Annotated in this window: 94 protein-coding genes (1 of these 94 running past the window's edge); 13 read left to right on the forward strand and 81 right to left on the reverse strand. The window is 47.1% G+C overall.

The window, feature by feature from the left end; translation table 11 throughout:
• A protein-coding gene (locus ACXX53_RS05390; RefSeq protein ID WP_458567549.1) for a glycerophosphoryl diester phosphodiesterase membrane domain-containing protein crosses the window boundary here: on the forward strand, positions 1 to 735 show its 3' portion. The gene continues 1,077 nt to the left of window position 1, outside the view; the window shows 735 of its 1,812 coding nt (coding positions 1,078-1,812); the start codon falls outside the window, past its left edge; the stop codon is at positions 733 to 735.
• A gap of 91 nt (positions 736 to 826) precedes the next feature.
• Here ACXX53_RS05390 and ACXX53_RS05395 read toward each other — a convergent pair whose 3' ends face one another.
• From ACXX53_RS05395 to ACXX53_RS05410, 4 genes are all read right to left on the reverse strand, one after another.
• Positions 827 to 1,552 carry an AIM24 family protein gene (locus ACXX53_RS05395; RefSeq protein ID WP_458567550.1) on the reverse strand — a complete coding sequence of 242 codons (726 nt, stop codon included), beginning with the start codon at positions 1,550 to 1,552 and terminating at the stop codon, positions 827 to 829.
• Positions 1,539 to 1,994, reverse strand: a complete 456-nt coding sequence (locus tag ACXX53_RS05400) for a hypothetical protein (RefSeq protein ID WP_458567551.1) — start codon at positions 1,992 to 1,994, stop codon at positions 1,539 to 1,541. The genes ACXX53_RS05395 and ACXX53_RS05400 overlap by 14 nt, the downstream gene beginning before the upstream one ends.
• A 202-nt stretch (positions 1,995 to 2,196) precedes the next feature.
• Positions 2,197 to 3,489, reverse strand: a complete 1,293-nt coding sequence (locus ACXX53_RS05405) for a protoglobin domain-containing protein (RefSeq protein ID WP_458567552.1) — start codon at positions 3,487 to 3,489, stop codon at positions 2,197 to 2,199.
• A gap of 190 nt (positions 3,490 to 3,679) precedes the next feature.
• Entirely contained in the window at positions 3,680 to 5,089 is a 1,410-nt protein-coding gene (locus ACXX53_RS05410) for an alpha-L-fucosidase (RefSeq protein ID WP_458567553.1), read from the reverse strand.
• Positions 5,090 to 5,308: 219 nt separating this feature from the next.
• On the opposite strand from ACXX53_RS05410, the gene ACXX53_RS05415 reads away from it, so the two are divergent.
• Positions 5,309 to 6,052 carry a YwaF family protein gene (locus ACXX53_RS05415; RefSeq protein ID WP_458567554.1) on the forward strand — a complete coding sequence of 248 codons (744 nt, stop codon included), beginning with the start codon at positions 5,309 to 5,311 and terminating at the stop codon, positions 6,050 to 6,052.
• 154 nt (positions 6,053 to 6,206) lie between these two features.
• On the opposite strand, the gene ACXX53_RS05420 is transcribed toward ACXX53_RS05415, so the two are convergent.
• From ACXX53_RS05420 to ACXX53_RS05430, 3 genes are all read right to left on the reverse strand, one after another.
• Positions 6,207 to 6,608, reverse strand: a complete 402-nt coding sequence (locus tag ACXX53_RS05420) for a rhodanese-like domain-containing protein (RefSeq protein ID WP_458567555.1) — start codon at positions 6,606 to 6,608, stop codon at positions 6,207 to 6,209.
• 62 nt (positions 6,609 to 6,670) lie between these two features.
• Positions 6,671 to 6,991 (reverse strand): thioredoxin, encoded by a 321-nt coding sequence (gene trxA, locus ACXX53_RS05425; RefSeq protein WP_458567556.1) that lies wholly within the window; start codon positions 6,989 to 6,991, stop codon positions 6,671 to 6,673.
• A gap of 107 nt (positions 6,992 to 7,098) precedes the next feature.
• Positions 7,099 to 7,989: an AraC family transcriptional regulator gene (locus ACXX53_RS05430; protein WP_458567557.1), complete on the reverse strand. Its 891-nt coding sequence runs from the start codon at positions 7,987 to 7,989 to the stop codon at positions 7,099 to 7,101.
• Between the two features lie 160 nt (positions 7,990 to 8,149).
• On the opposite strand from ACXX53_RS05430, the gene ACXX53_RS05435 reads away from it, so the two are divergent.
• Positions 8,150 to 10,363 carry a GH92 family glycosyl hydrolase gene (locus tag ACXX53_RS05435; protein ID WP_458567558.1) on the forward strand — a complete coding sequence of 738 codons (2,214 nt, stop codon included), beginning with the start codon at positions 8,150 to 8,152 and terminating at the stop codon, positions 10,361 to 10,363.
• A gap of 310 nt (positions 10,364 to 10,673) precedes the next feature.
• On the opposite strand, the gene ACXX53_RS05440 is transcribed toward ACXX53_RS05435, so the two are convergent.
• The gene (locus ACXX53_RS05440) at positions 10,674 to 12,107 is read right to left on the reverse strand and encodes a serine hydrolase domain-containing protein (protein WP_458567559.1); all 1,434 of its coding nucleotides are present in this window, start codon (positions 12,105 to 12,107) and stop codon (positions 10,674 to 10,676) included.
• Positions 12,108 to 12,255: 148 nt separating this feature from the next.
• Here ACXX53_RS05440 and ACXX53_RS05445 point away from each other — a divergent pair, with 148 nt between their 5' ends.
• A complete protein-coding gene (locus ACXX53_RS05445) occupies positions 12,256 to 12,660 on the forward strand; it encodes a DivIVA domain-containing protein (RefSeq protein WP_458567560.1) in 405 nt (134 codons plus the stop codon).
• An 80-nt stretch (positions 12,661 to 12,740) separates the two neighbouring features.
• On the opposite strand, the gene ACXX53_RS05450 is transcribed toward ACXX53_RS05445, so the two are convergent.
• The 27 genes from ACXX53_RS05450 to ACXX53_RS05580 form a co-directional block, all read right to left on the reverse strand.
• Positions 12,741 to 14,465, reverse strand: coding sequence for a proline--tRNA ligase (locus ACXX53_RS05450; RefSeq protein ID WP_458567561.1), 1,725 nt, complete (start codon positions 14,463 to 14,465; stop codon positions 12,741 to 12,743).
• A gap of 394 nt (positions 14,466 to 14,859) precedes the next feature.
• The gene (locus ACXX53_RS05455; RefSeq protein ID WP_458567562.1) at positions 14,860 to 15,042 is read right to left on the reverse strand and encodes a hypothetical protein; all 183 of its coding nucleotides are present in this window, start codon (positions 15,040 to 15,042) and stop codon (positions 14,860 to 14,862) included.
• 565 nt (positions 15,043 to 15,607) lie between these two features.
• A complete protein-coding gene (locus tag ACXX53_RS05460) occupies positions 15,608 to 16,540 on the reverse strand; it encodes a manganese-dependent inorganic pyrophosphatase (RefSeq protein WP_458567563.1) in 933 nt (310 codons plus the stop codon).
• Between the two features lie 232 nt (positions 16,541 to 16,772).
• Entirely contained in the window at positions 16,773 to 17,423 is a 651-nt protein-coding gene (locus tag ACXX53_RS05465; RefSeq protein ID WP_458567564.1) for a GTP pyrophosphokinase, read from the reverse strand.
• A 93-nt stretch (positions 17,424 to 17,516) separates the two neighbouring features.
• Positions 17,517 to 18,476, reverse strand: coding sequence for a Gfo/Idh/MocA family protein (locus ACXX53_RS05470; protein ID WP_458567565.1), 960 nt, complete (start codon positions 18,474 to 18,476; stop codon positions 17,517 to 17,519).
• Positions 18,477 to 18,504: 28 nt separating this feature from the next.
• The gene (locus ACXX53_RS05475; RefSeq protein WP_458567566.1) at positions 18,505 to 19,335 is read right to left on the reverse strand and encodes a sugar phosphate isomerase/epimerase family protein; all 831 of its coding nucleotides are present in this window, start codon (positions 19,333 to 19,335) and stop codon (positions 18,505 to 18,507) included.
• 93 nt (positions 19,336 to 19,428) lie between these two features.
• The gene (locus ACXX53_RS05480) at positions 19,429 to 20,808 is read right to left on the reverse strand and encodes an extracellular solute-binding protein (protein ID WP_458567567.1); all 1,380 of its coding nucleotides are present in this window, start codon (positions 20,806 to 20,808) and stop codon (positions 19,429 to 19,431) included.
• A gap of 72 nt (positions 20,809 to 20,880) precedes the next feature.
• On the reverse strand, positions 20,881 to 21,747 hold the full coding sequence (locus ACXX53_RS05485) for a carbohydrate ABC transporter permease (RefSeq protein ID WP_458567568.1): 867 nt from the start codon (positions 21,745 to 21,747) through the stop codon (positions 20,881 to 20,883).
• A 56-nt stretch (positions 21,748 to 21,803) separates the two neighbouring features.
• The gene (locus tag ACXX53_RS05490; RefSeq protein WP_458567569.1) at positions 21,804 to 22,670 is read right to left on the reverse strand and encodes a carbohydrate ABC transporter permease; all 867 of its coding nucleotides are present in this window, start codon (positions 22,668 to 22,670) and stop codon (positions 21,804 to 21,806) included.
• A gap of 31 nt (positions 22,671 to 22,701) precedes the next feature.
• The gene (locus ACXX53_RS05495; RefSeq protein ID WP_458567570.1) at positions 22,702 to 22,881 is read right to left on the reverse strand and encodes a hypothetical protein; all 180 of its coding nucleotides are present in this window, start codon (positions 22,879 to 22,881) and stop codon (positions 22,702 to 22,704) included.
• Between the two features lie 357 nt (positions 22,882 to 23,238).
• Entirely contained in the window at positions 23,239 to 24,327 is a 1,089-nt protein-coding gene (locus ACXX53_RS05500) for a carbohydrate ABC transporter permease (protein WP_458567571.1), read from the reverse strand.
• Positions 24,328 to 25,374 carry a carbohydrate ABC transporter permease gene (locus ACXX53_RS05505; protein WP_458567687.1) on the reverse strand — a complete coding sequence of 349 codons (1,047 nt, stop codon included), beginning with the start codon at positions 25,372 to 25,374 and terminating at the stop codon, positions 24,328 to 24,330. It lies immediately after the preceding gene.
• Between the two features lie 136 nt (positions 25,375 to 25,510).
• Entirely contained in the window at positions 25,511 to 26,941 is a 1,431-nt protein-coding gene (locus tag ACXX53_RS05510; protein WP_458567572.1) for an ABC transporter substrate-binding protein, read from the reverse strand.
• A gap of 654 nt (positions 26,942 to 27,595) precedes the next feature.
• Positions 27,596 to 28,600, reverse strand: coding sequence for a LacI family DNA-binding transcriptional regulator (locus ACXX53_RS05515; RefSeq protein WP_458567573.1), 1,005 nt, complete (start codon positions 28,598 to 28,600; stop codon positions 27,596 to 27,598).
• A 165-nt stretch (positions 28,601 to 28,765) separates the two neighbouring features.
• Positions 28,766 to 29,512, reverse strand: a complete 747-nt coding sequence (locus tag ACXX53_RS05520) for an SDR family NAD(P)-dependent oxidoreductase (protein WP_458567688.1) — start codon at positions 29,510 to 29,512, stop codon at positions 28,766 to 28,768.
• A 32-nt stretch (positions 29,513 to 29,544) separates the two neighbouring features.
• Positions 29,545 to 30,522 (reverse strand): hypothetical protein, encoded by a 978-nt coding sequence (locus ACXX53_RS05525; RefSeq protein ID WP_458567574.1) that lies wholly within the window; start codon positions 30,520 to 30,522, stop codon positions 29,545 to 29,547.
• Positions 30,523 to 30,535: 13 nt separating this feature from the next.
• Complete coding sequence (locus ACXX53_RS05530) at positions 30,536 to 31,534, reverse strand: hypothetical protein (RefSeq protein ID WP_458567575.1); 999 nt, start codon at positions 31,532 to 31,534, stop codon at positions 30,536 to 30,538.
• 56 nt (positions 31,535 to 31,590) lie between these two features.
• The gene (locus ACXX53_RS05535; RefSeq protein ID WP_458567689.1) at positions 31,591 to 32,475 is read right to left on the reverse strand and encodes a helix-turn-helix transcriptional regulator; all 885 of its coding nucleotides are present in this window, start codon (positions 32,473 to 32,475) and stop codon (positions 31,591 to 31,593) included.
• A 627-nt stretch (positions 32,476 to 33,102) separates the two neighbouring features.
• Positions 33,103 to 34,149, reverse strand: a complete 1,047-nt coding sequence (locus ACXX53_RS05540; protein ID WP_458567576.1) for a serine hydrolase domain-containing protein — start codon at positions 34,147 to 34,149, stop codon at positions 33,103 to 33,105.
• 121 nt (positions 34,150 to 34,270) lie between these two features.
• A complete protein-coding gene (locus tag ACXX53_RS05545; RefSeq protein ID WP_458567577.1) occupies positions 34,271 to 34,459 on the reverse strand; it encodes a hypothetical protein in 189 nt (62 codons plus the stop codon).
• A gap of 102 nt (positions 34,460 to 34,561) precedes the next feature.
• Positions 34,562 to 35,659, reverse strand: coding sequence for a sensor histidine kinase (locus tag ACXX53_RS05550; RefSeq protein ID WP_458567578.1), 1,098 nt, complete (start codon positions 35,657 to 35,659; stop codon positions 34,562 to 34,564).
• A complete protein-coding gene (locus tag ACXX53_RS05555) occupies positions 35,656 to 36,330 on the reverse strand; it encodes a response regulator transcription factor (protein WP_458567579.1) in 675 nt (224 codons plus the stop codon). The genes ACXX53_RS05550 and ACXX53_RS05555 overlap by 4 nt, the downstream gene beginning before the upstream one ends.
• 26 nt (positions 36,331 to 36,356) lie before the next feature.
• Positions 36,357 to 38,135 carry an ABC transporter ATP-binding protein gene (locus tag ACXX53_RS05560; RefSeq protein WP_458567580.1) on the reverse strand — a complete coding sequence of 593 codons (1,779 nt, stop codon included), beginning with the start codon at positions 38,133 to 38,135 and terminating at the stop codon, positions 36,357 to 36,359.
• A 456-nt stretch (positions 38,136 to 38,591) separates the two neighbouring features.
• Entirely contained in the window at positions 38,592 to 39,347 is a 756-nt protein-coding gene (locus tag ACXX53_RS05565; protein WP_458567581.1) for a glycerophosphodiester phosphodiesterase, read from the reverse strand.
• A 68-nt stretch (positions 39,348 to 39,415) separates the two neighbouring features.
• Positions 39,416 to 41,116 (reverse strand): glycerol-3-phosphate dehydrogenase/oxidase, encoded by a 1,701-nt coding sequence (locus tag ACXX53_RS05570; RefSeq protein WP_458567582.1) that lies wholly within the window; start codon positions 41,114 to 41,116, stop codon positions 39,416 to 39,418.
• 158 nt (positions 41,117 to 41,274) lie between these two features.
• The gene (locus ACXX53_RS05575; protein WP_458567583.1) at positions 41,275 to 41,847 is read right to left on the reverse strand and encodes a glycerol-3-phosphate responsive antiterminator; all 573 of its coding nucleotides are present in this window, start codon (positions 41,845 to 41,847) and stop codon (positions 41,275 to 41,277) included.
• A 45-nt stretch (positions 41,848 to 41,892) separates the two neighbouring features.
• The gene (locus tag ACXX53_RS05580; protein ID WP_458567584.1) at positions 41,893 to 42,675 is read right to left on the reverse strand and encodes an HAD-IIA family hydrolase; all 783 of its coding nucleotides are present in this window, start codon (positions 42,673 to 42,675) and stop codon (positions 41,893 to 41,895) included.
• A 451-nt stretch (positions 42,676 to 43,126) separates the two neighbouring features.
• Here ACXX53_RS05580 and ACXX53_RS05585 point away from each other — a divergent pair, with 451 nt between their 5' ends.
• A complete protein-coding gene (locus ACXX53_RS05585) occupies positions 43,127 to 43,804 on the forward strand; it encodes a DNA-binding response regulator (RefSeq protein ID WP_458567585.1) in 678 nt (225 codons plus the stop codon).
• 609 nt (positions 43,805 to 44,413) lie between these two features.
• On the opposite strand, the gene ACXX53_RS05590 is transcribed toward ACXX53_RS05585, so the two are convergent.
• The 3 genes from ACXX53_RS05590 to ACXX53_RS05600 all read right to left on the reverse strand — a co-directional run bounded on the left by ACXX53_RS05590 (position 44,414) and on the right by ACXX53_RS05600 (position 47,296).
• Complete coding sequence (locus tag ACXX53_RS05590) at positions 44,414 to 45,124, reverse strand: hypothetical protein (RefSeq protein WP_458567586.1); 711 nt, start codon at positions 45,122 to 45,124, stop codon at positions 44,414 to 44,416.
• Positions 45,125 to 45,302: 178 nt separating this feature from the next.
• Positions 45,303 to 46,292, reverse strand: a complete 990-nt coding sequence (locus ACXX53_RS05595; RefSeq protein WP_458567587.1) for a Gfo/Idh/MocA family protein — start codon at positions 46,290 to 46,292, stop codon at positions 45,303 to 45,305.
• The gene (locus ACXX53_RS05600; RefSeq protein ID WP_458567588.1) at positions 46,289 to 47,296 is read right to left on the reverse strand and encodes a Gfo/Idh/MocA family protein; all 1,008 of its coding nucleotides are present in this window, start codon (positions 47,294 to 47,296) and stop codon (positions 46,289 to 46,291) included. The genes ACXX53_RS05595 and ACXX53_RS05600 overlap by 4 nt, the downstream gene beginning before the upstream one ends.
• A gap of 123 nt (positions 47,297 to 47,419) precedes the next feature.
• Here ACXX53_RS05600 and ACXX53_RS05605 point away from each other — a divergent pair, with 123 nt between their 5' ends.
• From ACXX53_RS05605 to abc-f, 3 genes are all read left to right on the forward strand, one after another.
• A complete protein-coding gene (locus tag ACXX53_RS05605; RefSeq protein ID WP_458567589.1) occupies positions 47,420 to 48,310 on the forward strand; it encodes a helix-turn-helix domain-containing protein in 891 nt (296 codons plus the stop codon).
• A 150-nt stretch (positions 48,311 to 48,460) separates the two neighbouring features.
• The gene (locus ACXX53_RS05610) at positions 48,461 to 48,631 is read left to right on the forward strand and encodes an RAxF-45 family protein (RefSeq protein WP_458567590.1); all 171 of its coding nucleotides are present in this window, start codon (positions 48,461 to 48,463) and stop codon (positions 48,629 to 48,631) included.
• A gap of 110 nt (positions 48,632 to 48,741) precedes the next feature.
• Positions 48,742 to 50,661: a ribosomal protection-like ABC-F family protein gene (abc-f, locus tag ACXX53_RS05615; protein ID WP_458567690.1), complete on the forward strand. Its 1,920-nt coding sequence runs from the start codon at positions 48,742 to 48,744 to the stop codon at positions 50,659 to 50,661.
• A 90-nt stretch (positions 50,662 to 50,751) separates the two neighbouring features.
• Here abc-f and ACXX53_RS05620 read toward each other — a convergent pair whose 3' ends face one another.
• From ACXX53_RS05620 to ACXX53_RS05785, 34 genes are all read right to left on the reverse strand, one after another.
• Positions 50,752 to 50,997, reverse strand: a complete 246-nt coding sequence (locus ACXX53_RS05620; RefSeq protein WP_458567591.1) for a hypothetical protein — start codon at positions 50,995 to 50,997, stop codon at positions 50,752 to 50,754.
• Positions 50,998 to 51,833: 836 nt separating this feature from the next.
• Complete coding sequence (locus ACXX53_RS05625) at positions 51,834 to 53,756, reverse strand: FtsX-like permease family protein (protein WP_458567592.1); 1,923 nt, start codon at positions 53,754 to 53,756, stop codon at positions 51,834 to 51,836.
• Positions 53,731 to 54,501: an ABC transporter ATP-binding protein gene (locus ACXX53_RS05630; protein ID WP_458567593.1), complete on the reverse strand. Its 771-nt coding sequence runs from the start codon at positions 54,499 to 54,501 to the stop codon at positions 53,731 to 53,733. The genes ACXX53_RS05625 and ACXX53_RS05630 overlap by 26 nt, the downstream gene beginning before the upstream one ends.
• Before the next feature lie 159 nt (positions 54,502 to 54,660).
• Positions 54,661 to 55,644 (reverse strand): sensor histidine kinase, encoded by a 984-nt coding sequence (locus ACXX53_RS05635; RefSeq protein ID WP_458567594.1) that lies wholly within the window; start codon positions 55,642 to 55,644, stop codon positions 54,661 to 54,663.
• 1 nt (position 55,645) lies between these two features.
• Entirely contained in the window at positions 55,646 to 56,341 is a 696-nt protein-coding gene (locus tag ACXX53_RS05640; protein ID WP_458567595.1) for a response regulator transcription factor, read from the reverse strand.
• A 1,375-nt stretch (positions 56,342 to 57,716) separates the two neighbouring features.
• Positions 57,717 to 58,226 carry a DUF6933 domain-containing protein gene (locus ACXX53_RS05645; RefSeq protein ID WP_458567596.1) on the reverse strand — a complete coding sequence of 170 codons (510 nt, stop codon included), beginning with the start codon at positions 58,224 to 58,226 and terminating at the stop codon, positions 57,717 to 57,719.
• Between the two features lie 46 nt (positions 58,227 to 58,272).
• A complete protein-coding gene (locus tag ACXX53_RS05650; protein WP_458567597.1) occupies positions 58,273 to 58,761 on the reverse strand; it encodes a hypothetical protein in 489 nt (162 codons plus the stop codon).
• Between the two features lie 32 nt (positions 58,762 to 58,793).
• Positions 58,794 to 59,399 carry a histidine phosphatase family protein gene (locus ACXX53_RS05655; RefSeq protein ID WP_458567598.1) on the reverse strand — a complete coding sequence of 202 codons (606 nt, stop codon included), beginning with the start codon at positions 59,397 to 59,399 and terminating at the stop codon, positions 58,794 to 58,796.
• 221 nt (positions 59,400 to 59,620) lie between these two features.
• Positions 59,621 to 59,998, reverse strand: coding sequence for an NUDIX hydrolase (locus ACXX53_RS05660; RefSeq protein WP_458567599.1), 378 nt, complete (start codon positions 59,996 to 59,998; stop codon positions 59,621 to 59,623).
• A gap of 119 nt (positions 59,999 to 60,117) precedes the next feature.
• The gene (locus ACXX53_RS05665; RefSeq protein ID WP_458567600.1) at positions 60,118 to 60,987 is read right to left on the reverse strand and encodes a serine hydrolase domain-containing protein; all 870 of its coding nucleotides are present in this window, start codon (positions 60,985 to 60,987) and stop codon (positions 60,118 to 60,120) included.
• 200 nt (positions 60,988 to 61,187) lie between these two features.
• The gene (locus ACXX53_RS05670; protein WP_458567601.1) at positions 61,188 to 61,631 is read right to left on the reverse strand and encodes a hypothetical protein; all 444 of its coding nucleotides are present in this window, start codon (positions 61,629 to 61,631) and stop codon (positions 61,188 to 61,190) included.
• A gap of 142 nt (positions 61,632 to 61,773) precedes the next feature.
• The gene (gene yqeK / locus ACXX53_RS05675; RefSeq protein ID WP_458567602.1) at positions 61,774 to 62,388 is read right to left on the reverse strand and encodes a bis(5'-nucleosyl)-tetraphosphatase (symmetrical) YqeK; all 615 of its coding nucleotides are present in this window, start codon (positions 62,386 to 62,388) and stop codon (positions 61,774 to 61,776) included.
• 102 nt (positions 62,389 to 62,490) lie between these two features.
• A complete protein-coding gene (locus ACXX53_RS05680) occupies positions 62,491 to 63,243 on the reverse strand; it encodes a GNAT family N-acetyltransferase (RefSeq protein ID WP_458567603.1) in 753 nt (250 codons plus the stop codon).
• A 142-nt stretch (positions 63,244 to 63,385) separates the two neighbouring features.
• Positions 63,386 to 63,994 (reverse strand): hypothetical protein, encoded by a 609-nt coding sequence (locus ACXX53_RS05685; protein ID WP_458567604.1) that lies wholly within the window; start codon positions 63,992 to 63,994, stop codon positions 63,386 to 63,388.
• Positions 63,995 to 64,115: 121 nt separating this feature from the next.
• Positions 64,116 to 64,604 (reverse strand): GyrI-like domain-containing protein, encoded by a 489-nt coding sequence (locus ACXX53_RS05690; RefSeq protein WP_458567605.1) that lies wholly within the window; start codon positions 64,602 to 64,604, stop codon positions 64,116 to 64,118.
• A gap of 229 nt (positions 64,605 to 64,833) precedes the next feature.
• Positions 64,834 to 65,268: a GNAT family N-acetyltransferase gene (locus ACXX53_RS05695; protein WP_458567606.1), complete on the reverse strand. Its 435-nt coding sequence runs from the start codon at positions 65,266 to 65,268 to the stop codon at positions 64,834 to 64,836.
• Between the two features lie 309 nt (positions 65,269 to 65,577).
• The gene (locus ACXX53_RS05700; protein WP_458567691.1) at positions 65,578 to 65,646 is read right to left on the reverse strand and encodes a putative holin-like toxin; all 69 of its coding nucleotides are present in this window, start codon (positions 65,644 to 65,646) and stop codon (positions 65,578 to 65,580) included.
• 137 nt (positions 65,647 to 65,783) lie between these two features.
• Positions 65,784 to 66,365, reverse strand: a complete 582-nt coding sequence (locus ACXX53_RS05705; protein ID WP_458567607.1) for a hypothetical protein — start codon at positions 66,363 to 66,365, stop codon at positions 65,784 to 65,786.
• Positions 66,366 to 66,583: 218 nt separating this feature from the next.
• Complete coding sequence (locus ACXX53_RS05710; RefSeq protein ID WP_458567608.1) at positions 66,584 to 67,456, reverse strand: phosphotransferase family protein; 873 nt, start codon at positions 67,454 to 67,456, stop codon at positions 66,584 to 66,586.
• A gap of 709 nt (positions 67,457 to 68,165) precedes the next feature.
• Positions 68,166 to 68,759 carry a GNAT family N-acetyltransferase gene (locus tag ACXX53_RS05715; protein ID WP_458567609.1) on the reverse strand — a complete coding sequence of 198 codons (594 nt, stop codon included), beginning with the start codon at positions 68,757 to 68,759 and terminating at the stop codon, positions 68,166 to 68,168.
• Between the two features lie 55 nt (positions 68,760 to 68,814).
• Positions 68,815 to 69,366 (reverse strand): GNAT family N-acetyltransferase, encoded by a 552-nt coding sequence (locus ACXX53_RS05720; RefSeq protein WP_458567610.1) that lies wholly within the window; start codon positions 69,364 to 69,366, stop codon positions 68,815 to 68,817.
• Positions 69,367 to 69,459: 93 nt separating this feature from the next.
• On the reverse strand, positions 69,460 to 70,050 hold the full coding sequence (locus ACXX53_RS05725; RefSeq protein WP_458567611.1) for a 2-phosphoglycerate kinase: 591 nt from the start codon (positions 70,048 to 70,050) through the stop codon (positions 69,460 to 69,462).
• A 55-nt stretch (positions 70,051 to 70,105) separates the two neighbouring features.
• The gene (locus ACXX53_RS05730; RefSeq protein WP_458567692.1) at positions 70,106 to 70,633 is read right to left on the reverse strand and encodes a histidine phosphatase family protein; all 528 of its coding nucleotides are present in this window, start codon (positions 70,631 to 70,633) and stop codon (positions 70,106 to 70,108) included.
• Between the two features lie 218 nt (positions 70,634 to 70,851).
• Entirely contained in the window at positions 70,852 to 71,241 is a 390-nt protein-coding gene (locus tag ACXX53_RS05735; RefSeq protein WP_458567612.1) for a DUF302 domain-containing protein, read from the reverse strand.
• A 108-nt stretch (positions 71,242 to 71,349) separates the two neighbouring features.
• Positions 71,350 to 71,616: a metal-sensitive transcriptional regulator gene (locus ACXX53_RS05740; protein ID WP_458567613.1), complete on the reverse strand. Its 267-nt coding sequence runs from the start codon at positions 71,614 to 71,616 to the stop codon at positions 71,350 to 71,352.
• A gap of 70 nt (positions 71,617 to 71,686) precedes the next feature.
• Positions 71,687 to 72,169 (reverse strand): DsrE/DsrF/DrsH-like family protein, encoded by a 483-nt coding sequence (locus ACXX53_RS05745; RefSeq protein ID WP_458567614.1) that lies wholly within the window; start codon positions 72,167 to 72,169, stop codon positions 71,687 to 71,689.
• Positions 72,170 to 72,305: 136 nt separating this feature from the next.
• On the reverse strand, positions 72,306 to 73,097 hold the full coding sequence (locus ACXX53_RS05750; protein WP_458567615.1) for a sulfite exporter TauE/SafE family protein: 792 nt from the start codon (positions 73,095 to 73,097) through the stop codon (positions 72,306 to 72,308).
• A 476-nt stretch (positions 73,098 to 73,573) separates the two neighbouring features.
• The gene (locus ACXX53_RS05755) at positions 73,574 to 73,888 is read right to left on the reverse strand and encodes a rhodanese-like domain-containing protein (RefSeq protein WP_458567616.1); all 315 of its coding nucleotides are present in this window, start codon (positions 73,886 to 73,888) and stop codon (positions 73,574 to 73,576) included.
• A gap of 91 nt (positions 73,889 to 73,979) precedes the next feature.
• On the reverse strand, positions 73,980 to 74,207 hold the full coding sequence (locus ACXX53_RS05760) for a sulfurtransferase TusA family protein (RefSeq protein WP_458567617.1): 228 nt from the start codon (positions 74,205 to 74,207) through the stop codon (positions 73,980 to 73,982).
• 57 nt (positions 74,208 to 74,264) lie between these two features.
• Positions 74,265 to 75,392 carry an MBL fold metallo-hydrolase gene (locus ACXX53_RS05765; protein ID WP_458567618.1) on the reverse strand — a complete coding sequence of 376 codons (1,128 nt, stop codon included), beginning with the start codon at positions 75,390 to 75,392 and terminating at the stop codon, positions 74,265 to 74,267.
• Positions 75,393 to 75,448: 56 nt separating this feature from the next.
• The gene (locus tag ACXX53_RS05770; protein ID WP_458567619.1) at positions 75,449 to 76,024 is read right to left on the reverse strand and encodes a sulfurtransferase TusA family protein; all 576 of its coding nucleotides are present in this window, start codon (positions 76,022 to 76,024) and stop codon (positions 75,449 to 75,451) included.
• Between the two features lie 43 nt (positions 76,025 to 76,067).
• Entirely contained in the window at positions 76,068 to 76,430 is a 363-nt protein-coding gene (locus tag ACXX53_RS05775) for a rhodanese-like domain-containing protein (RefSeq protein WP_458567620.1), read from the reverse strand.
• Between the two features lie 211 nt (positions 76,431 to 76,641).
• The gene (locus ACXX53_RS05780; protein ID WP_458567621.1) at positions 76,642 to 77,358 is read right to left on the reverse strand and encodes a DsbA family oxidoreductase; all 717 of its coding nucleotides are present in this window, start codon (positions 77,356 to 77,358) and stop codon (positions 76,642 to 76,644) included.
• A 79-nt stretch (positions 77,359 to 77,437) separates the two neighbouring features.
• Positions 77,438 to 77,869 (reverse strand): RrF2 family transcriptional regulator, encoded by a 432-nt coding sequence (locus ACXX53_RS05785; protein WP_458567622.1) that lies wholly within the window; start codon positions 77,867 to 77,869, stop codon positions 77,438 to 77,440.
• 318 nt (positions 77,870 to 78,187) lie between these two features.
• On the opposite strand from ACXX53_RS05785, the gene cls reads away from it, so the two are divergent.
• Positions 78,188 to 79,723 (forward strand): cardiolipin synthase, encoded by a 1,536-nt coding sequence (gene cls / locus ACXX53_RS05790; protein ID WP_458567623.1) that lies wholly within the window; start codon positions 78,188 to 78,190, stop codon positions 79,721 to 79,723.
• A gap of 144 nt (positions 79,724 to 79,867) precedes the next feature.
• Positions 79,868 to 80,821, forward strand: coding sequence for an acetylxylan esterase (locus tag ACXX53_RS05795; protein WP_458567624.1), 954 nt, complete (start codon positions 79,868 to 79,870; stop codon positions 80,819 to 80,821).
• 63 nt (positions 80,822 to 80,884) lie between these two features.
• Here the strand turns inward: ACXX53_RS05795 and ACXX53_RS05800 are convergent, their stop codons facing one another.
• The 4 genes from ACXX53_RS05800 to aceA form a co-directional block, all read right to left on the reverse strand.
• Positions 80,885 to 81,802, reverse strand: a complete 918-nt coding sequence (locus ACXX53_RS05800) for a phosphotransferase family protein (RefSeq protein WP_458567625.1) — start codon at positions 81,800 to 81,802, stop codon at positions 80,885 to 80,887.
• A 161-nt stretch (positions 81,803 to 81,963) separates the two neighbouring features.
• Positions 81,964 to 83,295 carry a DRTGG domain-containing protein gene (locus ACXX53_RS05805; RefSeq protein WP_458567626.1) on the reverse strand — a complete coding sequence of 444 codons (1,332 nt, stop codon included), beginning with the start codon at positions 83,293 to 83,295 and terminating at the stop codon, positions 81,964 to 81,966.
• Between the two features lie 420 nt (positions 83,296 to 83,715).
• Positions 83,716 to 85,320 (reverse strand): malate synthase A, encoded by a 1,605-nt coding sequence (aceB, locus tag ACXX53_RS05810; protein WP_458567627.1) that lies wholly within the window; start codon positions 85,318 to 85,320, stop codon positions 83,716 to 83,718.
• 31 nt (positions 85,321 to 85,351) lie between these two features.
• Positions 85,352 to 86,638, reverse strand: coding sequence for an isocitrate lyase (gene aceA / locus ACXX53_RS05815; RefSeq protein ID WP_458567628.1), 1,287 nt, complete (start codon positions 86,636 to 86,638; stop codon positions 85,352 to 85,354).
• A gap of 1,371 nt (positions 86,639 to 88,009) precedes the next feature.
• Between aceA and ACXX53_RS05820 the strand changes: the two genes are divergently transcribed.
• Positions 88,010 to 89,140, forward strand: coding sequence for a serine hydrolase (locus ACXX53_RS05820; RefSeq protein WP_458567629.1), 1,131 nt, complete (start codon positions 88,010 to 88,012; stop codon positions 89,138 to 89,140).
• Between the two features lie 77 nt (positions 89,141 to 89,217).
• Here the strand turns inward: ACXX53_RS05820 and ACXX53_RS05825 are convergent, their stop codons facing one another.
• From ACXX53_RS05825 to ACXX53_RS05845, 5 genes are all read right to left on the reverse strand, one after another.
• On the reverse strand, positions 89,218 to 90,330 hold the full coding sequence (locus ACXX53_RS05825; protein WP_458567630.1) for a nucleotidyltransferase domain-containing protein: 1,113 nt from the start codon (positions 90,328 to 90,330) through the stop codon (positions 89,218 to 89,220).
• A gap of 82 nt (positions 90,331 to 90,412) precedes the next feature.
• Positions 90,413 to 91,186, reverse strand: coding sequence for a class I SAM-dependent methyltransferase (locus ACXX53_RS05830; protein WP_458567631.1), 774 nt, complete (start codon positions 91,184 to 91,186; stop codon positions 90,413 to 90,415).
• 22 nt (positions 91,187 to 91,208) lie between these two features.
• Complete coding sequence (locus tag ACXX53_RS05835; RefSeq protein WP_458567693.1) at positions 91,209 to 92,234, reverse strand: DUF2332 domain-containing protein; 1,026 nt, start codon at positions 92,232 to 92,234, stop codon at positions 91,209 to 91,211.
• Positions 92,235 to 92,301: 67 nt separating this feature from the next.
• Positions 92,302 to 93,102 (reverse strand): DUF817 domain-containing protein, encoded by an 801-nt coding sequence (locus tag ACXX53_RS05840; RefSeq protein WP_458567694.1) that lies wholly within the window; start codon positions 93,100 to 93,102, stop codon positions 92,302 to 92,304.
• A 216-nt stretch (positions 93,103 to 93,318) separates the two neighbouring features.
• Positions 93,319 to 94,038: an IucA/IucC family C-terminal-domain containing protein gene (locus tag ACXX53_RS05845; RefSeq protein ID WP_458567632.1), complete on the reverse strand. Its 720-nt coding sequence runs from the start codon at positions 94,036 to 94,038 to the stop codon at positions 93,319 to 93,321.
• 283 nt (positions 94,039 to 94,321) lie between these two features.
• Between ACXX53_RS05845 and ACXX53_RS05850 the strand changes: the two genes are divergently transcribed.
• Together ACXX53_RS05850 and ACXX53_RS05855 are read left to right on the forward strand one after the other, a co-directional pair.
• On the forward strand, positions 94,322 to 94,813 hold the full coding sequence (locus ACXX53_RS05850) for an RNA polymerase sigma factor (RefSeq protein ID WP_458567633.1): 492 nt from the start codon (positions 94,322 to 94,324) through the stop codon (positions 94,811 to 94,813).
• Positions 94,810 to 96,006, forward strand: coding sequence for an anti sigma factor C-terminal domain-containing protein (locus tag ACXX53_RS05855; RefSeq protein ID WP_458567634.1), 1,197 nt, complete (start codon positions 94,810 to 94,812; stop codon positions 96,004 to 96,006). The genes ACXX53_RS05850 and ACXX53_RS05855 overlap by 4 nt, the downstream gene beginning before the upstream one ends.
• Positions 96,007 to 96,231 lie beyond the last annotated feature (225 nt).

Here is a 96,231-nt window from a genome sequence, read left to right on the forward strand (position 1 = left end):
GAAGAATTTACGATAATGGCTCATCGAGGATATGTGGCCGAGGGTGTTGAGAATACGATGGAAGCCTTTGAAGGAGCGATACGTTCTGGGGCCGAATATATCGAGCTTGATATTCTGCAAGCTGCAGATGGAGAGCTTGTCGTCCTGCATGACTCCAACTTGAAGCGCCTGACAGGACAGAATGTGAACATGTATGATCTGACACTGCCTGAGCTGCAAGCTTTAACGTTGCGTCAGGGAAAGTTTGAGGGTACGATCCCTTCGTTGGAAGAAGTGTTAACAGCGCTCAAAGGGCGAATCAAGCTCAATATCGAGCTTAAGACACATGGCCAAGAACAAGACTTGGTTCCTACATTTATAGAGACTATCCGGCGCCATCAGATGGAGCAGGAAATTATTGTCCAGAGTCTTGACTATAAACTCGTCCGAGCAGTCAAGGAGGAAGCGCCAGATTTGACTGTCGGTTATGTCATATATGCAACCTTCACCGACATCAACAAGTTCAATGCCGACTTCTATGTCATAGAAGAGACGCTCGTCAACGCGAGACGCATAACTTCAGCCAAGATCAGCAACAAGCCTCTATTCGTCTGGACCGTAAATAATCCGGAAGCTATTGAGCATTACTATACGCTCGGAGTGGACGGCATCATCACGGATATCCCTGCTGAAGCCAAGCAGATTCGTGAGAGCCTGCAGCAAATAGAGACCACCGTTCAGGTTGGCGCTCAATAAGCCCAACACGTCTATAATCATAACAAGCGAGATCATGTAGGACAGCCCTGACATCATCTCGCTTGCTTTTGGTTTAATTACTGTATTAGATCTATTTGATAAATACGCCGCCAAATGGAATTACTTCGCGCAGGAAACGCTTGATGATTCCCGCATCTTCCATATGACTTTGCAGCTGACTATCAGCTTTACCCGTCTGCAGCAGCACGTACCCTTTCCCCGTCAACTCCCAATGATAGTTCATGTGCTGACTGGCAAGCGTGTTTCCGTATACGCTTGGCTTCAGCTTCGCATTTTCCGGATAAGCGACCAGACAGCTCACATCGACATACGTAGGATTATCGGGATCCAGCTCCATCCGATACAAAGGCCCGCAGGATACGATGCCAAGCACCCCATCTTCCGCACTGAACTTCATCTTCACCAATTCACGAGTGATGACGGCGTTCTTGAACGTCTGTACGCGTCGCTCCACCTTCATCCCTTCCGAATAGAACAGCACATGCTTCCACTCGAACAGCAGGTCGGAGCCTGCTGTAATCGGAATCGTCTGCATGCTGTAGCCTGCGGGAAGTCCAAGCATGAACCGCGCCGGACCCGTGATCCGCGATTGAATCAGCTTGCGCTTGCGATACATGCCCATGAGATCGGTAAACCGATCTTCACGCTGCGACGGCTTGCCTTGAAACGATAGAATTTGCTGCGGATGCAGCACGGTCATCGTCTCCTGATCCTCTAGCTCAACTGATATCACTTGCGAGAGCACGCTCTCGACTTCATTTACAATTCGCATCTTATCCCCTTCAACTGCTGCCATGACGGCGCCATACGATAACTCTCATGACACGCGTCAACGCAAAATACAACAACAGCAACCCTGCCCCAGTCAAGACTGTCGTTGTTATACGCTTTGTCCGCAGCTTCTGCTTCATTTCCTGCTCTTCCAGCAGCAGAATGCGCTTCGATAATTGTTCATTCTGCTCCTTAAGCGCTGCATTCTCCGCATTTAATTGTGAAGTCAGAGTTTGATATTCCTTCTGCGTATTGGACAGCGTCTGCTGTGTATTGGTCAGTGTCTGCTCGATCTCATCGTACTTGGACTTTAGCTGCTCAACTTCGCTAGGCACCTCAGAAATGCCTGTGATCCAGTTCCATATTCCAGCTTGTGCTTGCGGAACCGGACCGCTTAGGAACAGAATACCTGCAATGGCTGCTGCACATCCCAGTTTGCGCCAAACCTTCAACTCCCTAGCCGCCATGTCCCACTCCCCTTTCACACAATCGTTATCTTTTATGTATCTGAGTCGAATCTATCAATCCGCGGCAAAAAACTTCCTATACTAGCAATATATACGATTTAGGGCGAAAAGTAGTTGCAATTTGTCATCCTGTGGCAAATAGACAAAAAAGACCGCGCTTTCAATCACAAAAGTGACGAAAGAACGGTCCTTCTCCATCATGCTATGCTTGAGCATCCTGTTGAATCATTTCCATCAGCGTATCCGCTTGGTGGTTGACCTCATCGGATGCCTCACGAATGTCGGACAGCATCGCAGAGAGAAATTCAACATCATTTAGTACTCCCTGACTCTGTGTATGATGAGCTTCAATCTGATCGACTATAAATTTAAAAAACTGCGAAGCCTTGTGATTCCCGTTCGTACCTTCCTTAATCTTATCGTCTACCTGTCGCATAACCTCGTTAATACCCGCTACCTTCTCATTCGTCTTGCCGATTAGCTGTTGAATGACCTGCGAGGATTCATTCGTTTGCTCTGCCATGCGGCGGACCTCCGCGGCGACAACACCGAAACCTCTGCCATGATCCCCCGCGTGCGCGGCTTCGATCGCAGCGTTCAAGGCGAGCAGTTGAGTCTGCTGCGTAATCCCTTGTACGATGTCCATGATCTGATAGATCTCTTCCGAGATTGACATGAGTTCAGCCATGCGAGTCGTTACTTCAGTCATGGAGCAGACGATATTGTCCATCTGCGCTTGTTGATTGTCCAGCATATGACTGCCTTCATTGGACAGATCGGCTACCTTATTCGACGTATCCGAGCTGCTCTTCATCTTCTCTAACATGTGCTTGGAGCGCTCAACCATCTCATTCAAGGATTGCTGAGTTTCCGCTGTACAATGACTCAGGCGCTCACTTGCAACGGATACCACCTCACGCACCTTGCGCTTCTCCGCTTCCGTTGCCTCGCGGATTCTGTCATTCTCCTGCTCATAGGCTTCAAGAACAAGCTGCTGCTCCAGATTAAGCAGACGATTAAAGGCCTGCTCGATCGCCTTGAATTCTTCCACATTCAATCCTAATTGATAGGCAACGTCTAGAATAGAAATGCGCAGCGTTTGAAATGATGCAATATACCACTTAGTTGGCAAGTGAATTCGAACATGAACATGCGCCACGATCTGACGCCTCCGTATGTACGCTTGGTCGATGCAGCCATCGAACATCTGCATAATGTGCGGACGAAGAGTTTCCTTCAAGCGTTCCGTATGGCTATGCTTGAGAATAATGTCAGAAAGCATCTTCTCTTGATTGACCGTACGATAGAACGAATCGATGGTTTGATTGATGCAATCCTCTACGTATGGTTTTAGATGCTTTAGGGTAGCCAAGTCATTCACTGTCAAGCCAATCATCTGAATCTGGCGCATGATATCATCAGCAACATCGATTCTACACTCATTGGGTTGTATAGTAGTGAAGAACGATGTCTTCTTACGAATTTTTTGGAACATGTGGATTATCCCCCTCGATGCAAGCAGCACCTATCTGTGAGGTTGATCATACCACACCTTTCCCGTATGCGGGTATTCCAATAACCTAAATATTCGATAAAATATTCCATTTTTCTCGAAATTATTCGACAACCTTCTTCGTTAGCCCACCATATCCTTTATAAGCTTTGACTCTTTCGTCTGCGCAGGTTTATTGAATACGAAATACATGTGCAATCGGAGCAGCTTCATGGATAGAGGTTATCGGTAACTTCACCTCAATGCCTGAAGATGTCTGTTTGAATTCCAAGCCTTCTGGTCCGTTAACCAGATCAACACGACTTGCGTCGCCCTTATAAGGAATATGGACCGTTTCTTCCACTATATCTTGTTCGTTGCCGTACATGCGGAAAGCATATACGGTATCGCCTTTACGTGTCAATGCACATCCAGGCGTAAAGTATGGCTCGCATGCGCGTGTTCCATAGATGCCTTCACCGTACACCTTCATCCAAGCGCCAAGCTCTTTCATGCGCTGAATGGCACCCTCCGGTAAGCGGCCGTCAGGCTGAGGTCCCACGTTAAGAGCTAGGTTCCCGCCCTTCGCCACAACCTCAAGCAGCAGATGGACGATCTCACGAGTCGACTTGTACTCATCTTCGTAACGGAACGAGAATGAGGTTCCTATCGTGATGCAGCTCTCCCAAGGCACGCTAAGTCGGCGGCTAGGAACGGATTGCTCAGGTGTTACATAGTTCTCGTACAGCCCGCCAATCGTGCGGTCTGCCGTTAACAGCCATGGCTGCTTCTCGCGTATCTTCGTTACAATCTCACCAAGACGAATATCCTGCTTGCCGCAGCCAACCCAACCTGCATCCAGCCACAGCACATCGATCCGACCGTAACGAGTCAGCAGCTCTTCAATCTGATTGTGCGTGAAGGAAACAAAGTTATCCCATAGCCAAGGGTATTGCTCTGGATCATATGACGGTCCGCGAGACGTTTCACGTCCGCGCTCCATCCCTGGAGCCCAGTAAGTCGGCGTGTTCCAGTCTGCTTTTGAGAAATAAGCCGCAATCGCTAAGCCTTTTGCCCGGAATGCATCAAACAGCTCGCGGCAGATGTCTGCGTACTTGTGCGTGTGGTACGGACAATCCTTGCCTGTGACACGATAATCCGTCGTATGCGTATCCCACATGCAGAATCCGTCATGATGCTTAGTCGTGAATACTAAATACTTGAATCCGCCTTCTGCGGCCAGATTCGCCCATACGTCTGGTTGAAAACGAATGGGATTGAACGTCTTGTTCAGGTCAAAGTATTGACGCTTCAATTCTTCGCCATCTACATCCCAATCGATGCCGTTGCGCGACCATTCTCCATCCTGATCGCTCAGTGCCCAAGACTCCACTACGCCAAGCTGCGAATAAGGTCCCCAGTGCATCATTAAGCCCAGCTTCTGATCCTGAAACCACTCCAGACGCTCCAGCAAGATCGGATCTTCTGGCTTTACCCATTCCTTCTCACTGCTGTAATTATGTACGCCATGCTCAACTGCCTCTACTTCTTCCTCTATTGCTGCTGTTTCAAGTTCGGTTTGCTGATTGGATTCAGTCGACATTGCTCTTACCTCCTGACGCCTTTTCAGTGGATTGTACTCCCTTCATTTGTACAGTATCCGTGCGTGAAGAGCAATATACCGTTTTCAAAGGCTATACTATTTTCGTATGCCCGAAATCACTTACACTCCAGGATTTGTATCCATTATTAGTAAATTTCGTATCCTGTTCAAGTTCCTTGCATGTTATAATGTTTCCAGTTCATAAATGGAGGGGAAATCATGGGTCGTTTGTTCGATATACAAGTTTCTGATCCGTTTGCTGCTTATTCCGCGCCTCACATGATCGCTCTCGCTATACTGGTCTGCCTTGCCGCGATGCTATTCGGACAAAGGACGCGACTTCGGCATGAACGGAGCGGGCAGTATGTGCGCTATACCCTGCTTGCCGTATTGGTACTTTCTGAACTGTCGCTGAATGCATGGTATATCTCCCAAGGCATTTATGACATCAAGGAAACACTTCCTCTCGAGCTGTGCTCCATATCCCTATATCTCTGTGCAGCCATGCTCATATGGAACAGTCAACGCATCTTCCAAATCGTATACTTTACAGGAATCGGAGGAGCGCTTCAGGCGCTGCTCACTCCCGCGCTCGATTACGGATTCCCGCACTTTCGCTTCATCGAATTTTTCGCGGCGCATATCGCGATCATACTAGCGGTCCTGTACATGGTGTGGGTCAAGCAGTATCGTCCAACGTTGAAGTCTGTCTTCCTGACAATGGGCTTCCTGAACTTCCTGCTCGTTACTGTAGGCACCGTAAACTTCCTGACAGGCGGCAATTACATGTTTCTCGCCCGCAAGCCGGAGACAGCATCACTTCTGGATGTACTGGGGCCTTATCCTTGGTACCTTCTCTCTCTGGAGGCAGTCGCGTTATTGCTGTTCCTGCTCTTGTACCTGCCATTCGCGATCTCTGATCGCGTTCGACGCAGGTCTACTCAGGCTGTATCCAGATCATGAGATTACTTACAAAAAAGGAGCAGTCTCATTAGTATCAACATACTAGTGAAACTGCTCCTATCTATAATTATCAAAGCCCGCGCGCGGATGGGCGATACCGTGCGCTTCCATCCTACAGCTGTCCACGGTCTCCGATGAGCTTGCGTCCATGCCTTTATTTCATACAAGTACAATCATCGTTTGCCCATCTGATCGTCTGCTTCCGCTTGGGTATCACCCATGCTTGCATGGAGGACATACCGCCCTTCCGCTTTAAGATGCGCGCAGCCTTCTGAATCGAGCGTTTATTCGAACCGATCAAGGCAATCCGCTCCCCAGGCTCTATGTCCTGATGCCACACATATGGGAGCCGACCTACATATATGTTAACGGAATCCGGTAGATGCTCTTGCCAATATTCCGAGCTGTCACGAATATCAATCCACTTGATCGAAGGAACACCATTTCGCATGGCCTGCATTTCATCACATGTTATATAAGTCAGCCCTTGTACAGGCCAATAATGCCTCAGCTTCATAAACATAATGATGATGACCGCTGCCAGCATCCAACTCATATCCATCACTTCCTTAGCCTCATAAGGCATGATACAAAAAGAATCAATTAGAAAGTGGTCAGTTACGCACTGTGCTTCATAATCGCGCTCTTCAACCGCTCCAACGATTGAACGCCAACAAAGCCTTCAACTTCTCTTCCTTCATAGAATAGCTTCAGGTTCGGAATTCCTTGAATCTGATACTTGATCGCCGCAAATGGACTGCTGTCCACATTCACCTTCGCGATCACAGCGCGATCACCCATTTCATTCGCCAGCTGCTCAAGTGTTGGCGCGATCATGCGGCAAGGTCCACACCATGGTGCCCAGAAATCAACCAGTACCAGCTTATTGTTCTTCAAAAATTCTTCGATTGTGCTATCATTCAATTCAACAGTTGCCATTGTATCATTACCTCCTATAAAAAAGTAAGTTTATACCCCTGTGGGTATAATATAAGACAGATTTTGATCGATGTCAACCCCTTACTTTTTGTTAGGGGAAATGCTTATTAAGTAAGTGTCATGGACTTGTATTTGCGGTAGGCGCGCGGAGACATCTCCATTCTCGCATTGAACACACGAACGAAGGTTGGATACGATTTGAAGCCCGATTCATAAGCGACATCGGTTATCTTCATATTCGTGCCGATCAGCAGATTGCATGCATGCGCAACCCGAGTTCGTTCCAAGAAGGAGTAGTAATTCTCTCCAATCACTTGTTTGAATGTAGCGCTAATATACGAAGTGCTGTAATTAAACTGCTTCGCCAGCATTTCCAGCGTGAGCGGTTCTTTAAAATGCTGATATACATAATGAATCACTTCCCACATCCTTTGACGCTCATTAGCATGCGGTCCACTAGCCGTCTCAGGCATCCGTTCTTGGCGATAGCGGTCAAACAGAATAAATATCTGCATCAGCTTAGCCAGAAACATCATACGGCTCCACGGCTTCTCCTCTTGTACTTCATCGTGCATCTGTTGGAGTAAGGGCAGCATCTCCGCGGCAGTTTGCGGGTCCAGCTTATAGGTAGTGTTGTCATCATTCTCCGCTTGCTTCAGCAGATTATGCAAATTAAGAAAGGAGTCACCCGCTCCGAAGAAGGCTTTTAGCCCAATCGCCCCTACATACAGATGCAGTTCTTCCCCAGGCTTGATGTCGATTCTATGAACTTGATGGGGAAAACACAGCGTAAAGGTGCCCGGTACAAGCTCCTTCTCTACCCCATTAATAATTTCAGTACCTTTACCTTTAAAAGCATACGTATACTCTATAAAATGATGCACATGAGCAGGAACCGGTCCCCCCAGATGATGAATCTTCAAGGTAAACGGAAACTCGCCGTAGATCTCATCGTCACCCTCTAAATTGTTCGGATACACGCCTATCACTCTTTTCACGATTCTTATGTTAATGATTGCTTTACTTTTCATTTTACCATCAAAACTGATAGATATTCTAAATTATTGATAGGTGTGTTGCAGTAATTGATCCTACAATAGAGACAGAGCTTATCCAGCATCATGAAGCTGTGCATGCGTCTAGAAGGAGTGACTATCGATGAGTTTATTGAAACATGTTAACCCGCTGCAAGGGACCGATTCTATATATCCTTATTCGAACGGCAATACCTTGCCGCTCATATCGATGCCTTGGGGCATGGCGGCATGGAGCCCGCAAACGAACGAAGCTGGCGGAGGCTGGTACTTTAACCCGAACCACAACCGCTTTGAAGGGATTCGCCTGACCCATCAGCCTAGCCCGTGGATCGGCGACTATGGTCACATGACCTTTATGCCGATTGCCGGTCCGTTGAAGCTGTCAGCCCACAACCGCTCTTCCTCGATCCGCAAGCAGGATATGATCGTGCGTCCGGACTATTTCCAGACACGCCTGCTGCGTTATCAGACAACGCTTGAGTTGACGCCAACGGCACGCTGCGCGAGCATGCGGTTCACGTATGAGAATCCAGAGCAGGCGCGCCTTGTATTAGCGCCGTTTCCTGGCGAATCGTCGATGACGATCGACGTGAAGGAAGGCGTGCTGAAGGGCTACACGACTGCCAAGGCTGGAGGCACACCGGACAACTACCGCATGTACTTCGTGATGAAGTTCGACTGCCCGCTCGTCGCGGATCTGAGCGGTACGTTTACGAACGAGTACAAGGCTGCTTCCGAGCTGTCGATGACGGGAGAGAAAGTGGGCGCTTATGTAGGTCTAGAGGTGCCTACAAACGGCATCGTTCAAGCTAGCATCAGCACATCCTTCATCAGCGAGGAGCAAGCCTTTATCACGCTGGAGCGCGAGATCGGCGGCCGCACCTTCGACGAGGTGCGCGCAGAAGCAACCGACACATGGGAGAAGCAGCTCCGTGTCATCGAGATTGACAGCGACAACCAAGACCAGTTGGATACGTTCTACACTTGTCTGTATCGTACTTCCCTGTTCCCGCATGCCATTCATGAATACGATGCGGCGGACAAGCAGATTCACTTTAGTCCTTATAACGGACGCATTGAAGATGGCCCGCTGTATGCGGATATCGGCTTCTGGGATACGTATCGAACTTCGTTCCCGCTGTACAACCTGCTCTATCCGACCTTCATGAATGAGATGATGCAGGGCTGGGTGAATGCTTATAAAGAGGCTGGCTGGATGCCGAAGTGGGCATCGCCGGGCGAGCGCAGCATGATGCCGGGAACGCTGATTGATGTCAGCTTCGCGGATGCCATCGCGAAGGGTGTTACCGGCTTTGATGTGGAGACGGCATTTGAAGGCTTATATAAGCATGCGATGACGGTGTCCGCTGACGATCGTTTCGGCCGCCGCGGCATGAAGGAATACCTCGAGTACGGCTATCTGCCGGCGGACATTATCACGCACGAGAGTGTGTGCAGCACGCTCGACTATGTATACGGCGACTTCTGTATCGCACAGATCGCGAAGCACCTTGGCCGCGAGAAAGAATACAACGAGCTGATGGAGCGCGCGACAGGCTACAAGCAGATGTTCGATCCAGCCATCGGCTTTATGCGCGGACGCCTGCAGGATGGCAGCTGGCTAGAACCATTCGATGCTTACGAATGGGGCGGCGCTTACTGCGAGGGCGGACCATGGCAGAGCAGCTGGGCTGTGCAGCATGACCTGCTCGGACTCGCCGATCTGGCAGGCGGCAGAGAAGGCTTGAAGAAGCAGCTGGATGCGCTGTTCGCGGCGCCGCCAGTGTTCAAGGTCGGCTCCTACGGCTTCGAGATTCACGAGATGTCGGAGATGGCAGCCGTTGACTTCGGTCAGTTTGCGATCAGCAATCAGCCAAGCTTCCACATCCCTTATGTGTATACAGCGCTAGGCTACCCATCGTTAACCCAATACTGGGTGCGCAAGACGATGAACGAGCTGTTCAGCGCTCGTCCAGACGGACTGCCTGGCGATGAGGACAACGGCAGCCTGGCGGCATGGTACATCTTCGGCGCGATGGGACTGTATCCGCTCAGCCCAGGCGTTCCGCAATATGTGGCCGGCACTCCGCTGTTTAAGCGGATGACGGTTCACCTTGAGGAGGGCAAGGACCTCATCATCGAAGCGGCGAACACTTCCGACGCCAATCAATATGTGGCTGGCCTTCAGCTTGACGGCTCGGCAGTTGGCGCGCTGTATGTCAGCCATGAGCGGATTGCAGCGGGATGCACGCTTTCCTTCGACATGACGGATCAGCCTGCTGCCGATGTCGCAGATGAAGCGGCTCTGCCGTACGCGATGTCACGCAACAGCTAGACACTATAGATATAGAAGAACCCAAACCTATCGATGGCGGCATATGCTTGCCATGGATGAAGGTTTGGGTTCTTCTAGGTTTGGCGCCTTTTATGCGTCGGAGCGGACACACAGGCCGCTATTTGTGTCTAAAAGCGCTTATTCGCTATGTTTGCGGACCGTAGAGCCATTATTTGCTGCATAACTGAAGATTATGGCTAGTTTGGACACGAATAACGTCATCTGTGTCCGCGAAATTCAAAAAACGCCTATAAATCTTAAAATAGCGCCCCCTGTGTCCGGCACGGCGATCAGGATTGGGAAGTTTCTATCAAGATTGGACGACACTGCATACGGACGTGTGCTCGTGCTCGCATTTTCCTCCGACAGTTAATTGAATCGTTAACTTTGTATCCGGCTCGCCATAGTTGAAGATCATCTTCGATGTAAACGGAGATTCCACAAATCTGATGTGAATGAAGAGCGTATTCTCATCCTGCCAAGCCGCACAGGCCGCAACTTCTTCCTCAAGAGGGAATAGCTTGCCCCTCGACTTCGCCCATGTTCCATTGCCGCACGGAACAACGACATGTTCACCTCTGACGAGCATCGACATCACAACAGAACCGTCCTGCTCACATTGAAGAGAGACTTCTTCAACGTCAAACGGTTTATCCTCAAGCTGATATCGGGTGCCCGACAGCTTCTGTGCGCGATCGGACGGACTCATCGACGTTAGCGGTGCATACTGTGTAGCTGCCAATCGCTCGTTCAGTCGATTCTGCAGCTCCTCATCTTCAGCCAGCTGACCATCCGTTATGGCTGGGAGCAGATGATCCCATACCTTATTCAATACTTGCCCCATATCCGTCGAAGCGGATGTTATCGCGACAACCGCGTCAAGCTCCGGCAGCAGGATGCAATATTGACCGTACATACCGTCTCCCCGCACCGCATGATGTTGGCACATCCACATTTGATACCCGTAGCCTTGGTTCCAATCATTGTTCGGATCATCACCGTTGAAGATCTGCTTCGTTGTAGCTTCCTCTATCCACTCTTCCGATACGATGCGCTGATCGTTCCAGACTCCTTTATTCAGAAACAGCTGTCCGAACTTCGCGATGTCCTCTGTTGTCAACTTCAGTCCCCATCCGCCTGCCGATATTCCTCGCGGACAGGTGTCCCATGTAGGCTTCGCGATACCTAGCGGCTGAAACAACCGCGATGTTAAGTAATCCAACGTCGTCATTCCCGTGACCTGCTGCAGGATCGCAGAGAGCATATAGGTTGCTCCGTTGTTATATGTAAAGTGCGTACCCGGCTCATGCTCAACCGGCAATGCTAGAAAGCATTGAACCCAGTGATCGTGGTTAAATCGGCTCGACGTATCCTGATCGTGTCCCGTACCCATGATTAATAGATCGCGGATTGTCATTTTTAACAAATGAGGTGCCGGCTCTTCAGGAAGATCATCGGGAAAGAAGGTTACAACGCGATCATGAATACTCAGCAGCCCTTCATCCACCGCAATTCCGATGGCCGTAGCCGTGAAGCTCTTGCTCAAGGAGAACAGCGTATGTGGATTGTCTGATGTGTAGGGACTCCACCAGGTCTCGGCAGCAACTGCCCCATGCCGCAGCAGCATGAAGCTGTGCAGTTCCTGTCCTGTCTCTTGAATCGCATCTAGAAATGAAATGATTCCGTTAGCGTTTACGCCTAATACTGCGGGCTTTTGTCTGGGAAGTGAAGTAGATAAGAGCATGTTTATTACCTCCATTTCATTCAACCATTTGAATTGGTTACCCTTACATCGTAAGACTAATTTTGGCAAAATGCAATGAAGGACTCGCCCAATAGGGGCATTATGAGTTACACTGTATAAAGTATATGAGGAAAAGAAGGTGCCGCAAATGAGCCAATACAATAACTTATCCGATCTGGGAATCCGGTTGTCCGCAATAGATATTCATCAGAAAGAGTTTAAGACAGCATTCCGCGGCTACGATCCCGATCAAATCAATGAATACCTCGATGAGATTATCAAAGACTATCAAACCTTTGAGGACATCATTCAGAAGTATGAGCTTGAGATCCAGCAGTTGAAGAAAAAGGCTGTTGAACAGCGATCAGTGGAAAGAGCGCCGATATCGCCATTTGACCTGCCGCTGGAGCGTTCCGCGATGGTTGAGAAGCCGATAGAACGTATACCGGACCTTCCGTTCGATCGTCCAAGCGAGCGTCCATCGCATCGTATGGAGCTTATCGACCGCGTTCGTGAGCTGGAGAAATTCTGCTTCGGCAAGGCGCGCGATTAAATGAAATAACATGGGCAATCTCCTCACTGGTGCAGCATGTGCTGCTCCGTGAAGAGATTGCCCCTTTTTAATTAGCAAGGTTAGCAGGAACCAATTGTGTTCATTACTCGCGCGACTGCGGCTTGAACATCGATAGACTCTGCCTGTGCCTCACCGCGCTCTTTATATTCCACGATCTGTTCCCCTGCGCGTTTACCTATCGTGATTCGAAGCGGAATTCCGATGAGATCGGCGTCTTTGAACTTCACGCCTGGCCGTTCATCACGGTCATCTAGCAGCACCTCGACGCCGGCTGCCTCTAATTGCTGCACAAGCACTTCCCCAAGCTCACATTGAACCTGATCCTTCGTCGAGACGATGATCACGTGCACTTGGTATGGCGCGACTGCCATTGGCCACAAGATGCCATGGTCATCATGATGCTGCTCCGCGATCGCTGACAGTACGCGCGAGATGCCTACACCGTAGCAGCCCATGACCATGTCCCGTTCTGCGCCTGTCTGATCCAGATAGACCGCCCCTAGCTTGCAGCTGTATTTCGTGCCAAGCTTGAATACCTGACCTACCTCAATCCCGCGATAGAACTTAAGCGCCTCCCCGCATCGCGGACAACAGTCACCTTCCACCGCATTGCGGTAGTCGCCGATCTGCGCGATCTCGGCATCTCGTTGCAGTTGTACGTTTCGCAGATGATAATGCTGCTCGTTCGCTCCTACGATGACTGCATCTTGCTCGAGCGCGCTGCGATCAGCCCAGATCGGGATGGAGAGCCCTACAGGGCCTGCATATCCGACTGGCGCGCCTGTGATCCGCTCTGTGGCGGCGGCGTCTGCCATGTCCAGCGTTTCTGCGCCGAGCGCGTGCTTCAGCTTAATCTCGTTGATCTCATAATCGCCGCGCACCAATACGGCAATGTACATATCATCTGCTTTATAAATCAGCGTCTTCACAAATTCGCTGGCGGGGTGCCCCGTGAAGTTCACCAGCTCTTGAATGGTGCCTACATTTGGTGTGTGGAAGCGTTCGTATGCCAGTGTGTTTTGGCTCGACTCGGTAGTTCCATGAGTGTTCGTTTGTACTGCTTCGCCAATGCTGGCTTTTTCCAGATTGGCTGCATAATCGCAAGCGGGGCAGGTCACGATCGTATCCTCGCCGATGTCCGCCAGCGCCATGAATTCGTGTGTTCCGCCCTCTCCGCCAATGGTGCCTGCATCTGCCTCTACTGGCTTAACGTTAATGCCGCACCGCTCAAAGATGCGCTGGTAAGCATCATACATCCGCCAATACGTCTCGTTCAAACCTTCTATGTCCATGTCGAAGGAATAAGCATCCTTCATCAGGAATTCCCTTCCGCGCAGCAGGCCGAAGCGCGGACGGCGTTCGTCGCGGAACTTCGTCTGAATCTGATACAGCGTCAATGGAAGCTGGCGATAGGACTTCACTTCGTTCCCGACAAGAGAGGTGACGACCTCCTCATGAGTCGGTCCAAGCGCGAATTCTCGCTGGTGTCGATCTTGCAGCCGCATAAGCTCTGGCCCGTATGCGCCATAGCGTCCCGACTCCTGCCACAGCTCTACTGGCTGCATAACAGGCATAAGCACCTCTTGGGCACTCGCTTGATCCATCTCCTCTCTGACAATTGCCGATACTTTCTGCAGCACGCGCCAGCCTAGCGGCAGGTACGTGTATATCCCCGAAGCCACTTGGCGTATATATCCCGCCCGCAGCAGCAGCTTATGGCTGATTGCATCCGCCTCCGCAGGCGCTTCGCGCAGCGTTGGAATGAGCAGCTTGCTCTGTTTCATGGAATCCCCTCCAGATCTGATTGGCGTCTCAACGCGTCTAAACAACAAAAAGACGCATTCGTAAGGGACGAATGCGTCGTGGTACCACCCTAATTCGAGCATCGTCAAGCAGATGCTCCTCTAATCGATAACGGGCTGAACCCGGCAACAGATCGGGCGGTGGGACCGCTCAACCGCTGCAGCTCACAAGGCAGGGCCGTTCTTGCGGTGCGGAGAGCCTTGCAGCCTAGGGCTCTCTCTCTGGATCGACCGATGCAGAACATGACCTTGATCATCGCTGTTCATTGTTGTTCATTTGACTACGCCATTAATTTTCAACCACTGTAACGCATTCCGCCAGCAGAGTCAAGGACTGACGAACATTTCATCATACTTTATGGTGAACGACTCCACCTTAACCGATTATCTCACCGGCGGCTTCCTCCCCAGAACCTACTTTGCCTGCGTAAGACGGTTTTTCCCCGGTATCGCTCTCTTGCACCCACCCTTCGGGTGCTGTAACGGGGTAAATCCGCGTTATCTCACCGGCGGCTTCCTCCCCAGAGCCTACTTCGCCTGCGTAAGACGGATTTTCCACGGTATCTCTCTCCTGCACCCGCCCTCCGGGTGCTGTAACGGGGTAAATCCGCGTTATCTCACCGGAGGCTTCCTCCCCTGAGCCTACTGCGCGCACGTAAGACGGTTTTTCCCCGCTATCTCACTCCTGCACCCACCCTCCGGGTGCTGTAACGGGGTAAATCCGCGTTATCTCACCGGCGGCTTCCTCCCCTCAGCCTACTGCGCGCACGTAAGACGGTTTTTCCCCGCTATCTCACTCCTGTACCCACCCTCGAGGTGCTGTAACGGGGTAAATCCGCGTTATCTCACCGGCGGCTTCCTCCCTAGAGCCTACTGCACGCACGTAAGACGGTTTTTCCCCACTATCCCTCTCCTGCACCCACCCTCCGTGTGCTGTAACGAGGTAAATGGACCCAGAATAAAAAATGGACACCGCAGCACAAAAAACTGGCTCGCAAATTGTCGCCAATTCACGAGCCAGCCTCCAAGTCACTGCTATTATCTTCAACATGTCGTTCGCGCGAAGAGACAACCCGTCCGATGGATCAGCACCATCGGTGAGCTCTCGCGCGTAAACGCATGAATTACTGCTTCGTAAAGTAATCCGTCAGCACAGGTACGATCTGCGATTTGCGCGATACAACACCTTTAAGCAGGGCTTTGTTATCTGCCAGCGTTACGTTGTAAGCCGCTTCAACCGCGTTTGCAGACTTGCCTAGCGACAATGCAACAGAGTCATTGTTCAGGATGTCCGTAACGACAAGCATGAACAGGTCCAGACCCTTAGCTTCGATAATGCCGGAAAGCGCTGCTTCCAGCTCCGCTTGACGGGACAGCACATCATTCGTGTCAACAGCATTCACCTGAGCAATTTCCACTTTCGCATTGCCCATTTGGAATTCTTTCGCGTCAAGCGAGATCAACTGCTCGATCGTCTTGTCGCTCAGATCAGCGCCAGCCTTCAACATTTCCAAGCCGTAGCTGTCAGCATCCACGCCTGCGATCTCAGCAAGCTCGCGAGCAGCTGCAACGTCCTCTGCTGTACAAGTCGGCGACTTGAAGAGCAGGGAGTCGGAAATGATCGCGGACAGCATGAGTCCAGCAATATTTTGAGGAATAGCAATGCCATTCTCCTTGTACATCTTCTTCAAAATAGTAGCTGTGCAGCCCACAGGCTCCGCACGGTAGTAAAGTGGTGCGCTTGTCTCGAAGTTTGCGATACGATGATGGTCGATAACCTCCAGCACGCGAACTTGATCAATGTCGCTAGCGCTTTGCTGACGCTCATTGTGGTCAACCAAGATAACGCCCTTCACTTCGTTTGCAACGGTCTCTACTAGACGAGGCGCTTCTGCCTTAAATGTATTCAACGCATATTGCGTTTCTCCATTAACGTTGCCAAGACGAACCGGCTCAACATCAAAGCCAAGCTGGCTCTTCAAATCTGCATATGCGATAGCAGAACAAATGGTATCTGTGTCGGGATTCTTATGCCCAAAGATCAGTACTTTTTCCATGTCCGAACTCCTTTTCAAATCAGTATTGGCGAGAAAAGTATACGCCAGATCGTGAATCATAATCAAGATTATACCTCAAAAGGAGGCCCATTCCCATCCCTTTAATAGGATTATTCCACCTGGCCGCATACGCATATGCATACGAAAAGGGGCGCCATAGCGCCCCCTTTAACGATATGCACGAACCTCACCGAGATCAGCACATATTTGGATATAAACAAGTTAAGTCGTATTATTTCAATAGTTGTCTGCGGAGCTTAGACATTTGTTTATCTAATTCATATGCAGACTGCGATAATTCGAGCAGCTCGGCCTTCGCTTCTTCAGGCACCTCTCCGCCCTCATACTTGTAATTCAGCTTATGCTCAGTCGATGCCCAGAAATCCATTGAAGACGTGCGAATCTGAATCTCGGCAGGCACCCACAGCACTTCCTTGGACAGAATAATCTGCGTCTGAACGACCATGTGCAAGCTCTTGTAGCCGCTCGGCTTCGGGTTCTGTATATAATCTTTCACACGAAGGACACGGATATCCTCACGTTGTTCAATATGTTCCTTAAGCAGATAGACGTCGTCAATAAATGTAGTTACGATACGAAGTCCGGCTATGTCGAATATTTTCTCCTTCACTTCTTCTTGCGTGAATGAGATTCCTTTCTTCTCAATCTTCTTGAACAAGGACATCGCCTTCTTCATTCTTCCTTTCATGTGTTCAATAGGCGAATATCCTCTCTGAGCTTTCCACTCGAGATCGATGATCTGAAAGTCACTTTGCAATTCGTTCAAAGCCATCTTATATTGCAAATAAAAACCGCCCCAATGATTCTGCAGCATTTCATATAGTTCGATTCGCTTTGCTAGGTCTTCAAGCTGATTGTACATGAATTCGTCCCCCATGTTATAAGCAATAGCGTTAGTATCCGCTTCAATAGCTTACAGCTATGGAGTTCGATTATCAATAAGTTACATTTATTACTATATGGTAATCGACTGACCGGACTTGGCGGATTCGTTCGCGGCCAAAGTCACTTCCAACGTTCTCATCGCATCTTCATACGGAGCCAGGATAAGACTGCGATCTCCCGTATCAACCGCGCGAATAAAGGCATCATCCTGCTGCTGATAGAAATTGCCGCCCCCGCTCAGTGTCGTCGTGCGGTTCGGCTCCTTTATCGTTAATGACATTCCTTCGAGCGTCAAGCGGAAGTCTCGGCCGATAATCTCTAGCGATGAACGGCCATCCGGCTGCGGGAGGAAGCCCGTATCGATATGACCGAGCGCCCCGGATTGAAACACAAGGTTAACCGACGCCGCATCAGGCGTTGTGATGCCAGGGACATCGCGGTTCATTAACAGCGCCATATCAGCGGACACCTTGCGAACAGCGCCTGCTAGATAGAGCATGAGATCGACATTGTGCGTCGTCTGCTCTACCAGCTGCCCGCCTGACTTCTCATGGTCGATCCACCAAGGCACTGAAGGCATACCGCCAAACCGATAAGCCCGCACCATCGCGATCTCCTTGTCCTCGAGATATTGCTTCGCGCGCTGTACTGCTTCCATGTACCGCAAGCAATATCCCGTGCTGACCATAATACCGGCTTCCTTCAGTACTGCCGCTTTGCGCCGCACGATGTCCATGTTTAATCCAAGCGGCTTCTCCACGAGGAGATGAATGCCGCGGCGAGCAGCCTGCTCCTCCATATCGCCATGCGCAAATGGAGGAACGCACACGAACAGCGCATCCAGCCGCTCACGGTTCAGCATCTCGTTCACGTTGGTGTATGCAGCCGCCCCGTATTGTTGAGCTGCAGCTTCTGCTTGCTGCGCCGCGATATCGCATACCGCGACAAGCTCCGCCTGCTCATTCGCGGCAATATGTATAAAGTGCTCGGCTGCTATACCGCCTGCACCAACTACTCCTACTCGTACCATTTAGACGCCTCCTCTAATTGATCTATCGTTAATAGGGGTCACTGCCGATAATGACATCAAGATGACGGGCTGTGTCATAGACGAGCTGGTCCGGGAAGCTTGCGTACGCATCCAGCTCGGCTGTCAAGCTATCGCTATAACCGATGTCTTTCAAGGCGCGGCGCACTTCAATCCAATTCACATCACCCGCAAGCAGCGGCACAAATCCATGATAATTGCCCACTCCCGTACGGAAGTCCTTCACGTGAACCTTAAGTATTCGAGAGCCTAGCGTGCGAATCCACTGCTCCGGCAATCCAAACAGCAGCGTATTGCCGACATCGAAGTAGGCTCCGACACTTGGAGAGTTGAATTCATCGATATAGCGCGCCATTTCCAGCGGGCTCCACATAAACTTGTTCCAGACGTTCTCAATTGCCATATGCACGCCTGTTGCTTCCAATTCCTCGATCAGCGGCTCCAGCTCGGCACGCGAACGCTCCCACACCTGCTCGTATGTCATATCAGCGCCTATCCGACCTGGAACGACCAGGATGGTATCCACCTCAAGCTGGGATGCCAACTCAATCTGCTTCCGTATGGAGCTAACCGCCATTGCCCTTACTTCGGCATCCGGAGAACTGAGGGGATAGCGGCCCAGCATCTCTGTAGACAAGCTGCTAATCGATAAGCCATAGCTCCGCACCAGCTTGTTTATGGCTTTCGCTTCAGCAGGTGTCGTGTCCATCGTCAAGCCGACGCCTCCAGGCGCGTATAGATTCAGCTCTACTGTCTCAAATCCCGCATCCGCGCTCACACGCAGAACCTTCCCCATCGAAGTGCCCGCAGGAAAGCACCATTGATTGATTCCCTTCCTCATCCTTCTCCCCCTCATCAGCAGCGAATTAGATATCGATAACCTCTGTTATGCAAGATGAAGGGCAAAGTCTCTGAAGACTTCGCCCGCACCGACTTACTTCAGGTTAGCCGACCATTTCTCAGCGCGCGCTTGCAGCTCATCCAGGAACTGCTTGATATCAGGCGCATTGCCAGATGCTGCTTTACTGATGAATCCATTAACAGCAGGTGCAATATCGCTCATGAAGAATGGATTAGCCTCATCCATCAGCTCCGAGTGGCCGACATTCGCAATGTCCAGAGCCTTCTTCACAAACTTGTCGTTGGCGTCGACGAAATCAGCATTCTTTAAAGTAGGCGTTTGTGCAAAGTTGTCATACATATACTTCTGGGTCATCGGGCTGGTCAGGAATTTTATCACTTCCCACGCAGCTTTTGCATCTTTCACATTTTTCGCCATAATAAATGGATCCACCGCAACCCAGCCTTCACCCTTCGGCCCCATATTCAGCGCCGGCACAAATCGATCCAACAGATCCTTATCCTTATTCGAACGATATTCACTCATCGTAGCACCGCCTGACGAGTCAAGAGCAATCGCGATCGTATTCTTCTGCAGGCCAAAGTTCTCCGCACCTTGAGCATTTACGAAAGCTGCAGGCGGCAGCTTGGCAGCTTCCTTCAACCACTCCATAACCTTAACCATCTCTGGCGTATTCAGATGCCACTTGATGCTTTTTGCATCCGTCAAGGTTCCTTCAGCGCCTTTTGCACCATATGCCAAGGTGAGCGCGACGAACGTTGAAGCGTTCAATGAATTGCCGCTCCACCACAGACCGTAGTTGTCTTCGCCTGTCTTCGGATTCTTGCCTGTCATCTTCTTGGCAGCCTGCAGGATCTCATCAGGTGTTGGCTTCTCTGATAGCGCAGGTACGCCCCAATCCTCGAATAACTTCTTATCGTAAATCGTCATCCGACGCCCGAGAGCAACCGGTATACCAAACTGCTTGGTGCCATCCGGTGACTTCGTACTGTAGGAATTGTTCATGATTCCTTCTAGATATATGCTCTTATCAAATGACTTATCTTCAGCCATCAAGTCATCCAGATCGCGCAGCAGCCCTTCTTGGTACCACTGGGAAGCGAACGCACCGCCCGTATAAAGGACATCCACGTCACCCGACATCAACATGGTGGACTGCTTTGCCTTCACGTTCTCCCAAGGAATCTGGTACACTTCAAGCTTAATATTCGGGTACATAATCTTGAACGTCTTATCCAGGTATTCGTTAAGACCAATCGTCGTGTTGCCTGTTTGGGCATTGAGTCCGTTATCCAACTGCCAACCAGCCAATGCAACTCGAACAGTTCCTTGCATATCCGACACTTTCTTAATGTCGCTCCCGCCCGTAACGTCTGATCCAGATCCATCCGAGCATGCGGCTAAGCTGAACACGAGCACGAAGCTTAAAATCAGTAGAAGTGCCTTCTTCATGTGAGTTCTCCCCCTTAAAATATGGAATGAAATGCTTGAATCAAAAATGACGGAATGTGCATTTCCTGCTGCCTATTGCTTAATACCAGACAGCGCGATGCTCTCGATGATATAGCGCTGTAAGAACAGATAGACGACTAATACCGGTATTAGACTCGTCGCCGTTGCGGCCATGATGATGGCGGGCTGCTGGTTAATACCGTTGTTGTAAGTGAACATCCCTAATCCAATCTGGATCGTGTACTTGGCGGAGGACTTCAGTATAAGCAGCGGCCATAGCATGTCGTTCCATACTCCAAGAAACAGGAGAATGATCATGGTCGCGATAATCGGCGTACATAGCGGAAGATAAACTCGGCTGAACACAGTTATTTCCTTAGCTCCATCCAATAGTGCCGCCTCGCGCAAGCTGGTAGGCAGTTGATCGAAGAAAGCTTTAGCTAGAAACGTTCCAAATGCATAGTTAAGCGCTGGAAGATAGAAGGACAAGTAGTTGTCTACAAGTCCAAGCTTGCTGAACAGGACGTACTGCGGAATCATCGTCATTTCAAATGGAATCATCATGGTGCTTAACGCGAGCAGCAGCACGAGGTTGGAGCCTTTGAAGCGTAGCTTGGAGAGCGCATATCCAGAGAGCAAGGCGGATAGAGCGCTGATGACGATCACCCCTGCGCTCACGATCGTGGAATTGCCGATATAGCGCATCATCTTAATATTCGTGAATGCTGCCTGATAGGGTCTAAGAGAAGGCTCCTCCGGCCAGAGCCTAGGCGGAAACGTTATGTTTAATCGCGCTCCCCAGTCGAAGCTCGTGATCAGCATCCACAGAAAAGGCACGATCATAATAAAGGAGCCCAAGAATAGGACAATCGTAAGGATCCACTGGTTGAGCGACATTCGCTTGCGGGCAGGTGCTTGGAGAATAGCGGCATGCTCCATAGTTTCCCTCCTAACGTTGCATATTGTGGCAATTATGCTCCGATCAAGCCCGTATCTTAGTCAAGGCTGTCTTTGCGTCGATTGAGGAACATAAGCGCTGCCGTCAGGACCAAGATTATAATGAACAGCAGATAGGATACTGCAGTCGCCAGGCCCATCTGGCTCGCAAGAAATGCGTTACGATATATATACAGCACCACTGTCATCAGACTTCCGCCGGGATTGCCTGCCGTCCCGCCGATAAGCCATACATCCGTGAACCGCTTCATGCCGCCGATCGTGCCCATGATAAGCATGAAGACGAATATCGGCCGCAAGTACGGGATGGTGATATAGAGCCATTTGCGATAAGTGCCTGCACCGTCCACTTCCGCCGCCTCATACAAATCTCGCGGCACACTCTGCAAGCCAGCTAGAAATATGATCGTGTTGTACCCAAGCGCCCCCCACAAGCTCATTAGCACGATGCTGAATCTGGACAAGTCCGGGTTCGTGAACCAGCCGATCGGATCCAGGCCGATCGAAGTGATGAAGAAGTTAAGCAGCCCTTCCTTCGAAGGATAGAATAAGAACGAGAACAGTAGAGTAGTCGCAACTGCTGAGACGACATTAGGCAAAAAGTACACGGCTTTAAAGAAATTTTTGCCGAAATTCCATTTCAAGCTGTTGATAAGACTTGCTAGTATAAACGATAGGCCTATCCCGAATAGGACTGATAGTACGCCCATCATAAATGTGTTGCCCAGAGCCTGCCAGAATATAGGGTCCTCCAGCGCATAGATATAGTTATCCAACCCAACCCACTTGCCAGATACGCTAAGTCCCGTAGTCTGTTGAAAGCTCATGTACAACGCCGCAAACATGGGATAGATCGCGAATGCAAGCACACCGATGATTAATGGCGCACTAAAGAGATAGCCCATCCAGTCATTGTGTGTAAACCTGCGTTTTCTCTTAGGTGAAGCGTTTACAATTGATTTCGCTTGCATATTCAGGGATGATGGCAAGCATATCCTCCTCCTTCCATACTAAATACTTCACATCGAAATAGAATCGACCCACATGAACACGAAGATGAATGCCTTCTTGTACATCTTTATTGTGCATCGGAGTGGAATATGTCCAAATGTTCAACGAATGGTTCGGATCTCAAACGAGTGGGAGCGCAGCACAAAAAAACCGCTGGAGAAGCTGATTCCAGTGGCTTTTTTGGGGCGAGGTCAGCCCAAATATGGATGTGCTAGTCTGCTGCGCGATCCGTCACGATCACCTACCATTCCGGACTCGAGCTGCAAATGCTGTTTATTCGGCGAATTGTTGTACAAAGTGCAACATTATCTATTTCAGCTGATCAAAAACAAAGAAATGTTGTATTTTGTACAACAATCTTATGGGATCGGCTGTTTTGGAGTTCTTATTGTTGTAGAATGTACAACATTTTCTACCTGCCACGGGTACTGTGTATTCACATATTGCGGCCGCCCATCATGCTTATCCTTTCACGGAGCCGCCAAGCAGACCGCGGACGAAATATTTCTGCAGTGCAAAGAAAACAGTCAACGGCATCAGCATCGATATGAATGCAGCCGCGGTCAGCAGATGCCAGTCATTCCCGCGCGACCCGACCAAGCTGGCGATCTGCATCGACAATACCTGCACCTCCGGCTGGCTGCCTAAAAAGATCAATGAGACTAGATAGTCATTCCATACCCATAAGAATTGAAAGATGCTGATGGAAGCTATCGCAGGTATAGACAATGGCAGAATCAGTCTGCTGAAAATTGTAAAGTTAGAAGCTCCGTCCATAAATGCAGATTCGAATATATCCCTAGGCAGCTGGCTGATCGCGTTATACATAAAATAGGTGATCAGCGGCAAGCCGAACGCCGCATGCGCTAACCAGATGCCAAAGTACGTGCCATTCAATCCAAGCGTTGAATAATCGCGCATGATCGGGATCAGCGCCACCTGCAGCGGCACGACCAGCAGCGCGACGATGACGACGAAGAACACCTTGCGTCCGGGAAAGCGAAGCCATGCGAAGGCATACGCCGCGAACGATGCGATGAATATCGGAATGATGGTAGAAGGAACCGTTACGGCCACCGTATTCCAGATGGAACGCGTCATTCCGCTGCCCTTCTCCGTCTTCGTCGTACCGTCCGGCTGTGCGATCTCATAGGATTTGCCGCCAAGTACCGTTTGGTAATTCTGCAGTGTGAATTCCGTCATCATAGTCCATTCTTTCTCCTGAACATTCAAGAGGCGCGCGCGGCGGTTCTCCCATATGAGACGCTGGCCGTTCTGCTCGACGCCGGCCCGGAGCTGGTCGTCGGTATAAGTAGTCCCGCGAACTTCAATAGGCTGCCGAAGATCGGTTTCCTTCGGCAGGGTGAGCTGCTCAGTCGTTCCCCAGCCTCTGTGCGGCAGTATATTCCACCAGCCTGATTGCAGAATATCCGCAGCAGGCCGAAAGGATGAAACTAACAACCCGATCGTAGGGACGAGCCAGATGACACATATGAAGCCAAGGACTGTGTTCACGAGCCATTTGGATTTACGGAGTCCTCTTCTTCGCATCTAGATCCCTCCCTGCTTGCGGAATTGTCGCAAGTTAATGAAGATAACCGGAACCACCGCTATCAGCAGCACGATGGCAAGCGTTGAGCCGTAACCCGTGTTCTGGTACATAAACAATTGCCTGTAGAATTGTGTGGCGACTACTTCTGTATCGTACTGGCCTCCCGTCATCACCATGACGACGTCGAATATCTTCAACGTAAATACGACGATAGTCGTCGTAACCGCCAGCACGGTACCGGATATGTATGGAATCATGATGCGGAAGAAGATTCCGATCTCGCTCGCGCCATCCATGCGCGCCGCCTCTAATATGTCATCTGGAATTCCCTTGATCGCCGCAGAGAAGATGACCATCCCGAATCCGGTCTGCATCCAGATTAATATCGCGATCAGAAATAGGTTGTTCCACGGCTGAAGCATGCTGATCCATGCTTGAGGCTCACCGCCGAACGCGACAACGATAGCATTCAGCAGGCCGATCTGCTCCTGCTCCGGTTGGTAATAATAGACGAACTTCCATATGACCCCTGCCGCGACAAAGGATATCGCCATCGGCATAAAGATGATGGCTTTGGCAAGACGCTCGAAGCTGCTGCGATCCGCTAATATGGCAATCAGCAAGCCTAAGCTGACACAGGCCAATGTCCCGATAAACACCCATAGCAGGTTATTACGAAGCGCGGTGATGAGCAGCCGCTCGGTAAAGACAGCGGCATAGTTCGCCAGCCCGATGAATTGGGTGGAGTCGGCATTGAGGAAGCTCAAGTAGAGCGTGCGCAAGGTAGGCATGACCAGCAGCCAGCCTAGCAGAATGACAGCTGGTCCGATAAACACATAAGGTAGTATTCTGCGCTTCCATACATCGGAATACTGCTCAACTACCCAGTTGAATGAATAATAGATGAAGTAGATGCCGAACGCTCCCCAAAGGACTGCAAGCAGGGCGTTAACGATAGGATGAAGACTCGATTCACGGAAAAATACGAATATGAGCCCGTGCAGCCCGATATTGAGGATCGGGATCAACACAGATAGCAATAACAAGCGAAGCGTATTTCCCTTATGCGTCCGAACATGCACGGCTATCCCTCCCTATAGGTCTATAGGTATAGACCAGCTTCAATGCGAAAGGAGGGACTATCTATGACATGAATAGTCCCTCATTCGTTACGGAGTGCTGCTATTTCTTCCAGCCGGCTTGAATCTCTTCCATCGCTTGATCCAGATTAGCTGTGCCGCTGACGTAGTCGGTCATGCCTTTCCAGAACGTGCCTGCTCCAACTGCACCAGGCATCAGATCCGAGCCATCAAAGCGAATGGTCTTAGCTGACTTCAGGAACTCCGCCATACGGCGCTCCTGATCATTGGTATACCAGGACATATCCGCATCATTCATCGGCGCGATAACGCCGGTGGATTGAACCCAGGTCTTGATCGATTCGCCCGTCGTGAAGAATTCCATAACGGCACGCACTTCATCACGGTCATTATGCATAGCGTAGATATCACCCGCGATCAATGCTGGCAATCCGTACTGCGGATCGATCGGAGGCAGCGGGAACCAGTCATACGTATCCGGAGTCGCTTCTTTCGGGAAGCTCGATGTGATGAAGCTTGCTTGACGGTGCAGCCATGCCTTCGGCGGATTCGTGAACAACTGCTTCGGTGCATCTTGGAACGACGTTGTCGCAACTGACTTGCGCCCTCCGTATACATAGCTCTCATTGAACCAGATTTCCGACATCTTCTTAACGGCATTCTTGACAATCTCATCTGTAAATGGAAGCTCTCCCGCTACCCATTTGTCGTAATTCTCAGGCGTCGTTGTACGAAGCATAATGTCTTCGATCCAGTCCGTAGCCGGCCAGCCTGTCGCTGCGCCGCTCTCGATACCGATCGTCCAAGCCGGGTCTCCGTCCTTCGCAATCTGCTCGCACAATGCCAGCAATTCATCCCACGTCTGTGGAATCTGGTAGCCCGCTTCCGTGAACGCCTTCTTGTTATACCAGACTAAGCTTTTGACGCTGCTGCGCGACCATATGCCGGCCTGTATCTTCGAGCCGTCCTTACTGGTCATCGAGGCCATATCCAGCCAGCTCTGATTGTACTGCTTCTTCAGATAGTCTTCGGATAAGAATGACTTCACATCAACAACCTTGCCAGCCTTCACGAAGTCTGCCAGCAGACCTGGCTGCGGGAAGTCGGCAATGTCCGGCGCGTTGCCGCCGTTTACGCGAACGGATATCGCAGCTTCGAACTCCTTGGAGCCTTCATAGGCGATATCGATGCCCGATTTCTCTTCAAACTCCTTGATGCTGTTGTTAAACTTCGCTTCATCTTCGTCTACAAATGGGCCGAACATCGTTACTTTCTTGCCTTTGAACTCCCCGTTCAGGGCACGCTGCAGGTAGCTGCCCTCTTCCTGCTTCTTCACATCTTCTTTCTTCGGCTCTGTCTTCGTTTCAGTAGGAGGAGCAGGTTTATTCTCAGCTGGCTTCTCGGCAGGCGGGGCTGTCTCCGTTGTACCTCCACCGCACGCACTTAGCATCATCGTGAAGACGACAATAAAAATCAGCGATAACAGCGTCTGTTTTCGGCTCGAAAACTTCATAGACCTCAACCCTTTCAAGTTTGTGTAATCACTTAAATCATTGGATACGATAATCCCCCCTGCATGATTGGGAGCGGACACACAAGCCGTTATTTGCTGCTAAAACCTCTCATTCGCTACGTTCGCGGACCGTGGAGCCGTTATTTAAACAAAATCAACAGATTATTGCTAGTTTTGAATTAAATAGCGTCATCTGAGTCCGCTAAACTCAAGTTAAGCTACAAAATCTTAAAATAGCGGCTGCTGTATCCTTCTCAGCGAATTATTCTGCCTATCCACCACCAGACGGTGCTGAATACTCAACAATAGCTAGTAGCTGAGCCAAATCATTAAGCTCTTGTGGACGATGCTGGGACTTATGATGACACGCATCCCCCCTCTCAAAGGGTTTCCGGAATGTTCTGCCGTCGCATGCTGATCTTATTTTTGAACATGTGCGGGTATAACAGTGGTTGTGGATATTGTAGAAGAAACTACAGATGTTGTGGTGGTCGCTGCAGTTGCTGTGATTGCAACTGTTGTCGCTGAGGTTGTGGTGTTCGTAATACTTTTGATAGTCGCGGTTGCAGCTGCAGTCGAGGTGATCCTGGCAATCTGTGCAGGCGTGGCAAGCGCGATCATTGTGAAAAGCTTTTCAAATTGTCGTTGTATCCGCTACTTCGCTCGCGATGAATCTCTTATAATCAGCTCATGAGGAAGCTTCTCTCGGAGTATCGCAACTTGACCTGCCGATATTAATTCATGAAGCTTCTGCACAGCTCTGAACCCGATGTCGTATATCGGCTGAGCAATCGTGGATAGTTTCGGGATAAACATATTCGCCATACGAATATTATCGAAGCCAATAACCGAGATCTGTTCAGGCACCTTGATCCCATGATCATGCAAATACGATATAACGCCCATCGCAAATACGTCAGATATAGCAAATATGGCAGTCAGCTCAGGATATCTGCTAATTAATCTGCCCGTCGCTTCATACGCTTTCTCATATCGGAGTTCCGCAAATTCTACGCATTTCGTACAGTCTCCAAGTCCATTTTCCTGAAGAGCGCGCATAAATCCTTCATATCTCGGTACCCCAGACACCGACTCCGTTAACGGAAAACCGACCATACCGATCTGTCTGTGACCGCCAGCAATCAGATGCTGCACCGCTTCATACCCCGCCAGCTCCTCATTAATATCAACCGATGGAATGTCGTATTCAGCCGAGTTGGTCGAAGCCAGCACGAACGGCAGGTTATACCTCTTCATATGCTCGTAATATTCAGGATATAAGGGCTCACTCGTATAAATGACACCATCTACCTGCTTCTCAACAAAATATTGAATATAAGAGTGAAGCTGATCCCGGTCTCGATCCGTGTTACAGAAAATTAAGCTGTGATTGAGTTCAACAGCCGCATCCTGCATACCGCGAATGAGGCCGGAATAATAGGGATTCTCAAGATCCGGGATCATCACCCCAAACGTATTGGACTTCTTAAAAATTAATCCGCGAGCAAAAGCGTTAGGCTGGTACTGAAGTGCTTGAATAGCCTCCATTACGCGTACTCTCTTCTCTTCCACAACGGTTTCCGGTGCGTTCATCACACGAGAAACAGTGCTAATGGAAACGTTGGCGTATTGGGCCACATCTCGGATGGTTGATTTCATGAGCAAGCAGCCTTCTTTCCGTCGAACATGAGAACAGCTTGAAAACCTTTCCAGAAACCCCTTACAATGTATATTATAGGCACTAACCCTAATTTTCAAGGGGGAAATTTGTATATCGTCCAGCGCCTTTATACAGGGCTCATCGAATAGGTTTACGACAAGCGCCTACTCAACATAGATCATTTTCCGCGTCATACCGCCGTCTACCACAAGATTAATACCCGTGACGAAATCATTATCCGCATTTGTCAGATACATACACGCGCGTGCGATATCCTCTGGCTTCCCTACTCGCTGTGACGGATGCTGCGTATGATCGATAGCGCGAAGGTCGGCATAGTTGCCCGTCTCGATCCAGCCTGGGCTTATCGCATTTACGGTAATGCCGTCCTCTCCCAAGGAGGCAGCCAGCGCGTGAGTCAGCGACAAGATGCCGCCCTTGGATGCCGCATAGGCTTCCGAGTTCGGTTCCGACATCAGCGCACGAGTCGAAGCGATATTCACAATCGCTCCTCCGCCATGGCGCTTCATGATCCCTGCCGCCAAACGAGAACACAGAAACGTGCCGCGCAGATTCGTGCCAAGCACATAATCCCAATCCTCTACTGTGAGCTCATACGGCGATTTCGTAATGCCAAGCCCGGCATTATTAATCAGCACGTCCAGACGATCATTCCGCTCATCGAGTATGCGGAACAACTGCTCAATCTCCGCCGCCTTGCTCAGATCAACGACATAGCTTTCCACAGAGCCCCCACGGTTCCGAATCAGATCGGAAGTCTCCTGCAAGCCTGCCTGATCCTTATCAATAACAATAACCTCTGCCCCGTGTTGGGCATATGTAACCGCGAGCGTTCTTCCAATGCCGCCCCCTGCCCCGGTAATGAGCACCTTCTTCTCTTTCCAGGCCATCATTCATCATCTCCTTCTATGTAACGGCAAGATCATCTCAACCCGATATCCTGATAGCGGTTATTCACCTTTTCGCGCATCCACGATTTCAGCCATTGGACAGCCAGTTCCTCCGCTTCCCGGGCCTCGACCAATAGAGCAATCAATTCGACTCGAAGCGCAGAATCTATTCGATGACCAGCAGGAAGCTGCTCAAGCAGCGCTGCAATAGAGTCAACGCAACGGGCCGCATCAGCATAATGCGGAATGACAGCACTCATCTGCGGCCAGATCCGCTGCAAGGCTGACATGTACAACCTGATATCCCGTTTGGCTTCAGCATAGTAATGGATCACTTCAACGATACCGGTTCTGTCGTACTCTTCCGTCTCTAAAGCCTGCAGGATCGCATCATAAGCGGCTCTTCCACATGCATACTCTGCGGCAGGGAGCATCAGGTCATGGGTTTCCCATTTATATATGGCCTGAATCAAGGATTCTCGATAGATCTCGATCTCATCCATCTCGATCCGATCGTCGAACACTTGATAGTACCAGTATGGCGACACATTGCGTCCGAACGAGTTATAAGACATGCTGCACAGCCCCGCCTCGCTCCCATCGGAATAATACAACCTCTGCTCCGCATCGTCATAACCAACGGCAATCGCGAAGCCGTCCTTCCATATCACAGCGCCCGTTCCGCTGTCGATTGCCCGCTTCAGATCAACAATGGCCTCTTTCTGATATAGAGGAAATGTAGGCTGAAAGGAGAATCCCGCCTGCTGCGAAGAGATAATTCCAATAAAGTCCGCTGCAAGGAAATTCTCGGCTATCCAATTATAAGCGTGCACGGAGTCTGCTGATAACGTACGATCCACAGTAAAGCGGAAGCCTGAAACCGTCATTCCCGCCAGCATGGACTTGGTGCAGCTGATCCAGCCCTTCCGATACAAGATGGCATGCATCGCATCTATGTACGCGGTCGAGCCTTTCTTCATATGCAAGTCCGATAGAATCACAGCACTCATAAGATTCCTCCTCTCACCTCGGCGAATGTGAGCCCCATCTAGGCACGATACTCCGTTTCAAGTCTGGATAAGACCTGGATATCTCCTTAAAATGGTCGACCGCCTGCTCCTCCAACGCCTCTGCTGCTGTTAGCATCTCCACCAAGGCAGGAATCGAAGCTCGATTGACTTGGCGTTTGCCCCGTGACGTCGCCATACATTCGCTCATATCGGCTATTCTCTCAACCAACTGCTCGTATCGTGCACAAGCATCATCTAAGCTTGGAAGCACATGGCGTACATCGCGTAGAAAACACATAATTTCAGATCTCGATACTTGATACGATTCTAAAATGTAAACAGCCCCATACTCATCGTAATCGCCCTTGTCCAGAGCTCGCTTCAGAAAGGAATAAGCCATTCGACCGGACGCAATGTCCGTGTTCGGCAAAGTCTTATGGGGCACTTCCCAATCCTGAATAGCCAGGCGCAGCGCTTCCAGCGTCATCTCCTCCAGCGATACCGTCACCTTATCGCCCATCAGCTGAACATACCAGAAAGGGGTCTTATTCAAGCCGAAATTATCATATAGAATGACCTGGCTGTCCTTTGAAATGCCATTTTGCACGAAGAGGACTCGATCCTCATCATCATACCCGCATATGACCCCGAATTCAGGAATCCAGTACAGCACGCCGATGCCTCGATCCAAGCTTGCGGTAACAGCCCTAACCGCATCTTGCTGATAAACGCGAAACGTAGGATGACGTGAACGTCCTCCATCCCATAGCGTATAGATTCCTAGATTGTCGATAGCAGGCTGATGCTCCACCCCCCACTGTCCGTATGCGGTAACAGACATCGGGAGAAGCCGTTCATGCACCGTAAATTTGAACGCCATTCCGCTCAGTCCTGAGAGCATATACTTCGGACCGCTGAATAAATTCGCGGCTGTTAAGATGGCATGCAAGCTATCAATAAACGACTTCGATTCTCGCGTCATTACGATATTATCCAGATAAACACCAGCCATGCTTGTTCCCCCCTGCCATTAAAGTGTACGCCATAAATCTTGGCCCACGATGCCATTTATCCGCCAAGTCGAGATATCAACTGCTGGCATCTATTTTTCAACCTCTGCCTTAGCCACTGAGGAGATTGAAGCTCTACCCACTCTGCCGTCATCAAATGCTGCAGAAAAGCTTCTTCGTCGTAGAACTCCACCTCATACTCAAACGGCTGCAGCTCACGCGCCGCATAACCCTTCCATGTCGTTCCGTGAAGCTGCTTCGACAGCAGCACTCTTGCGATAAACGGTCTGCGGATCAGCCTTCGTTCCTGCTGCTGTGCCTCATGTGCCGAATGGTCGAATTGATCCTCCGTCACGGTGACATGCTGTATGCGATCAAGGCGCAAGCTTCGCTGCTTACGCTCGTGTTCACAATAGGCAACGAGATAGTCGGCATTGTAGTTGGATTCCAGCTTCAACGGCAACAGTCGCAGCGAGCTCTCCTGTTCAAATTCATTGTATATGAGATGAATCGCCAGCTTCTCTTGAACAGCATAGGTTAACAGCTGTATGTTCTGAATAAGCCGTGAGTCCATCTCGAACCACGGAAGACGAAGCGAGGACTCTTCCTCTAGCTCACCGGTAAAACGATCTAATAGATGAGAAACTCGATTCACAACCGCGGCATTATCATCATGGTACTGTCGATAGCGAAATGCTAGAAACTTCAGCACCTGCCTCTCTTCTTCTGTCATATAAAGATGAGGCAGGATAAAGGTCTTATCGGTGTAACAGTATCCTCGCTTCTTCGCGACATATTGGAGAGGAGCATGCAAGGACATTTCCAAGTACTCGATATCACGCTGAGCCTGGCGCTTCGATATCTCGAAGCGTTCCGCAAGATGATTGCTATTCGGATATTTGCCGATTCGGATCTGCTGATCAAACCATTGAATGCGATGCATATTGCTCAAACCTCATGGCTCCTCTCTACACTTTGAGTTTGTACGATGTACTATTTATTACAACATTTAACTCGAAATAAGTACAAGACATAATAAAATTATAACTAAAAAATACCACTATTCAGAATAAAAAGGGGCTGTCCCAAAAGTCATTTTCTCATGTCTTTTGGGACAACCCTTCTTTGTTTCTACACCAATAAGAACCCGCACACCTAGTCGATGAGACTGGAACAACGGTCTTTATATCCGATAGCACATACGGTGACAGCAAGGTTGTATGACTCGCGCTTGAACGGACACAGGGGCCGCTATTTCATGATTTCGGGGTATTTTTTGAGGGCTTACGGACACAGATGACGCTATTTGCTTCAAAACTAGCACTAAACGGCTCATTCAGGTAAAATAACGGCTCTACGGTCCGTTAGTACGGCGAATCAGTGGTATTTACTGCAAATAGAGGCTCGTGTGTCCGCTCCCAGCTCATGTGAGGACTGAGGCGCTGAAAAATGACGTCCCAGACGCCACAACAGCATCGGCGAGTCGAAAAAACAAGGGGCTATCCAGGTAGAAAAAAATCTACTTTGGGGACAGCCCCCTCTCCACTCAATCCCTATATCGCAGTCCTATCTAATGCTTCTGTAGATCTAGTAACCTCACTATTTCTCCGATGATTCCCTTATTCTGATGAACCCCTAAGTCCGAATTCGTCATGATGACAGCCCCATTACCTATGTACGGGTAAGCGATCAACATGCATTGATACCCGACTCCCCAACCAAGCGAAGTAAACTCTAGCTGCTGATCAGAACGATCAAGAAAGATGCCAAGTCCCGTCCATGGTGCACATCCTTGCGGAGTTGTCATTTCTTGGATCAAGGCGGGAGAAAGACCCAGCTTGCTACGACCTTGCAAGGAGTCCATAAGCTCAACTGCTAACTTGGCCAGATCTGCAGCGGTTGACCAGAGACCTGCGGCTGCGAGAAATGGGTATAGAGGATATCCTCCATCTGCCGCTCTCCCATCCTTATGATGTCCGCTAGCAGTGTTAAGGCTTCCCTCTAACAGAAGCGCATGATGAAGCGTGCTGTTCTTCATATGTAAGGGCTCTAGCACAAGCTCGTCCATCAATTGCTTAAATGGTCTTCCCGTAACATCTTCTATTAGCTGTTCAAGGATACAGAAGCCTGCATCTGAATATTGGAACTCGCTTCCGGGCTCATACTTAACTTCAATTGGCGCTGTACAGTAGGAAGTTCTGCCTTCTAGCAGATCAGGAATAGAAGGGATACCATGAGAAGCGCGATATTCATGAAAGCTTCGCTCTGGATCTATCACACCTGATTGATGACTCAACAGTGTTCGCAGGGTCACCTTTTTATGTTGAGTATACTTACTAGCAGGAATCTTCCAGGAAAGCAGCCGATCATTTACATCCTGATCCAGTTCCAGAATTCCTCGCTCAACTAATCGCAATGATAATACAGCAGTGGCGAGCTTGCTTATGGAACACGCATTGAACATCGTGTCGTTGCCAACGGGATGTTCTGTTCCCGCTTCAAGTAAACCGAAGCTATCAACGTGGCTTAGCTTACCGTCATTGATTAAGGCAATACTTAACCCCATTGTGTTATAGCGCTCCATAAGTTCGGTTATTTCACTGCTCTTTAGCTCCATATGCGCGGCTCCTTTTCATCTGTATAAATGCGTGGCATCTTCTATATTCGCACATGAATGAAAAATACCTGCACCGGTTAACCGATACAGGTATTTCATAACGCTATGGTGCTGCCTTCCATTACACTACAGCAGCATCTACTCTATGCTGAGCTGCTTTGGAGCACTTCTTGCATACAGTAACGGATTGACCCGCAGTTGTCTTCATCGGATACAGCAATTTGATGCGAGTGCTGCTGCAGATCGGACAAGTCCCGCGCGAACGGGAAGGCATACGCCAGAGCGCACGTCCTCGTTTGGATTTAGCCATATGTGACGACCTCATTTCTATATAAGTTAAGGCTTCTGTACTGCTATTCCATTATATAGAAAGAGGTGTGACATATAGTGTCGCACCTCCAATAAGATCGAATTAATTAACTGCTGTTTGCACATTTTCCACTGCCTTTACCACATCTGCAGGTATTTTAATGATAAATAATGTTCCTGAACCCCGCTTGCTGCTAACTTGTATCGTACCATGATGAAGCTCAATTATCTTATGAACGATCGACAGACCGAGTCCGTTCCCTCCCTTAGCCCTATTCCGTGACGTATCCGACTTGAAGAATCGCTCAAATATATGCGGGATATGCTCCTCATCGATACCGATGCCCGTATCCTTAATCCGAACCTCAATCTGATCCTGACGCCCCTGCATCACGATGTGAATCGAGCCTCGATCCGGCGTAAACTTTATCGCATTATGAATGAGATTCATCCACACCTGGCTTAACATCTCTTCGTCTGCTGCGATTGTCAGCTTCTCTAGATCCAGTTCCATGTCCAGCTGCTTCTGAGACCACTGCGGCTCACATGCCAGCACTAGATTGCGCAGTTGTTGATCCAGACGGTACGTTGTGATCTCCAATGTCTGCTGTTCAGACTCCAGCGCCGTCAACTTCAATAAATTGTCGCTCAGCTTGGATAAGCGCATCGTCTCAGTCTCGATGATCTGCAAGTAATGGTCGCGTTCCTCGGCGCTTAACTGCTCACCGCTTCTTAAGGCCTGAGCAAATCCTCGAATTGAGGTGAGCGGAGATTGGATCTCATGCGAGACATTAGAGATAAACTCTTGGCGCATCTTCTCCATCTGCCCCAATTCTCCAGCCATCTCATGAATGCTCTCGATAATAGTGCCGAATTCCCCTTCAAAGTCCTTCGACGTCTTGATGTTAACCTCGAAGTCCCCCTTCGATATTCGCTTCAGCGCATCGATAATCGATTGCGAGAATGCGTTCTGCTTATTGAGAGCCCTAGGGATCATAATGGCAAGTATAATGCACAACATTATCAATGCCATAGCGCCATTCAAGATATAAGCCCAGAAGCCTGTAACATTCCAGTCCAATAGGCCAAGCACATAGGGGGTCACCCAATAAGCAACCGCTAGAGCAAGCAGCACACTGCCGAACGCGACCAGTATACTGAAAGCGATTCGGATTCTCTCCCACAGCTTAGATAGACTCATTCCGTCACCTCTAGCCGATATCCGAGTCCACGAATCGTCTTAATGCGAAAGAAGCAGTGTTCCTCCGCGAATCGTTCTCGCAGACGATTGATGTGCACATCCAGTGTCCGCTCATTCCCCTCGAAGTCGATTCCCCATATATCTTCTATTAAATGTTCTCTTGAAAATGTTCTCCCCGGAACCCCTCCGAGCTTAAACAGCAGCTCAAACTCCTTCAGCGGAAGCGTGAGCTTCTCCGCTCCATACGTCACTTCATACGTTTGACGATTCATGGTAACAGCGCCGAACTGGAGCATCTGGGATATCGTGATGCGGTATCGCTTGAGCAGCGCCTTCACCCGTACGATCAGTTCCAAGGGGTCAAACGGCTTCACCAAGTAATCATCCGTACCCAAGTTGAATCCCTTGACCTTCTGCGAAGTTTCACCCTTGGCGGTAAGCATCAGCAGCGGGATATCATACTGCGAGCGCAGCTCTTGGCATAACTCCCATCCATCCATATTAGGCATCATAATATCGAGTACGACCATGTCAGCTTTGTCCGTTTCCATGATCTCTAGCGCTTCTTGTCCGTCCGCTGCTTCTATCGTTCGGAAGCCTTCCTTCTTCAGGAACATGCTAACCAGCTCGCGTATATGGGGATCGTCATCAACGATTAATATGGTGATCATACAGCCGATACCGCCTTTCGGTTCATCTATGAAGAGCCCAGCTGCTCCTGAATGCGCAGCTGCTGCACTGCAAATTCTCGATACATCTCGTGATTCTCAAGCAATGTCTCATGCGTTCCTATTCCCGTCAGTTTGCCCTTGTCAATAAATACGATCTGATCCGCATCGACAACAGTCGATAAGCGGTGTGCGATGACGAGCGTAGTCCGTCCCTGCATCAGATTATCAAGCGCCTCCTGTACAACAACCTCAGACTTGCTGTCTAAGCTGGAGGTCGCTTCGTCAAGCATCAGAATATGCGGGTTGCGCAGCAGGGCGCGAGCGATCGCGATCCGTTGACGCTGTCCGCCTGACAGCTTCACACCGCGCTCTCCGACCTCTGTCTCGTAGCCTTCCGGCATCTCAGAGATAAAGGTGTTTGCGTACGCCATCTCCGCCGCCCGCTCCAACTCCTCTTGTGTCACCTCGCAGTTCATGCCGTAGCAGATATTGTCGCGAATCGTACCGTCGATGAGCGGACTCTCCTGCGAGACATATCCGATCTGGGAACGCCAGGAGTGCAGTGTAAACTCGTTAATCGAATCATTACCTAGCTTAATTATACCAGAAGTAGGCTGATAGAATCGTTCGAACAACGAGAACAAGGTAGTCTTTCCGCTACCGCTTGGGCCAACGATAGCGGTGACTGTACCCGGATGTATAGTGAAGCTGATGTCTTGCAGAATCGACTCTTCCTCGTTATAAGCAAATGACACCTGTTCAACCGATAGCGACTGATTCGCTAATGCCGAAGTTACCGGCTTACCGTGCTGCAGATCCTCTTCTTCACCTTTCAGAATCGTACTGATTTGCTCCGTCGCACCAATCGCCTTCTGCAGCTGTGTGAAGAACATCGTCAGCATGCTCATCGGCATCACGATCTGGATCAGATACAGAATGTAGGCAACTAGATCACCTGCTGATAATGCGCCGCTTGATACGCGAAGCCCGCCATAGCCAATAATAACGACAAGCAGCGCCATCATGACCAACGACATAATCGGAGAGATGACCGCTTGCACAACCCCTTCCTTCGTACCGAAGCGAAGCAGATTCGTTATTCTCTGTTTGCCGTTCGTATACTCTCTCGTCTCCGCGTTGGAGGCCTTCACGAGCCGAATCTCCGACAGCACCTGACTTAGAATCGATGTGAATGACGCCGTTTCGTCCTGCAAGCGCATCGAGATCTTGTACATCTGCCGGCCGATTGGAACGAGTATGAATGCTGCCAGCGGGATAACGATCAGCATAATCAATGTCATCTGCCAGTCTAGGTAGAGGAGCACGATGAACGATCCGACGACGGAAATAACTCCGTTAAAGAAGCTTGTGAGATGCTCGGTGATGAAGCTCTTCACGATACCTGTGTCATTCGTGATTCGACTGACCGTTTCACCCGTCTTGTTCTCATCGTAGAACGATATGGGAAGGACGAGCAGCTTCTTCCACAACCGATCTCGCAAATTAGCGACCACCCGCTGCCCAATTAAACTTAACAAGTAGATCGAGACACCGGAGGCGATCGCCTGAACGACGAACGCCAATGCTAATGCTACGATCTGCAACGGTTCCAGCGCGGATACTGTGAAGCCATCGACCAGTTCCTTCGTGAACATCGGAATAAACAGCGATACGACAGTCGAGCTGACGCTAAGCAGCACGGCCGTGAACAACATAAGCTTTGAAGGCTTCGTATCCTTGATCAGACGTGCAAATTGCCGCCAATTGCCCAGCGAGCCTTTCGGGGTCTCTCTCTCTTTTTCCATATCCATATTACCTACCTTTTCATCTCATCATCATTTACTACTTGCTGATATCAGAGTATAAGATGAATGTAAACTCAATTTAAACTAAAACAGTTTCCCACCACTGACCATGGATGGCCGCGGACACACAATCCGTTATTTCTCTGAAATCCTGCCATTCCAGCAGCCAAACGGACCGTGGTTCCGCTATTTACGAATAATCCTCCTAAGATTGTACATTTTCATGCCAATAACGTCTCCTGTGTCCGCTAAACTCACAGATCACCGCTTATTTGCTGAAATAACGTCTCTACGGTCCGCTTCAGCCAAACATAAACAAAGCAGCAGTCAGAGAACATACATCCTCTCAACTGCTGCTACATCGCAATATTTCTTCAGCTGTACTGCATCCTTATCCAGCTTCAGCATCATATCCAATGGATAGCTGCCTGAGGATAAGTGTTCCTTGCCCTATCCCTATTGTTCATGAAGCATAGAATATAAACGGCCAGGATAGTCGGTAATAATGCCGTCCACACCAAAGTGAATGGCAAGCTTATAATGTTCCACCTGGTTTATGGTATACGGATATACCCTCAGACCTGCTTGCTGAGCTCCCGTAATATCTTCAGGTCCGATATGGTTTCCTTGCGGGTGCAGCGAATAGACAGGAACCCCAACCAGACCAGCCATCGCAGCATGATCGACGAAGCTTGCATTATAGAGCAGGCCGATCTTTACGCGATCGTCTGCCTCCTTGAGACGCTTTAAGCATTTATGATCGAAGGAGGATACCACGACAGAGTCGAAACGGTCGTATGCTTCGAGCAGCTTCAGGAGCTGCGGCACCGTTCTATCGTCGTGGAACTGCTTAATCTCTACGTTGATCATGATCGATGCTGGCACAAGATCAAACACCTCAGCTAATGTTGGCACACGCTCTCCCGCATACTTGGAATCAAACCAACTGCCTGCATCCAGGGCTTGAATCTGTTCAAGCGTCATCTCATGAACTGCTCCCCTGCCGTTAGTTGTCCGATTCACGGTAGCATCGTGAATGACGACTGGAATTCCTTCCTTCGTAAGCTGAATATCCAATTCGATCGCATCGCAATGCTGCTCAAGCGCTAAACGGAATGAGCCCAGGGTGTTCTCAGGCGCTTCGCCTGCGCTTCCACGATGCGCAATGATTAACGGTACTTGAACTGAATGTTGATGATTAGATTGAGTCATGAGATCTACACCTTCCTATTAGAGCTTTCACAGCCCTTTATTTAATAGTTGGTTAAGCCATAGTTTAATCAAGCTATGACCATTTCCTCTTTAAAATTATCGGCTGCTTTCATCTGAGTATCGTTAACCGGCAAGGTCATGAGAGCGTCGAATAAACCGTCTATCCGCTTCGATTCACGTGCGAATTCTGCTTCATTCCACCCCATTATGTCCCGCATAATGGCCAGCACTGCATCGCGATGATTCCGAGCCGCCATTGGATTAAAGTACATCCAACCTGTGCGCAGGCGCAGGAAGTCAGCTGCAGTCGCTGTCATCTCCTCTTGTATCGAATAGGTTAATTCGGCTCGCAGCGCGCGCATCTCTTCATCCCCGCGCGGAAGCTCCATATATATAGCCGCAATCCGCAGCGCGTTGCTGCCGTATATATCGATCCAATGCTGCATGACGTCTTCCTTTACGCCTTGCTTGATACCTCTCTGCAGCATTTCAACTTTCCAATCAGCATAGGTAGAAGCTGTTCCTATATCTCCGCCGCTTACCGTGATTTCATCTGTAATACATTGTGGAAATATGAAACCAGACTCCTTCTTTATCAAATCAGCCACTAAGTTAACGACCTTCTCCGCCATCTTGCGATAGCCCGTCAATTTGCCGCCTGCGATCGTGATCAATTGGGAATCCGAGATGAAGATCTCGTCCTTGCGCGACAGTTCGGAAGGACCCTTGCCTTCCTCGTAAATAAGCGGCCGCAAGCCTACCCAGTGCGATTTCACATCCTCTGTCATCAGCTTGACGCTAGGGAACATGGCATTTACCGCCCGCAGCAAATAGTCGCGATCCTCCTGTGTTGTACGCGGCTCATCTACGCTCTGATCATACGCAGTGTCAGTTGTACCGACATAGGTAATCTGTCCGCGCGGTATCACGAATACCATACGGCCATCTGGCGTATCAAAGTAAGCCGCCTGCTTAATAGGCAGACGCTCCGCAGGAACGACCAGATGCACGCCCTTGGTCAAGAACAGCCGCTTGCCCTTTAAGCTGCCGTCCTGTTTGCGAACTTGATCGACCCATGGCCCTGCAGCATTTACCACATGCTTGCCGCTAATGCTGTAGCTCTCGCCATGCAGCACATCTTCTACTACGATCCCGCAAACTTTTCCATTTTCATAGATGAACTGCTTGCATTCCGCGTAGTTAACAGCCGCCGCCCCATGCTGCACAGCCGTTTTCATCAAGTCCAGCGTTAAACGGGCATCATCTGTCCGGTATTCAAAGTACAAGCCTCCACCCTTCAGATCGTCCGACTTTAACAATGGCTCCTGCATCAGCGCCTGCTCTCGATTCAGCATCTTGCGGCGCTCTTTGCGGACGACGCCTGCAAGCATATCATAGACGTATAGACCGACTGAGGAGGCTAAGTAACCGTAAGTGCCACCTTTATATATGGGAAGCAGCATCGGAATCGGCACAACCAGATGCGGCGCATTTTTATACAAAATAGCCCTCTCGCGGCCAACTTCCTGTACTAGCTTCACTTCCCCCTGCTTCAAATACCGCAGACCGCCATGTACTAGCTTCGTCGAACGGCTGCTCGTCCCCGAACCAAAATCGTTCTTCTCTACCAGCGCAACCTTCAGCCCGCGCAAGGCAGCATCCAACGCTATCCCTGCCCCAGTAATTCCGCCCCCAATGACAACTAAGTCCCACTGTTCTTCTGACATATGTTTCAGTTGTTCCTGACGCTTTAATGATGAGAAACGCATGCTGTTTGCCCCCCTTATAAATATAAAAAACCTGGTAAAAAGACAAACGCATAGCCACCGCACCGCGATACGATGCAATTCTAACGTCAGTCTCTTCCCCAGGCGTCTCCAGGTCTCAAGCCAATAATGGAAGATGTTAATGATATCTTACTGTTCATTCACGCTCTGGAAGAGCAGCCCCATAGCTCGCTCGTTCCTACTGAAACCGCTAATGCTCCGGCTGCCAGCGCGTCGTCGATCTCTTGCCGATTGCCGATCAAGCCCCCCGCGATGATAGGCAGCGGTGTCATATCTGTCAATTGACGTATAATGCGCGGCATAACACCCGGCATGATCTCCACTGCATCAGGCAGGCTCTGCTCAACAGCCTTAATGCCTTTCGTCACCGCGTTATTATCAATTAGAAAGATACGCTGAATCGACATTAGATTCATTTCCTTCGCTATACGAATGAGGTTGCTTCTAGTCGATAGAATACCTGTTGGTTTAAAATACTGCGATACATAAGCAACCCCGCTGCGGTCACTCGCTATTCCTTCTATAAAATCCATATGTAAAAACACGTGTTTCCCCGCTTGCTTCACCTGATCTACCATGGACTTTAAATTAAAGATAGAACCTGTCAATAAAAATACGATATTCGCATCGCTCTCAATCGCCAGCTTCAGCTCTTGTTCAGAGTGGACAGAAGCGATAACCTGATGTTCAACCATGTCTACAATTGGATACAACGGACACTCCTCCTTAGTGGGATACAAGCCCATTGTACCTCATTTTTACAGATTTACGACGTCTGCAATGGAATTTATCACATATTTTGCTTGAATATGTGCTAGATCAACCATTTCTGGCTCAGTTATGCCCGTCAGCACAAGCACAGAGTTCATTCCATTCTCGTTCGCGAGCAGAATGTCTGTCTCCAGACGGTCCCCTACCATATAGCACTGGTCTGACTCTAGCTGCAGATGGGCTGCCGCCATCTTGGCCGCAATGGCCGACGGTTTGCCGACAACAGTTGCCATCGTGGCATCCAATGGAACTCCAAGTGCACCTTCCAGCGCTCCGATCAGAGCTCCCGTATCCGGCACTTGTCCGTTCTCCATCGGGCAAGTGCGGTCTGGATTCGAGATGATCACATGCGCGCCGCGAATGACCGCTTGATATAGAACATTTAGTTTGTCATACGTAAAATGACGATCCCATGACAGCACCACATAAGGCGCATCCACATCATGATCGCTCAGCTGCAAGCCTTCATTGCGCATCTCATCGCGTATCGGCTCTTCTCCAATGACGAGTATCTGATCACCAGGCTGCGAAATCTGCCTCATATATTTGGCCACCAGTGAGGAGGAATTCATAATATCGCGATCCGTTGTCGGGATTCCCATCTTAGATAGCTTATGCGCATAGGATACTCGTGTTGCGATAGGCTTATTGGATAAGAACATCACTTTATCCCCTCGAGCTCGCAACGCTTCGATAGCCTCAACCGCTCCTTCTATAACACGCTCCCCTAGATAAACAGTACCATCCAAGTCAAAGATATAGCCTCTCATCTCCTGTATCACGCCTGCCCTTCGCTGTATTTGCAGCTAAAAACTACGCAAAAAAACCCTCACCAAAGCAAAATTACCCGGGGCTGCTGCCGGGGTATGCTTTCGGATAAGGGTTCTCCAATTCTCCACCTAACCGTGTATGGATCTATGAATAAGTTATGTTTATTATAGCGCGATTCACCATATTGTCAAATATAACCTGTATTTTGGTGGTTGATTTCTTATGCGATTTGTGGGGCTAAGCTGTAGTTCCTTTCTTGAATCTCCGAATCTCTGTGTGTTATGCTTGAAAGAAATCAATCGGGTTGTGAAGCACACACCGCTGCGCTTGGATACGAGTTTCTCGTGCCTGGCTGGCGGTGTTTTTGCATGTATGGCGGAAATTATTGCGGTGATGATTGGTTGTTGCTGCAAGCAATGCGATATCTAATATGGAAGGTGGGGGTAGCAAGTGTTTGATCATTCATATGATTCATGGTACGGCAGACATTTACATGACAGCAGCGGTAACAGAAGAGAGCGTCTGGCGAATGGACATGGTTATGCTGAAAAATTGTTTCTGCAAAATGTTTGGTTTCCAGCACTCAAAAGCTTTGATCATCTGCATCCCGAATATGAAGTATCCGATTTCAAAGACGGAAGCCGTTACATTGATTTTGCTTATATCCGTTTCCCTTTGAAGCTAGCAATTGAGATTGATGGTTATGGCCCGCATAGCGCTAAGCTTTCTCGCTCCCAATTCTCAGATTCCCTACTCCGGCAAAATCACCTGACGATGGATGGTTGGCGAATCCTGCGCTTCTCCTACGATGACATTAATGAAAAACCACGTATGTGCGAACAACTGCTGCAGCAATTTATGGGGATATGGAGCTTCGGCAGTAATACTGCTATTAGCTATGAGGAGTATTTGGAACAGGAAGTGTTAAAATACGCGCTGCAGCTCGATCGCAAGCTGAATACAAAGGATGTATGCGACTTGCTGCAGATACATACAAGAAAAGCTAACTTGATCCTGCGCAATATGCTGCATAAGGGCAGTCTGCTGCCAGGAGGCGAAGGAACAAAGCTTGTACGCGTGTTCCAAGTGAATCGCAGCTATGTGAATGGGAGGAAGCTGTTTGGATAGTGTGAGGTAGCAGCTGGATTGGGGGCGCATGGTGAGATTGGGATGGCACACTTTGCGGGATCGCTTGACACCTGATGGAGGCCGAGATGCAGTTTTTCGACGTCTCAGCTCATTTTTGAGCCACTTTCGGGGCCGAGACGTTGATTTTCGACGTCTCGGACCGCTTTGGGGGCTTGGATGGCACCTTTTGAAAGCTGAGATGCAGTTTTTCGACGTCTCAGCTCATTTTCGAGCCACTTCCGGGGCTGAGACGTTGATTTTCGACGTCTCGGACCGCTGGGGGGGCTTGGACGGCACCTTTTGGAGGCCGAGATGCAGGTTTTCGACGTCTCAGCTCATTTTTGAGCCACTTTCGGGGCTGAGACGTCGTTTTTCGACGTCTCGGACTGCTGTGGGGGCTCGGACAGCACCTTTTGGAGGCTGAGATGCAGTTTTTCGACGTCTCAGCTCATTTTCGAGCCACTTTCGGGGCTGAGACGTTGATTTTCGACGTCTCGGACCGCTGCGGGAGCTTGGACGGCACCTTTTGGAGGCTGAGATGCAGGTTTTCGACGTCTCAGCACGCTGGGCAGGCCAAAACTTCACCATTTGGTGTATGTGCATTTATTGTTATTCAATCTTGATTGGGATATTAGTTTCAAGCCTATATTGCTCAGCGTTATTCTCTAATTGACTATCATCAGATATAGAGTAGTTTAATTCTGCACCAATCGTGTATTCACCTTTAGGCAGCCGAAGAGGTCTTGCATTTGTATTTTTTTCATCACCAATCTCAGCTGATAAATAGTTATTAGCTAACATCCCGTTCCAAGTTCTTATGATCTGATCTCCGGGTTTGAATAAGTCGCTTTGCATGTTGAGAGTTGTAGGCTCTGTTATCGTTACTCCATTGCTATCTTTTATATAAAATATAACTAGTGGATTTAAATGGAGCACCTTCACGTCCTCGTCTCCAATAACATCTAAAGAAGCCCATATTTGCAGTTCTTCTCCTGCGTTATATTTTTCCTTACTGCTATTAATTCTAAGTTGAAATAGGTCATCTTTATTCTGATTATGCGTAATTGATCTGACATGAGAACTTAATGTGTCAAAAGAATCATAATAAATCGAGTTAGTTTTAGATTCATAACTCACTACACCAGCATTTGTATTTTCCAGCAAGCGAATAGGGACATAGACAGCTCCATTACTCTGTAAGAAAGGTGTTTTCGTATTATTGTCTATCCGGTTTCCATCCCAATAAATGTTTCCTTTGAATTCGTGAAGACTGACAGTATTAGAAGCCGATACATTTGATCCTAAGATAAGAAGCAACATCGAAGTTAATACAATTCTTTTTTCATTTAGCAGCCTCCATTATTGTAAATAGTAAGCAAACTCAAATGGATATACCTGCAATAAATAGAAATGTTTCTTCACTATCCACGGAGCCCCGCATAGCGCAAAAAAACCGCCCCCCACCACCTCAACGGTGGCAGGAGAGCGGCCTAAAGCATTAGGCGATTGTCACTGGCTGCCCCAGCTCAATCGACTTATAGCCTGCAAGCGCGACCTGCGCGGAACGCAAGCCGTCCTCGCCTGTGATCGGCACAGACTTGCCGGCGAGCAGCGCTTCAACAAAGTCGCGAACCATGTAGTCATCCATGGAATCGCCCCAGAACTCCCACGTGCCCTTGCCATTGGCATCGCTGAACAGCTCATTGTTCTGGGCAAAGGAATCAACATTGATGACACCCTTCGTGCCGATAATCTCCATCGTCACATCTCCCCATGTAGGGAAAGTAGAAGGACGCGACCAGCTCGTATCCAGAACACCGAACACGCCATTTTCATATCGAACATGAATCATCCCCGCGTCATCGACAGGTAAGCCTTTATGAAAGATCGTGCCCGCATGCGCAAACACTTCCTTCACCTTCGAGCCCGTAAACCAGTTCATCAGATCCACTACATGAACGGTATGATCCAACAAGGCGCCGCCGCCGGACAACGACGGATCCACAAACCAGCCGCCCGGCATCGTGCCGCGATTCGTCCCCTTTATCCCGATAATATCCCCGATATCGCCGCGATCCACCGCTTCTTTAGCACGAACGACCGCAATCAGCGAGCGGCAAGGGAACGCCGTCATCAGCTGAACACCGTTGTCCGCACAAGCTGCGATCATCGCCTCCATCTCCGCTACCGAGATGCCGAGCGGCTTCTCGCACATCACATGCTTGCCTGCCTTCGCAGCCGCAATCGTGAGCTCCGCGTGGTACACATTTTCCGAGCATATAACAACCGCATCGACATCGCTTGCCAACAGCTCGCGATAATCCGAATAGTAAGGAATCTGATAGCGCGCAACTACATCCACTACACGGCTCTCTACCTCATCCGCGATCCCAACAATCTCTACATTCGAGAGCGATCGGAAGCCTTCCAGATAAGAAAAAGCATGACCGTGCGCAAAGCTGATAAAGCCAACCTTCAATATACTCATTTTGACACCCCTTCCTCAACGCTCGCAGCAAGTGCCACGACTTTTCCAGTACGCAGCGATTCCACCGCGGCATTTGCAATTTCAAGCGCTTTATATGCATCATGAGCTGTTACAACAGCTTCTTGTCCTGTCCGAATACATCCGATAAAATGTTCCAACTCCAGCTCGTACGGGTTCTTGTAGCCAGGACTTTGCGGAACCGCCACAAACTTGCCCGCCTTCTCCTGCACCGATGATTGTCGAATCGAGAGCGAATGGCACTTCTCGCTATTGTTGCGAACTACACCCCCACTGCCAGCGATCTCAATCGCTGTATGGAACTCCCCAGGGTATCCCCAGCATGCTTCCAGATTCGCAATAGCCCCATTTTCAAAACGCAAAGTTACAAAGGCAAACTCCAGCTCATCTGTACGATGACCCAGCGCATAGACCGACTTTACCTCGCCTACCGTCCACCGGAGATAATCGATGTCGTGGATCATCAAGTCTAGAATAACGCCGCCGCTCTTATCCTCTTCCCGGAACCACGAAGACACATCTCCGGGATGAGCCCCGCTCCGCTTCGTATGGGCGACGCCGAGTTGTCCCAGCTTACCTTGATCAACAGCCCGCTTGATCTGCACATATTCTGGGAAGAATCGAACCACATGACCTACAAACAAACGTACTCCATTGCGTTCACAGACGTCCATCATCTCTTGTGTATCCGCGAGCGATAAGGAAATCGGCTTTTCACTAATAACATGCTTGCCGGCCTCAGCCGCCTTGATCGCCATTTCCTTATGTAAATAGCTCGGTACAGTTACGCTAATCACATCGAACTCCGCATTAGCCAACATTTCATCGATAGAGGTATAAGCAGTTGCTCCTGTATGATCCGCTATATCCGCAGCGCGCTCCGGAATAATATCGCATACTGCCGTCAATTCCACATCAGGCATCTTGTGATAGGCAAATGCATGCACATGCCCCATTCCCCCACAGCCAACGATCGCTATTTTCACAATCGCACCTCGCTTCTCTTCGTTTTCGTTGAATCCATCTTCTCCTATACGATATACTTTTCATATACCGCTCGTAAATGCGGGCATTTATGCAGTTTGTATCCAAATTAGCCATTGCCAAGAATGGGAGCTGAAGCAGTGGAAATCTATCAAGAGCCGATCATCTATCAACATTCCGCATTACGCATGAAAGTGTGGCGCTTTATCGATCCTTTTAGCACAGCGTCTTCGCAAGTTCCTATGCCATGGCATTATCATAAAGAAATTGAATTCATATTAGTGGAGCACGGTATTCACGAGATGGAAACACCAGATCGGACTTATACTCTTGGGCCTGGTGATATCGTGGCGCTCGGTTCCTCGCAATTGCATCGTCCACGTAAAATCAGCGATGAGCCGTTGAGCTTCATCGTGCTGCATGTGGATTTGGAGCCTTATTTTGATCCCGCGATCATGATGTATTACGGGCATTTTGCCGAGGTTCAGGAGCCGTTGGATGAGTTGAACTATATATTTGCCGATGAGCAGGTCCGGTCGGAAGTTGGAAGAATCATCACGTCTATTCATGATGAGGTTATGTCCCCTCGCAAAGGCTATGAGATCGCGGTCAGCATGCATATTCAGCATCTTATGCTGACGCTGCTTCGTCAGGATACGGTAGGCAAGCTGCAGTCATATGGCGAGATAGACGCCGCTGTTATTCGACCTGTGGTTGCCTATGTGGAGGAGCATCTGACGGATCGCATCGATATGCAGGAGGTATGCCGCATTGCCGGGATGAGCTACACGTACTTCTCCAAGTATTTCAAGCGCAAAATGGGAGTCAGCTTCACAGACTTCGTCAATCGCAAACGAATCTCCTATGCGAAGCGACTGCTCGTGACAGAGCAGCGCAAGATTCAGGACATTGCTGAATCCGTGGGCATCGGTAATATGGCTCATTTTTATGAGCTGTTTAAGAGGTATAATCAGTGCACGCCGAAGCAATATTTGGAGAAGATGCTTGAGAATTAGCCTGAATTAGCCTGGATGAGAATAGCTAATCGCTTGATCGCCAGTTGTAAACTTTAACTATAATCATTGTCTCCACGTTTGCCGCTTGTAAGTGTGGGAGAGGCTATGCTAAGGTGAACATATCTTTGTAGAAGAAGGAGGTGTGACAGGATGAACACAAACATATCGTCGTGGTTGAGAAGCTTGAATCTGGATGCGCTTCGTACGCAGCTGCGCGGAATTTTTCATGATGGGCTCGTTAACGGGATACGTATGTCCATTTTCAGCAATTCCATACCACATTCACATTCAAGCGAAATGACCATCCTGTCACTGCCTTAACGGATCTTTTCTGTTTATCGACAAGGCTGCGGGGACATTTCCCTGCGGCCTTTTTGTGTTATCGCGGGCTCGGCAGATGGTCATCAATAGAGAGGGCGATTCAGATGATCATGATTCAATGTCAACAGGTGAAAAAGGGCTATGGAGCAACCGCAGTGCTTCTAGATGTTACCTTTGAGATAGGAGAACAGGAAAGAGTCGGTCTAATCGGTCGCAACGGGACCGGCAAGACGACGCTATTCCAGCTGCTGAACGGCAGCGAGAAGCCCGATGCCGGGCAAATTGCAATCAAGAAAGGCGCGCGCATCGGGTACTTGGAGCAGGTGCCGCACGCGGAGGAGGCCGCGACGGTGCGGGATGTGCTGGAGCGTGCATTTGCGGAGCCGAAGCGCTGGCAGCGCGAGATGCAGGAGCTCGAGCGGTTGATGAGCGACCCGCAGGCGAGCCGCGATGAGCGGCAGTTCGCGGACCTGCTGCGCCGCTACGGCGAGCTGCAGGAGCGGTTCGAGCGCGCGGGCGGCTATGAGCTCGACGCGCGCTTGGGGCGAGTCGCCTCCGGGCTAGGGATACCGGAGGCGCAGCTCGCGCGGCCGTTCGCAGAACTGTCCGGCGGCGAGAAGACCAAGGTCGGCCTCGCCGCTATGCTGCTCGAAGAGCCGGATGTGCTGCTGCTGGATGAGCCGACGAACCATCTCGATATGCATGCGATCGAGTGGTTGGAGCAATTCCTGCAGTCCTACAGCGGCACGGTTGTCGTCATCTCGCACGATCGCTACTTCCTCGATCGCGTCGTGACGAAGATTATCGAGCTGGAGGATGGCGAAGCCATCACCTATTACACGAACTATTCGGACTATCAGAAAGAGAAGGAAGCCCGTTTGCTGCAGCAATTTGCGGACTATAAAGAGCAGCAGAAGAAGATTAAGAAGATGAAAGAGTCGATTAAACAGCTCATCGAATGGGCAAACCGCGCCAACCCGCCGAACCCTGGGCTGTACCGGCGCGCCGCCTCGATGCAGAAGGCGCTCGATCGGATGGTGAAGCTGAAGCGCCCGATTATGGAGCGCAGGGCGATGGAGCTTGACCTGAACCAGCGCGACCGTTCCGGCGTGCAGGTCGTGACGCTTGATCGCGTCGGCAAGTCGTACGACGACCGCACGCTCTTCTCGGGCGCGAGCGAGCTGCTGCGCTACGGCGAGCGCGTGGCGCTCCTCGGGGCAAACGGCTCCGGCAAGAGCACGCTGCTGAAGTGCATCTTGGGCGAGATCGCGCCGGACGCGGGCGAGGTGAAACTCGGCTCGCGCGTAGCCGTCGGCTACCTGGCGCAGGAGGCCGCGCCCGAGGACGAAGGTGCTACCGTCCTCGCGTACTACCGCGATGCCGTCGGCATGGAGGAAGGCGAAGCGCGCGGGCGGCTCGCCCGCTTCCTCTTCTGCGGCGCCGACGTGTTCAAGTCGGTGCGCTCGCTGTCCGGCGGCGAATGGAGCCGCCTGCGCTTCGCGCTGCTCATGCACGAGCAGCCGAATCTGCTCGTGCTCGATGAGCCGACGAACCATCTCGATATCGATTCGCGCGAAGCGCTCGAAGAAGCGCTGGAGGACTTCCCCGGCACCGTGCTTGCCGTGTCGCATGATCGATACTTCATTAATCGTATCGCTCACAAGATCTGGGCGCTGGAAAATGGCAGCCTAATAAGCACGCCCGGCGGCTTCGAGCACTATAAAGAGAAGCAGCAGATGCTGTTGGCATCTGCACCAGCAGTTGCACCTGAGCCGCGACTAAAGGCTGATTCGGCTCAGGTTGGCCAAGTCCAAGGGCATTCCACACGGGATGGAGTCAACTTGGAACGCCTTGAGCAAGAGATCAGCGAGCTCGAACATCAGCTTCGCTCGATAGACGAGACCATGATGGAGCCGGCCAATGCCGCTTCCCCAGATAAGCTCGCGACGCTGTACGAAGAGCGCGAGCTGCTGCAAGCCAAGCTAAATTCCCTATACGAGAAGTGGATGGAATCCTCAACTTCGTCGTAAGATGTGTGTACTCAGAATGGGGAAAGGGGAATGCTCTTTCCCTATTCTGAGCTTTTACTTCGTACTAATGAAAGGAAGATGGCCGTAGGCTCAACCCTTCTTTAAGATAAAGCTAAGTATGCCTGTCATTAAGCCAGTAAATATGAGTCCATAATTGATTACCATGAAGATATCATTATCGCCTATGCTCCGGTCGAGTAACAAGAATCCGCCTGTTAAGACAAGCAAAACAGATAAGAGCAGCACATCTGTGAGCGATCTTGATCTACTAGTTGCCAACAACGATAGATTGACTGATATGGCAAGACAAATCATTAGTAAAAATAATAAACTCACTATTGTCCCATCCTCCCCACTATGGTATTACCCTTCATTTTCCAATCAAGTTCATGTTATTCGACTCTCGACATACCTATTCCTTCCATACCATAATTCGATAATACGCCAAGTAATAGCTCGATGCATCAGTCACAAATCGTCGAACCGGACACAGAGGCCGCTATTTTTTACATTTTGAAGCAAATTTGAGGTTTCGCGGACACAGCAGCCCTTATTTGCATCAAAATGAGCGATAATGCGTCGATTGGGAGCAAATAACGGAACCACGGTCCGCAAGAACGGTGAAACAGCCCATTTTGTCACAAATAGCGGAACCTGTGTCCACCTCACACATAAAGTCGCGATTCCAGTTAGTCTGTGACAGTTAGATAGACGGTTCACCGATCATCCGGACACAGAGGCCGCTATTTTTGCATTTTGAAGCAAATTCGAAGTTTGGCGGACACAGCAGTCCTTATTTGCATCAAAATGAGCGATAATGCGTCGATTCGGAGTAAATAACGGAACCACGGTCCGCAAGAACGGTGATATAGCCCATTTTGTCACAAATAGCGGAACCTGTGTCCACCTCGCACTTAAAGTCGCAATTCTAGTTAGTCCGAGACAGTTAGATAGACGGTTCACCGATCAACCGGACACAGAAGCCGCTATTTTTGCATTTTGAAGCAAATTTGAAGTTTGGCGGACACAGCAGCCCTTATTTACATCAAAATGAGCGATAATGCGTCGTTTGGGAGCAAATAACGGCCTGTGGGTCCACCGCCCCGCACATAAGAAAGACAGCAACCCAGAGGGAACGGGCACCCTCCCCCAGGACTGCTGTCTTTCTGAACTTATCTCATTGCCAGCCGCATGTGCTGCAAGTAGCTCCAGCGGATGACGAGAAAATATACAATCTGAATCGTAATGAACGATACGAAGATCATGACGGAATTCTCGTACACCGAGAAGTTTACCAGCTCCTGCAGCGCCGCAAATGCCACGCCGCTGTGCACCAGGGCCATCAATAGCGGCAGGAAGAACATCAGCATCAATTGGCGCGTCACGGTACGGCTCATCTCCCGCTTCGTCAGACCCAATTTGCTAATCAATTGATACTGCCGTTGATCCCGCTCGAGATCCGTGTACAGTCGGAAATACAAGAAGCTGGCTCCAAACGTAAAGAACACGATGCCCACCATCGAGCTCACGATGAACAGCAGTCCGTTACCCTGCTTGTTGTTCAGCCATTCCAGCACCAGCTGTGTTACATAAGGCGAAAACTCCGTACGTGTCTCATCTTCATTGATCTCCTTGATGAGCGTCTGCGCAATCTCCCTAGTCCCCTTCCAGTCCGGAACGTCAAACAAGATATATCGATCCGTTCCGATTCCACCATCGGGAATGGACGCAAATGCGGCATCCGATATTATTGCAACCGCTGCTCCCTCAGGCAGAATAATTTCATTTATCACTCGTGACACTTCATACGTATGACTCCACTCGTCCTGCAGTATCTCAATATCCTTAGGCCAGTTCTCCTCCTTCATCCAGTCGGTTTGCATCATGATGTAGGACGGAGCAAGCACCGCCTCCCCATCGTCCAGTTCCGCGATCTGCTCTATTCCCAGCAACTCTGCTATCTGATTGTAATCACTCAGACTTATAGGAACCCACGGATTTTGATTCAGGCGAGAATTCACCTCCAACATCTCATATGCGAAGCCTCCATCCTCCAGCAACTGCTGAATCAGCTGCACATCCTGCTCCTCAGCTTTATTTTTCGAGCTGCTGCTGTATATAAAGGCATACGGATTCTCCATTTCCGCGAGGCCAGGGTCCCCTAACGCCAGCACCGTGCCGATCCCTGTGAACGCCACCGCAGACACAATCGCGATCATAAAGAACATCGTCGCATTATCCTTCATCCGATACGCCAGATCGGATATAGCCAACACATTGATGCGTTTGAAGAACACCTTTTCATTGCGTTTCATAGCTCGAATCACATATACACTTAGTTGGGTGAACAGAAAATACGTGCCGATAATGACACTAATAACGCCTGAGAATAGCAGTGGGAAAGAGAACATTCTATTTATTGCAAAATAAAACACCATCCCATACCCAGCCAATATAAAGAGAACAGCGAGCATCGAGAGCATAAGTGACGCCTTCGGTTCAGGCTTCGGTTTTTCCTCGGATTTAAACAAATCCACAAGCTGCCCTACCTTCACCTTCCGTGAAGTGAACAGCGACACGATGAGGAACAACACCGCAAATGCGACCGTCGTCGTCAGCATCGGCGCCCATGGCGCATAGAAAGCTAACCCATTATCGATCGCAAGAATATTCTCTACCACTAGCAGAATGAGCTTCGCAAATACAGTACCAATCCCAATCCCCATCACGATAGATGCCGCTCCGATAATTAAATTTTCGATGAACACAAGTCTATGCAGCTGGCGCGGTGACATCCCATGCATCATGAGGATGCCGAATTCTCGATTGCGGGTCTTCAGAAAAGCGCTGACCGAGTACAAGCAGAAGAAGAATGAAAATATGAAGATGATGATCTGTGACACCTGCATCCCTATCATTCCCAAGGTGCTTAGCGTTTCGCTCGTAGAAGAGAGCTCCCCCTGAAGCTTCGGATGGAACTGCAGCAGTGCGTAGATATAGAAGACCATGACGGAAAATGAACTGCTTAAGAAATGCGCTAAATATATTCGCTTATTGCGAACGACATTGTTAAACGCGAACTGGCGAAAAGTCATGTCGATAGCCTCCCAACAGCGACAGCACGTTAATGATCTTCTGGTAGAACACCTCGCGATTGTCACCGCAAGTGATCTCATTGTGGAATTTGCCGTCCTTAATAAATACGACACGGTCGCAATAGCTCGCGGCCATCGCATCATGCGTGACGAGCATGATCGAAACCTGCTGCTCTTTGTTCATCGCCGAGAGCAGCTCCATCACATCGCGTGCCGACTTGGAATCCAGATTGCCTGTCGGTTCATCCGCAAGCACCAGCTTCGGATGATGAATCAGCGCTCTCGCGATCGCTGTCCGTTGAGCTTGTCCGCCAGAGATCTCGAACGTCCGCTTATCCAGAATCGAAGCGATCCCAAGCTTCTCTGCGATTGCATTGACACGCGACTTCATCTCTTGGAGGCTTGTGCCATCCAGCGTGAGCGGCAGCATCATATTCTCCTTCACCGTCAACGTATTCAGCAGGTTGAAGGCTTGAAACACGAATCCTAGTTCACGTCTGCGAAATAGAGCCAGCTGATCCGGCTTCAGCAGATGGGGGTTCTGCCCTTCGATGCTGACTTCCCCTGATGTAGGAGCATCAATCGTGGACACTAAGTTAAGAAGCGTCGTCTTTCCGCTGCCAGAGGGTCCCATGATGCCGACAAACTCCCCCTTGTTTATCGTGAGGTCGATACCCGACAGCGCCTCGTAAGGTATCTTTTCATTATATGTTTTGCATAGATCGCGGACCTTTAATATTTCCATCATACGTTCTCCTTTCAATCCCATACGTTCTTATATCGTCTACCCCTAGTCTATATGAATCTGGAAGATGTTCATATCATTCTCTCTGACGTGAATCTTACAGCTGTGTAAGATACGGTATAGAAAAGGGCAGCCTCCTATGAGACTGCCCTTATGGATCTATTTCCCCGCATATGGAAATCGAATGCGAACGGTTGTCCCTGCGCCTACGGTTGATTCCAATTCAATCTGATGGTGCAGACGATCAATCGCTTCCTTAACCAAATAGAGTCCCATACCAGTAGACTCTTTGTATACTCTGCCATTCTCCCCTGTGTAAAACGCGTCCCAGACTCGCGACAGATCTGATTGCGGGATGCCTGCGCCGCGGTCAATCACTTCGAGAATAACCGCTCGTTCTTGCGGATACGCCTTCAACGTCACTTTTTCACGGCTTCCCGCAGAATATTTAATCGCGTTCGATATCAATTGCTGCACGATGAAGCGCAGCCATTTGGCATCCGTTTCAACCGTGATGCTGTCATCGATCTCAATCTCGGGATATACATAATGGCGAATGAAAGAACGCCTATTGTCCTGAATTACTTCATTGACCAGCTTTCTAAGGCTAACCTTGTGCACGTGAAAGTCCTCAGCAAATGTATCTCGTCTCGCCATATACAGCACCATCTCCAAACCATGGCGCAGACGATCGGTTTCTTCTGTGATGCTCTCGAATCTAGGATCGTCGCCGTCTTGCGTGATGAGCTCAATAACAGACAGCGGCGTCTTCATCTGATGCACCCATTGGTTGATGAAATCTTGATACTGCTTCTTTTCGCGTTCCCATGTCCGTAGCTGCTGCTTGTATTCCCGATGCTGTACAGTCTGCAGCTCGTTCAATGCTGCGGATAAAGGGGCACCGCTTCGTTTAAGCGCATCCGATGGCAGTTTGTCCGGCTCTGACAAGCTGCGATAGAACTCCCGGTGGCTGATGTAGCGATAGCATAAGTAGATGAAAGTGATGAATAGCCCTAGCGACATCGCATACAACGCTGTTGCCCACCGATCATAGCCGTCCAGCCAATAAACGAGCAGCACGACGAGCATTTGTACAATATTGAAGCCGATCAATGGCAGCTGCTCTCGTATAAACAGCCTCATGTCACACATCGCCCTCCCAGGTCATATGGAGACGATAGCCGACTCCGCGTACCGTTTCAAGAGCATCATGAATGCCGAGCTCACACAGCTTCTTGCGAACACGCGTAATATTAACGCTTAAGGTATTGTCATCGACATAATTGTAGTCATCCCACAGCTTGTCCAATATGGCTTCCCGGCTTATGATTCGGGGGGAATTGTTCATCAGCGTTTCTAATAGAAGCGCTTCTTTGCGAGTCAGCATAACTGACTTCTCTCTCAGCTTCAGCTCCAAACGCTCAGGATAGAGCAGCAGTCCCGACTGCTCAATAACCCGTTCTTTCGTCGCATAATCGCCGTATACTCGCCTAATCTGACTCCGTAACTTGGCCATCACGATTTCATAATGAAACGGTTTAGGTATGTAATCATCTGCCCCGCTCTCGAGTGCCATTACCTGATCCATCTCCCCGCTGCGCGCAGAAATGAAGATGATTGGGCAAGTGGAGATCGTACGAATCTGTCTGCACCAGTAGTAACCGTCATAGCTCGGCAAATTCACATCCAGCAGCACGATATGCGGTTGAATATGTTGAAATTGTTGGAGGACGTGTTGAAAATCAGTTACGATAATGCCTTCATCACCATACTTCTGAATATGGGACTGGAGCAGCTCCGCAATCTTGGAATCATCCTCAACGATCATAATTTTGTTCATGTCAGCACACCTCTTTTGTTGCTGTTTCGCTTGGGGTTCATTCGTCACAGCTTGATGTTCCCTATGGTGGACACTTTACCATAATCTCCTTGCCGCATCCATCGAATCGTCAAAATACGCGGAAGACCGGCGCCCGCGCGGGGTCTATTTAGCTGCTGAGACGTCGCTTTTTGACGCCTCAGCCCTCGGGCGCGGCGTTTTGGAGGTTGAGACGTTATTTTTCGACGTCTCGGACTCTATTTGCGCCCGCGCGTGGCCCATTTGGCTGCTGAGACGTCGTTTTTCGACGCCTCAGCCCTCGGGCGCGGCGTTTTGAAGGCTGAGACGTTATTTTTCGACGTCTCGGCCTCTATTTGCGATCGCACGGGGCCCTTTTGGCCGCTGAGACGTCGTTTTTCGACGCCTCAGCCCTCGGGCGCGGCGTTTTGGAGGCTGAGACGTTATTTTTCGACGTCTCGGCCTCTATTTGCGCTCGCGCGGGGCCCTTTTGGCCGCTAAGACGTCGTTTTTCGACGTCTCAACCCTCAGGCGCGGCGTTTTAGAGGCTGAGACGTTATTTTTCGACGTCTCGGACTCTGTTTGCGCTCGCGCGGGGTCGATTTAGCCGCTGAGACGTCGCTTTTTGACGCCTCAGCCCTCAGGCCCGGCGTTTTGGAGGCTGAGACGTTCATTTCCGACGTCTCGGCCTCTATTTGCGCCCGCGCGGGGCCCTTTTGGCCGCTGAGACGTCGTTTTTCGACGCCTCAGCCCTCGGGCGCGGCGTTTTGGAGGCTGAGACGTTCATTTCCGACGTCTCGGCCTCTATTTGCGCCCGCGCGTGGCCAATAGACTGACCCTAGAAATTGAAACAGCAACAGCCATGGACAAGAAAATAATGTCCTAAACTGTCGCTGTTTCATTGAACAAACATATCCGTTAACTGGGCGTTCTAATCGACTTGAGGCCAATATTTTATTCATTTCAATAAATCGCCAGCCTAATCATCTCTCTTAACGAACAGATTATATTCTCTTATCAATAATATGTTTGTTGTCCTTAATCTCTTTCCTTAGCATTCTGATCTCATCAATGATGACATCCATTTTTCCCGAGACCTTTGAGCTATTTATAGCACTGCGAATGATCATAACAAAAAGGAGAAGACTCAACACCCAAAGAAATAAGCAAAGAAGAAAAAGATCCATATCCAAGCATATGCCTCCTCATTCACAACCTTCTATTCAAACATATATTAACATTTATTGCGCAATCCTGTCTGTTACTTCAACAGGGTTGTTCGCTGACCTACTTTTCAGCTTTCTCTACTTGCGAACCAAGGGCGTAGCCCGCCGCGTAGATACTGTGTTATCTGATGCCGGTGCCGTCTTTGTATTTGCTATCCATTGTTTTTATATCTACTTTTTAGTTCATTAATAAAAACATCAATTGGATATTGATAGTCAATTGGCTTATATATAAATCTATTATTCCACTTATGACGCTTATCTTGATCCTTGAAATCTTTTTTATCTCTTTCTAATGTTTTCATAACAAGCATGATTTCACTTTGTGTACTTAGGACACTTCGACTGTCTGTTTTGGTTAATATAACCTCATTACAATCCTTTATATAGGAATTAGCTAATGCTTCAGCTATCTGTTCGACCCTTAAATATCTTTTTAGGTTTTCAATAAATATATCTTTGACTTTGTTTGATTGATTACTTCTTATACCTGTAACTGTCAAACTCATTCTTGATAAATCATTCATAAAAACATAGTGTTTTTTTCCATAAAGCGTAAAATAGTTAACATGCCAACTTAAGAAAGGATCTAATATATCCACGATCGTTGGTTTTACATTGAGGTCTTTCAAGGTGTCTTTAGTTGCTTTCAATATTAGCATTTGATGTATTTCCTTTCTATATTTGTACGAGTTTAGTTCGTGTCACTTAGGGTCGCAGGTGTGTCGCCTGATTCTGCATATAGTATTGATGCTGTGTATGGAGTAATTTAAGAATCTCTGGAAGTTCGTTATGTGTGACTGGTGGTAAACTGATTAATTCGCTACCACATCTAAAATACTTACGACCATCCGCATATTTGTATTCATATCCTTCAAGTTTGTCTGTACACTTCCCACAGTTGTAACATCCAGTGTACTTATAGTTGTATTCCTCAATGGTAGTCCTTACACTTTCCTGAAAAATATAAGAGGAATTCGTTGAAGCATAGAATTTCATTTTTAATACTGGAGTTCCTTTTTCTATCGAGAACTTCATAATATGTTTCTTAGTCTTATTACTATTAAATACAAAATTAAGTGCTTGAGTCTTAGCCTTTTTGGGTTTGTACCCAAGTTTTTCAGCTTGATTAGCAATCTCAGAGTATAACATCTTTTCCTCGTCAGATAAGTATTGAAAAAATTCATCCAGAACCATCTGAATCGCCCCATTGCGTAGATATGATGTTATCAGAAGAATCCGTCTTCATTGACTTTGCCCTCTAGATGCTTTGCACAATTAAATAGTTCACAATTCCAATTTGTGTCTCTGTTAGTTATGATCGTAATTGATGTATTACCCAATGGTCCCTTAAATTCTGTTTGTGGTAACAGTTCCTTTAATATGGTTTCTATCAATGCGCCATGACTTACAACTAAGATACTCGCTCCATTGAGATGTTCTGTGATCTCACTAATAAATGAGATACCTCTATAGATAATTGATTGTTCACTTTCTATTCCCAGGGTGTTTTGGTGGTTCTCCCAGTCACTTCCCCATCTATCTACTCTCTCCTGCAAAGTCGTTCCTTCAATCTCCCCTTTATACATTTCTCTTAACCTAATATCTGTGCGTACATCCTTCTTTATTATTCTTCCAATTATCTTTGCTGTCTCGGATGCACGGATTAAATCGCTGGAATAAATATAATCCCACTTCTCACTAAGAAGGCGAACTCCAAGAGCTTCTGCTTGCATAACTCCAAGCTCATTCAAAGGAATATCGGTTTGACCTTGTGCTCGTCTTTCAGTATTCCAAATAGTACAGCCATGTCTGATTAAGCCGATCCTTGGCATAACAGATTCCTCATCTCTTGTTATATATTTTTCGGATCTTTCTCATAACGTTCTTATATCTACGAACCTGAAAGGCTTACAGAAACGTAGCGAATGGGTCCAACGGACTTAGCCTCGCAGGGTTGTCTGCCTGTTTCAGGTGATGGATATGCCCTCTGCGAATCACTTTAATATTAAAATATTCCTTCATAAAAATATGTTATTTCAATGTCTCTATTTACTTACTTGCTTAATCCTTCCTTATAATAAGGCATTAAAATATCAGCTTGTTCTAAATCAATCCATTCTATCTCTAAAATCTCATCTGGTCTGATTATCTCTTCTATTCCACTAACAATTTCAGCTCTGAATGTAAAAAATACTATATGCTCGTTCTTTCCTTCATTTATATATTCATTAACAGCTACAATTCCAAAAACTTTAATATCAAGTCCTGTCTCTTCTTTTGCTTCTCTGATTGCTGCTATTTCAAGTGTTTCATTCTTTTCTACCGCTCCGCCTGGTAGAGTCCAACTTTCATTGTCTTTATTCTTAACCATTAAAATTTTTGATCTAGAGTCATTCGTTATTAATGAATATACAACATCTATTCTTTGCATCGTAAGCCATCCTTTCACGAAAACATGTTTTTCATATCTTTCACCAAACGTTTCTGATTAGAGACGTTCAATAACCTAAGCTAGCTCCTAGCTTAGGTTATTGAATGGCTAGCTTGAATTTATAATCTTGGATAAATAGTATTCCAAATACATTGTCGCATTTCTTCCGAATCGTTATCCAAATCTGCCATAACTGCTATAAGTGCATTTTTTTCAGGAATCACGATACAAACTTGTCCTCTCATTCCGCTAGCTCGATAAGAATTAACTTTATATCTCCAGAAATAGTAGCCATATCCGCCTTCCCTAGTTTCAATTTGCTTTTTCGTGGCACTAGCTACCCATTCCTTTGTCAGTAATTGCTTTCCATTATAACAGCCTTCTTCTAGATAAAGTTGTCCGAATCTACTAAGTTCATTTATTGTTAGCTTCATACCAGTTGCTCCATAGAAATAACCTTCAGGACTATATTTGCATTCTACATTTTCAATCCCTAATGGAGAAAATAACCTTGGTTGAAGATAATCCATCATATTTGTTTTAGTAGTTTTTTCTACAATGACTCCTGCAAGATACGAAGATAAATTCGAATACTCAAACACCTCTTGATCCACATTAGGAAGAGGTATGGATAATATGTGCTTCAACCAATTGTCACAGGTCAATCTGCCAAAGGTATAATCCTTAACAGTCATTGTAAGAAGTCGTTTTACTGTAATCTTATCAAGATTATCCAGATGACTCTGTGGTACATCTTTAGGAATATCCTCATCAAAGAATTTTAACAAGCTATCATTAAGAGAAAAATAGCCCTCTGTAATTGCAATCCCTACAGCTGTAGACGTAAAACTTTTAGTTACCGAATACAGCTCTCTTCTTTCTTCCGGAATGAAATGGTGTTCTGCTATCTTTATTCCATCCTTAATAACCACTACTCCATAAATATTAAGTCCACACTTTATAACTTCAGAAATAAATTCAGTTAACATTTTTTCTCCTTTTCAGATAAAAAATATTATTTATGAGCTTAAAGGAGCGTCAGCGACCGGGTCCAACGGACTTAGCCTCGTAGGGTTGTTCGCTGAATCATCTCCCTGCTTCTCACCTTATTGCGAACCAAGAGCGTAGCCGGCAGAGTAGATTCGGTGTTATATGAAGGGTGTGCCTTCTTCGAATCCCCTAAGAATTATCAGTCTTCTACATTAAAAAAAGTCTCTTCTGCTATCTGAATTAATCTGTCTGTTGCTTCACTACTATCAGGATTTAAAATCATAATATTGAATATTTCACGGAGTTCATTTGTTCGTGATAAGACTTTATTTTTAGACTTTTCCTCTCTCAATGAAATATATAGGTAATGCAAACTAATATCTAACTGATCATTAATTTCCTCAAAAGAAGTCAGTTCCGACAGTGCTACTGCACTGGATACACTTGATATCATCATTCGATATGTATAATCATTGACTTCCATACTAAAACTGCCAAGGACTTGACTTAATTGATTCCTAAATGAAATATCAATAGAGCTTTGAAGTCCTTTTCTTAGGCTTTGAGATTCAACAAATTTATAACCAAGTATAACTACGATTAATGACAAAAGAATGATGATATATTTGCTGTTCTTCTTCATCAATTAACTCCTAGATACGAATTTGCACATCATTCATATAACGTTTTGGTATCTAATAAACTGAAAGGCTTACAGAAGTGTAGCCACTTGGTCCATCGGTCTTAGCCTCGCAAAGTTATTCGCTGATTCCATGCCTTCCCGATTAAGCTTCCACTAGTTCTTCTCGCGCCTTTATTAGCCAAGGATGTACAAGCTTTAATATATTTCGCTGATCCCAAACATGATTAAGATATATTAATACTGCTTGATCAATTTTAAGTCTATTTACTTCTTCTCTCATCTCGTGCAAGTAAGGATGTTCTCCAGGTAAATTCCATGAGATCTTATCTGAAACAAACAAAATCTTATCAGTCATATTAGAGTTTGGTTTATGAGTAGTATGACTTTCTATTGCACTTAATATCTCTTCATCATTTATTTCAAAGATATCTTGAGCCATATATCTTGATAGTTTCTGATGAACACTTCTATCGTATTTGTACTCTTCTTCAAGTACTTCAATAGATAACCGTTCTGCTACTTCTAGCATTCTAGAGATTGGAATTACATTGCTTATGTCATGTAAGAGAGCCGCACATTCGGCTTTCTGAGAATCAAGACCAAACAATTTAGCTAATCGAATAGCTTCGTTAGCGACCTCTAATGTATGATTTAATGTCCTGAGATCATTATTCTGACTAAAGAAAGCATGAATATCCTTCTTCACATCACCAGTGAAAACGAGGTTTTCTGTGTAACAACTGAAAATATCATTCATGTTCTTACCATCCTTCGCATTAAATTCTGCTAACGCTGATATATTTACGAAACGATTAAACCATAGATAGCTCTTATCTTAGGCTGGGTCGACTGTTAATAATTAATCTGTCATTGAAACTGTATAAACATCCGCGAACTTTCTAAAGCCGATATTATTTGCCAATCTTTGTGATGCTGAGTTATCAATCGCGCATGACCATAGTGGAGTCTTGTTTATTTCGTTCAAGTATCTTATAAATGCCCTGGCAGTAATACTTCCAAACCCCTTATTTCTATAAGGCTTTAATGTATTGATACCAATCTCAACTATTTGATTTTCCATAAATGGAACTTCAGGAGCATCAGTGACACTAACTAATATACCGTCTATCCAGACGCCCCAGCAAAATCCTTTACACACTAATGACTTATAATAATCCAATAACCAACCTTCAGGGTTGGATTTAGGGTTCTGGCTCATAAAAAATCTCAAATAATCTATATAATCGTCTTCTTGTAATTGCTTCGTATGTAACGTATCTTGCACATTAGGCAATTCATTAAAGAAATACTTGATATTATGTTTCACTTTAGCCCCAAAAATTCCTTTTATTGCATCCAGGCAAATAGGTAACTTACCAGTATTTAAAACTTCGCATAAAATCCGTACCTCATTCTCAATTTCTTTACTATAGGATAATATGGTGGTCCCTTCTCGAACAAGACAATATAGTTCAAACTTCCTTGGATAGCCGATTTGTTGTCTATCACGCTCTTCGCTACATTGCAAGTGTATCCCTTTTTTATCTAATATTGATAAATCTACATCAAGCCATTTACTATAATACTCTTTCGTTACATTTAAATTATTCATAATTTCTCAGCCCTCGCAGCTTTTAATTAATCCTCGAGTCCATATCTAACTTCGGGCCGGACCGAGGGACGAATGCCCCGATGCGTGAATACTTGTTATAGGATCTCAGCGCCTTCAATGAATCAACTTTACAATTTCCTATTTATAGACCTCGAACCTCCATTATAATATCGTTTTCAATTTTCTTTAGAACTTCATTTCGATCATGAGAGACATCATAATACTTAATATTGTGTTTCTGAAACGACTCTACATATAATTTATTACGAATTACTAAAGCCTCTGAGTATCTCAGTAGTTCATCTTCATCCAAATAATAGCTCCAATCTATTATTGTGTCATACTTCTTCATTATCCGATAAATATCTTCTGCAGTTCTATGGATATAGCAAATTCCTATAACTATGAAATCATCTTTAGCAAAATGTTTATAGAACTCATTTAAGTCTATATAACTACCTTCAATAACATAATTAATGCCCTTTTTCCTCGGGGGATCATCATTAAGCTCTTTTAAGTATTCAATTAAAAATGGAGTAGCTTTACTTACCTCCATTATTCCATCTGGCTTCTTAATTACTTCAAAATCAGAATATGCTCTTTTAATAGCTTCGACAATTGAATCAAGCTGTACTAAGTTGTAATTTAGTCTCTTACAAATTTCGAAAGCCACAGTAGACTTGCCCGCTCTAGGAATGCCTGTGATTATAATATTTTTGTCTGTTTCATGTAAATATTTGATTCTGTCCATTAGTAAAATCTCCTTCACTAAAAACAATTCTGATGAGTCAGTTAGATGTTTGTTCGTTAAGGATTCAGCGTGAATATGGTATTATGTAAAGTCCTATGACTTCGAAGCTTTCCCGACTTTCTTATAACTTCTGTATAGGAAAATAAATATCCGTTACTGATTCTTCAGAAAATGGTCCTTTGAATCTCTCATCATATACCTCTACGTTGTATGAACCCGATAATTGATATTCATTGTTTTTAAGCCAATTTGTATATAAGTAGTTGTGAACTTGACCTGCGTTATCAGCTGATCCCTTAAACGTAAAAACAACGTACTCATTTCTAGGAACTTCTCGATATACCATATCGTTTGGTATTTCATTTGTTGAGTTAACTTCAACTCCAATGAAATATTCAAATTTATCTGTATCCGGATTGTAATCTTCAGGATCAGTCGATACTCCGAATACCTCTCTAGTATTGATAACATTACTTATTTCTTCTTTCCTAGACATAAATCGTTCAGCAAGATTAATAGTCGATCTCTCAGATTGAACTTCTGAAAGAGTTACTTCACATGCCATGCCAATTAGTAACATACGATCTTTATCAAGTATCTTATATTCCATTTTATTGATTCTCCTTATTTTGGTTTGTTTTGCGTAGGATTTCACATAACATGCTTGTATTCACGAATCTTAGAGGCTTAAGAAGACGAAGTCGCCAGGTGGCACAGCCACTTAGCCTCACAGGGTTGTCTGCTTGAATCTGCCCTCTCAAATCATAATAACGTTATCAACTTCTCCGAGAAGCCACTTAAACAAATTCTCTTCTTCAAAATGCGAGCCAGAATGGAAGTCAAAGACCTTTGTCAAAGCAGTATGAACCTTTGTCATAACCATTATGTTCATAAAAGGCATGGGCATCTGTGCGTTTGAATCCACTACATAAAATTATGCTTGAAATTCCTTTTCTTTTGGAGTAATCCTCCACATAGTTAAGCAGTTTTGTGCCTATTCCTTTATTCTGAAGTTCTTTTTGCACAGCAAGACCCTGGATATGTAAGTATCCAATTTCATCTCCAATTGATAACGCCTGTACCGTTGTAATAAAACCAACCACTTTATTTTCAAATAATGCTACAAATGTTTTATAGTTCCCATCTTTATTCATTTTCTCTATTGTCACAGAAAAATTATCAAGATTGACCTTGCGGACTCCTAACACATTAATCCATAATGATACTACCTCAGGATAATCATTTACTTCAATTTCACGTATTATAACTTCCATATTCACACCGCCCAAAATATTAATTGTATAAGTCCTCCCATTCTTCTTTTATCATGGAATACCTTGCACTATCGGATAAATTATTGCTATACTTGCGTATGGGGATACCTTCCTTGATTGACTTTTAAAATCATTTATCTCTCTTTACAATATTGTTTTGATACATATTTTTACATGTGTTATTATATAGTTAATAAAGACCAAGTACTGTGAACACTTGGTCAGTACAATAGGCTTGGATGGATTATTCCCTTCTAGGTCTTAAAAGGATTTAAACCCACCTTCGGCTGCTAACCTTCGGGTGGGTTTTTACTTTCTCTTGTTGTTATTATTAATGTATGTTAAAAGAGCAAGAATGAATGTTCCAAATAGGAGCATGATCGTTATGCCCGAGGGGCGAATGCCCCGATGCGTGAATACAGTGTTACCTGCAGTTGCCTTCTTCCTTGAATCGTTTAGACAGCGCTCTCTGCCTTCAAGTTTGCTATATACTTCTTCAATATGGTCGTGTTTAGTCACATACGAAAATCTTTTTCTTCGTAATAATCTTCACTGCCTATAAAATGCACTCTTCCATATACATAATCCCATTTTGGAAGAGGAATTAATAATCCTTGCCTATCATTTATCATAATATTTTCTTTGTGGACCTGCCCCTCTCCATCAAGCGCAATCAAACGGAGTTCTTCAATTTTTTTCTGTTTTCCACTTTCTAAAATCACAGCAGCAAGATATCCGTTTGATACCTTAACAAAAACGTCTTGACCATAACATTCGTTTGTTATTATGCCATTTTCTGATTCTAATTCACCATTTTGTAATCGATGTATGATATAAGTTGAAACTTCATTTCCATTCTCTACTTCAAGCACTAGAGCAGCATATCTTGATATGATCTTGTAATCAAAAACCTCAAGGCCGTTAGATTTAATATACCCTAACAGTTCTTCTTCGGTTATTGGTTTACCAGTAGTATCTTCTTCAGCGAGTGGCACCTCACCTAAATTTTGCTCGTATTCTGTATCTATCATTTCGTTGCATCCAGACAATAAGAAGAGAGAAACCAATATATACATTAATATTTTTATTACCTTCATTTTGTACAAGTCCCTCCAAAAAAGGTCGCGAAAAAATGCCTAATGCTCCTCCAAATACTGAAAGTCCTCATCGAAATACATCGAGCTTCGGTCCGGCCCGAGGGGCGAATGCCCCGATGCTGAATATGTTGTTTTTAGGACGTCCGCCCTTCTGTGAAATACGATTTATTAATATTTCTACTAAAGTTACATCACTAAAAAAGAATTATTAAGTTCTTCTATCTAAATTCTTTAATTCCATTTTCAAAAGCTTCTTGGTCATTATGATCTATCCCATGTAGAGCTTCCTGTAAAGCAAAGGTGCTTCTATAAAAATGAACTCGTTCTGAAATTTGTCTTCCACACGGGTACAAATTAGTGCATATTTCAAAAAACTCTTCTCCATAACTGGAGAGAATCCCCGCAAAATCATATGCTGGATCCCCAAGTCCTGAACCTCCGAAGTCAATAACTCCTGCAATCCTGTTTTCTTTTGGATCCCATATGATATTACTTGCTCCAAAGTCCCCATGAATAAAGGTTTGCTCCAAATTCTGATTATAAGTATTATTCAAAAATCCATTAAAGTTTTCTACTACTTTTTCTTGTGCATCTACTCGCATAAAAGGAAAGAGTTTCTCTTTAATTCTTATGAATAGATTTTCTATAGTTCTATGAACACTTTCATGTTGTTTTTGAGAAGCAACTGCTATAGGTATATCCATAGAGTGAAGTTCAATAAGAAAAGTAACAAGTTGTGAGGCAATTGTATCCGTAAGGTTTTGACTTTTGATATTAATCAGTTCTTCCTTCCAAAAAGGAGAACCCTCAATTAGCTTATAACCCATGAAAGCCTTACCTACCTCCATCTCATCAAAAGATTTATAGGCTGGATAGGGAACCGGCATCGCTACAGTTTTTCCTATAGATTCCAACAACTCCGTTTCTCGCTTTAATTTTTCTAATCCTTGCTTATATTTAGGAAACCTAAAGACGAGAGATTGATTAAGAATTAATACGTCATTGTTCTGTCCGATCTCATTTTGTTTAACATCTTGAATATGTAAATTCGGGTAAACTTCTTGAATGCGTCGAACGTAGGTAGAGATCATATACAAGCTCCTTCAATTATAAATATTTGCTTTCTTGAATTTTAGCTGATTTCCTATAACGTTCTTGTATCTACGAACTCGGGAGGCTTAAGGGCGCACACGCGCCGGGTCCGACTCCTCTTACTTTCAATTACTATATCCCGCTAATATACTGAGTATCTATTCCCAGCAATGTATATCCAACTAAAAAAATCATTAAAGAAAGATAAATATATAAAAATAACTTATACTTTCGAAAAGATAAAAATCCAATTAAACAACTAATTATTACTAATAATGTTATTGGAAAAATAACCGAATATTTAGCTGGAATATAAATGTCTTGCCCATTTGGCAGTGCAGACTCTGTCACATTAATACAAAAATTATAGACAAAAAGCAAATGAATAGATGCTATTATTCCAGCTACTAATATGGCATATATAAGTTGTAGAAGCCTGTTACTTAGCCTAATATGACTCACTCCATTCTTGAATTCTGTTGGATGGTCTTCAAAGTACTTAGAGATTTTATGATGCTTTAATGGTCGGACCAAGGGGCATCAGCCCCGCAGCGTGAATGCGGTGTAATATGATGTTGGTGAGGGCTTCCTTGATTTAACCTTCAAAAGTTTTGGTCCCACAGACAACCCTTTTAAGGCCACTGATACGCATAATATAAACATTGAGAAGTAAAACAACTTCTGACTGTGCTTATTAAGCGTACAAAATTACTTCAAGTGTTTTCGCAAAACGAGCTTATGTTCAGTTTCTTCATGAAAAACAAAACCGCACTTTTTATACATGTCAACGGGACCCATAAAATCATAAAACACATTGACAAATTCTTTATTGGGATACGCCTCTATGTAATCAAAGCCGTCGTCAGCCGCGTCTTTGCAAACACGTTCTAATAATTGCGTAGCTATACCTTTTTTCTTCATATCGGGAGCGACCGTAAAACAATATATGGATTTCACCCTATTGTTTGGATTAGCTTCAGTTGTGTTTATTGTTGTCATAAACCGCAGCCAACTTGTACAATGTAAACAGTCTGATTTCGTATTTGCATTGCACCAACCAACAACATGACCATCGTAATATGCCAGATATCCCTGTATTATGCCACTGTTAACGTATTGTACAGCTAAATCCCGCCTCTTTTCCGGCGATGAAAAGTCTGTTTCTACACGGTGATCAGCACTGCACCAACACACGCAATAGCATCTATCCTCATCTTCGTTATCAGCATGGGCTTCATTTTCAAAAAAGTACAGATAATCTTCCAACAAATCCGGTGTTAATTTCCGAATCTCGATATTCATTCTGCTACCTCCGAAAATATAAATAATCTTAAGTTCGCAATATTAAACAAATGCGTCATATATGTAATTGATTGCACTGCTCTTCTTTCAAGATTGCGTATTGATACGTATCCTGCCATATAGGCTGTCCGCTTTCTGTTATCTTAAAAAATACTTCCTTTTTGAAATATCCTTCTCGCCGCATCGATAGACGTTCTAATAGTCTCCAGGATGGAGAGTTTTCAGGATTGCATAAAGCAACTACTCTATGCGCACCTAATACTTCAAAGCTGTACTTCAACAACCTCTGGCAAGCCTCCGTTGCATAGCCATTACCATAATACGCAGGGTTAAAAATATACCCGATAATCCACGTTAAAAACTCTTTCGGCTCTCTTTGCCCAAAATATATATGGCCTATCATTTTATTAGCATCTTTAAGGCAAACTGCCCAAAAAAGATTACCCTGTGAGCGTTCAGTAGCCATATGTTTGCAGTCTTCTTCATTACTTACGGATCCGGGTTCGTACTTAAGTACATTTTCTTGCGATAAATATTCGTGCAAATCCTTCCAATCATCTGGTTCAAACTGGCGGAGTATAAGCCTTTCCGTTTCCATTATATCCATCATTCATCGCTCCAGTTAATATTAGCTAACTCATTCTTCTATCAGCTCTGTATATAACGAGGGGCGCTTGTCCCCCGATGCGTGAACACATTGTTATAGAATGTCAGTGCCTTCTTTGAATTTCCTATCAATCTCGAGTTTTTGAATCTCTATAAAATCATATACCTTAATAATCTCTTCTTCATAATCACTGTCAATTTCAAAGTATTCGACACCACTGTCTAGACATTTCCTTCTAAAGGCATCCTGTTCATTAATGTAATCAGTAATATTCCTATCTTCTGAATAGCCCCGATCTTCTATAGCATTCCTATGTTTTACAATATTAGATATGAAGTTTTCTTCAATATATCTTTGTGAGAAGCCAATGAAAACGGATATGATTTTCTCAGAGTATTCTACTTCAAAGTCCTTTAGAAATTGAGGCAATATATAGCATCCTTCAATAATAATGTTCTGATTATTCTCGATATTAGTCATAATAATCCCTTTAATAATCGGCCACAATTTCTCACCAATAAGTTCCGTACTATCAAGCGGTGTAAACCCACACGCGGAGTCTCCTCTGTACAACCCCATCTTTAAATGATCAATAGATAAATAGGGAATATGATATTTCTCAAGTAATCTTTGAGACATAAGTGTCTTACCGGTACAGCTATTGCCACTGATTAGAATAATCATTCGATAATCCCCCTAGTTAACAGATCAGAGAGTAATTTTGTTTTGTTTAATCGTTCTAGTGCTTTCTGAATTCAATAATTGAAGCATGTGGAATCTCTTCGATATTAACTTGAGTTCTAAATGCCATTCCGTGCCCTGTAATAATGACATATTTATAATCTAAGTATTTATTAATTACTCTATCTACTCGTTTCTTCATCATTTCTTTAGATTCCCAATTTCTTATTTCTCCCGTTGGATATATCCCATTATGTTTGTCATAATCATCTCCAAGTTCTTTAAGTCGTTCCATAGAATCAAATTCAAATGTTAAATCAGGTTGCCATTCTCTTATATCAAACTCTACACTAATTTCTAAATGAAGTTCCTTTGATAATATAGCTGCTGATTGGAGTGCTCTAGTATAAGGTGACGAAACAATTATCTCCGCTTTCTTTAGTCGTTCATCGGTTGAAGTTTCGTACACTTGTTCAATTCCTTCCTTTGTTAGCGGCACAAGATCTCTCCCATGCCCCTTCAATTTGTAACGTTCATTAATAGCCCATTTGGGTTCACCATGCCGGATTAAATAAAAAACAGTCATTAAATTCACTCATTTCTTGTAAATTTCAGTTTTAAAAGTCCTTTATTTATCGGCCGGATGACCGAGCAGAAAGTGCAGATAACGTCTTGTTTTTGAAATTGTAAATATCTTCATATGTAGAGTATTCGTGAAAATATTGAGCTATCCTGCCCGCATAACAAAACACAGCAGCCAGAGACCTCCCCCTACACTGCTGTGCCTTAAAACTGCAACATCTATTATTTTGACTGCTCGATGACCTCGATCAGCACTTGCTCAATTCGTTCCGCCACCTGCGTGAGTTCTGGATCATTAATCATACCAACGAGAGCAGAAGGCCTAGGGAGCCCGATCATCGTCTGTGTTCCGCTCTTATAGACGGTTATCTTCGTCGGCATGAAATACCCCGCCAATTCGTTATGATTCAGCGCATTAGCAGATTCTTGCGGATTGCATACTGCCAGTACGCGATACGGACTCTTGTACGTATTGACCCCTTTTTCCTGCAGCTTATCTGGAATATTCATTTGCCACAGTATGCCGAACTTATGCTTACGCAGGTTTATACCGATATCCCGGATCGCGTCTTCAACTGATTTTTTTGACTCTACGGTATAATGAAAACTCATATAAAAATCGCGCCTCCTTTAAGTGTAAATATTTGACTCTTAATATGACTATAAAGAGTCATCCACCTAACGTCAGCGCAATAAATCATACTATTCTCTTTGAGCGTATTAGCGACTCTTCACCAATAGCTGTATAGCTTCCTGCACCACTTGATTGGAATCTCTGCCTGCTTCTTGTTCTTCTAAGATGCATGATTGCAGGTTCTCAGCGACTATCTGAGCGATTGCTTTATCCGCAGCATTCCGAACAGCGGAAAGTTGACTGACAACATCCTTGCAGGATTTCTGTTCTTCCATTAATCGCAGAACACCGCGAACTTGTCCTTCGATACGCTTTAACCGTTTCTTCGTATCATCTGAATAAGTGTAACCCATAACTCTTCACGCCTTTCCCCCATATACCAACATAGGTATATTATAATCAAAAAAGCTGCCAAGAATAAGCTTAAATAAATAAGTTTACTTTTGCCTGATTCGCATCTCCCAAATAGGCAGCAACGCCTGCATACTCCATGCCGTCAATCAGTTCCTCTTGCTTCAGACCCAGCAGGTCCATCGTCATGGTACAAGCGACCAGCTTAACGCCTTGTTCTTGCGCTAATTCGATCAGCTGCGGCAGAGACAGCGCATTGTGCTTCTTCATGACATGCTTGATCATTTGCGGGCCCATGCCCATCATCTGCATCTTGGACAAGCCTAACTTATTCGCTCCGCGCGGCATCATCCAGCCAAACATTTTCTCAAGCCAGCCTTTTTCCACTTTAACGACTTCATCCTTGCGCATCGTATTCAAGCCCCAGAAGGTGAAGAAGATGGTTACATCATGGTCGTAGGCGGCAGCCCCGTTAGCTATAATAAATGCGGCAATAGCTTTATCCAGATCACCGCTGAACAATACGATCGTCGTCTTTTCACGTTGGTTCTCCAACTGCAGACACCTCTTTTCTCGATATTTACATATACACGTATGGGTATAAAACATATTAAAAAAATTGATCCGATCAATCCAATATAGTTGAATCGGATCTGCAACCACTGGCTCATATGAAATTCACGCCGACTCGCTATCCCAAAATATCCAGCCAGATCTTAATCGCTGATGCTGATATGAGGAGGACTAATCCATATCGCAATACCTTAACGTCAATCTTGCCGCTGACCTTGGAGCCGATAGGAGCCCCGATCACGCTGCCGATCACCGTAAACAGGATCGGAACGATTAATATATGACCTGCGGTTATCTTCCCGATGACACCGCCAATAGCGGAGATGAATACGATAGCTAAGGAGGAGGCAATCGTCGTTCTTGTAGGAATTCGCAGTACAGTCAGCATGATTGGAATCAGGATGAACGCTCCGCCAGCGCCAACAATACCTGAAACGATACCTACGACAAATGCAGACCCCATAGCAATCGCCTTGTTAAAGGTTATAGGAGCTCCCGCTTCTTGCTGCTTCCCTTTGTTCGGGATCAGCATCAGGATAACCGCGATAACCGCCAGTATCCCATACACCAGATTAATGGTATCGTTCGGCAGATATTTAGAGCTTACACCGCCAATCAAGCTCCCAACTAAGATGCTCGACCCCATATAAGCTACAAGTCCCTTATCGATTAACGCTGCAGTCTCCGGCTTCTTCCGATAGGACAGTACACCCGCCAATGAAGCAAAGAACACTTGAAACATACTGATCGTCGATACTTCCTGTGCTGTAAAATGAGCCAGACCCAGCGCTGATGGAACGAACAGCAGCAAAGGATAATTTATAATAGCTCCGCCAATTCCCAACAGACCGGAGAAGAAGGAACCGACTAATCCAAGTGCCAGCATTACCGCATACAATAACGCATCCATAGTTACCTCCTCGTCGTGCTGTGCAATGAAATCATCTGATATGAATTAATCAACAATCCTTAGCGTAGACAATGATTTTTTCGATTGATTATTGGCGATAATACGCTATACGCGAACTACAATTGCATTTATAATTAATTCCAAGTAAATAAATAGGAAAAGGTTGATAAACGATGTTGACCTTCATTAAAAAGATGCTGCAGCACAACTGTCCTCAGTGCAAACAGCCTTTACAGAGCGAGCATGACCATGACGTCGCCGTCAAAAGCTGCCCACATGGGCATTATAGAGAAGAGACCTATTATCATCTCGGTGTACGGATCGAGTACAGGAATGAATAAGCACAACATCAATACTCTCATATTTCAAATCATTTCGCCATACACAAGAACAGTAGTCCAAGAAATCTCTTGGGCTACTGACTTCTGTCCACGCTCAACTAATTCATTATCACATAAAACTTGTATCCAGCCTGCTTATTCGACTTCCCCATCCCAGTGCATCATTCCGCCGACAAGATTCTTCACATTACTGTAGCCTTGGGAAATGAGATATTCACACGCCTGCGCGCTGCGGTTACCGCTTCTGCACACCATGACAAGCGGTGTATCTTTATCCAATTCATGCACACGTTCTGCGAATTGGCTCAATGGAATGTTCGTAATATTAGGGATATGACCCTCTTCATATTCATCGACTTCTCTAACATCAACAAAGTGTACATCCTTGTTATTCAATAATTGCTTGGCTTCATCCGGCATCATTTCTTGCCACTGTCTGCTGTTCAACACACTGCCACCTCCATATACTTATACCCCTGCCGTGAGTCCAGACCTCCAGGATGGAAGTATCTCACGGTGTTTTGACTTCCTGCATGTTCCATTATGCTTTCTTAATCCAGAACTTAAACACACCGTTTTCTTCAACAGAACCTACTAATTCATGCTTGCTGGAAGCGCACCATGCTGTAATGTCATTTTTCGAGCCTTTATCCGTCGTTTGAACCTCGAGCAATTGGCCGGAATCCATAGCCTCGATCGCTTTCTTCGTTCGTACAATTGGCATTGGACATGCTAGTCCCTTAGCATCTAATACTTGATCTGCATTCATCTGTGTTGTTCTCCTTTTCATTCGTGTAATAATATAGTGTTGTGATCGTGCTATAGTCTAGCGAACCGCACAGCGGTTCGGGCCGATCTCCATCTCTCGCTGCTCATCTTCAGTCGGCGTCATTCTGCCCATATTCGTCTTGCGAATCTCTTGATAAGCATGTGGCTGCGGCGGCAAATGGTTTGTCACCAGGTCGATGAACTCTTCCTCATCCCCAATATTCAGGCCATGGTTCTCGGCAAACAAGGTGCCTAACTTCTTCGAGACGCTGCCGTCCTCATTAAGCTCCTCCACGATCATGAAATGAGCAGGCATCACGATCAGTTCCGAGGACAGCTCTCTGTAGCGTTTGTACAGCGTTTCTCTTAGATCGCCTACCCAATCCTCAGCCAAGCCAGCCAAGTCTGGTCTGCCGATCGAGTCGATGAAGAGAATATCGCCAGACATCAGGTATTTCTGATCTACAATAAAGGATGTGGATCCAATCGTATGCCCCGGTGAATATACAGCGTTGATATCAATCGTCGTATGACCAATCTTCACTTCAACGCCGTCTTCCAGCGCCTCATATTCAAATACCACTTCACCCGCATCTTTTGGCGGGAGCCAGTAAATCGCATTTGTCAGCTCAGCAATCTTCCGCCCGCCCGAGATATGATCCGCATGAAGATGTGTGTCGAATACATGCTTGATCACAGCGCCCTTCTCATTTGCAAAATGAATAAATTCATCTGTCATACGAGTCGCATCAATGATCGCTGCTTCGCCATCGGAGATGATCATATAAGATAGACATCCTTTACCGATTCGCACAAATTGATACAGCTCGCCGCCGTTTGTCAGATCGCCAGCCTTAATAGGCTCCAGATGTTCACTCCATGCCTTCATACCGCCCACGAGATAGGACACTTCCATCCCCTGCTCAGCCAGCATATCTGCTACCATGATCGAAGAGCCCTCTTTCGCGCAAACTACGAGCACTTCTTTATCCTGCGGAAGCTGATCCATGATGCTATCTACTCCATCCAACAGTTCAAAATAAGGAATGTTAAGATGACCGATATTTGCGCCTTCAATCTTCCAATCGCTGAAGTCCGCTTCATTGCGAACGTCCAAGATGAACAAGTCTGCCTTGTTTATCACCTTCATCGCTACATCATGAGCTGTCATTGGGATTACTGCCATTATCAGATACCCCCTATGGTATATAATAGATTAAAATTTTTTCTGCGGCAAATGTTTTATCCGTTAAGTCCGACAGTTGTTCCCGTCCATTGACTCATTCCAGGCACCACGTTGTATACGTTGTTGTACCCTTTCACTGCCAGCTTCTGCGACGCCATATCACTGCGATTGCCGGTACGGCACACGATGTAGATCTCATCCTCTGGATTCAGCTCTTGAAGCCGATCGTCTAACTCGCCAAGCGGGATGGAGATCGCACTCGGAATATGATTGAATGCATATTCTGCCGGTTCTCTTACATCCAGCACGACGATATTCGCATTGGCCTCCAGCTTCGCTGCAAGCAGATCATTGTCGATGACCGCTTCATGCTTGCGCTCAACAGCCTCGTCACCCGATGACTTTCGCAAATAATGCTTCAGAACCGCTCCTTCCTCCAACGTGCCCAGGTATTGATGGCCCGCGCTCTTCGCCCATGCCTGAATATCAGCCTTCGAGCCTCGGTCCGTTGCTTGCACCTCAAGCACTTGCCCCGCTTCCAGCTCGTTCATCATCTTCTTCGTTCGTACGATTGGCATCGGGCACGCTAACCCTTTCGCGTCCAGCGTGACGTTGGCTTTCCATACATCCATCATTCTGCCTCCTGTTATATAACCTTTATCGCTTAACTCGTGATTACGACCAAGCGCTCATGCCGCCTTTAACATTCGTGACATGCTCATATCCCAGCTTCTTCAAGGCTTTACACGCTTTATTGCTTCTCATCCCGCTCTGACAGATCACGACTACTTCAGCATCCTTCGACAGCTGGGTCGGCGCCTTCGAGTCAAGCTCGTTTAGCGGAATATTCTTGAATCCATTAATATGGCTGTTCTTGAATTCTCCCGGTGTGCGGACATCCACGAATTGCTTGCTCTTGTCCTTCAGCTCCTGCTTCAAGTCAGCAGTTGTAATCTGCTTCACTCCCTTGGTCGGCAGCATGCGGTACACGATGAAGCCAACCAACAGCGCAAGGATCAGGATGTTAAGGTAGTTCATATATTTCCTCCTCTGAGTATTTAGAAATCATATTTTTTGCATACCCTATAGGGTATAATTCTTGTAAAAAAAGAACGGTTAACAGCTTCCTGATTACATATCATATAATATACCCTATAGGGTATATAGTCAACACTTTAATTAAGCAAAATTAAAATGAAAGACCGACCTTCATCAAGAAGATCGGTCAAGTTCACTTGCATAACGGCTATTATTTTTTATCGTCGATCATGCATGCGCCATCCGTGCACACGCCGCCATCTCCAGAGGCTGTATTCATAACCGTGATCGGATTCGCTTCATGCCATGCCTTCTCCAGCACTTCCAAGAACATATGCGCCGGCTGTGCTCCAGATACGGCATACTTGCGGTCAATGACGAAGAACGGTACACCTTGAACACCTATGTTTCGTGCTTCGCGCTCATCTGCGCGTACTTCTTGAGTATATTCATCACTTGCCAGTACGGCAGCGACCGCTTCAGGATCAAGCCCTGCTTCTTGCGCAATGGCCACTAGTGTAGAGTGATCACCCAGATGCTTCGAATCCGTAAAGTAAGCCTTAAATAAGGCTTCAACTGTCTCCTTGCCCTTGCCGTTAGCCATCCCATAATACATAAGACGATGAGCGTCGAATGTGTTCGTTAAGATCAGCTCATCCAGGTGATACTCCAAGCCTTCACCTGCCGCCGACTGCGTGAGCTGTCTATTATTCGCTTTCGCCTGCTCAATGCTCATGCCATACTTAGCCGCGAGCATGGCGTTCACATCCTGATCCGTATCCTTAGGCGCATTCGGATCCAATTCAAAGCTGCGGAAGACCACATTGATTTGATCCTTGTGAGCGAACTGCTGCAATGCCGTTTCTAAGCGGCGCTTACCTATATAGCAAAATGGACAAGCATAATCTGACCATATTTCTACATTCATGTTGAACCCTCCATATCGGAATTTAACTGACAAGGATATTATATTTCATTAACTGATACTATACAAGTAACAGTTAAGATTAGACTGAATCTTCCGCTCCCATTAGATCCGCGATGCTGAATTGCCGCAAATATTCAATCGTCTGCCGCTCGGCTTCAAGCATTATTTTATCTAATACCAGATCGAGCTGTTTGCCCGCTTCGCCGCAATCCACTTCTACTGCAGACTCTGCGCAGTCATTCTTCATCGCCAAATACACGTCCGCCAACTTAATCTGGTCAGGTGCTATCTTCAATGTATACCCGCCGTCCCGGCCTTCCTTTGCATCGACGATTCCCGCATTCGCCAGTTGAGCCAACACCCTGCGCAGAAAGGCGGCGTGTGATTTCACTTGCTCTGCTATTGCCGCGCTTGAACATTTACATTCACTTTGTGTTAACCACACGAGCGCATGCACAGCGATTGCGAATCTCGGCGGGCCGATGCACAGCGCTTTACTTTTCGTATTCAAAGCCCTGCCTCCTTATGGTTCCTTCATTATGACCGTATTATAGCATGAAGCCGATTGAGAGACGTGTTTCTGTACGCTGCACCGACCTATTTTCGAATAATTAGCGACTTTCTCCTCTATTTCTTGCTTTACATCCGAATTTACTTTTATATAGACAGTGGGCATCGCTTAAACTTGATGGTTATTGCCTAGATATGCGGGATTTACAAGTTGAACATTAATTTGCTTGTTCATGGCAAATACTATGCCTGTTGCCGCATTCAAGCCATGTCCTCACAACATTAGACTGTAACATTACATACAGAATGAGGTTGATTCATGAATAACATTATTAAATCGCTTCTTAATCGGATGGTCATCGTCGGCACGCTGTTAGTTATTCAATTGGTTGTACTGTTAGTAATCATTTGGAAATTCAGCAGTTATTTCGTTTACTTCTACTTTGCGTTTGTGGTGATCAGCTTAATGGTCGTATTGTGGATCGTTAATAACAAGTCCAATCCTGCTTATAAGCTGGCTTGGATTATCCCTATCTTACTCTTTCCCGTGTTTGGCGGACTATTCTATCTGATGTTCGGCAATAAGAAGATCAGCAAACGCACGGCGCGCAGGATGAGCAGTATATACCATAAGACCTTGCGTGTTATACAGCAGGATCAAGACGTAATGGATGAGATCATCGCGCTGGACAAGAGTGTTGCGAAACAAGCGACTTACATTCATTCCGCATCGTCTTATCCGATCTATAAGAATACGACCTCCGAGTTTCTTTCTTCTGGAGAAATCAAGTTCGAGCGCTTGAAAGAGGAGCTTCTGAAGGCAGAGCACTATATCTTTCTGGAGTATTTCATTGTACAGGAAGGCTTGATGTGGAACAGCATCCTGGACATCTTGATTGAGAAAGTGAAACAAGGTGTCGACGTTCGCTTCATATACGACGATGTAGGATGTCTGAAGACGTTGCCCTATAACTATGACAAGCAGCTTGAGAAATTAGGAATCAAGTGCAAGGTGTTCAATCCGTTTATCCCGGTTCTGACTACGAGGCTCAACAATCGCGATCACCGCAAGATCATCGTCATTGACGGCCACACGGCCTTCACTGGCGGGATTAACCTAGCGGATGAATACATCAATGCGTATGTCCGCTTCGGGCATTGGAAAGATACAGCGATTATGCTGAAGGGTGAGGCGGTATGGAACTTTACCGTGATGTTTTTAACGATGTGGGATTTCCTAAACGATACCGATGAGGATTACGAGGAATACAGACCCCATCATTATCATACGGCTAGCTTCTCCAGCGACGGATACGTAATGCCTTATGGGGATAGTCCTCTAGACGATGAAGTCGTCGGCGAGAATGTATACATCAACATGATCAATCGGGCTAAAGATTACATTTACATTAATACCCCCTACCTCATCGTGGATAACGAAACGGTAACGGCTCTATGCTTGGCTGCCAAGAGCGGTATTGATGTTCGCATCGTAACACCGCATATTCCGGATAAATGGTATGTACACATGGTAACGCGCGCTTATTATCCGACACTGATCGAGAATGGCGTTACGATATACGAATACACGCCAGGCTTTATCCATGCGAAGAGCTTCGTTGTTGACGATGAGCTTGCCATCATCGGTACGATTAATCTGGATTATCGCAGTCTCTATCTGCACTTCGAATGTGCGACATGGCTGTACCGATCGAGCACCGTGTTAGCGATGAAGGAGGATTTCCTAGCAACACTGGATAATTGCCACCAGATTACATTGGAAGCCTGCAGAGAGGTCAAATGGCACACTCGTTTCGCACGCTCCATCATGCGCGTATTTGCTCCGCTTATGTAAATGACCGAGCAGCCTATCCCTGTGGGAGTAGGCTGCTTTCTTATTACCCCGATATTATTAAATTCACAATACTGATCTACTATTTCATGGTTAATCACCCATCAAGGTGTTACTATAAAAAATATGGAAAAGGAGGTTTACTAGATGAACTTTATTGATCGCAAGATTCATGACTTGCTGCAATATGCGCCTGATCTGACTGAACCGACCGACCTCGAAACCTTCTGGTCCGCTGTTCTGCAAGAGACGCGTTCCATTCCACTGAATGGCAGCAGGGAGCAAGTGGATACCCCTTTGCTAGGCGTGAAAGCCTACAGCGTCACCTACCAAGGCAATGACGGGACGCCTATTCATGGTGATTATCTGGTTCCGGCATGGCATAACCGAGAATCCTATCCATGCGTTGTGCTGTATCATGGTTACACAGGAAGCAAGGGACTGCCAGAGCATCATGCTGCCTATCTCCTAGCGGGCTTCGCTGTATTCTCCATCGATATTCGCGGACAAGCCGGCGATACCGGCGACCTTACCCCGCTGCATGCAGGAATGACGAGAGGCTGGATCACGAAGGGAATTCGTAATCCGTATGAATGCTATTACAAAGTGATCATTACCGATGCCATTCGCGCCATCGATTGGGTGCGCGAGCAGCCGGAGGTGGATTCCTCACGGATCGGCGTTATTGGCGGAAGTCAAGGCGGCGGACTGGCGCTGGCTGTAAGTGCGATCGGCTGCCGACATGCCTTTGCGGTAGCGGATGTGCCGAATATGTGCCATATGGACTGGGCTATATTTAATACGACAGGCTCTATTACAGAAGCAGCGGATTATGTAGCAAGATATCCTGACCAACTGAATCAGGTGCTGCATACCTTAAGTTATTTCGACAATATGAATCTAGCGAGCCGCATATCCATACCTGTTCTGGTAAGTGTCGGATTCAAGGATACCGTCTGTGCGCCTGAAGCCGTATTCGCTGCCTACAATCGGATCAATTCAGACAAGCGTATCGAGATATATCCGTTTAATGGCCATTACACTGGGGACAAGCATATTCGCAAGACGCTTCATTTCTTGCAGGAGCAAGCGGAAATATAGCGGATGATATACATAGCAAATAGCCTACTCTCATCAATCCGAAACAGAGTAGGCTATTTCTCTTCATGTCGCCGCCCGCTTAAGCAGGCTTAGCATGTAGCTGTCTGTGCGTTCTTTCATCAGCTCGTCGGTTAACCCTTCAAATCCTAGCGCTGTCCATCCGGGATAAACCTCAGGCGTCCCGAACTGCACGTCCATCAAAGATTTGATATCCCAGTAAGGATCATAACAGAACTCCGATCCAGCCAATCGCTCATATGCCGACAGGAAGGCGTCTGCTGTCTCAACGCCATACAGCATGGCGATATTCCATCTGCAGTGGCCAATATCAACACCAGCAGGTCCTTGGCACGAATTGACCCAATCGACGATGCCGCTGACTTGTCCATCAGCCCACAGCACATTGGTAGGGTGATAGTCTCTATGTATGAAGCATTGCTTCACTGACGGATGCGGCCCCTTGGCAATGTTGACGACTCTGCCCCATTGCTCTGGATAATCGGACCATGTTGGGATCTCATATGAAGCTGGATCCATATAGCTTCGGTATTTCCATGGAAAGCTATCAGCACTCACTTTATGAATCTGTACAAGAGATCGAGCTAGGCCATTCAGCCACGCCTCCATATCAGGAGGAGTAAGCACAACTGATCCATTCAGCTTGGTCATGAGCACTGCGGGCATTCCGCACTTGCTTCCGTCCTCATCAAACGCAATGATTTGCGGGGTCTCAGCATCCACATGTGACGCTAAACGCAGACATTCAGCTTCATGCCGAGCCAGATCCGGCTCATTCCGCACCCATTCCGCGTTATCAAACAATCGCAAGACAACTTCCTTATCCGCATGCTTCGTTTGCAGCGAAATGCTGCACACAATAGACGATATTCCGCCTTGCATGCGATGAATCGACTGAATCGTGGCTTCAGGATCAACGGACTCGATAACCCATTCCAATACACGATCTGGCAGTATTGACATGGTGCACACTCACTCCCCATTTTCCAATCGGATGATTATCCTTACAGTATAATAGATCTGCGACAATATTTTACGATTAATAGGGTATGCTGTACTATTTCCCCGGAAATGAGAGAAAATACTATTTTTTATGTTTCATAAGCTTTCGGTAGAGTGCGAAATTAGGATGGACCGACCACTCTTGCTGTCATCATCGACTTGACGACTCGTTTATCGTTGCAGTACACCTCTACTTCGACCTTGCAGGATCGGCGGCTAGACTCGATGATCGTCGGTACGAAATCCACAATGCTGTCAATCTCGATTGGCGCTAGATAATAAGACGAAGTATGATCGATGAGCAGGTCACCCTTGCGCAGATCCCTCACCGTTCTGGTGACGACTTGAAGAATCATGCTAGAGATCGTCCCCTCTGACAGGTTGCCGATATGGTTGCTCATCTGCGCTGTAATTCGGGTGCGGAAAAATAATCTGCCTTCCTCGTCTCTCAATACCTCGAATGATCCGCCGATCTGATCATCAAACGTTTCTCCGTTCTGCGGCTGCATTTGTGCCTGCTGCATCGCCTTCAGCACATCCTTGCGGCTAATAATGCCGACAAGCTGCTGATTCTCATCGATCACGGGCAGAAGTTCAATCTCTTCCCACACCATCATATGTCCTGCTGTAGCTATCGAAGTCTGCGTTGAGACGGTCAACGGTTGGCGCGTCATTAATTTGTCGATCGTTTGATCCGGAGCTCCCCCGATCACGTCCTTCGCTGTAATCATGCCAATCGGCCGATTGGCTTCATCAACGACCGGAAAGCGATTATAATTCGTTTCCTCTATTAATAACATATATTGCTCCACCGTGTTGAACTCTCGCATCGTGATGATCGGTTCATCCTCACGAATAATATGCTTAACGAGCATAATCTGCTTCTTGATCATTCGATCATCGATCGCGCGATTAATGAGTGCAGCCGTTGTAAACGTATCGTAGCTGCAGCGAATGACGGGTAGCTGGAGCTCATTGGCCATTGCCACAACCTCTGGAGTTGTATCGAAGCCCCCAGTGATCAATACACCGGCGCCTAATGTCAGCGCGCTCTCGTGTGCCTTAATCCGATTGCCTACAATTAATAGATTGCCGGGTTCAATATAGCGAATCATCGCATCCAGCTGCATAGCGCCGATTACAAATTTGTTCAATGACTTATGCAAGCCTGCTTGTCCGCCTAGCACCTCACCGCCTACTAACATGGCGATTTCCTCAAATGTCAGCTTATCGATCTGCTCGTGCTGCTTCTTCTCGATCCGTATCGTGCCCGTCCGCTCTTTCGTATGTACAATTCCCCGGTTCTCCGCATCCTTAATGGCCCGATATGCTGTGCCATCACTAACATCCAGCGCTTGGGCGATCTTGCGAACGGATATCCGAGCTCCTACACTGAGTTCCTCTATATATTGAATGATCTGCTCGTGCTTGGTCGTAAACTCTTGTGAATCCATGCTTCTATCAACCCCTTTCACGCTGTTTGCTGCTTCATTAAAGCTATTGTAATACACTGTATATAAAATTAATACTATTGATCAAATGAACAATTATACGTAAAACAAGCCCAGCTTCATCCGCATCGATGCGAATGAAACTAGGCTTGTTATTGGCTGACCAAGTCTCACGTTATGTGGTTGTTCCCTTGTGCCTTACGCCCTTGATTCGAAGAATGAATAATATAATTCCAGATATACGGGGGATAGAGGATATGCGGCTGTTTCCAAGCATGTTACACACACCTGCTGAGCTTCTGAATTATACCTAGCAGAAGATTGGGGCTCTCCACATTCATCACAGCCATTGAGAACTGCAGTCTTCATACTCGTTAACGTGTTGGAAACCATATTGATACGCCTCCTCGATTCTTTAAACGATTAGTTTAAATGCGCATACCCCTGATTAGTTAAAAAGGATTCAAACTGTTCTGCAATCGTCATGTCACGAAACAAGCTGCTGGCCAGCTCAAACTTGCTCTCCCTATAGCGCTGCTCGCCCATCTGCTCCCTGATCTTGTACAGTTCCTCGTCCATGATCGTATCGAACAGTTCCTTCGTCACTTTGCGGCCATCCTCAAGTATTCCCTTCGGATGTCGGATCCACTGCCAGAGCTGGGCTCTGGATATTTCCGCTGTCGCTACATCCTCCATCAGATTGTTGATCGGCACAGCCCCAAAGCCGCGCAGCCAAGCTTCCAAATATTGAACGCCTACCGACGCATTCATTCGTACTCCCGCTTCGGTGATCGCACCGAGCGGAATCTCTAAGAGCTGCTCGGCCGTGATGTGTGTCTCATCAAGCTGGCGATTCACCTGATTCGCCGCTGGCATATGGGTGTCGAACGCCGCCATCGCGATCGGAACGAGCGCAGGGTGCGCTACCCATGTGCCGTCATGGCCGTTGCGAGCCTCGCGCAGCTTATCCTGCCGCACCTTCTCCATGGCGGCTTCATTAGCCTGCGCGTCATGCTTCACCGGAATCTGCGCCGCCATTCCGCCGATACAGTGCGCGCCGCGCTTATGGCAGGTCTTGATCGCGAGCAGGGAATAGGCCGTCATAAACGGCGATTCCATCGTAACGACGCTGCGATCGGGCAGTATGACGTCCGGTTGATTGCGCAGCTTCTTAATATAGCTGAAGATATAATCCCAACGTCCACAGTTCAAGCCTGCGATATGATCGCGCAGCTCATACAGGATCTCATCCATTTCAAATGCAGCCAAGATCGTTTCGATCAGCACAGTGGCTTTGATCGTACCCACTGGGAGATTCATTTCCTGCTGTGCAAATACAAACACATCATTCCATAGACGCGCTTCCAGATGGCTCTCTAGCTTAGGAAGATAGAAGTAAGGGCCGCTTCCTTGACGCTGCAGCGTCTTAGCATTATGGAAGAAGTACAGCCCGAAGTCGAACAAGCTGGCAGAGATCGGTTCACCATCTAAGAGTACATGCTTCTCTACCATATGCCATCCACGGGGACGAACTTTGACAACCGCCCTGGTCTCGTTCAGCGAATAGACCTTGCCTTCTGGGCTTGTGTAGCTGATCGTTCCGCGGATCGCATCTCGAAGATTAATCTGTCCTTCGATCGTGTTCGCCCAAGTTGGAGAATTCGCATCTTCGAGATCCGCCATATAGACGCGAGCGCCTGAATTGAGCGCATTGATGACCATCTTCCGATCACCGGAAGGTCCGGTGATCTCTACCCGCCGATCCTGCAGATCTTGAGGCACCGGCGCGATGGACCACGCACTGTCACGGATCAGTGCCGTTTCAGGCAAGAAATCCGGTAAATAGCCATTATCAATACGGCGCTGCCGTTCTTCGCGCACTTCCATCAGTAACCGGCGGCGCTGTCCGAAGGCTTGCTCGAGCTTCAGTACGAAGGATAAGGCTTCTTCCGTCAGAATCTCGTTATAGGTTTCATCTTTTATTTCGCCTGACAGTGTCAGGGTGCGTGAATGATTCGGAATCGTCATATATACATTCCTTTCCCGATTAGCTTCTCTACTAGAATGAAAATTGATCCTGCTCCGTCGACCCCGCATATGCGATCGTCGATGCGGTTCCCCCAGCGATAATCTGAGTTACTTCATCGAAGTACCCTGTGCCAACCTCGCGCTGATGGCGAGTCGCTTCATAGCCTTGAGCCTCCAGCTCGAATTCTGCCTGTTGAAGCTCTGCGTAAGCTGCCATTCCTCGCTCTTGATAGCCCTTCGCGAGCGAGAACATGCTGTAGTTCAGCGCATGGAATCCAGCGAGCGTCACGAACTGGAACTTATAGCCCATCGCGGCGAGCTCCTGTTGGAAGCTTGCGATCTCCTCATCGCTCAGCTTCTTCTTCCAATTGAAGGACGGCGAGCAATTGTAGGCCAGCAGCTTGCCTGGGAATTTCTTATGAATCGCTTTCGCGAATCGTCTTGCTTCTTCAATGTTAGGCTCTGATGTTTCACACCAGATGAGATCCGCGTATGGCGCATAGGCAAGGCCTCGGGATATGGCTTGATCCAAGCCTTCTTGTACGTAGAAGAAGCCTTCCGGCGAACGCTCACCAGTCAAGAATGGCTGGTCGTTGTCATCTATATCGCTGGTAAGCAGGCGAGCGGCATTCGCATCTGTTCTTGCAATCAGGATGGTATCTACCCCCATCACATCGGCTGCAAGCCGAGCCGCAATCAGGTTGCGCACCGCCTGACTTGTTGGAAGCAGCACTTTGCCGCCCAGATGACCGCATTTTTTCTCAGAGGATAATTGATCTTCAAAATGCACACCAGAAGCCCCCGCTTCAATCATCGCCTTCATCAGCTCGAATACGTTCAAGGGACCGCCGAAGCCAGCTTCGGCATCCGCAATGATCGGTGCAAAGAAGTCGATATCTCCCTTGCCCTCCGCATGCTGAATCTGATCCGCGCGCTGCAGCGCCTGATTGACTCGCTTTACCACCTGCGGCACACTGTTAGCTGGATACAAGCTCTGGTCTGGGTACATATGCCCCGCCAAGTTCGCATCCGCAGCCACCTGCCATCCGCTGAGATATATCGCCTTCAGACCTGCCTTAACCTGCTGTACAGCCTGATTGCCGGTCAGAGCGCCCAATGCATGCACATAATCCTCGGTGTGAAGCTGCTCCCACAAACGCTCCGCGCCTCGTTGTGCCAGCGTGTACTCCACCTTCAAGGAGCCTCGCAAACGAATAACGTCTTCCGCACGATACGGTCGAATGATGCCTTCATAACGATTCGCATCCCATTTGTCATGCAGCTCTTCAATCTCGCGTTCCCACTGTTGATTCTTCACTGTACGGTTCCCCCTATTGGCTCATGGTTATTAGTAACTTGTATGATGTCAGTTATTGATTAGCTGTGCTGCTCGAGGTATCCCGTTCCCGAGCATCTGAAGCATGATGTAAATGCGGTGCCGTTGCAGTCCTGGCACTCGCCTTCGTTTGTATGAGGCAAATCATTGGAACAATGGAAGCATTCGATCTCGCCATTTCCGCCACAAGTTGGACAATCCATGTGATCACCACCCATAACTGTTATATAACACTTTCCTTATTATGGATGTATTGTATAACATAAATTGGAACTGTTCAATACTGTTTTGTTAAAATTTTTCTGTTATATAACAAAAATTTGTGTGGTGCGGGAGCGGCGCTTGGGGTGCCTTGGCAGCGATCGTGCGAGGATGTGGGCGGTGGCGGGGCCGAGGCGCGGGGGGCGGAGCCAGGGGCGCCGAGGCGGTGCGGCGTTAACGCGGTTTTTCCCCGTTACAGCGCCGAGGCGGCTCTCTCGGCGCATCCCTAACGGGGAAATACCCGCTTACAGTGGCTCGCCAGCACGCATGCCGGGCCGCAGCGCGGCGTTAACGTGGTATTTCCCCGTTACAGCACGGAGGCGGCTCTCTCGTCGCTACCCTAACGGGGAAATACCCGCTTACAGCGCCTCGCCAGCATGCATGCCAGGCCGTTGCGCGGCGTTAACGCGGTTTTTCCCCGTTACAGCACGGAGGCGGCTCCCTCGCAGCACCCCTAACGGGGAAATACCCGCTTACAGTGGCTCGCCAGCATGCATGCGAGGCAGAGCCGCCGCGTTAACGCGGTTTTTCCCCGTTACAGCACGAGGCGGCGCTCTCGTCGCACCCCTAACGGGGAAATTCCCGCTTACAGTGGCTCGCCAGCATGCAAGCCAAGGCCGGCGCGTCGCGTTAACGCGGTTTTTCCCCGTTACAGCGCCGAAGCTACGCTCTCGCCGCACCCCTAACGGGGAAATACCCGCTTACAGTGGCTCGCCAGCATGCATGCGAGGCAGAGCCGCCTCGTTAACGCGGTTTTTCCCCGTTACAGCGCCGAGGCGACGCTCTCGACGCACCCCTAACGGGGAATTACCCGCTTACAGCGCCTCACCAGCATGCAAGCCAAGGCCGGCGCGCCGCGTTAACGCGGTTTTTCCCCGTTACAGCGCCGAACGGCCGCCCTCGTCGCACCCCTAACGGGGAAATTCCCGCTTACAGGCACCTCGCCAGCATGCATGCGAGGCAGAGCCGCCGCGTTAACGCGGTTTTTCCCCGTTACAGCACCAAACGCCCACCTAACAGTTAATTCCACTGTGAGAAACGTGCGGTGAATGTCTATAATAAGAAGCATGAACATATAAGGAGACAACCATCATGAAAAAGAAAAGGCTGTATATCTTAAGCGGTATCTTGCTCGTATGTATCGCGGTCGTTTGGTTCTTGGTTACGAATCTAACCTCAACAAATACCGATTATGTCGTGGATTATATCAATAAGAATCCCGATAAAGTCTCGCTCAGCATCAAGTACAACGATGATACGCTAGTAGACTATAACGCTGATCGGGTCATGCCCCTCGCCAGCGCTGCTCATGTTCTTGTAGCCATTGAATATGCTGAGCAAGCAGCAGAAGGAATTATCTCATCCGATGAATACGTGAAAATATCAGATCTCAATCGCTATTACATTCCTAAGTTCGATGGCGGCGCCCAAGAAGCTTGGATCGAAAGCATGCGTTCCAAAAACTTGGTTAAAGACGAAGCCATTACACTGGAAGAAGTGGCTAAGGGCATGATCCTGTACGGCTCCAATACAAACATGGAATACTTGATGGATCGCCTCGGTCTCGATAAGATCAACGAGAACATCACCTTGCTGGGACTGAAGAATTTCAGCCCGCTGCACTATTTCAACTCCAGTCTGCTCGTTCCTTACGAGCTTGCCGGCAGCAATGCTGATCTAACGGATAAGGTACAGCTCGACGCCGTTACAGAACAGATTCGCAGCATGACTAGCGAAGAGTTCGCTGCATTATCCGAGACCGTGCATCAGCATCTGAAAAATGACAACAGCGGTTCCTATCTCGAATCCAGCAAATTAGAGGATTGGTACAACACGGATCTGGACCGAATCAACTCGGACCGAATGGGAGCTGGGACAACAGCGGATTATGTCATCATTCTGGAGAAGCTCAATAGCAGCGACTATTTCTCCGCTGAAGCTAAGAAACATCTCGAGGCAATCTTGGAGATCGCCATGCAGAACCCAACGAATCAAGAAACATTTGTTCATATGGGAAATATCGGAGGGTATACGCAGTACATTCTGAACAACGCTGTCTACGCTGAGGATAAGAGCGGCAATCGGATAGAGATAGCCTTGTTTATGAACGATGTAAAGGCAACTGACTACAATAACATAATCAAGCGCCTGAACTCCTTCTTCAATGAGATTTTGGTCAATCCCGAATTCCGCAATGAACTGACGAACACATTTACAAAATAGTGCTCATACAATAGAACAGCCGCTATCGCTTCAGGCTATCGATAACCGATAACTTGATGTGACAGCGGCTGTATTTATTATTTACTCTGCTCCAGAAATGCCGCAAATTGCGCCAAGTCCTGAAAGCGATTAATGTTCACCCCGTGCTCGCAGAGATGACTTTCGAGAAGAGAATCCAGATCCTTCACGGCCTCATACAGCGACGCTAGCTGCTGTGGATCGAGGAGAGCGACCAGATCAGGCAGCCCTGCTCTTCGATAAACAGCTTGATAAGCTAAACTCGGGTCCAGTTCACTCGACCAATAACCATTTTCCGCAAAGTATAAAAAACGAGCTATCTCTTCCTGAGCAATAACCGATCCATGGTAAGCTGTGCTATAATCGTTTGCCTCGCAGGCAGTCAGCACCTTATCGAGCATCCCTTTGAACTCTTCATAGATTCCGTTCATTCTGTCGGGATAAGAAGACTCCGTCGTATACGTTTCTTTCTGCTTCAGCAGCAATTCAAGTGTATTCTGTGTCAACTGCTCACACGCTTCCCGTATCTCCTTACTCGACTGAGAGCTCATAATGGTGTCCATAAGCCCTTCTAGATGAGCTGGTTTCATGGGAAAGTTCAAGATTTGCGCCGAGTTCTTCCCCCATGCTTTTGTAAAATAAGTTCCATTTAGCAAGGCAAGACTGTTGAGCACATTCGTCATCGCTCCGTGCGCCTCTATGCGGAAGAGCGTCAGGTTGTCCTCGCGGTTCATGCGGCTTAACTTATATAGATGAACATAAGCATCACGCAGCCGTTCCTCAGCTTTCTCCACCAGCTTCAAGCCTTGTTGAGGTATCTCGCCAATCGTCGTGCGCAGCTTGTTGAATCGCTCGAGGTCAGAATCAGAACGCACGTATAAAATGACACAATCCGCAATGATCGACGTCATCGGCTCTTGGAATGACGCCATCCTCTCCGCCCGCTCCCAGCTAATCGGCCAGAAGTCAAAGCTGATGTCGTCCAGCACAAATTGAATGCTAGCTTCATAGCCACGAGATGTTGCCGGTATGAAGAAGAAGTCTAGATCCGATCGCTTCGTTGCCGTGCCCTGAACATACGATCCATAATACGCGACAAGCGCGACATCCTCCGAATAATGGGACTTGATATGATTCACAAGCGTATCTGCGACTTCCATTACATTTAGCATGATAAAACCTCCTTTGCCTGTCTATTGTCATCATAGCAAAGTCAGCGTCCTTGTAATGGTAAACTATAGTTATACTTGTACTTTACCCTCTCTTAACCGCGATAAGATGAGTAAAGATCGCAATATCCTTGTACGGATGCATCCGACTGATCTCTAATTCCAGCTTCATCATCTGTTCGTGCCAGGCCTCATCCATCTTCCGTTCATTATCGGCAATATAGCCGTATAGATTATGAATCCCGTATGTGCATCTCACATCATATCCGCACGCATCGAGCCACTCCACCAATTGTTCATAAGAATAGAGCGTATAATCCGTCTGTATGATCCCGCTATACTCCTGCTTATTGCCAATACTCGCTAAGGCGTCCTCCGGGTCCTTGTTCACGATCGCTTTCTTCATCAGCTTGGCAGCAGGATTATGAGAGATTAAGGAGAGAATGCCTTCTGCATTCTGCAGCTCACTGATGCTCTGCAGAACTTCATGCGGATCTTCGACATACTCCAGAACATTGTGACAGAAAATGCAGTCATAAGGAGGGTCTACGCTAACTGCCGCAGGAAAGGTACTGTTCATAAAAATGATCTTCAAACCCTCACTAGCCGCATTTTCCTGTGCGATCTGAAGCATGTTCAGAGTCGGCTCGATTCCGGTTACCTTGCACCCTAGTCTCGCGAATTCAATACTTGTAAGGCCAAATCCGCAGCCAATGTCCAAGATCGATCGCTCATAATCAGGTAAATGATCTTGAATCTGATTCCATGCCGACTTATAAAATAGCTGCCCCCAAGGCTTATGGATGTAATCCATATACCTGTCAACAGCCTTCGAAAAGGCGTCAATCTTTGTGCTCATAGCTCCTATTCCTCTCCATATGCTACATTTTCCATGTGAACCAACGGCCATGTCCTTCCGTTTCTGCAATCGTATGCTGAACTTCAATCCCGTCCATGTAGTAATCCAGGTGGAGATTGGCATCCCACATATTATTGTAAAGATGAAACACATCTCTCTCTGCACCCAATCTCTGAATCGTCTGCGTCAATTCGAGCTTCGCGTCATGCGGGATCTGATTCGCGACATGAGTATGGAATATGCATAAGGTATTTTCTTCAGGAATTCTCGATGCAATGGCCGGGAGCAGCTTCACGCCATCGCCTTCTATTAGCTCCAAGTTCCCTTTCTGGATATAGCGGCTAGCCAGCTCCAGATTCGCATTCCGTTCCTGATGTTCAGGCCATATCAGCGCCCTCAGCCATAGATAATCGTCCGGGTTATTTAAGTCATTTACATGCAGATCCAAGCCGATTCTGGTGGTCACAGGCGGACTTTGTTTAAGAAGCAGCGGCGTTCGTTCGCCTTGAATAATGGATCGCATATGCAGCTCCGATTGTTCATTTCCATACACTTCATCTGAATGGTATGAGTAACGGTATTGGTCCCACATCAGTTGAAGACCAGCGCTAGTTCCGATCTCAATTAATGCGAGCGGTTTATGCGTGATGTTGTAGATCGTGCAGAAGCTGGGATATAAGTAGGCGCATCGTCTAACTTCGTTCGTCTGTACAAGCCTTGATTGCAGAATGGATATCAGCTCATAGCTGTACTGGATACAGAAGTCTTTGAAATATGGAAACGCGGAGCTATATTCCCTAGGATTAGATACGATGCTTCCATAGTACTCCCGCAGCTCATGCTTACAGCCTTTTAACAAGAGATAGTGAACTGCCCCTAGCAATAGATTCGGAACAGGCTGACCAGCGCGGGCTTGAGCCGCAATCTGCAGCAGCTCCTCATCATGAGCAATATGAAGGGACAAATATTCATATAACACGCTCGAACCCCTGCACTCCTGATCCGCGAACATCTTGAATCGTTCAGATAGCCGATTTAAAGTCATGATATGACCCTCCCATACTCCATATAAAGTAAGTTTATCAAATGCATGGAACGGCCACATGTTAATATTTCTATCTGATTGATATGGATTCCTTATTAAGGTTGGAAATGTTCATAGCTGATTTTTTGTGCTTGAGCTGTGTGACGATCATGATGCTTATGACTACGAGCAAGAACCACGAACTGATTTTACTTATGTGTACCAGTTTCCATGCTTCATTTTGATCGGGATATTGCCACGCGCCGAAGAAAGTAGCGATATTTTCAGCTATCCATATAAAAAAGCCGATCAAGAAAAAGGAGACAGTCAACGGCATTTTATAAGTCGATTGACGTACTGTAAATTGTACAAAAGTGCGAGAGAACACAATAAATAATAGGAGTGTCAGAAACCAACGAAAATCATGAATAAAATGATGGGTAAAAAAGTTTAAATAGATGGCCACACCAAGTGGTATGCTGAAGATCGATTTGGGCCAGTTATGCATCCTTAAGTCGAATCGGCGCCATGCCTGACAGATATAGCTCGCAACACTTGCATACATAAACCCGCTATATAAAGGGACGCCAAAAACTTTAGTCAAAGCTTCCTCCGGATATGCCCATGAACCGAAATGCACCTTATATATTTCGAGCAACAGTCCAATAAGGTGGAACACACAAATCACCTTGAGTTCGTCTGCTGTTTCTAATTTCGTTTTGTACATTATATATTGGGTAAGGAGACAAATGATTAAGATCAAATCGTATCGATATAATCCAGGTATAGTAATCATCTTGGATAAGGCAAGTGTAGCGAATATGACTACTGGAAATATGCAAGATAAGGCTTGATGATAGGTGAAAAATAAAAAGTTGCGTACTGATTCTATGAGAGAGCACCTCCTTAGTTAAGGGTATAATAACCTATGCATGATTGTTGGTCAACAATTATATATTCTTTATCATTATTTTATTATTGTTTTTCGATAATACATAAACAAAAAAGCAACTATTTAAGATCTCCTCTTAGATAGCTGCCTTTATTGTGTCTGGCGCAATAGGGTACTCCTGGTCATGACCTTGCGAGCAAAAATAACTGCATGATTTCATTTCTGCGCATGGGGACAGTATGGGCATTTGTTCGTATCAGGAAGTTCCTTGTACAGACAGCAGGTGACTCGCTTATATGTCTGCATAGATTCCATCGGAGCTTGTCCATTCAAGAAGCGCTTGAATGGGGAGTGCGCGAGGTTTGGCTTCCAGAGCTCATCCTGCAGCAGGAATCCCAAGTCCTCTTCGGCTTGCTCTCGACTGGATTGTTCCCCCATCAACTGCGTGTACATCCACAGCACGTATCCCCACACATTTTCCCATAGAATCAGTCTAGAAACACCGCCAAAACGATATATGCCATTCACCACCGGATGTCCGTAACGATCCAACAGCTGGCGCAGTGCCTCTGATCGTTCGAGCTCGCGATCTTCAACGAAAGCGTCTCTTGGCACTGTAAATGACATCGTTGTTCCCTCGGCAACCATTCCTATGTCTGCAAGTTCTCCGACGAAACGAATGTGCTGCGTGCTGTACAGTCCAAGCAGGCCTGCAAGCATGAAGCCGTACCATCGAATCCAGATCGAAGCCGCTACGGCATTCGTCGGCGCCCGCATCGCTTGCTTCACCATCGTCAGCAGACGAGAGCTTCCTTCCTCTGTCAAAGCCTCTTGAACTGTCATCACTACGGACTCGCTCGCGGAATGATCAGAGTCTACCACTTGTATTTGAAATCGCTGAATAGCTGCAACCTGTTCGTCCGTCAACCTAAACACTGATGTTCCCTCTCATTTCAGAGGTGATGCAGCGACCATCCTTATGCACATGCTTCATGCTGTAACCCTCTCCTTGTAACCATCATCCGAAATGATAGCCATTCTCACTTAGCTCATCATAGCATATATCGTCGTTTGTGAGAATAATTTTCATTCGGGCGGAAACAAACATGAATATGACAAAACGCGAATTTATTTTACAACATTTCCTTGCATTAGAAATATATATGTGTGACATTTTGATAGGAATAACGTTACTTATATGAGCGGGAAGGGGACAAACATGAGATCAGATGAGCTGGAACATATCTATAAACTCTATTATCGAGACGTCTATCTGTATGCCCTGTCCTTCTGCATGGATGTTCATATCGCAGAGAGCTTAACTAGCGACACCTTCTACAAGGCGCTGATGAGCGTCGAGACTGCCTCTTCCCATATGAAGCAATGGCTGTTCCGCGTCTGTAAACATAACTATATCGATCTCATTCGCAAATCCTGCCGTCACCCTTCTGTCGAGCTTAATGAACACCATTTTGTGGATGATGGTCATGTTCTGGATTCTTATCTGTGCGGTCAACAGCGCAAAACGATCTATAAAGCTATCATTCAACTGGCGAATCCGTATCGAGAGTGTATATTGCTGCACTATTTCTTCGATTATTCGCTGCAGGATATCGCTGAACAGATGGGGGTATCCGCTGGTGCAGTCCGCACGACGCTGTATCGCGCCCGCAAGAAACTGAAAGATCTGCTGAAGGAGGAACTACTATGAATTTCAAGGAAAGCTTCGCTAGATATAGAGCAGGCACAGCTAGCGAGGAAGAAATCGCTTATATTGAAGCGGAGCTAGAGAAGAATGAACTCATCAACGAGTATATGTCTGAGCAGCTGATTCCTCAGTTCGAGCGAGATGATCAGGTTGTCTCTGAATCATTGCCTGATACGACTAGGCTAAAACGTGCGGTTAACCGTAAGTTTGTTAAGATTACCTCGCTGGCTGTCATCCTTGTCATCTTGTCTGGATTAGCTGTGCAATATATCGCGTTGCAGCTGTATGACCGCATGTTCTATAACCCTAATGAAGGCTACGAGAATCAATACGGCTCTGAGCAATTCTTCGTGGACGTCAGTACATTAACTGAGCTCCACTTTCCGGGGTACGTCACCAATCTGGCAATGGCCGAAAGTCTTGGCATGGGAAAATATGATATCCGTATCAATCAAGATAATTACGCCAATCGTTCCCCATATGTGTATACCGATAAGCTCGTTCGCGGAGAGATACCGAATGTGGTTGCTAATTTCTATCGGTTGCCTAGTATTAACACCTTCTATGATGCAGGGGAAATGGAGATTACTTTTGATGACGGGACCGGTCGCAAGTATGAATATCAGAAGCCGGAACACTATCAGGATGAAGTAAATGAGCTGGCTAAGTTGCCACAGTCCAGCTATGTGTCCGCTTATGTTTCCTATAAGAAAGACCTATCGATGGATGAACTTGCGGCATTAATACGCAGATACGAGAACATCTATATTCCATGGGTTGTCGTACGTACAGGCGAACGGGGACAATCACGGATGATGACTGGGTTCGATCCCACGGGCGGCGGTATTATAATAGAGCAGGATATGATTCCAACTGATGAATATCCTTGCTTGGAGCTCTCCTATTGTTCTAAAGACGGAGGAATGGATTATAGCGGCGAGCACATGTCCGAGCATTTCAAGTCGTTGCTGAAGCATCTCTCAAGTCGAAATGACTTCTTGATTGCAATGGGAGAGTACACCACCACCCCCAGTGAGTTGTACAAGCAGAAGCTGGCTTATGTGGAGGAGCATGGGGTAAATGCGTACGGCTTGCTGATCGCAGGCAATGTGTCTGACATCCTCAACTTTCTGCAGCAAGAACAGGTGAACAGTCTCATAGTGGACGATGTGAGAGTGTCTAAATTGTCTCGATAAATGGCATTGCATTGAGTGAAGCTTAGGAACAAGCTATGCGACGTTCATATTGTTGTATTTTATACAACAATATGAACGTCTAACGGTGTAGCTCAGCAGAATTGTTGTACAGAGCTCTTAGGCCCCCTAATTAAACTGGAGTCTTCCTATACAGTGTTTTAAACTGTAGATAAGGGAGATGATTCGGTATGGGAAAGAGACTGAAAGAGGAAGAGCGAATTCAAA

The organism is Paenibacillus marinisediminis, from assembly GCF_054343325.1.

Coding starts and splice junctions, on each gene's coding strand:
- ACXX53_RS05395 (WP_458567550.1), bottom strand. CDS start 1,552: ATGGCAGCAGTTGAAGGGGATAAGATGCGAATTGTAAATGAAGTCGAG.
- ACXX53_RS05400 (WP_458567551.1), bottom strand. CDS start 1,994: ATGGCGGCTAGGGAGTTGAAGGTTTGGCGCAAACTGGGATGTGCAGCA.
- ACXX53_RS05405 (WP_458567552.1), bottom strand. CDS start 3,489: ATGTTCCAAAAAATTCGTAAGAAGACATCGTTCTTCACTACTATACAA.
- ACXX53_RS05410 (WP_458567553.1), bottom strand. CDS start 5,089: ATGTCGACTGAATCCAATCAGCAAACCGAACTTGAAACAGCAGCAATA.
- ACXX53_RS05415 (WP_458567554.1), top strand. CDS start 5,309: ATGGGTCGTTTGTTCGATATACAAGTTTCTGATCCGTTTGCTGCTTAT.
- ACXX53_RS05420 (WP_458567555.1), bottom strand. CDS start 6,608: ATGAGTTGGATGCTGGCAGCGGTCATCATCATTATGTTTATGAAGCTG.
- trxA (WP_458567556.1), bottom strand. CDS start 6,991: ATGGCAACTGTTGAATTGAATGATAGCACAATCGAAGAATTTTTGAAG.
- ACXX53_RS05435 (WP_458567558.1), top strand. CDS start 8,150: ATGAGTTTATTGAAACATGTTAACCCGCTGCAAGGGACCGATTCTATA.
- ACXX53_RS05440 (WP_458567559.1), bottom strand. CDS start 12,107: ATGCTCTTATCTACTTCACTTCCCAGACAAAAGCCCGCAGTATTAGGC.
- ACXX53_RS05445 (WP_458567560.1), top strand. CDS start 12,256: ATGAGCCAATACAATAACTTATCCGATCTGGGAATCCGGTTGTCCGCA.
- ACXX53_RS05450 (WP_458567561.1), bottom strand. CDS start 14,465: ATGAAACAGAGCAAGCTGCTCATTCCAACGCTGCGCGAAGCGCCTGCG.
- ACXX53_RS05460 (WP_458567563.1), bottom strand. CDS start 16,540: ATGGAAAAAGTACTGATCTTTGGGCATAAGAATCCCGACACAGATACC.
- ACXX53_RS05465 (WP_458567564.1), bottom strand. CDS start 17,423: ATGTACAATCAGCTTGAAGACCTAGCAAAGCGAATCGAACTATATGAA.
- ACXX53_RS05470 (WP_458567565.1), bottom strand. CDS start 18,476: ATGGTACGAGTAGGAGTAGTTGGTGCAGGCGGTATAGCAGCCGAGCAC.
- ACXX53_RS05475 (WP_458567566.1), bottom strand. CDS start 19,335: ATGAGGAAGGGAATCAATCAATGGTGCTTTCCTGCGGGCACTTCGATG.
- ACXX53_RS05480 (WP_458567567.1), bottom strand. CDS start 20,808: ATGAAGAAGGCACTTCTACTGATTTTAAGCTTCGTGCTCGTGTTCAGC.
- ACXX53_RS05485 (WP_458567568.1), bottom strand. CDS start 21,747: ATGGAGCATGCCGCTATTCTCCAAGCACCTGCCCGCAAGCGAATGTCG.
- ACXX53_RS05490 (WP_458567569.1), bottom strand. CDS start 22,670: ATGGGCTATCTCTTTAGTGCGCCATTAATCATCGGTGTGCTTGCATTC.
- ACXX53_RS05500 (WP_458567571.1), bottom strand. CDS start 24,327: ATGCGAAGAAGAGGACTCCGTAAATCCAAATGGCTCGTGAACACAGTC.
- ACXX53_RS05510 (WP_458567572.1), bottom strand. CDS start 26,941: ATGAAGTTTTCGAGCCGAAAACAGACGCTGTTATCGCTGATTTTTATT.
- ACXX53_RS05515 (WP_458567573.1), bottom strand. CDS start 28,600: ATGAAATCAACCATCCGAGATGTGGCCCAATACGCCAACGTTTCCATT.
- ACXX53_RS05520 (WP_458567688.1), bottom strand. CDS start 29,512: ATGGCCTGGAAAGAGAAGAAGGTGCTCATTACCGGGGCAGGGGGCGGC.
- ACXX53_RS05525 (WP_458567574.1), bottom strand. CDS start 30,522: ATGAGTGCTGTGATTCTATCGGACTTGCATATGAAGAAAGGCTCGACC.
- ACXX53_RS05530 (WP_458567575.1), bottom strand. CDS start 31,534: ATGGCTGGTGTTTATCTGGATAATATCGTAATGACGCGAGAATCGAAG.
- ACXX53_RS05535 (WP_458567689.1), bottom strand. CDS start 32,475: ATGCATCGCATTCAATGGTTTGATCAGCAGATCCGAATCGGCAAATAT.
- ACXX53_RS05540 (WP_458567576.1), bottom strand. CDS start 34,149: ATGGAGCTAAAGAGCAGTGAAATAACCGAACTTATGGAGCGCTATAAC.
- ACXX53_RS05545 (WP_458567577.1), bottom strand. CDS start 34,459: ATGGCTAAATCCAAACGAGGACGTGCGCTCTGGCGTATGCCTTCCCGT.
- ACXX53_RS05550 (WP_458567578.1), bottom strand. CDS start 35,659: ATGAGTCTATCTAAGCTGTGGGAGAGAATCCGAATCGCTTTCAGTATA.
- ACXX53_RS05555 (WP_458567579.1), bottom strand. CDS start 36,330: ATGATCACCATATTAATCGTTGATGACGATCCCCATATACGCGAGCTG.
- ACXX53_RS05560 (WP_458567580.1), bottom strand. CDS start 38,135: ATGGAAAAAGAGAGAGAGACCCCGAAAGGCTCGCTGGGCAATTGGCGG.
- ACXX53_RS05565 (WP_458567581.1), bottom strand. CDS start 39,347: ATGACTCAATCTAATCATCAACATTCAGTTCAAGTACCGTTAATCATT.
- ACXX53_RS05570 (WP_458567582.1), bottom strand. CDS start 41,116: ATGCGTTTCTCATCATTAAAGCGTCAGGAACAACTGAAACATATGTCA.
- ACXX53_RS05580 (WP_458567584.1), bottom strand. CDS start 42,675: ATGAGAGGCTATATCTTTGACTTGGATGGTACTGTTTATCTAGGGGAG.
- ACXX53_RS05590 (WP_458567586.1), bottom strand. CDS start 45,124: ATGTTGCTTCTTATCTTAGGATCAAATGTATCGGCTTCTAATACTGTC.
- ACXX53_RS05595 (WP_458567587.1), bottom strand. CDS start 46,292: ATGAGTATATTGAAGGTTGGCTTTATCAGCTTTGCGCACGGTCATGCT.
- ACXX53_RS05605 (WP_458567589.1), top strand. CDS start 47,420: ATGGGAGCTGAAGCAGTGGAAATCTATCAAGAGCCGATCATCTATCAA.
- ACXX53_RS05610 (WP_458567590.1), top strand. CDS start 48,461: ATGAACACAAACATATCGTCGTGGTTGAGAAGCTTGAATCTGGATGCG.
- abc-f (WP_458567690.1), top strand. CDS start 48,742: ATGATTCAATGTCAACAGGTGAAAAAGGGCTATGGAGCAACCGCAGTG.
- ACXX53_RS05625 (WP_458567592.1), bottom strand. CDS start 53,756: ATGACTTTTCGCCAGTTCGCGTTTAACAATGTCGTTCGCAATAAGCGA.
- ACXX53_RS05630 (WP_458567593.1), bottom strand. CDS start 54,501: ATGGAAATATTAAAGGTCCGCGATCTATGCAAAACATATAATGAAAAG.
- ACXX53_RS05635 (WP_458567594.1), bottom strand. CDS start 55,644: ATGAGGCTGTTTATACGAGAGCAGCTGCCATTGATCGGCTTCAATATT.
- ACXX53_RS05640 (WP_458567595.1), bottom strand. CDS start 56,341: ATGAACAAAATTATGATCGTTGAGGATGATTCCAAGATTGCGGAGCTG.
- ACXX53_RS05645 (WP_458567596.1), bottom strand. CDS start 58,226: ATGCTAATATTGAAAGCAACTAAAGACACCTTGAAAGACCTCAATGTA.
- ACXX53_RS05650 (WP_458567597.1), bottom strand. CDS start 58,761: ATGGTTCTGGATGAATTTTTTCAATACTTATCTGACGAGGAAAAGATG.
- ACXX53_RS05655 (WP_458567598.1), bottom strand. CDS start 59,399: ATGCCAAGGATCGGCTTAATCAGACATGGCTGTACTATTTGGAATACT.
- ACXX53_RS05660 (WP_458567599.1), bottom strand. CDS start 59,998: ATGCAAAGAATAGATGTTGTATATTCATTAATAACGAATGACTCTAGA.
- ACXX53_RS05665 (WP_458567600.1), bottom strand. CDS start 60,987: ATGTTAACTGAATTTATTTCTGAAGTTATAAAGTGTGGACTTAATATT.
- ACXX53_RS05670 (WP_458567601.1), bottom strand. CDS start 61,631: ATGAAGAAGAACAGCAAATATATCATCATTCTTTTGTCATTAATCGTA.
- yqeK (WP_458567602.1), bottom strand. CDS start 62,388: ATGAATGATATTTTCAGTTGTTACACAGAAAACCTCGTTTTCACTGGT.
- ACXX53_RS05680 (WP_458567603.1), bottom strand. CDS start 63,243: ATGAATAATTTAAATGTAACGAAAGAGTATTATAGTAAATGGCTTGAT.
- ACXX53_RS05685 (WP_458567604.1), bottom strand. CDS start 63,994: ATGGACAGAATCAAATATTTACATGAAACAGACAAAAATATTATAATC.
- ACXX53_RS05690 (WP_458567605.1), bottom strand. CDS start 64,604: ATGGAATATAAGATACTTGATAAAGATCGTATGTTACTAATTGGCATG.
- ACXX53_RS05695 (WP_458567606.1), bottom strand. CDS start 65,268: ATGGAAGTTATAATACGTGAAATTGAAGTAAATGATTATCCTGAGGTA.
- ACXX53_RS05705 (WP_458567607.1), bottom strand. CDS start 66,365: ATGAAGGTAATAAAAATATTAATGTATATATTGGTTTCTCTCTTCTTA.
- ACXX53_RS05710 (WP_458567608.1), bottom strand. CDS start 67,456: ATGATCTCTACCTACGTTCGACGCATTCAAGAAGTTTACCCGAATTTA.
- ACXX53_RS05715 (WP_458567609.1), bottom strand. CDS start 68,759: ATGAATATCGAGATTCGGAAATTAACACCGGATTTGTTGGAAGATTAT.
- ACXX53_RS05720 (WP_458567610.1), bottom strand. CDS start 69,366: ATGGATATAATGGAAACGGAAAGGCTTATACTCCGCCAGTTTGAACCA.
- ACXX53_RS05725 (WP_458567611.1), bottom strand. CDS start 70,050: ATGATTATTCTAATCAGTGGCAATAGCTGTACCGGTAAGACACTTATG.
- ACXX53_RS05730 (WP_458567692.1), bottom strand. CDS start 70,633: ATGACTGTTTTTTATTTAATCCGGCATGGTGAACCCAAATGGGCTATT.
- ACXX53_RS05735 (WP_458567612.1), bottom strand. CDS start 71,241: ATGAGTTTTCATTATACCGTAGAGTCAAAAAAATCAGTTGAAGACGCG.
- ACXX53_RS05740 (WP_458567613.1), bottom strand. CDS start 71,616: ATGGGTTACACTTATTCAGATGATACGAAGAAACGGTTAAAGCGTATC.
- ACXX53_RS05750 (WP_458567615.1), bottom strand. CDS start 73,097: ATGGATGCGTTATTGTATGCGGTAATGCTGGCACTTGGATTAGTCGGT.
- ACXX53_RS05760 (WP_458567617.1), bottom strand. CDS start 74,207: ATGAATGCAGATCAAGTATTAGATGCTAAGGGACTAGCATGTCCAATG.
- ACXX53_RS05765 (WP_458567618.1), bottom strand. CDS start 75,392: ATGGCAGTAATCCCAATGACAGCTCATGATGTAGCGATGAAGGTGATA.
- ACXX53_RS05770 (WP_458567619.1), bottom strand. CDS start 76,024: ATGGATGTATGGAAAGCCAACGTCACGCTGGACGCGAAAGGGTTAGCG.
- ACXX53_RS05775 (WP_458567620.1), bottom strand. CDS start 76,430: ATGAACTACCTTAACATCCTGATCCTTGCGCTGTTGGTTGGCTTCATC.
- ACXX53_RS05780 (WP_458567621.1), bottom strand. CDS start 77,358: ATGAATGTAGAAATATGGTCAGATTATGCTTGTCCATTTTGCTATATA.
- cls (WP_458567623.1), top strand. CDS start 78,188: ATGAATAACATTATTAAATCGCTTCTTAATCGGATGGTCATCGTCGGC.
- ACXX53_RS05795 (WP_458567624.1), top strand. CDS start 79,868: ATGAACTTTATTGATCGCAAGATTCATGACTTGCTGCAATATGCGCCT.
- ACXX53_RS05800 (WP_458567625.1), bottom strand. CDS start 81,802: ATGTCAATACTGCCAGATCGTGTATTGGAATGGGTTATCGAGTCCGTT.
- ACXX53_RS05805 (WP_458567626.1), bottom strand. CDS start 83,295: ATGGATTCACAAGAGTTTACGACCAAGCACGAGCAGATCATTCAATAT.
- aceB (WP_458567627.1), bottom strand. CDS start 85,320: ATGACGATTCCGAATCATTCACGCACCCTGACACTGTCAGGCGAAATA.
- ACXX53_RS05820 (WP_458567629.1), top strand. CDS start 88,010: ATGAAAAAGAAAAGGCTGTATATCTTAAGCGGTATCTTGCTCGTATGT.
- ACXX53_RS05825 (WP_458567630.1), bottom strand. CDS start 90,330: ATGCTAAATGTAATGGAAGTCGCAGATACGCTTGTGAATCATATCAAG.
- ACXX53_RS05830 (WP_458567631.1), bottom strand. CDS start 91,186: ATGAGCACAAAGATTGACGCCTTTTCGAAGGCTGTTGACAGGTATATG.
- ACXX53_RS05850 (WP_458567633.1), top strand. CDS start 94,322: ATGAGATCAGATGAGCTGGAACATATCTATAAACTCTATTATCGAGAC.
- ACXX53_RS05855 (WP_458567634.1), top strand. CDS start 94,810: ATGAATTTCAAGGAAAGCTTCGCTAGATATAGAGCAGGCACAGCTAGC.